We start from the raw sequence: 115,343 nt of genomic DNA on the forward strand, positions 1-115,343 counted from the left end.
TATCGCCAGCAGTTTCAGCAGGCTGCCTGACCAGAGGCAAACACAAAACTAGTGTAGGAGCTGGCTCGCCTGCGATAGCGGTGTATCAGCTAGCAGATAAGCTGGCTGACAGACCGTTATCGCAGGCAAGCCAGCTCCCACATTTTGATCTCCATTTTTCTGAAGATTTGCTTACGGCTTGTGCCCACGCGACAGGAACTCGTGGGACTGCATTTCCAGCAAGCGGCTCAGCGTGCGCTGGAACTCGAAGTTCAGGCGCCCGCCGGTATACAGGTCCTTGAGCTCGACTTCCGCCGAGATGATCAACTTGACGTTACGGTCGTAGAACTCGTCGACCATGTTGATGAAACGTCGCGCGATGTCGTCGGTGGTGACGCTCATCTGCTCCACGCCACTCAGGATCACCGCGTGGAAGATCTTGCCCAGTTCAATGTAGTCGTTCTGGCTACGCGGGCCGTCGCACAGCTGGCGGAACTCGAACCAGGCCACGTCATCACAGGTGCGCAGCGCGATGATTTCGCGGTTCTCGATCATCAGCTTGTCGTTTTCCACCGCCTGGGTGCATTCCGGCGTGAGGGCGCGGAAGCTCTTTTTCAGGCTTTCGTGGGCGGCTTCGTTCAGCGGGAAGTGGAACAGCTCCGCTTGCTCCAGGTGACGCAGGCGGTAGTCGACGCCGCTGTCGACGTTGACGATCTCGGTGTTCTGCTTGATCAGCGCGATGGCCGGCAGGAAACGCGCGCGTTGCAGGCCGTCCTTGTACAGGCCGTCAGGCACGATGTTCGAGGTGGCGACCAGGGTCACACCGTTCTTGAACAGCTCTTCCATCAAGGTGCCAAGGATCATGGCGTCGGTGATGTCGGAGACGAAGAATTCATCGAAGCAGATCACCCGGGCTTCTTCGGAGAACCGCTTGGCGATGATGGTCAGCGGGTTTTTCTCGCCCGGCAGGGTCTTCATCTCTTCATGCACGCGCTTCATGAAGCGGTGGAAGTGCGTCCGGACCTTTTCCTTGAACGGCAGCGCTTCGAAGAAGGTGTCGACCAGATAGGTCTTGCCCCGGCCTACGCCGCCCCAGAAGTACAGGCCCTTGACCGGCGTGTGGTCTTTCTTGCCAAACAGCTTGCTGAACATCCCTGGCTTGTTCTGCGAGGCCGCGATCAGGTCGTCGTACAGGCGCTGCAAATGACGCACCGCGTTTTCCTGGGCCGCGTCATGGAAGAATTCAGGGCGTTTCAGATCAGCTTGATATCGTTCTAGGGGCGTCATAATTTCGTTAGCAAGGCAACAAAAACGGGCCGTCACTGTAACGACGGCCCTGGATAATGGCAATCAACCCTTGGTCGGGTTAATCCTCGAGGGGGGTCAACGCGACGCGCAGAGCAGCGATGGCCGAATCGCGAGACGCTTCGTCGGCGAATTCCGCACTGTCCGCCACCGCCACGCCGTCCAACCATACGCTGAAGCCCAGGGCCTCGGTGCGCAGGTCCAGCGCGTCGCCGCTTTGCAGTTGCTTGGTCACTGCGCCTGCCGCCTTGCCATCGGCAAAGTTGCGCGACAACAGCAGTTGCTCACCATCGGCGGCCAGCAGGCGGAAGCGGAAACTGCCGTCGTCTTCACGGAAGCTCACGAAGCGCGCGGCTTTCGCGGCTTTCTTCTTGGCCGCGACCGGCGCTGCCGCCTGGTTGACGAACGAACGCAGGCCGACCGCTTCACGCAGTTCAGCCAGGAACGGAGCGGCCACGGCACGCGCCTTCTTGGCGCCAATCAGCAGCAAGTCTTCCATGTCCGATGGGCGCGACATCAATTGATGGTAGCGCTCACGGGCTTCGCCCAGTTGGCCATCGAGCAGTTGGAACAGACGGTTTTTCGCCTCGCCCCAACCCAGCCCTTGCAGCAGCTCGGCGCGGAACTCTTCTTCCTGGGCCTTGCTGGCAAACGCCTGGTACAGGGTGAACAGGTGCGAATTGTCCGGGTCCTTGGCTTCGCCCGGCGCGCGGGAGTCGGTGACGATCCGCGAGATCGCGTCCTTCATGTCCTTGGCGCTGGTGAACAGCGGGATGGTGTTGTCGTAGCTCTTCGACATCTTGCGGCCATCCAGGCCCGGCAAGGTGGCGACGCTTTCTTCGATCAACGCCTCGGGCATGGTGAAGAATTCTTTACCGTTGCCGAACAGGTGGTTGAAGCGTTGGCCGATGTCGCGGGCCATTTCCACGTGCTGGATCTGGTCGCGACCGACCGGCACCTTGTGCGCGTTGAACATCAGGATGTCTGCCGCCATCAGCACCGGGTAGCTGTACAGGCCCATGCTGATGCCCGCATCCGGGTCTTCGCCGGCCTCAACGTTCTTGTCCACCGAGGCCTTGTACGCATGGGCGCGGTTGAGCAGGCCCTTGGCGGCAACGCAGGTGAGCAGCCAGGTCAGCTCGGGGATTTCCGGGATGTCCGACTGGCGATAGAAGGTCACCCGGTTCACATCCAGGCCACCGGCCAGCCAGGTCGCGGCGATTTCCATGCGCGAGCGCTGGATGCGCTGCGGGTCATCGCACTTGATCAGGGCGTGGTAGTCGGCCAGGAAGTAGAAGGAATCGGCATTGGCGTCCTGGCTTGCGAGGATCGCCGGGCGGATCGCACCGGCGTAGTTGCCCAGGTGCGGCGTGCCGGTGGTGGTGATGCCGGTGAGGATACGGGTACGAGTCGTCATGGGTAATCGCTTATCAGACTGCTATCAATTCGAGAGGCGCGGCAGTACCAGATCCTTGAGATCGGTCAGCTTGCCGTGAAAAAAGTGTCCGCATTCTGCCACTTTCAGCAGCTCATGGGGGCGTTTCAGGGCGGCGGACCAATCGTAGACCAGCTGCGGGTCGACCACTTCGTCGGTTTCCGGCTGGATCAGGGTCAGCGGGCAGCCTTGTGGCAACACATCGGTATCGCGCAGGCGCATCACCGCCGCGGCAACCATAAACAGATGCGATAGCTTTTCACCCTTGGCTTCCAGGCGACCACCGAGGCTCGCCGCAACATAGCCACCGAAGGAAAAACCAAGCAAGGTGATCGGCAAATCAGGGTGTTTTGCCCGCAGCCAGGTGGCAGCCGCTTCGGCATCGTCCACTTCACCGGTGGCCATGTCGTGGGTACCGGCACTCGCGCCGACGCCACGGTAATTGAAACGCAACGTAATCAAACCGGCATCGCGGGCGGTGCGTTGCAGGGTCGATACCACTTTATTGAGCATGGTCCCACCCTGCACCGGGTTGGGGTGGCAGATCAGCGCCAGGCCACGTGGCTCGGGGTGATCCAGGTACAAGGCTTCCAATTGGCCTACCGGGCCATCGATCAAAACGGGGGTTTCACGCATGAGCAAGGAATGAACTCCGTGACCTCTCAAGGGGTCGACTCGTCTAGCTAAAAGTCTGTGCTTGGCATCATTGCGAGCTTAATCGCGGTATACAGCGCAGGTCCGAGCCGTTAACGTAAAGCAAAGCCGTTTATAGAGGAAGGACTCGTGGAACACTCGCTCTTAGTTTGGTTGTTGCCGACTCTTGCCCTGGTTGCCGGTGTCGCCATTGGTTTCCTGGTTGCTCGCTTGCTGCCGAATGCCGCGCCTAACCGCACGCAGCGTCAGTTGGATGACATTCAGGAACGTTTTGACAGTTATCAGAACGAGGTTGTTACCCACTTCAACAGCACCGCGACCCTGGTCAAGAAGCTCACCCAGAGCTACCAGGAAGTACAGGATCACCTCGCCGATGGCGCCAACCGCCTGGCCCTCGACGACATCACCCGTCAGCGCCTGCTGGCCGCGTTGCATTCCGATGCCCCGCAAACCCCACGGGAACGCCTGACCCCACCCCGGGAAAACCAGGAACCACCACGGGACTACGCGCCAAAAACGCCGAACGCTCCAGGCATGCTGGATGAGCATTACGGTTTGAAGAAGTAAATCATCTTCAAGCACTGAAAAGCCCGGCTGATCGATGATCAGCCGGGCTTTTTGTTGGATAAAAATCCGGCTCCTACAAGGACCGTGTCAGGACACGGGTTGCTCTTGCAATTGGCCGCCCTCGATCCGCACATGCCGACCATGGAAGCGCTTGAGGCTGCTGCGATGGCCGACGCTGACGATACTCAACCCCGGCAACTCGTCGATCAGCGCCTGATACAGCGTCGCTTCATCCTCTTCATCCATGGCTGACGTGGCTTCGTCCATGTACAGCCATTGCGGCGCGAACAGCAACGCCCGAGCAAAGGCCAGGCGTTGCTGTTCACCCGGCGAGAGCATGCGCTGCCAGTGATTGGCTTCATCCAACCGCCCGACCAGGTGCGGCAGGCGGCAGGTTTCCAGGACCTGTGCATAACGCTCTGCCGGGTAAACACTGTCCTCCTGTGGATAACTTAATACCGCCCTTAACGTGCCGATCGGCAAGTAAGGCTTTTGCGGCAGGAACAGATAACGCTCGGCTGGCAGGCGGATGTTGCCATGGCCGTTGGGCCATAGGTTGCCCATCGCGCGTAACAAGGTCGATTTGCCACTGCCCGAGCGACCACTGAGCATCAAGCGCTCACCTTCGGCGACGGTCAGGTCGGCACCCTGCAGCAAATGGCGGCCGTCGGCTAGGTCCAGGCTCAGGTCCTTGACCTGCAAGTTGCCGCCCTGATGCTGCAGGCCAATGCCCATGGTCCGGGTTTCGTTGTCCTGCATGGCCTGGCCGAAACTCAACAGACGATCACAGGTGGCGCGCCAACTGGCCAACAGCGTATAGGCATCGACAAACCAGCTCAGGCTGCCTTGCACACTGCCAAACGCCTGGGCAACCTGCATCAACACACCCAGTTCGATCTTTCCGGAAAAGTAACGCGGTGCCGCGACCACGAAAGGAAAGATGATCGCAATCTGGGAATAACCACTGGTAAAGAAGTTCAGGCGCTTCTTGAGCTGCATGATGCTCCAGAAATTGCTCCACACCCGCCCGAAACGCGCGCTCAATTGCTGATGTTCGTTAGGCTCGCCATTGAACAGCGCGATGCTTTCCGCGTTCTCCCGTACCCGCACCAGGCTGAAACGCAAGTCAGCCTCAAAGCGTTGTTGGCGGTTGCTCAAGCCGATCAGTTTTCGCCCAATCAGGTGGGTTAACCAACTGCCAACCACCGCGTAGACCAACGCGGCCCAGAACATGTAGCCGGGAATGGTGATGCCCCACACTTCGATGCTGCCCGACACGCCCCACAGGATCACCGAGAACGACACCAGGCTCACCAGGTTGGCGATAAAGCCCAAGCCCAGCGTGAGGGTGCTGCTGGTAAAGGCGTTGAGGTCTTCGGAGATACGCTGGTCGGGGTTGTCGGTGTAGCCGCCGTATTCCAGGTGGTAGTAATTCTTGTGGCCCAGCCACTGGGCGAAATAGGTTTCCGTCAGCCAGCGGCGCCAGCGGATGGTGAGCATCTGTTGCAGGTAGGAGGTGAACACGCCGGTCACGATCGACACCACCGCAATCACGCTGAAGTACATCAGCAAGTGCGTAAAGGCGTCGTAGTCCTTGTTTTCCAGCGCGTTGTAGAAATCACGGTTCCAGCTGTTGAACCACACCGACACGGCGACACTGAACAGCGACAACCCCAGCACTACCAACAGCAGCAGCCAGGCCTTGGCCTTTTCTTCGCTGCGCCAATAAGGCGTGATCAGCCCCCACACCCGCCGTAAAAATTGCCCACGCACCGCGTCGTTGACCGCGGAATACTCAGCGTTCTGATTCATCGTTCAGGCTCTGTAAGAAAATGTGACAGGCGTTCGAACCGATCATAGTTGATCGATTCGAGGCTCCGTGCGGCCTGAAGCAGATTGTTCAGCTGTTGTTCAGATCAGCCTCAGCGGCGTACCGGGCGCTTCTGCAACTTGCGCTGCAAGGTACGGCGGTGCATGCCCAGGGCGCGGGCAGTGGCGGAGATGTTGCCTTCGTGCTCAGTCAGCACGCGCTGGATGTGTTCCCACTGCAGACGGTCTACCGACATCGGGTTTTCCGGCACCAGAGTGTCGAGGTCGGCGTGTTCGGACAGCAAGGCTGCCAGCACGTCGTCAGCGTCTGCCGGTTTGCACAGGTAGTTGCAGGCACCACGCTTGATCGCCTCGACGGCGGTGGCGATGCTGGAGTAACCGGTGAGGATCACCACGCGCATTTCCGGGTCGAGTTCCAGCAGCTTGGGCAGCAGCACCAGGCCGGAGTCGCCGTCCATCTTCAGGTCGAGCGCGGCGTAGTCCGGCAGGTCAGCCTGGGCGATGGTGAAGCCTTCCTCGGCCGACCCTGCGGTGCTGACACGGAAACCGCGACGGCTCATGGCGCGCGCCATCACGCGGGTAAAGGTGGCGTCGTCATCTACCAGCAACAGGTGCGGCAGTTCTTCGCCTTCGACTTGGATCTCGTCACTCATCGATATCTCCTCGTGCGACACGGGGCAGGCGCAGCTCGGTGAGCGTGCCACCTTCCTCATGACTATAGAGCTTCACTGAGCCGCCCGCGCGGGTCACGCTGGCCTTGCTCAAAAACAGGCCCAGGCCGAAGCCTTTGCCCTTGGTGGTAAAGAAGGGTTTGCCGATCTGTTCGGCAATGGCCAACGGTACGCCCGCGCCGTGGTCACGAATGCTGATGGTCACGTCTTCCGCATCCCAGTCCAGCTGTACGCCCAGGCCTTCGGGGCAGGCGTCAGCGGCGTTGTTCAACAGGTTGAGCAGCGCCTGGGTCAAATCCGGTGGCGGCGCCATGCGTGGCACGGTGCCCTGCCCCAATAGATGAAACCGGTAGCTGGCTTCGGGGCGCATCAGGTGCCAACGGTTCAGGGCTTCGTCGAGCCACTGGGTCACGTCCTGCATCTCCACTGCCAGGCGGCGATTGGCTTCGGCGGCACGTACCAGTTGTTGCAAGGTCTGCTTGCACTGCTTGACCTGTTCGCGCAGCACACCGAGGTCTTCCTGCAGCGCCGGGTCGTGATGGTCCTGGGTCATTTCGTTGAGCAGCACGCTCATGGTGGCTAGCGGCGTGCCCAGTTCATGGGCCGCGCCGGCGGCCTGGGTGGCGACGGCCAGCAACTGCTGATCGCGCAGGCCTTCTTCACGGCGAATGGCGCGCAGTTCTTCCTGGCGGCGCAGCTCCTCGGCCATACGCGCGGCGAAGAAGGTGATGACCGCAGCCGACAGGGCAAAGCTCAGCCACATCCCGTAGATCTGCAGGTTTTCCCGGGCGATGGGGAAAGTTTGCAGCGGGTAGAAGCGCGCCAGCAGCAGGGTGTACAGGGTCAGGGCAATGCCAGACAGCACCACCGAATAGCGCCATGGCAGCGTTACAGCGGCGATGGTCAATGGCACCAGGTAATACGAAACAAACGGATTGGTGGAACCACCAGAGAAATACAGCAACACACTGTGGATAAACAGGTCGCAAGCCAACTGCAGGGCGTATTCCAACTCGGTCACCGGCCACGTAGTACGCAACCGGATGGCGGTGAACACACAGAGCACGATGGAAAACCCGAGGGTCACGCCCAGTTGCAGCCACGGCAGCGGCAACAAGTCGAACCAATAGGCAAGCCCGACGGAGCCGGCCTGTGCGGCCAGGACCAGGGTACGGATGAACGTCAGGCGCCAGAGGTTCTGGCGTGTGGCGGAAGTCAGTTTTACGGCGGCGAGCATGAGCTCTCCCGGTGAGCGCTGCAGGCGGATCGGCAGGAGTATAAACGAAGCGGCGCCTTGGGCATTGGGTGTGTGGCTCTTTGACGCAGTGGGCGCCGCAGCTGCAAGCCGCAAGTTGAAAGCGGCAAGATCGCTTTTTTTCACTGGCAGCTTGCAGCTTGAAACTTTTTTTCTAATTCCTAAACCCGAAGAACCCCACCCCACCGTCTACAGTCATACCGAACACGACTATCCCAAGGAGCTTCCATGTCTCGTTTCACTCGCAGTGCAGCCGCCATCACCCTCAGCATGGGCACCCTGGTCAGCCTGCCAGCACTGGCCGCTGACGCACTGAACTACAACCAGATTTCCCTGCGCGCCGAGGTCAGCCAGGAGGTGGCCCGCGACAAGATGATCGTGACGCTGTACACCGAATCCCAGAACAGCGACCCGGCCAAACTCGCTGCCGAAATCACCACCACCCTGAACAAGGCGCTGGGCCAGGCCCGCGAAGTCAAAGGCGTGACCCTGCGCCAGGGCAGCCGCAACAGCTACCCGATCTACGACAACAAGAATCAGAAGATCACCGGCTGGCGCGAGCGTGCCGAACTGCGCCTGGAAAGCGCGGACTTCCCGGCACTGTCCAAGCTCACCGGCGAACTGCTGAACACCCTGAAAATGGAAAACATGGACTTCGCCATCGCCGACGCCACGCGCAAGTCCAGCGAAGATGCACTGCTCAAGGACGCGGTCGCTGCATTTAAAGCACGCGCGCAACTGGCCACCGATGCGTTGGGCGGCAAGGGCTACAAGATCGTCAACCTGAACTTCAACACCAATGGCTACCCGATGCCTTACGCCCGTGGCGGGATGATGATGAAAGCCGCGATGGCCGATTCCGCACCCACGCCTGAGGTGGAAGCCGGCACCAGCCAGGTCAGCATGAGTGCTGATGGGGTGATTGAAGTGCTGCAATAACGCGCTGACTGAGGCGAACGGGTCTGTAACAACGGCGTCAGTACCCGTTCAGCCAACTGAAGGCCTGATAGCTGGCGCAACCTTGTGGATGCGCCTTTTTTATGGGCGCAACCGCTACCAGATAATTCAGTACATATTGTTCGTTACAAACATACTTCCTCACATCCATTCGTACAACGCTCTTTATATGTGCCCCGACTCAATACAGCGGCACAACTAACCCACCTCACACTTTTCAAAAAGTGTTAGCCGTAATATCCAAACAGATATACGGAACAGATGGCAGGAACGTCAACGCGATCATTTCCCACGCATGTATCGAACAAACCAATGCCAGGGAGGCTCACTTGCCAAGAGCGATACAGAATGATCACGACTTCTTTACCCCCTGTTCTTACATCCGCACCCAAAACAACGAACGCCTCAACAACCCCAGCCTCAAACGCAACGCCCGCTAATGCCGAACATGAGGCCCGCCAAAAAAGCCTCAAGCATCGCAATCATCACGAAACGCTTATTCCGGGTCTGCCCTATAACCCTGGGATAGAGAAGTACATCGCCAAATCGACTGCTGGGTTCAAGACGCCCAGCCAGAACACGGCAGAGATTATTCAAGTAGAGTTAAAGAAGCGTTGGAGGAAGGATTTAGATCCCGATAACACGTTTATCGTCACGTTGAACTACGACCCCAAGAAGCCAAAGCCTACGAATGGCAAAGTCTTAAACAAAATATCCCTGACCCAAGCCGCACTGCATAACGTACAGCGCGCCAATCACAACGACGAACACCAGACCCCAGCCGAAAAAAAACGATCAACCCTGCACACCTGGCTCGATCGGCTGGCGCCCGTACTCCCTGTACCCGCAGTAGTTGACCAGATAGATACAGTCGCGCATCAGCCAACGACCTACGAAGGCATATTTGTTGGCGCGCAGCCCGGTCAACGGGAGGTGTACAACACGACAAACCTGTTGCCCCATCAACCTGCGGCCTTCCGAAACATCGTGTGGAACACTGAGTTCAGCAAACCCTACACCCAGTTCCTGAATGAGTTCTGGCCCGCCCATCAGCACAAATACGAACAAATGAGCAAAGCGTCCCTAGTGGCGAGTGCCTTGGGGCAATTTGAAAACGATAGTTTGAACGCCCGTGATACCGATTTGGTGATGCGCGCCGCCGGCCTGCCGTCGAACACGACCTGGAAGAACCTGAAGCTGGACGACCTGGGCCCCGCCACCACCAAGGATCCCGACGTGCAGGTAGGCTTGTTGAGCATCAATAGCTTCAAGTCTGTGAGCTTGCTGACTATCACTGACAAGAAAACCAGCTTCGATGCGAACGGTAAGCCGATCAACCGTACACTGCTTTACATACCCGGAAACTCCTCGCCGATTCATGGGTTCGACAGCCCGTCACAGATGAAGACCTGGTTGGCGGAACAGGCGGCGGATCCGGTCAAACGTGAAGCTTTATCGATGCACTTCTCCCAGCGCGATCAGGCTGATCGCTTTTTCTCTGAAGGGGTCAATCAAACGCTGGTAGGGATCGGCGGCTGGTCGAAAAAGGATGCACCCGATGCCAGCGTTCTGGAACGCCTGAATGAATTCGACCCAGAGCAGTTCATTAAAGTTGAACCGCTGGCTGGGGACCCCTTCATCGAAATGACCCAAAGGCAGAAAAAACGCTCATACGACGATGCCGAGACCGAAATAACCACGGATGGCGACGTCACCAAAGCCACTATCCTGGAAGTGTTGGAGACCACCACAAAAATCGCGTTGATGATGACGCCCCTGGCCGCCGTCATGCCCGAAGTGGCAGTGGGGTTGGAGGTATTTTATCTCACAGCCGGGGCGGCGGAAGCCGGGATTGGTGCAGACGACCTCAAGCATGGCAAGCCCGGTGGCGCCGACCATATTGTATTCGGTGTACTGAATGCGGCCCCCTTCATCGCAGGTGGCGCGAGCAAACTGATAAAGGCCGAGCAAGGGGCGACCCATCTGGTCGGCGATAGCATCGAGGCTTCCGTCAAAGAGCCAGTGGTGCCAGACGTCGAGACGCCAGAGAAGCCCATCGTCGTTGAGCCCCCCGTTAATCGACTCAGGCCGATACAGGCAGCTAACATCAGTCAGCACGCAGTGCCGAACGGCGAGCAACTGATCGAAGGGGCAACTCGCAATTCAAAAGGTATCTATCAAGTCAAAGCCGCTGATGGCACGGACCAATGGCTCATCCGTTACACCGATGACACCGGCGTTCCCAAGGTGTATGAGATCAAAGGTGATTTCAAACTGAGCAATGATTATGTACAGATCATTGATCGTTCGACGCGCAAGCCAGTGATGACCGTGCATTCCACACTGGACGGCGAATGGGCCCGAGAAATTGGCCCCGGTGGCGCGCGCAAGTGGCCGTGGCAGCGTACGCCATCGCCGACCCCGAGTAACGAGTTGAAGCTACCGCCCAAGTTTTCCGATCAATTCGTCACAGTCGACGGTTCGAAAATCCAGGGTGCCGAACCTTTTGACAAGTACTTTAATTTCGACACAAAAACAGACTATGTTTTGTCCACGACTAACTACGAAGAACAGGGTGCGATCAAGCAGAGCCTCAACGTTTCATGGACACAGGAAGAGGAAAACTTTGCAGTTCTGGCGGGCGAAAAAGCTACGCCTTATGAAGGTGGAAGTGACTACTATGATGGCTTTGTAAAAGATTCCAATCGAAGTAATTACAGCATCCGAACGACGACATCTACTGGGAGTACGGAACACACGTTGAGTAGCACAGGGCGCAGTTCCGCCGAGGAAATACAAGCTGACAAGATCAAACAATTCGAACAACTTATTCCAGATCCAGAATTGCGTGCACGTATTTCCGAAGTGGCTCACCAGGGATCCATGGGACCAGCCATGGAGCCATTTTTTGCACATAAAACAGCCTCTGGCGAATTCGAAAACCGCCTATTAACTGATAACGTACTTATCAGTAATCGTGACCATGTGCACTTTCACATCGACTACGACCCCTCCAAAAATGTCACCCACGTGACGGCCTCCGGGAACTATCGTCTCATGCACACAGAAGAGGGCGCGCTGGACAACATAAACATCCAGGCCAGGCGCACCTTTACTATTCACCACACCCCCTCGGCGGGCAGCCGCTACACGATCGACAAAAATGCGCCGACCCATTTCGAAATATCGGTTAAAACACCTTAAACATGGTGAAAAAACGAGGCGTGATTAGCGTTACCCCTCGGCCATCTACCTGAAAATGCTTAACGGCGGTAACCTCGGTTACCGCCGTTTTTCGTTCGGGCAGCATTTACCTGCCACCTCAGGGGTCTCCATGGAAAGAATTGCCTTAAAACCGCTCATCCTCGCCGCAGGCCTGCTGGCCTTCATGCCGCTGGCCCAGGCCGCCAGCACCCTGGTTTACTGCTCCGAAGCCAGCCCCGCCGGTTTCGACCCCAGCCAGTACACCAGCGGCACCGATTTTGATGCCTCTGCCGAAACCGTGTTCAACCGCCTCACCCAGTTCAAGCGCGGCGGTACCGAAGTCGAACCGGGTCTGGCGACCCGTTGGGACATCTCCAAAGACGGCCTGACCTACACCTTCCACCTGCGCGATGGCGTCAAATTTCACACCACCGATTTCTTCACCCCTACCCGCGACTTCAACGCGGATGATGTGCTGTTTACCTTCAATCGCCTGCTGGATGCGCAAAGCCCATTCCGCAAGGCCTACCCCTCCGAGTCGCCGTACTTCACCGACATGGGCTTGAACACCACGATCAAGAGCGTCGACAAACTCGACGAACACACCGTGCGCTTCAACCTGAATAACGTCGATGCGTCGTTTGTGCAGAACCTGGCCATGAGCTTCGCCTCGGTGCAATCCGCCGAGTACGCCGCGCAACTGCTCAAGCAAGGCAAGGCCGAAGAGATCAACCAGAAACCGGTCGGCACCGGGCCGTTCGTGTTCAAGCGCTACCAGAAGGACTCGCAGATCCGCTACGTGGCCAACAAACAGTATTGGAAGCCTGAGGATGTGAAACTCGACAACCTGGTGTTCGCCATTACCCCGGACGCCGCGTCGCGCCTGCAAAAGCTCAAGGCCGGGGAATGCCAGGTCAGCGGTTACCCGCGCCCTGCGGATATAGAAGTGATGAAGCAGGACCCGAACTTGCGCGTACTGCAGCAAGCCGGTTTCAACCTGGGGTTTCTGGCCTACAACGTGACACACCCGCCGCTGGACCAACTCAAGGTGCGCCAGGCCTTGGACATGGCCATCGATAAGCCGGCAATTATCAAGGCCGTGTACCAGAGCGCCGGGCAATTGGCGCAGAACGCGCTGCCACCTGCGCAGTGGTCTTATGACCCCAGCATCAAGGACGCACCTCACGATCCAGTGAAGGCCAAGGCGCTACTAAAAGAAGCAGGGGTTGCACCAGGCACCACCATCAACCTGTGGGCAATGACCGTGCAACGCGCCTCCAACCCCAACGCGCGCATGTCCGCACAAATGATCCAGCAGGATTGGGAAAAGATTGGCATCAAGGCCAATATCGTCAGCTATGAGTGGGGCGAATACATCAAGCGGGCCAAAAACGGTGAGCACGACGCCATGATTTATGGTTGGACCGGTGACAATGGCGACCCGGATAACTGGCTGGGCGTGCTCTACAGTTGTGCCGCGGTCAAGGGCAGCAACTACGCCAAATGGTGTAACCCGGCCTACGACAAGCTGGTGCAGCAAGCCAAGGTCAGTAATGACCGCGAGCAGCGTATCAAGTGGTATCAACAGGCTCAGAAAATCCTTAAGGAACAAGTACCTATAACGCCTATTGCGAACTCGACGGTTTTCCAACCGCTGCGCAAGGAAGTACAGGACTTCAAGATCAGCCCCTTTGGCCTGACGCCGTTCTATGGCGTGAGTCTAGATAAGTAACAGCAGCGCCCCAACCGAGTGCGCTAGACGCCTCGGTTGGTCATTTTTGGTGCGTCAGTTGCACCGAAAAAACCCTCAAAATATGCGCAAATATGTACAAACTTTCATAATTGCGACATTCCTGTACGTTCGTACCACTGTTTCACCCTCACAACGGTTCAGCATCTTGCAATGGGTATGGCGCCTGCATAAGTATCCGCAGGCCGACTCACGAGGTCGCCCTCACCACCAAAAATGACAACAAATCATGAGGCCAACATGCTTAAACACGCAGTCATTCCGTTAATTGTTAGCGCTGGCCTTATGGCCGCAGCTCCTTTCGCCCAAGCGGCGACTAACCTGGTGTTCTGCTCCGAAGGGAGCCCGGCCGGTTTCGACCCAGGCCAGTACACCACCGGAACAGACTTCGATGCCTCGGCCGAAACCATGTTCAACCGCCTGACCCAGTTCGAACGCGGCGGCACCGCTGTGATTCCTGGGTTGGCCACCAGCTGGGACGTGTCCCCGGATGGCTTGACCTACACCTTCCACCTGCGTGATGGCGTCAAGTTCCACACCACCTCGTACTTCAAGCCGACCCGTACCTTCAATGCCGATGACGTGCTGTTCACGTTCAACCGCATGATCAACAAGGACGATCCGTTCCGCAAAGCCTACCCCACTGAGTTCCCGTACTTCACGGACATGGGGATGGACACCAACATCAAGAACATCGAGAAGGTCGATGAACACACCGTCAAGTTCACCCTTGGCACCGTGGACGCCGCCTTCATCCAGAACCTGGCAATGAGCTTCGCTTCGATCCAGTCGGCTGAATACGCCGCCCAACTGTTGAAAGAAGGCAAGGCTGCGGACATCAACCAGAAGCCGGTCGGCACTGGCCCGTTCGTGTTCAAGAGCTACCAGAAAGACTCGAACATCCGTTACACCGGCAACAAGGACTACTGGAAACCTGAAGACGTGAAGATCGACAACCTGATCTTCGCCATCACCACCGACCCGTCGGTGCGTATCCAGAAGCTGAAGAAAAACGAATGCCAGATCACCCTGTTCCCACGTCCGGCCGACCTCAAGGCGCTGGAAGCGGACAAGGACCTGAAACTGCCGAACCAGGCCGGTTTCAACCTGGGCTATATCGCCTACAACGTCATGGACAAGGTCAAGGGCAGCGACCAGCCAAACCCATTGGCTGACCTGCGCGTACGCCAGGCGCTGGACATGTCGGTGAACAAGCAGCAGATCATCGATTCCGTGTACCAGGGTGCCGGCCAACTGGCCGTCAACGCCATGCCGCCGACCCAATGGTCGTATGACACCACCATCAAGGACGCCAAGTACGACCCTGAGAAAGCCAAGTCGCTCCTCAAGGAAGCCGGCGTCAAGGAAGGTACTGAAATCGTTCTGTGGGCCATGCCGGTTCAGCGTCCGTACAACCCGAACGCCAAGCTGATGGCAGAAATGCTGCAAAACGACTGGAAGAAGATCGGCCTCAACGTGAAGATCACCAGCTACGAGTGGGGCGAGTACATCAAGCGCTCCAAAGGTGGCGAGAACCAAGCCATGATCATTGGCTGGAGCGGTGACAATGGTGACCCGGACAACTGGCTGAACGTGCTGTTCGGCTGCGACTCGCTGTCCGGTAACAACTTCTCGAAATGGTGCGACAAGAAATTCGACGGCATCGTGAAAGAAGCCAAGGCCACGTCGGACGTCGCCAAACGCACCGAGCTGTACAAGCAGGCGCAACATATCCTCAAAGATGCAGTCCCGATGACACCTATCGCGCACTCGACGGTGTATCAACCCATGCGCAACACCGTGCAGGACTTCAAGATCAGCCCGTTTGGCTTGAACTCCTTCTACGGCGTGAGCGTAAGCGGCAAGTAAGAAGCCATGACGGCGACGTTTCATAACGTCGCCGTTATTGCATCCGCCTGGACCGTAGGAAACAGACCACGCTCGAAATCGTTGCGTCCTACAGCAATGAACTGCGATGTGTGTCTCCGTTGCCTACAAGGTCAATCCAATTTGGTGCATTTACTGCCAGGTCCACGACCCATAACGTCGTAGGACAGCGGAAGCTCCTTACATGGATAGGCACTTGCTGCGTGTGGGATCAGTGATGTCGCCCTGGCACGCCGGGGTGATTGCTCGCTGATGACAATTACAAACAAGGATCGGGATCGTCATGCGCCATACCACCGTTCTATCCGCAATTTTTGGCACCAGCCTGTTGGCTGCGGCCATGATGGGCCACGCCGCCGACAAGCGGAGCCTGGTGTTCTGCTCGGAAGGCAGCCCGGCAGGCTTTGACACCGCGCAATACACCACCGCCACCGATAACGATGCGGCCGAGCCGCTGTACAACCGCCTGGTTGAGTTTGAAAAGGGCGAGACGGGTGTCGTACCTGCGCTGGCAACCAAGTGGGATATTTCGCCAGACGGACTGACCTACACCTTTCACCTGCGTGAAGGGGTGAAATTCCACAGCAACAAGGAATTCAAGCCGACGCGCGACTTCAACGCCGACGACGTGCTGTTCACCTTCAACCGCATGCTTGACCCCGACCACCCGTTCCGCAAGGCCTACCCCACCGAGTTTCCGTACTTCAACGGGATGAGCCTGAACAAGAACATCGCCAAGGTCGCGAAAACCGACCCGCATACCGTGGTGATCACCCTGAACACGGTGGACGCCGCATTTATCCAGAACATCGCCATGAGCTTTGCCGCGATCCTCTCGGCCGAATATGCCGAGCAGTTGCTCAAGGCCGGCAAGCCCAGCGACATCAATCAGAAGCCGATCGGCACGGGCCCCTACGTGTTCCAGCGGTATCAGAAAGATTCGCAGATCCGTTACGTGGCCAACAAACAGTACTGGGACCCGAGCAAGGTCAAGCTGGACCAGTTGATCTTCGCCATCAACACCGACGCGTCGGTGCGGGTGCAAAAGCTCAAGGCCGGCGAATGCCAGGTGACCCTGCATCCGCGCCCGGCTGACGTCGATGCCCTCAAGGCCGACCCGAACCTGCAACTGCTGACCAAACCGGGTTTCAACCTAGGCTACATCGCCTACAACGTGCGCCACAAACCTTTCGACCAGCTCGAAGTGCGCCAGGCGTTGGACATGGCGGTGAACAAGCAGAGCATCCTGAACGCCGTGTACCAGGGTGCGGGGCAACTGGCGGTCAACGCCATGCCGCCGACGCAGTGGTCCTACGACGACAGCATCAAGGACGCCGCCTACAACCCGGAAAAAGCCAAGGAACTGCTCAAGGCCGCCGGCGTGAAGGAAGGTACCGAGATCACCCTGTGGGCGATGCCGGTACAACGGCCGTACAACCCCAACGCCAAGCTGATGGCCGAGATGCTGCAGAGCGACTGGGCCAAGATCGGCCTCAAGGTCAAGATCGTCAGCTACGAATGGGGCGAATACATCAAGCGCACCAAGAACGGTGAGCACGATGTGAGCCTGATCGGCTGGACCGGCGACAACGGTGACCCGGACAACTGGCTGGGCACCCTCTACAGCTGCGACGCCATCGGCGGGAACAACTACTCCATGTGGTGTGACCCGGCGTACGACAAGCTGATCAAGCAAGCCAAGGTCGTGACCGACCGCGAACAAAGGACTGTTCTGTACAAACAGGCGCAGCAACTGCTCAAGCAGCAGGTGCCGATCACGCCAGTCGCCCACTCGACGGTCAACCAGCCGTTAAGCGCCAAAGTCGAAGGGTTCAAGGTCAGCCCCTTCGGCCGGAACGTGTTCTCGGGCGTCAGTATCACCCCATAAGAAAATAACCGGATTGCGCAAGGCGAACCCCGCCTTGCTGCAAACGCGCGGCCTTTTGTTGGGATTTTTCCTACGCCAAACGTTTGCAAAGGCTTGAACGAGTTACACACCCAATAGCCGGATCACCAAAAAAGACCGGCATTAAAAAGAGAACCAAAGGAGCTTCACCCATGAAACTGAGCAGCAAAGCGCTTCTGGCCCTGGCCATCAGCAGCATCACGGCAACCGCCTACGCTGAAACCGCCAGCCAGGACTTCGTTCCAACCACATTGGCCGGCGCCAGCGCCCAAAGCGAGGCCAAGGGCTTTATCGACGGTCAAAGCCTGGGCGGTACCACTCGCAACTGGTATGCGAACGAAATGAAGTTTCGCAACGACCGTTTCAGCTATAGCAAAGACGGCGTGAAGACGCCGATCTCGCGCCGTATCAACTGGGCCCAGGGCACCATCCTCAACTACACCTCGGGCTTCACCCAAGGCACTGTCGGGGTCAGCACTGAAGTCGCAGCCTACAACTTCATCGCCCTCGACCGCGACCGCAAAGATATCGCCGGCGGTTCCAACCGTACCCTGGCGGATTCCGGCGGCGACGCTGTAGGCCAGTGGAGCAAACTGGGCCTGGCCAACGTCAAGTTCCGTGTTTCCAACACCACCTTGACCGCCGGTCGCCAGAACTTCAGCACCGGTATCGTCGACACCATCGGCAACCGTGCACTGCCATCGAGCTTCGAAGGTGTGAGCTTCAACAGCGAAGAGTTCAGCAACCTGTCGTTCCAGGGCGGCATCTTCGATCGCGTTTCGCCGCGTACCGAACAAAGCCTGTCGAAATTCCGTTCCGAGTACGGCAATGGCCAGGAAACCGACAAGGTCAAAACCCTGGGCTTCAACTACCAGCCGTTCAAGAGCCTGAAAACCAGCGTATTCGCCGCTAACGTCGAAGACTTCTGGAACCAGTACTACTTCGGTGCCACCCACGAATTGGGTGATGCACAGACCCTGGCACTGACCACCGGCCTGAACTACTACAAAACCACCGACACCGGCAGCAAGAAGATGGGCAACATCGACAACGACACTTACTCGTTGTCCCTGGGCTTGACCCACCAGGCCCACAGCCTGACCTTCTCGTACCAGGAAGTGAACGGTGACGAGTACTTCGACTACCTGCACGAAACCAACGGCATCTACCTGGCAAACTCCCTGACTTCGGACTTCAACAGCCCGAACGAGAAGTCTTTCCAGATCGCCTACGCCATCAACATGGCCGAATACGGCGTGCCAGGCCTGAAGTTCAACGTCTACTCGGCGCGCGGTTGGGGCATCGACGGTACTCACTACAACGGCACCGCCTACGGCGAAGCCGGCGCATCGCGTAGCGACCTGCGCCTGATGGACGGCGAGAAACACCAGGAATACGGCGTTGGTACTTCCTACGCAATTCAGAGCGGCCCGCTCAAGGCCACTACGATCCGTGGCACCTACGTGACTCACCGCGCCAGCGCCCAACAAGCTGACGGCAACATCAAAGAGTTCCGCCTGGTCACCACCATCCCGTTCAACATTCTTTAATTAGCGCCAGGTAAACGGCGGGCTCAGGACGAGCCCGCCGTCTACGCTTGTCTGGTCCCATCGATTGCAGAGGGCTATGAATGAAAATGCTTCCGCTACAAGCCACCATGGCCGCCGCGCTGTTGAGCGTGGCGATCGGCGTTTCGGCCAAACCACTGGTTGTCTGCACCGAAGCCAGCCCGGAAGGTTTCGACCCGGTCCTGTACACCACGGCCGTGACCGCAGACGCCGCCGCTGAAACCATGTTCAACCGTCTGGTGGACTTCAAGCCAGGCACCACTGAAATCGTTCCCGCGCTCGCCAAGACCTGGGAAATCAGTGACGACGGCCTGACCTATACCTTTCATCTGCGCGATGACGTCAAGTTCCACACCACCGACTATTTCAAACCCACGCGCAACTTGAATGCCGATGACGTGCTCTGGAGCTTCCAGCGCCAGTTGGACCCGAAACACCCTTGGCATAACAAATCCACCACGGGTTTCCCCTATTTTGAAAGCATGGGCTTCAAGGAACTGCTCAAAAGTGTCGAGAAGACTGATGACCACACGGTGGTCTTCACCCTGACGCGCCCTGAAGCACCGTTCCTGGCCGATGTCGCGATGCCGTTTACCGCCATCCACTCCGCTGAATACGCCGACAAACTGCTCGCCGCCGGTAAGACCGATGAGCTCAATAGCAAGCCGATCGGCACCGGCCCGTTCATCTTCATCCGCTACCAGAAAGATGCCCAGGTACGCTTCAAGGCCAACCCGGAGTACTTCCGTGGCAAGCCGCCGGCCGACCCGTTGATCCTGGCCATTGCGGTCGACAACAACGTGCGCCTGCAGAAGCTCAAGGCCAACGAATGCCAGGTCGCGCTATATCCCAAGCCGGATGACCTGCCCAGCATCAAGAAAGACCCGAACCTGAAGGTCGATGAACTGGCGGCGATGACCACCGCCTACACCGCACTGAACACCACCCACAAGTACATGAGCGACGCGCGGGTGCGTCATGCGATCAACATCGCGTTCGACAAAAAAGGCTACAACGAATCGCTGTACGGCAAAGGCAACGCTGTCGATGCCACCGGCCCGTTTCCCCCCACGCTGCTGGGCTTCAACGACAAGCTGAAAAACCCACCGCGCGACCTCGATAAGGCCCGCGCCCTGCTCAAGGAAGCCGGCGTGCCGGAAGGCACCGAGTTCACCCTGTTCACCCGTAACGGCGGCGGCCCGACCAACCCTAACCCGATGCTCGGCGCCCAGCGCATGCAGGCGGATCTGGCGCAGATTGGCCTGAAGGTGAATATCAAAGTCATGGAATGGGGCGAAATGCTCAAGCGTGCTAAAAACGGCGAGCACGACATGGTGTCCGCCGGTTGGGCGGGGGATAACGGCGACCCGGATAACTTCCTCACGCCGAACCTGAGTTGCGATGCAGCGAAAAACGGCGAAAACTACGCGCGCTGGTGTAACAAAGAGTTTCAAGACTTGATCGACAAGGCGCGCGCTATCGCTGAACCCGCACAACGCGCTGCACTCTATGAACAAGCCATGGACGTTTTCGACAAGGACCAACCATGGATTCCCATGGCTTACCCGAAAATGTTCACCGCCATGCGCAAGAACGTCGAGGGTTATACCCAAAGCCCTCTGACGAACAATAACTTCGCCACTACCCAGGTGAAGTAAATAAGAAAAACGCTCGGCACCGTCGACACTGACGGTGCCGAACCTGCCTAACCGGCTGATTGAGGTACACGACAAGATGTTTAGCTTTATTGCCCGCCGACTGGGGTTACTGATCCCCACGTTTTTCGGCATAACGTTGCTCACGTTTGCGTTGATTCGCATGATCCCTGGCGACCCCGTCGAAGTCATGATGGGCGAGCGGCGCGTCGACCCCGAGATGCACGCACAGGCAATGGAACGCCTTGGCCTTAACAAGCCGTTGTATGCGCAATACCTGGACTACGTCGGCAAATTGGCCCAGGGCGACCTTGGCGAATCGCTGCGTACTCGCACCAGCGTGTGGACCGAATTCACCGCACTCTTCCCGGCGACCCTGGAACTGTCCATGGCCGCCCTGCTGTTCGCCGGTATCCTGGGCCTGTTGGCCGGGGTGATCGCGGCCTTGAAGCGAGGATCCCTGTTCGACCATGGGGTGATGGGCATCTCCCTGGCGGGATATTCGATGCCGATCTTCTGGTGGGGCCTGATCCTGATCATGTTCTTCTCGGTAAGCCTGGGCTGGACCCCGGTTTCCGGGCGTATCGACCTGCTCTACGACATCGAGCCACGCACCGGCTTCATGCTGATCGACACCCTGCTGGCTGACGAGCCGGACGCTTTCTTCGACGCCCTGCACCACCTGATCCTGCCGGCCATCGTGCTCGGCACCATCCCGCTGGCGGTGATCGCGCGGATGACCCGTTCGTCGATGCTCGAAGTCCTGCGTGAAGACTATATCCGCACCGCCAAGGCCAAGGGCCTGTCGCCGGCGCGCGTGGTGTTCGTGCACGGCCTGCGTAACGCGCTGATCCCGGTACTGACCGTGGTCGGTCTGCAAGTCGGCACCCTGCTGGCCGGTGCGGTTTTGACCGAAACCATCTTCTCCTGGCCCGGCATCGGCAAATGGCTGATCGAAGCCATTGGCGCGCGGGACTACCCGGTGGTGCAGAACGGCATCCTGCTGATCGCCTGCCTGGTGATCCTGGTGAACTTCGTGGTGGATATCCTCTACGGCTTCGCCAACCCACGCATCCGTCACCAGCGCTGAGATCATGACCATGACCACACCTACTCAAGTGTCAGCAGTCGATCAAAGCCTGCTGTACCCGTCCCCGTACAAAGAATTCTGGCAAGCCTTCTCCAAGAACAAAGGCGCGGTTGCCGGCCTGCTGTTCATGTTGCTGATCGTGTTCTGCGCGATCTTTGCCCCGTGGGTTGCACCGCATAACCCAAGCGAGCAGTACCGCGACTTCCTGCTGACCCCGCCGGCTTGGCTGGAAGGCGGGCAGATACAGTTCCTGCTCGGCACCGATGAACTGGGCCGTGACCTGCTCTCGCGCCTGATCCAGGGCTCGCGCCTGTCCTTGCTGATCGGCTTGTCGTCGGTCGTGATGTCGCTGATCCCGGGGATCCTGCTGGGTCTGTTCGCCGGGTTCTTCCCGCGCCTGCTCGGCCCGACCATCATGCGCCTGATGGACATCATGCTGGCCCTGCCGTCGCTGCTGCTGGCCGTTGCCATCGTCGCGATCCTCGGCCCTGGCCTGATCAACACCGTGATCGCCATCGCCATCGTGTCGCTGCCGTCCTACGTCCGCCTGACCCGCGCGGCGGTGATGGGCGAACTGAACCGCGACTATGTGACTGCCGCCCGCCTCGCCGGCGCCGGCCTGCCACGCCTGATGTTCATCACCGTGCTGCCTAACTGCATGGCGCCGCTGATCGTCCAGGCCACCCTGAGCTTCTCCTCGGCGATCCTCGACGCCGCGGCCCTGGGCTTCCTGGGCCTTGGCGTACAACCGCCAACCCCGGAGTGGGGCACCATGCTGGCTTCGGCCCGTGACTACATCGAACGCGCCTGGTGGGTGGTGAGCCTGCCTGGTTTGACTATTTTGCTCAGCGTGCTGGCAATCAACTTGATGGGTGACGGCCTGCGCGACGCGCTGGACCCGAAACTCAAGAACGCCGCCTGAGGAGATTCCCATGTCACTGTTAGAAATCAAGAATCTCAATGTCCGCTTCGGCGACAAGACCGCCGTGCCGGTGGTCGATGGCCTCGACATTTCCGTCGACAAAGGCGAAGTACTGGCAATCGTTGGCGAGTCGGGGTCGGGTAAATCCGTGACCATGATGGCGCTGATGGGCCTGATCGAGCACCCCGGCATCGTCACCGCCGATGCCCTGAACTTCGACGGCAAGGACATGCTCAAGTTGAGCAGCCGCCAGCGCCGCCAGATCGTCGGCAAAGACCTGGCGATGGTGTTCCAGGACCCGATGACCGCGCTGAACCCCAGCTACACCGTGGGTTTCCAGATTGAAGAAGTGCTGCGCCTGCACCTGAAAATGTCCGGCAAGCAAGCGCGCAAGCGGGCCATCGAGCTGTTGGAAAAAGTTGAGATCCCAGGCGCTGCCAGCCGTATGGATGCCTACCCGCACCAACTGTCCGGCGGCATGAGCCAACGTGTGGCCATCGCCATGGCGATTGCCGGCGAGCCAAAGCTGCTGATTGCCGACGAACCGACCACCGCGCTGGACGTCACCATTCAAGCGCAGATCATGGACCTGCTGCTGGCCCTGCAGAAAGAGCAGAACATGGGCCTGGTGCTGATCACCCACGACCTCGCGGTCGTGGCCGAAACCGCCCAGCGCGTGTGTGTGATGTACGCCGGCCAAGCCGTGGAAGTCGGCCAGGTGCCGCAACTGTTCGACATTCCGGCGCACCCGTACAGCGAAGCCCTGCTCAAGGCGATCCCCGAGCACAGCCTCGGCGCCACGCGCCTGGCTACGCTGCCGGGTATCGTGCCCGGTCGTTATGACCGTCCGCAGGGTTGCCTGCTGTCGCCGCGCTGCCCGTACGTGCAGGAAAACTGCCGTACCCAGCGCCCCGGCCTTGACCCGAAAAGCAACAGCCTCGCGCGCTGCTTCTACCCCTTGAACCAGGAGGTGGCGTAATGGCCGTCGTTCTTACTGCCCGCGACCTGACCCGTCACTATGAAGTGTCCCGTGGCCTGTTCAAGGGCCACGCCACGGTGCGTGCCCTCAATGGCGTGTCCTTTGAGTTGGAAGCCGGCAAGACCCTCGCCGTCGTCGGCGAGTCGGGTTGCGGCAAATCCACCCTGGCCCGTGCGCTCACCTTGATTGAAGAGCCGTCCTCCGGTTCCTTGAAAATCGCCGGCCAGGAAGTCGCCGGCGCCGACAAGGCCCAGCGCAAGCAACTGCGCAAAGACGTGCAGATGGTGTTCCAGAGCCCGTACGCCTCGCTCAACCCACGCCAGAAAGTCGGTGATCAACTGGGCGAGCCGCTGTTGATCAACACCAACCTGTCCGCCGCCGAACGCCGTGAGAAAGTGCAGGCGATGATGAAGCAAGTGGGCCTGCGCCCCGAGCATTATCAGCGCTACCCGCACATGTTCTCCGGTGGTCAGCGCCAGCGCATCGCCCTGGCCCGCGCCATGATGCTGCAACCCAAAGTGCTGGTGGCGGATGAGCCCACCTCCGCACTGGACGTGTCGATCCAGGCCCAGGTGCTCAACCTGTTCATGGACCTGCAGCAAGAATTCAACACGGCCTACGTGTTCATCTCCCACAACCTGGCGGTGGTCCAACATGTTGCCGATGATGTGATGGTGATGTACCTCGGTCGCCCGGTGGAAGTGGGCCCCAAGGAGGACATCTACGCGCGTCCCCTGCACCCGTACACCCAGGCGCTGCTGTCGGCCACCCCGACCATCCACCCGGACCCGAACAAGCCGAAGATCAAGATTGTCGGCGAGTTGCCCAACCCACTGAACCCACCGCCTGGCTGCGCGTTCCACAAGCGCTGCCCGTATGCGACCGCACGGTGCAGCACCGAGGAGCCGCAGTTGCGGCCGCTGGATAACCGCCAAGTGGCTTGCCATTACGCGGAGCAATTTGTGGCGTGACACCGCAACAAAAATGCCCTGGGTGACTAAGCCCAGGGCATTGCATGTGTTCTACAGCCCTTCCCATCAGGTTGCGCATCAGCCTGGCGGGAGGGGTTTTCTTTTGGGCTTGGATGGAAAACGCTTGCGCAGGGTTTTACCCCAGGGAGCAGCCCCCTTGACGTCGCCCTCGCCCTTTATCGAAATAACACCGCCGTTCAGGGCAACCTCAATCCCAAAAATGAGCTTAACGCGCCAAATGCCCGGATCGCTGGAAGAAAAGTCCGCCGCTTCCCGAACCACGTAGCCGCCCTGCCAACTATTAGGTCGACCGCCGACAGTGTAATGAACCGAGGCTTGATACTCGTCATGGGAACCGTAGGTGTATTTCTTACTTTGCGGGTCTCGTTCTGGAATATAAAGCGTCAGCTCGACATCTACACCATCGCTTGCAGTGGAACGGGCTTGAACCACGAAATCCTCGCTTTGGTCATCAGCCACAAAACCCAGATCGGTCGATTCAAAGGCCTGAGCTCCCACTTTCCATTTAAACCGTCCCGTCGCGTTGTTTTTCATGGTGCTCTCCTGTTTCAGGCATTGAACGGCCCCTGGATAAAGACACCTGAAAAATAAGGAGACGAGCGCCGGCCGTCTACTGTCAAACCTGACAGGTCGGCTCAGCAATCAAAGGTAATGGGGAGCGTCAAAGAATGCGTTCCCACGCAGAGCGCGGGAACGATCGCGGGCATTACAGGCAGGGGGGCCCAGGCGTATCAGGTGTCGCTGTCACCTTCAGTGTCATCGTCATCTGGCGGCGCTTGCTGGTCGTCATCATCCTTTGAGCCGCCCTGATCTTCGTCACCGGGTTCCGACTCGCTCTTGGCCAGTTGCAATCCACCGGCCTGCACCGTCTTCGCCGCCACAAAGCCCGGCGCCTGGCTCTGCACAGCCGCATTGGCCCATGCGGACGAGATGCCCAGGGATAACATCACCAACACTTTCAGCAACAGCACTACACGTTGAAAGATAGTCATGGTCGATTTCCGTCCAGTCAGTGAATCACGTGCGGCGGCGTACGACCGTCGCTGTGGATTAAGCTAGTTCCGATCCTGGGTTTGCGCCAATTACGCCTCAGGTATCGCCATCATCGTAGGTTTCGCTGTCTTCGCCCTCGTTGTAAGGGTTTTCTGCATCCTCCTTCGGCGCCGGCTGGGCCTGGGGCTGCCAGCTGCCAGAGTTGACCTCGTTCTGTTTGCGCTTGGTGACCGGTCCAGTGTCCTTCCACTGGGGGGTGCCTGCACCCGCCAACGCCCAGGCGGCAGACAACCCCAAGACGCCAAGCAGCACCAGTTGAATGGCGCATCGAGTTAAACGCATCAGGAACTCCTATTCCGTCGGTGAATCGGTGAAATATGTGAACGCTAGACCGGATACGGGGTTAGCGCCAATTCAGTAGGAGCCGGCTTGCCGACTCCTACTGGTTGGGTTTGTGGCGAGCATGAAAAAGGGCGAAGCCATTACAGCTTCGCCCTTTATCGACCGCTTGGACCTTAGTGGTGCTCGCGGGTCGCGCGGAATTTCACATCTGGCCAGCGCTCTTCCATCAGCGCCAAGTTGACCCGGGTCGGCGCCAGGTAGGTCAGGTGACCGCCGCCGTCCACCGCGAGGTTTTCCACGGCTTTGTTGGAGAACTCTTCCAACTTCTTCTTATCGCTGCACTCGATCCAACGCGCGGAGTACACGGTGATTGGCTCGTAGGAGCATTCGACCTTGTATTCCTCTTTAAGGCGGCTGGCGACCACGTCGAACTGCAGCACGCCGACGGCGCCGAGGATGATGTCGTTGCTGCGCTCGGGGAAGAACACCTGGGTGGCGCCCTCTTCCGCCAGTTGCTGCAGGCCCTGGCGCAGTTGCTTGGACTTGAGCGGGTCACGCAGGCGCACGCGGCGGAACAGTTCCGGGGCGAAGTGCGGGATACCGGTAAAGCCCAGCGCTTCGCCTTCGGTGAAGGTGTCGCCGATCTGGATGGTGCCGTGGTTGTGCAGGCCGATGATGTCGCCGGCGTAGGCTTCTTCGAGCTGTTCACGCTCGGAGGAGAAGAACGTCAAGGCGTCGCCGATGCGCACGTCCTTGCCGGTACGCACGTGGCGCATCTTCATGCCTTTTTCGTATTTGCCGGAGCAGATGCGCATGAAGGCGATACGGTCGCGGTGCTTGGGGTCCATGTTCGCCTGGATCTTGAACACGAAGCCGGTGAATTTCTCTTCCACCGGTTCCACGGTGCGCTCGTTGGCAACACGGGCCAGAGGCTTGGGCGCCCAGTCGACAACGGCGTCGAGTACATGGTCGACACCGAAGTTGCCCAGGGCGGTCCCGAAGAACACCGGGGTCAGTTGGCCGTCGAGGAACTCCTGCTGGTTGAACTCATGACAGGCGCCCTGCACCAGTTCCAGCTGATCGACAAAGCGGTCGTACTCGTCACCCAGGTGGGCGCGGGCTTCGTCGGAGTCGAGTTTCTCGATGATCTTGGTTTCGGTGCGCTCGTGACCGTGGCCGGCGGTGTAGACAATGATGTAGTCGTCAGCCAGGTGGTACACGCCCTTGAAGTCGCGGTAGCAACCGATCGGCCAGGTGATCGGCGCGGCCTTGATCTTCAGGACGGCTTCGATTTCGTCCAACAGTTCGATCGGGTCGCGGATGTCGCGGTCGAGTTTGTTGATGAAGCTGACGATCGGCGTATCACGCAGACGGCACACGTCCATCAGCGCGATGGTGCGGGGCTCGACGCCTTTACCGCCGTCGAGGACCATCAGCGCCGAGTCCACCGCGGTCAGGGTGCGGTAGGTGTCTTCGGAGAAGTCTTCGTGGCCCGGGGTATCGAGCAGGTTGACCATGTGGTCGCGATACGGGAACTGCATGACCGACGTGGTAATGGAAATACCCCGTTGTTTTTCCATTTCCATCCAGTCGGAGGTGGCATGGCGGTCGGATTTGCGGGATTTCACCGTGCCGGCCACCGCGATTGCCTTGCCCATCAGCAAGAGCTTCTCGGTGATGGTGGTTTTACCGGCATCGGGGTGGGAAATAATGGCGAAAGTGCGGCGTTTCGCGACTTCGGCGGCCTGGTGGGTCATGGGAAATCGCCTGGCAGGTGAGTCAAAAAAGGGCGGCGAGTATAGCGCAAACCCCAGGGGCCGGACCACCGTTCACCCGATTGGGGGTGGCTAATTGCTGCCAAGTGTGGAACCTTTTAAAAGGTAGAGACGTCCACTCCCCTGCTGCCGCACTCGGAACAGGGGCTGATAAATCAGCAAGTTAGCCTGACGAGGCTGCGCTCATGGCTCGATCGCATACCGCGTTGCCGGTATCGGCGAGCTGCTTTTCGCGAACTCATTCGCCGACAGCCAGGAATGGCATTGCCGCTCGGAAATGTGTTCGCCGACAAAAGAAAAAAGGAGTCCGCCTGTGGCTATTCGCTATGGCAAAGGGCTGATAGGAGGAGCGGTTGTCGTCGCCCTCCTGGCCCTGCTGGTCCACTGGATCGGCATCAACACGATCGAACTGTACCGCGACGATTTGTTGTTTTACCTGCAAGCTCATCTGATCCTCGTTCTTGTCTCCATGCTGGCCGCCCTGATTGTGGGCATCCCCGCCGGTATCCTGCTCAGCCGACCGAACATGGTCGGGCGTGCAGAACGCTTCATGCAGATCTTCAACATCGGCAACACCGTCCCTCCCCTGGCCGTACTGGCCATCGCCCTCGGCGTCCTTGGCATCGGCAGCGGCCCGGCCATCTTCGCGCTGTTCCTCGCCTCGTTGCTGCCCATTGTGCGCAACACCTACGAAGGCCTCAAAAACGTTCAAGGCTCACTGAAAGAAGCCGCCACCGGCATCGGCATGACGCCGCGCCAGGTGCTGTTTCGCGTGGAATTGCCCAACGCCGTGCCGATCATCATCGGCGGTGTGCGCGTGGCCCTGGCGATCAACGTGGGGACCGCCCCGCTGGCCTTCCTGATCGGCGCCAACAGCCTGGGCAGCCTGATCTTCCCCGGCATCGCCCTGAACAACCAGCCGCAATTGCTGCTTGGCGCCGCGTGCACCGCGTTGCTGGCATTGCTGCTCGACGGTCTGGTGACCATGGCCAGCCGCCTCTGGCTGGAACGCGGGTTGCGTCCGTCTTAAGGCTTGGCAAAGGAAATCACATGAAAAGACTGACCCTGATATTGAGCTGCGTCCTGCTGCTTGCAGGTATTGCGCAAGCTGCCGAAAAACCTGTGATCCGCATCGGCGCCCGGGTGTTCACCGAACAGACCCTGCTGGCCGAAATCACGTCCCAGTACCTGCGTACCAAGGGCTATGACGCCCGTGTGACCGGCGGCCTGGGCAGCAACCTGGCGCGCAGTGCCCAGGAAAGCGGGCAACTGGATCTCATCTGGGAATACACCGGCGTGTCGCTGGTGGCCTACAACCATGTCGACGAGAAACTCGACAGCGAACAGTCCTACGCTCGGGTGAAAGAACTCGACGCGAAAAAAGGCCTGGTCTGGCTCTCACCGTCGCGCTTCAGCAACACCTACGCCCTGGCCCTGCCCGAGAATGTGGCCAAGGAGTTCCCGCAGATCAATAGCATCAGCGACCTGACCCAAGCCCTGGCAGAGAAAACCAAAGGTACGCGCCTGGTGGCCCTGGACACCGAGTTCGCCAACCGTTCCGACGGCATGGGCGGCATGGTCAAGCTGTATGACATGAACCTCACGCGCAAAAACACCCGGCAGATGGACGCCGGCCTGGTCTACACCGCCCTGCGTAACGGCCAAGTGTTTGCCGGTTTGGTCTACACCACCGACGGTCGCCTGAACGCCTTCAAATTGAAGCTGCTGGAAGACGACAAGCACTACTTCCCGGACTACACCGCCGCACCGGTGATCCGCCAGGAATACCTCGACCAGCATCCAACCCTCGCGGCTGAACTCAAACCGCTGGCCGACCTGTTCGACGACGAAACCATGCGCCAGCTGAACGCGCGCGTCGACGTCGACCATGAAAGCCCATCCGCTGTTGCCGCCGATTTCCTGCGCCAGCATCCCATCAATCAATAAGAGGAGAAGACATGGAATTCCTGAACGCCTTTTCCCATCTTGATTGGGCCCAAGTCCTGCACCTGACCTGGCAGCACATCACCCTGGTCGGCATCGCCGTGCTGCTGGCGATTTTTATCGGTGTGCCCCTGGGCATTCTGATGACGCGCTTCCCGACCCTCGCCGGCCCATTGCAGGCCAGCGCCACGGTGTTGCTGACCGTGCCGTCCATCGCGCTGTTCGGCCTGCTGCTGCCGTTCTATTCCAAGTTTGGCCAGGGCCTGGGGCCGATGCCGGCGATCACCGCCGTGTTCCTCTACTCCCTGCTGCCGATCATGCGTAACACCTACCTCGCCCTCACTGGCGTCGAGCCGGGCATTCGCGAAGCCGCACGCGGCATCGGCATGACCTTCGGCCAGCGCCTGCGCATGGTCGAACTGCCCATCGCCGTGCCAGTGATCCTCGCCGGCGTGCGCACCGCCGTGGTGATGAACATTGGTGTGATGACCATCGCCGCCACCATCGGCGCCGGTGGCCTGGGTGTACTTATTCTGGCTTCCATCAGCCGCAGCGACATGTCGATGCTGATCGTTGGCGCCGTGCTGGTCAGTCTCCTGGCCATCTTCGCCGACCTGCTTCTGCAATGGCTGCAACGCTCGCTGACTCCAAAAGGACTGCTCAAATGATCGAACTTCAAAACCTGACCAAGACTTTTCAAAGCAACGGCAAGACTGTCTCTGCCGTGAACGACGTAAGCCTGACCGTCAACGAAGGCGAGATTTGCGTATTCCTCGGCCCGTCGGGCTGCGGCAAGAGCACCACGCTGAAGATGATCAACCGCCTGATCAAGCCCACCTCGGGCAAGATCCTGATCAACGGCGAAGACACCACCGACCTCGATGAAGTGACCCTGCGTCGCAACATCGGCTACGTGATCCAGCAGATCGGCCTGTTCCCCAACATGACCATCGAGGAAAACATCGTGGTGGTGCCCAAGCTGCTTGGCTGGGACAAACAGAAATGCCATGACCGCGCCCGCGAGTTGATGAGCATGATCAAGCTGGAGCCCAAGCAGTACCTGCATCGCTACCCGCGTGAGCTGTCCGGTGGCCAGCAACAGCGTATCGGCGTGATCCGTGCACTGGCGGCCGATGCGCCGTTGCTGCTGATGGACGAACCGTTCGGCGCGGTCGACCCGATCAACCGCGAGATGATCCAGAACGAATTCTTCGAGATGCAACGCGCGCTGAACAAGACCGTGATCATGGTCAGCCACGACATCGACGAAGCCATCAAGCTGGGTGACAAGATCGCCATCTTCCGCGCCGGCAAGCTGCTGCAGATCGACCATCCGGACACCCTGCTGGCGCACCCGGCCGACGAGTTCGTCAGCAATTTCGTGGGCCAGGACAGCACCCTCAAGCGCCTGCTGCTGGTGAAAGCCGAAGACGCGGCAGACAACGCCCCCTCGGTGAGCCCGGAGACCCCGGTGGCCGATGCCCTGGAACTGATGGACGAAACCGACCGCCGCTACGTGGTGGTCACCTGTTCCGAGAACAAGGCGCTGGGGTATGTACGACGTCGCGACCTGCACCGTCAGACCGGCACCTGCGGCCAGTATCTGCGCCAGTTCAACGCCACGGCGGCGTACGACGAGCATTTGCGCATCCTGCTGTCGCGCATGTACGAGTTCAACCGCTCGTGGTTGCCGGTGATGGATGCGGAGCGGGTGTTCCTCGGGGAAGTGACCCAGGAGTCGATTGCCGAGTACCTGAGCTCTGGTAAGTCGCGTGGGGGCAAGACCAGCATCGTCTCCCCTGCCGAGACGGCGCTCGCATGACCTGACGCGCCGCGTTCAACATGTGGGAGCGGGCTTGCTCGCGAAGGCGGAGTGTCAGTCAACGGATGCATTGGCTGAAACACCGCCTTCGCGAGCAAGCCCGCTCCCACATTGGATCTTCAGAGTGCCTGAAACACCTCAAATTGCCCCCTCCGGGGAACATCATTCCGTCACACCTGTCGGTTACATAAGTAGCTGCACGTGGCTCCGCGACGAACGCGTGCAAAAACGCGACATTTTTAGTTGATCTATGGCCCCTCACGTCCTAAAGTTCGCGCCGAACGTCCATGCTGGAAACGATCCATCCGGCTCAAGTACTGACGACGAGACAGCAAGGCCAAGGGAAGCGGTTATTCCCATGGCCTTTTTGCTTTCGGCGACATGCCTTGGGAAGTAGGCGAACCAAAGTGGGGATACGGAGGACGTTCAGGAGGGTGTGTCATCAATGAATTCACGAGTGCGCCGGCGCCTGCTTTTGCGCAGGGCAAGGCATGAGGACCGAAGTTTGGTTGTTCCAAATGAGGTCCGAGTAACGCAGCCCTGCGCAAAAGCAGGCCCGGCCCTTCGGGTTGTGCCTGAGCGCGCGCCATGCTGCGTTGCAGGCCTTGCGAAGGGAATAGCCATTAGCTGCGGCCTGCGCCTTGCCTGGCACGCGCTCAGGCGCAACGCACTCGCGAATTCATTGATGACACACCCTCGCACCCATTGATCAAATTAGTTTGCCCTTAGGAGTTCCCAGCATGTCGATCAACGTCGAAGATTATTTCGCGCGCGCCACTTTTGACAAAATGAAGGCGTTCGCCGACAAGCAAGAAACCCCGTTCGTGGTGATCGACACCGCGATGATCAGCCAGGCCTACGATGACCTGCGCGCCGGTTTCGAATTCGCCAAGGTCTATTACGCAGTCAAGGCCAACCCGGCTGTCGAGATCATCGACCTGTTGAAAGACAAGGGTTCGAGCTTCGACATCGCCTCGATCTACGAGCTGGACAAGGTCATGGACCGTGGCGTCAGCGCCGACCGTATCAGCTACGGCAACACCATCAAGAAATCCAAGGACATCCGCTACTTCTACGAGAAGGGCGTGCGCCTGTTCTCCACCGACTCCGAAGCCGACTTGCGCAACATCGCCAAGGCCGCGCCGGGTTCGAAAGTGTATGTGCGTATCCTCACCGAAGGCTCGACCACGGCTGACTGGCCGCTGTCGCGCAAATTCGGCTGCCAGACCGACATGGCCATGGACCTGCTGATCCTCGCCCGTGACCTGGGCCTGGTGCCTTACGGCATCTCGTTCCACGTGGGCTCGCAGCAGCGCGACATCAGCGTGTGGGACGCGGCGATCGCCAAGGTCAAAGTGATCTTCGAGCGCCTGAAGGAAGAAGACGGCATCCACCTCAAGCTGATCAACATGGGTGGCGGCTTCCCGGCCAACTACATCACCCGCACCAACAGCCTGGAAACCTACGCTGAAGAAATCATCCGCTTCCTCAAGGAAGATTTCGGCGACGACCTGCCGGAAATCATCCTGGAGCCGGGCCGTTCGTTGATTGCCAACGCCGGTATCCTGGTCAGCGAAGTGGTGCTGGTGGCGCGTAAATCCCGTACCGCCGTCGAGCGTTGGGTGTACACGGATGTGGGCAAGTTCTCCGGCCTGATCGAAACCATGGACGAAGCCATCAAGTTCCCGATCTGGACCGAGAAGAAAGGCGAGATGGAAGAAGTGGTCATCGCCGGCCCGACCTGCGACAGCGCCGACATCATGTACGAGAACTACAAGTACGGCCTGCCGCTGAACCTGGCGATTGGTGACCGCTTGTACTGGTTGTCGACCGGTGCCTACACCACCAGCTACAGCGCGGTAGAGTTCAATGGCTTTCCGCCACTGAAATCGTTCTACGTCTGATCATCCCGCCCGGGAACGATCAATCTTTGTAGGAGCCGGCAAGCCGGCTCCTACGGGTTTAGGTGCATAGCGCGACCTTTGTATAGTTCGGCCATCGCGCGGATTTGCGCATTGTCTGCCGCCTCCAACGCCTTCTGCGCCGTGCGCAGAAACTTCAAATTCCCGCCCGCCAACGCCTCTCGCAACCACTCCAGCGCCGCTTCGATTTGACCTCTGTCAGCCAACACCGCCGCATAGCTGAACTGCCCGCGAAAATCCCCGGCTTCGGCGGAGCGTCGATACCAATCCACGGCGGCATCCAAATCTCTTGGGCAGCATTGTCCGTCTTCCAGATAACGGCCCAACAGGTTCATCGACTTGGCATGGCCTTGTTCCGCTGCCTGGCGATATAGGCTCAGCGCTAGTTGCTGGTCTTGGGCAATACCACGCCCGGTCGCCAGCAGATTGGCGTAGTTGTATTGCGCCCAATCCAACCCTGCCTCGGCGGCCAAACGGTAATTGCGCGCCGCTGCCGCTTCATCCGCCGCACACCCCCAGCCATGTTCCAAACAGCGCCCAGTCATATTGCGCGCCATCAGGTGACCGCCCTGCGCCGCAATCTGGAACCAGCGCAGCGCCAAGGCTTCATCGCGCTCAATGCCACGCCCTTCCAGCAGGATTTGCCCGAGCAGCGCCTGGGCATCCACCACGCCTGCCTTGGCCGCGATCAGGATGGCCTGGGCTGCACGCACCGGGGAGTCGTCGAGCATGGATTGGAGTTGTTCGACGTTGAGTACTTCTTCACGACGTAACAAAAAACCCACGTCAGACCTCGACCCAGCGGCGCAACAGGTTGTGGTAGGTGCCGGTGAGCTGGATCAGCGCGGGGTGGTCGGGCACGTCGGCGCTCAGTTGCTGGATCGCGCCGTCCATTTCGAACAGCAGGGTGCGCTGGCTGTCTTCGCGCACCAGGCTCTGGGTCCAGAAGAACGAGGCATAGCGTGCGCCACGGGTGACAGCATTGACTTTATGCAGGCTGGAGCCGGGGTACAGCACCATGTCGCCGGCTGGCAACTTCACGCGCTGCAGGCCGAAGGTGTCCTGGATCTCCAGTTCGCCGCCGTCGTATTCGTCCGGATCACTGAAGAACAAAGTGGACGACAGGTCGGTGCGCACCCGCTCATGGCTGCCACGCGCCTGGCGCACGGCATTGTCGATGTGGAAGTCGAAGCTGCCACCGGCCGTGTAGCAATTGAGCAATGGCGGGAAGACTTTATGCGGTAACGCCGCTGACATAAACAGCGGGTTTTTCCACAACCGTTCGAGCATCGCCGCGCCGATTTCCTTGGCCAGCGGGTGGCCCTCGGGCAATTGCAGGTTGTGCTTGGCCTTGGCGGACTGGTGCCCGGCGGTGATTTTGCCGTCGGCCCAGTCGGTGTTTTCCAAAGCCTGGCGAATGCGCTGCACCTCCTCACGAGAGAACAGGCCGGGAATGTGCAGCAGCATGGGGCAACACCTGAATTCGGAGAGGCGTCAATGGTATTGATTCTTATCCGCTCTGTAAAACGTGGCAGACGAACGAGTTCGTAAAAACCGTAAGCAAAAAGTGTAAAGAATGTAAATTCAATGCAATTAGCAATGTATCGCAATTGATAGAAAGTCTTGTTCACCCTATATTCCGCGGCCTCACATCCTTGGGGAAAGGACACGTCATGTCGCGCACCATTACAAAAATACCTGCCAGTTCACCTCGCATGCTGGCCTCTGCCATCGGCGTGGCCCTCAGCGCCAGCTCTGTCGCCCACCTGGCGCAAGCGGCCGAAGACACTGGACAAAAAGGCCAGCGCAACAGCATCTCCCTGGGCGCCACCAGCATCACCGGGGAAGAGCAGGACAACACCTCCTACCAGGTCGAAAAAGCTTCGTCGCAGAAATACACCGCGCCGCTGGTCGACACGCCGCGCTCCGTCACCGTGGTGCCGCAACAAGTGCTCAAGGACACCGCCGCCACTTCGCTGCAGGATGCCTTGCGCACCGTCCCGGGCATTACGTTCGGCGCCGGCGAAGGTGGCAACCCCCAGGGCGACCGCCCGTTCATCCGTGGTTTTGACGCTCAAGGCGACACCTACCTGGACGGCGTGCGCGACACCGGCGGCCAGAGTCGCGAGATTTTCGACATCGAGTCGATTGAAGTGAGCAAGGGCCCGAACTCTTCGTTCGGCGGTCGCGGCTCGGCCGGTGGCAGCCTCAACCTGGTGAGCAAGACCCCACAAGCACGGGACTTCACCAATGGCGGCTTCACCTACGGTTCCGACCAGACCCGCCGCTACGTGCTCGACGTGAACCGCCAGTTCCTCGACGACAGCGCCGCGTTCCGCCTGAACCTGATGAGCCACGAACAGAACGTGGCCGGTCGCGACGCGATCAATTACGACCGCTGGGGCGTGGCACCGTCGCTGACCTTTGGCCTGGGCACCCCGACCCGCGTCAACCTCAGCTACTACCACCTGGAAAGCAATGACCTGCCGGATTCGGGGATCCCGTACGGCTACGGCTCGTCGACCGCGACTGCCCACGTGCATGACAAACCCAACGACGGCGGCGACAGCAACAACTTCTACGGCCTCAAGGACCGTGACTTCCGCAAGACCCGCGCCGATATCAGCACGTTCTCCATCGAGCACGACCTGAACGACACCATGACGCTGAAAAACACCCTGCGTCACGGCAGCACTGGCCAGGATTACATCCTGACGCAACCGGATGACAGCAAACTCAACGTCAACCGGTTCGGCACCGTGTGGCGCCGCGCCAACAGCCGGGTCTCGACCACAACGACCACCACCAACCAGACGGACTTGTTCGGCAGCTTCCAGGCGTTGGGCTTCAAGCACAGCTATTCCACCGGCCTGGAGTTCACCGGCGAAGAAACCCGCGTGAGCAGCTACACCATCAGCCCCAACGCCAACCCGATCTGCACCGTGGCCAAAGGCAGCCTGGGCGGCCAGTGCACCTCCCTGAGCAACCCGAACCCGGATGACGCCTGGACCGGCAGCATCGCACGCAACTACTACGGCACCGCCACCAAGGCCACCAGCCGTGGCGCCTATGTATTCGACACCATTGAGCTGGACCCGAAATGGCTGCTGAACGTCGGCCTGCGCTATGACACCTTTGACACCGTTGCCAACACCGATTCCGCGACCGGCCGCAGCAAAATCAAAGAAGACAGCCAATTCTTCAACTGGCAGGCCGGCCTGGTCTGGAAGCCTGTGGAAAACGCCAGCGTCTACGCGTCCTACGCCACCTCGGCAACGCCTGCCGGCGGCCTGGTCGGTGAAGGGTCGGACGGCAACCCATTGTCAGCCGGTGCCGCCACCAGCGACCTGCAGCCGGAAGAAACCGTCAACTACGAGCTGGGCACCAAATGGGACCTGTTCCACGATCGCCTGTCCCTGACCGCCGCGGTGTTCCGTACCGAGAAGAAAAACACGCGCATCCTGGTCGATGCCCTGACCTATCAGAACGCAGGTGAGTCCCAGGTCGACGGCCTGGAATTGTCCGCCAGCGGCAAGATCACCGACCAATGGCAGGTGTTCGCCGGCTACAGCTACCTCGACAGCGAACTGGTCAAATCCGGCCTGAACGGTCGCAACGGCGTGGTCAGTTCGGGTTCGAACAAAGGCAATCAAATGCCCAACACGCCGAAGAACACCTTCAGCCTGTGGACCACTTACGACGTCACCTCCAAGCTCACCATCGGTGGCGGCGCGTTCTATGTGGACCAGGTCTACGGCGATGCCGGCAACACTGTTTATGTACCGTCCTACACCCGCTACGACGCCATGGCCAGCTACAAACTGACCAAGAACGTCGACCTGCAATTGAACGTGCAAAACCTGACGGACAAGACTTACTACGACAAGGCCTTCTCGACCCATTTTGCCAACCAGGCGGCCGGTCGGACGGCCCTGTTCTCCACCAATTTCCACTTCTAAACAGCAACGCCACGCAGCAAATAGCCCCACGCATCGGATGCGTGGGGCTTTTGCGTGTAAAACAGAAAGTTTCTCGAAAAGCCACGGCATAATGCGCGCCGTGCCCTACATATCCAGATAGACGAGGCGGTCAGACGTGTTGAAGAAAACCCTGTTCCAGTTGCACTGGTTCTTCGGCATTACCGCCGGGCTGGTGCTGGCCTTGATGGGGATCACCGGGGCTGCGGTCTCGTTTCAGGATGAAATACTGCGCACGCTCAACCCGAGCGTATTGACCGTGCAAAAACGCGACGCCGGCGTACTGCCGCCCGCCGAGCTGGTGCGCAAGCTGGAGGCCACCGAAGGCCAGACCGTGGCCATGCTGTTCGTCGAGAGCGAAAGCGGCAACGCTGCACGCGTGTTCTTCACCCCGCCGCCCGGCGAGCGCCGTGGCCAGTTGCGCTATTTCGATCCCTACACCGGCGACTACATGGGCGACGTGGTCGGCCAGGACGTCTTCGGTTTCCTGCTGCAATTTCACCGTTTCCTGGTGATGGGCGATACCGGGCGCAACATCACCGGTGCCTGCACGCTGATCCTGGTGTTCTTCTGCCTCTCCGGCCTGTACCTGCGCTGGCCGCGCCAAGTGGCGAGCTGGCGGGCCTGGCTGACGCTGGACTGGCGCAAGAAAGGCCGTGCCTTCAACTGGGACCTGCACTCGGTAGTCGGCACCTGGTGCCTGCTGGCCTACCTGTTGTCGGCGCTGACCGGTTTGTATTGGTCCTACGACTGGTACAGCCAGGGCCTGACCAAACTGCTGTCCGACGCCCCGCACAACGAACGGGTGCGCAAGCGCGGCCCGGCACCCGAGGGTGCGGCGCCCGTGGCCAACTACGACGCGATCTGGAGCAGTATCTACAGCAACGCCGGCCCCGGCTTGAACGCCTACAACATCCGCATGCCCGCCGTCGCGGGGCAACCGGCAACCGTCTACTACCTGCTGGAAAACTCGCCCCATGACCGCGCACTCAACCAGATCAACCTGGACCCGGCCACCGGAGAGGTCAAATCCCACGACCAGTATGCGAACAAGAGCCTTGGTTCCAAACTGCTGACCAGCGTCTACGCACTGCACACCGGCAGTTATTTCGGCCTGGTGGGGCGGATTATCCTCACGCTCAGCTCGGTGTTGATGCCGCTGTTCTTTATCACCGGCTGGTTGCTTTACCTGGATCGCCGGCGCAAAAAGCGCCAGGTGCGTGATGCGCGCAAATGCCTCACGGCCAACCACAGCGATGCGCCAGCGTGGCTGATCGGCTTTGCCAGCCAGAGCGGATTTGCCGAGCAGCTTGCCTGGCAAACGGCTGGGCAATTGCAGGCGGCTGGCCTGCCGGTGAAGGTGCAACCCCTGGGCAGCGTCAGCCAGGATGACCTGCGCCAGTCGGAAAACGCGCTGTTCGTGGTCAGCACCTTCGGCGACGGCGAAGCCCCCGACAGCGCCCGCGGGTTCGAACGCAGCGTGCTCGGCCAGGACCTGTCCCTCAAGGGCCTGAACTATTCGGTGCTGGCCCTGGGTGATCGTCAATACGAACACTTCTGCGGCTTCGCGCGGCGCCTGCATTTCTGGCTCACCCACCAGGGTGGCAATGCATTGTTCGCCCCGGTGGAAGTCGACAGCGGCGACACCAGCGCCCTGCTGCACTGGCAACAACAGCTTGGCCAACTCACCGGCCAAGCGGCGGTCAGCGCCTGGCCAACCGCCCAGTATGAAAACTGGACACTCAGCCAGCGCACCCTGCTCAACCGCGACAGCGCCGGCTCGGATGTCTATTTGCTTGGCCTTACCTCGCCGTCGCCCCAACGCTGGCAAGCCGGCGACCTGGTGGAAGTGTTGCCACGCAATTGCCCCTGGGCCATCGAACATTTCCTCGAAGGCCTGGGCCTGGCCGGCAGTGACGGCGTATTGATCGAAGGCCTCGCGCAATCCCTCAACCAGGCCCTGGCTACCCGCCAACTGCCGGACAACCGCGCGCATCTGGTCGGCCTGCACGCCCAGGCACTGGTCAACGCGCTGGTGCCTTTGGGCATGCGCGAATACTCCATCGCCTCGATTGCCAGCGACGGCGTGCTGGAGTTGATCGTGCGCCAGGAGCGCCACCCCGATGGCAGCCTGGGGCTGGCGAGCGGCTGGCTCACCGAGCACGCCACCGTCGGTTCAAGCATCAGCCTGCGCCTGCGCCGCAACAGTGGTTTCCACCTGCCGGAGGCCCCCGTGCCTCTGATCCTGCTGGGCAACGGCACCGGCCTGGCCGGCCTGCGCAGTTTGCTCAAGGCACGTATTGCCGATGGCCAGCAGCGCAACTGGTTGCTGTTCGGCGAACGTAATATCCAGCACGACTTCCTGTGCCAGGACGAGCTGCAAGGCTGGCTGGCCAGTGGTGACCTGGCGTTGCTGGACCTGGCGTTTTCCCGCGATCAGGAAGAGAAAATCTACGTGCAGGATCGCCTGCGTGAATCGGCGGATGTACTGCGCAAGTGGCTGTCGGAAGGCGCGGCGATTTATGTGTGCGGGAGTTTGCAGGGCATGGCGGCTGGGGTGGACCAGGCGCTGGTGGACATACTCGGCAGAGAGGCGGTGGATCGGCTGATCGAGCAAGGGCGTTATCGCCGCGACGTCTACTGACCTCCCCCTCTACTGTAGGCGCCGGCTTGCCGGCGATGAGGCCCTTGAGCCCTGCATTCCTCTCAAGGGCGCCATCGCCGGCAAGCCGGCGCCTACAGGGGGCGGGGCTTAGGCGGGTTGTAGCTTTTGTTCGAATACCGAGACGCCATCCAGGTCGCGCAGAATGACCGTCAACTCCGCTGTCTGCGCATCGATCTGCACTTCGCCAAAAAACTGAAAACCCGCGAACGGCGAGGTGTTCTGTGCCGGCGGAGCCTTCTCGAATACCACTTCGGGGCCAAAGGTTTTATCCAGCGGGTTGGGCCCGAAACTCCCCGCATTCAACGGCCCGGCGACAAACTCCCAGAACGGCTCGAAATCCTGGAACGCCGCGCGATCCGGGTGATAGTGGTGCGCTGCGCAGTAATGCACGTCGGCCGTCAGCCACACATGGTTGCGTACTTTTTGCGCCCTTAAAAAGCCCAGCAACTCTGCAATTTCCAGCTCGCGCCCTTGCGGCGCACCCGGATCGTTGTTGGCGATGGCTTCCCAACGCGCCACACCGGGGCTGACCTCACCGTCGGGCACGCCGAGGCCGATGGGCATGTCGGCGGCGATCACCTTCCACTGCGCCTGAGACGCCTTGAGTTCACGCTTGAGCCAATCCAACTGCTCGCGGCCAAGGAAGGGTTTTTCAGCGCCCAGGTTGTCATCGTTGGGCCCGCGATAGCTGCGCATGTCCAGCACGAACACATCCAGCAGTGGACCGTAGCTGAGCTTGCGATAAATCCGCCCGCCGCCATCGGCGCTTTGCCGGCGCATGGGGGAGTACTCCAGCCAAGCCTGGCGCGCACGGCCCACCAAGGTGTTGATGTCCTTTGTCTGGTAACGCTCGTCCAGTTGCTTGCTCGGCGACCAGTTGTTCACCACTTCGTGGTCGTCCCATTGCCAGATCTGCGGCACCTCGGCGTTGAAGCGACGCACGTTTTCATCCATCAGGTTGTAGCGGTAATTGCCGCGATATTCATCCAGGGTCTCGGCGACTTTGCTCTTGGCTTCGGTGGTGATATTGCGCCAGATGCGCCCGCCTTCGGTGGTCAGTTGCGCCGGCACCGGGCCGTCGGCGTAGATGGTGTCGCCGCTGTGGATAAAGAAGTCCGGCAGGCGCAGGCGCATGGCTTCGTAGATGCGCATGCCGCCGATGTCCGGGTTGATGCCGAAGCCCTGGCCAACGGTGTCGCCGCTCCACACAAAACGGATGTCGCGGCGCTGTTGCGGCACGCTGCGCAGGTGGCCGAACCAGGGTTCACTGGCGACGCCGGTCTGGGCATCTTCGAAGTGCACGCGATAGAAAATCGCCTGGTCGGCGGGCAGTCCGGTGAGTTCGACGCGTGCGGTGAAGTCGGTGCGATTGTCGGCCAGGGGCGAGATGAACCGGCGCGGGTTGCTGAAGACGCTGCGGGTGTCCCACTCCACCACCATGCGGGCTGGGCGGTCGCTGCGGCTCCAGATCATGGCGCGATCACCGAGCAGGTCGCCGGACTGCACGCCGTCGGTGAGTTGCGGCCGGTCCTTGACCGACGCGATCACTGCCGGGGCCAGGCCCGGCAACAACAGGCCGGCGCCGACGGCTTGCATCACGCGGCGACGGCCGAGATCGAAGTGGCTCATGCAGGTGCCCTCTTGAGTATCAAAAGGGAAACTTAACCACGTCGGGATGAAAGCCAGATGACACCCATTCCCTGTAGGAGCCGGCTTGCCGGCTCCTACAGGGTCAGGCAGGGGCGACGGCCAGCTCTTGCGCTTCGGGGCGTTTGATCAGCGCGTACACCAACCCCGTCAGCAGGCTACCGGCAACGATTGCCAGCAAATACAGCAACGCATGGTTCATCGCATTCGGGATCACCAGCACCGCCAGCCCGCCGTGGGGCGCTGCCAGTTTGCAACCAAAGTACATCGACAAGGCACCGGCCAACGCGCCACCGGCGATGCTGGCCGGGATCACGCGCAGCGGATCTTTGGCCGCAAAGGGAATCGCACCTTCGGAAATGAACACCATCCCGAGAATGATCGCCGCCTTGCCAGCTTCCCGCTCCGTCTGGGCGAACTTGCGGCGGGCCAGGAACGTGGCGATGCCCATGCCGATGGGCGGCACCATGCCCGCGGCCATCACCGCGGCTATCGGCGCGCCACTGTGCTCGGCGAGCATGCCGACCGAGAACGCGTAGGCGGCCTTGTTGATCGGCCCGCCAAGGTCGACGCACATCATGCCGCCCAACAGAACGCCCAGCAGCACGGCATTGGCGGTGCCCATGGTGTTGAGGAATCCCGTCAGGCCCACCAGCATCCGCGCCACCGGCGGCCCGACCAGATAGATCATCGCAAGGCCGGTGAACAGGCTCGCCAACAACGGGATGATCAGGATCGGTTTGAGCGCATCCAGGCTCTGCGGCAGTTGCACCGCGCGGCTGATCAGCTTGACGCAGTAGCCGGCGAGGAAACCGGCGAATATTCCGCCGATGAAGCCTGCACCCAGGGTCGTCGCCAGCAGCCCGCCAATCATGCCGGGGGCCAGGGCGGGACGGTCGGCAATGGAGTAGGCGATATAGCCCGCCAGCAGCGGCACCATCAACATAAAGGCCTGGTTACCCACCGTTTTCAACGCGGCGGCGAGGGTGCCTTGCTCTTCAAACGCCGTGATGCCGAACATGAATGACAAGGCGGTCAACAATCCACCCGCCACCACCATCGGCAACATGAACGACACCCCGGTGAGCAGGTGTTTGTAGACGCCGGTTTTTTCCTTCTTGGCCACGGTACCGCTGGCCGCGCTTTCCACCGCGCCTTCAGCAAGGGCTTTGTTAAGGGTGGCTTCGGATTGCTTGAGGGCAATGCCGGTGCCGCAACGGTAGATCTTCTTGCCGGCGAAGCGCTCGGTGGCGACTTCAATATCGGCGGCCAGCAACACCACGTCTGCATCAGCGATGGCCTGCGGGCTCAAGGGTGTACGGGCACCGACCGAGCCTTGGGTCTCGACCTGCAAGTCGTAGCCCAGACGCTTGGCGGTCTGCTGCAAGGCCTCGGCCGCCATGAAGGTGTGGGCGACGCCCGTCGGGCAAGCGGTGATAGCAACAATACGCGGCGCTTTTTTGGCCGCGTGTTCGGTGGCGACATGCACCTGCGCCTCTTCGGCGCCGCGCCGCAATACAGCGTCGACATCTGCCAGGGCCTGGGCCGGTGTGCTCTGGAACACACGCTTGCCGACAAACCGCTGCATATCCACCGGGGTGCTGCTGACCAGCAACACCCATTCGGCGTCGTCGATCGTGGCTTGGGACAACTGGCGTTCCGGGCGCTGCACATCCACCACTTCAACGCTGGTGCTCCAGCCCTGACGCTGCGCGGCGGCGTCCAACAAGCGAGCGCACAGCACACTGGTGACCATGCCGTTCGGGCAGGCAGTAACAATGGCTAACTTCATCACAAACCCTCTTATTGTTCTGTCAGCGTGCGCACTTGGACGCCGCTTTCGAGGCGCGCCAACTGCGCGTGATCGCTGATGCCGAAACCGATCTGCGTCACCGCCATCGCGGCAATTGCCGTGGCTCGGCGCAAGGTTTGCTCCGGGGTATCACCCGTGAGCAGACCGTGGAGCATCCCGGCCAGTAGCGAGTCGCCGGCGCCGACGGTGCTGGCGACCGCGACCTTGGGCGGTGTGGCGTGCAGCGATGCGCCTGGGCTGTACCAGCTCACGCCGGCGGCGCCGTCGGAAACCACCACGTGTTCCACACCTTGTTGATGCAACTGGCTGATGGCATCCGGGGCATTACCCAGCGCATCGGCCAGTTCTTCGGTATTGGGTTTGACCAGCCACGGGCCGGCTTTCAAACCGGCGCGCAGCGCTTCGCCGCTGGTGTCCAGGGCGACTTTCAAGCCCAGGCCCTTGATTTTCTCCAGCAAACCCTGGAACCACTGAGGGCTGATACCACGCGGCAAGCTGCCAGCCACCACCACCGCATCGAATTCAGGGCCGACGATGGCGATGAGTTTGAGCAGTGCGTTCTGCGCCTCTTCACTCACCAACGGCCCAGGCGCATTGATGTCGGTGACCCGGCCATCCTGCTCGGCAATCTTGATATTGCTGCGTGTTTCGCCCGGCACGCGAATGAACGCATTGCCAAATCCACGGAGGGCAATCAGCGCGTCGAACGCCTGGGGGTTTTCTTCACCGAGAAACCCGCCCACGCTCACCTGATGGCCCAGATCGGCCAGCACCTGCGCCACATTCACACCCTTGCCGGCGGCATGGGTCAGCAGGGTTTCGCTGCGATTGACTTCACCCGGTTCCAGGCGCGCCAGGCGTACCGTCAGGTCCAACGCCGGGTTCAGCGTCAGGGTCAGAATCCTTGCCATCTACACGGCCTCCACTAGGGCACGCACTTCGGCGGGCGAGCCCACCGCCAGTGCTTGTTGCGCCAGGCCCTGGGCCTCGCTCAGACTGAATTCGCGTACACGCGCCTTCACTTCGGGAATGCTGCGAGCCGACACACTCAGCTCATCAACGCCCAGGCCGATCAGCACCGGCACGGCCAACGGGTCCGCTGCCAGCTCGCCGCACACGCCGACCCATTTGCCATGGGCATGGGCGGCGCGCACGGTGATGTCGATCAGTTGCAACACCGCCGGGTGCAGGCCATCGGCCTGGGCCGACAGGGTCGGGTGACCACGGTCGATGGCCAGGGTGTACTGGGTCAGGTCGTTGGTGCCGACACTGAAAAAGTCGACTTCCTTGGCCAAGACCGGCGCGAGCAATGCCGCCGACGGCACCTCGATCATGATGCCCAGTTGCAGGTCCGCCACCGGGATTTCCAGGCGCAGACGCTCGGTCATGTCGCGGGCGGCACGCCATTCGTCAACACTGCCGACCATGGGAAACATGATGCGCAGCGGGCGATTATCCGCCGAACGCAGCAGCGCCCGCAGTTGCGCTTCCATGATCTGTGGGCGCTGCAAGGTGAGACGAATGCCGCGCACACCAAGGAATGGGTTTTCCTCTTGGGCGATCGGCCAGTACGGCAGCGGTTTGTCGCCGCCCACATCGAGCGTGCGCACCACCAGCGGACGACCGGCGAGGCCATCGAGGACGCGACGGTATTCGGCTTCCTGGGTGGCCTCGTCCGGCGCTTGCGGGTGGGCCATGAAAATCAGTTCGGTGCGCAGCAAGCCAATGCCTTCGGCGCCCTGCTCCACCGCGCTGGCCACGCCTGCGCTTTCGCCGATATTGGCAAACACTTCCACGGCGTGACCGTCGCGGGTCAGCGCCGGTTCATGGCGTTGCGCCGAGGCAGCTTGCAGGCGCTGTTCGCGGGTGTCGCGCTCGACCGTGGCGCGTTGCAGCGTGGCGGTGTCGGCGTCCACATGCAGGCGGCCGCGCTGGCCGTCGAGCAACAACGGCGTACCGGAAGCCAACAGCAACACCGCCGGGCCGGCGCCGACCAATGCAGGGATACCAAGGGCGCGGGCGACAATGGCGCTATGGGCCGTCGCGCCGCCACGGGCGGTAAGGATGCCGGCGACGCGCGCCGGATCAAGCCGCGCAACGTCGGACGGGCCGACTTCGTCCATCACCAGAATGTAGGGTTCGCTCGGCTCCTGGGCGGTTTCAACCCCGCACAGTTGCGCCAGCACGCGACGGCCGATATCCCGCAGGTCGGCGGCACGCTCGGCGAGCAGGGCGTCTTGCAGCGACTCCTGCTGCTTGGCGGCCGCTTCGATCACACTCATCCACGCCGCTTCAGCGCTTTCGCCTTGCTTGAGACGGGTGTCGACTTCGTCGGTGAGTTCCGGGTCGTCGAGCATTTCCTGGTGGGTGATGAAAATCTCGCGGATCGCCTTGGATTGGCTGCGCTCGATCAGGCCCTGGATGTCGCGGCGCACCTCGGCCAGGGCGCTGTGCAGGCGCTGGCGCTCGATGGCCGAGGACTCGCCGCGCAGCGGGTAATCGAAGGTTTGCTGAACCTGAATATGCGCAGGGCCGATGGCGATGCCTGGCGCGGCGGCGATGGCCTGGATCTGGCTGCCGGCCAATGGCGCGCTGATCACCGGTTCGATATCGAGGGCTTCGGGCTGAGCGCTCAGGGTCGGCAGTGGCTCGACGTCTTCGCCGAGGCCTTCTTCCACCGCCGCCAACAGCGCGGGCAGTGCGTCGCCAGCAATGCTCGGCTCGGCGACAAATTCCAGCACCTGGCCGCGCCGCGCGCCGAGGCTCAGCAGCTTGCTCAGGCTTTTCACCGACACCGCGCCTACCGGGCCATCGACGATGCGCACGCGGATATCGCCATCAAAACTTTTCGCCAACTGCGCGAGGATCTTCGCCGGCCGCGCATGCAGACCGTGGGCGTTGGCCAGGGTGATGCGTACGCTGGGCCAATCGGGCGGCAGTTCGCCGCCGAGCACTTCGAGCACGGCGCGGCTGCTGGTGGCGCGGCCAAGTTCCTGGCCGCGCCCTTCGATCAGCAAGGCGCACAAGCGTTCGAGCAGGGTCTGGTGGGCTTCACCAAGGCTGGCCAGGCAGAACAGGCCATGGAGCGGTTGGCCGAGGTAGCGCATGGGTTTGTCCGGGGTAACAAACGCCAGGCCCGGGCGCTTGACGGTCTGCTCGCTGTGCAGCCACCACAGGCCGTCACCGAGGGGCAGCGCATCCACCTGCTGCAACACGGCGGCGAAACCATTGCTCACACAATCGGCCTGACGCAACAGGCGTGCGCCGCGCCATACCAGTTCTTCAAAGTCGTCGGCGGACACGCCCAGGCTGATCATCTGCGCATCCAGCGCTAGTTCCTGCGGTGCGCCCTGCAACAGTTTCAGCAAGGCTTCGGCGGTGCCGGCGCGGCGCAGTGCCTGGCCCAGGTCGGTTTCGCCAAGGGCGCGGGTGAGCAGTTGCAACAGGCGCAGGTGCTCGTCGGACTTGGCCGCAATGCCGATGGCCAGGTACACGATCTGGCCGTCGCCCCAGTCCACCCCTTCGGGGAACTGCAGCAGGCGCACACCGGTGGAAAACACCTGGTCGCGGGTTTCGGGGGTGCCGTGGGGGATGGCAATACCTTGGCCGAGAAAGGTCGAGCCTTGGGCTTCACGGGCTTGCAAACCGCTGAGATAACCCTCGGCGACCAGGCCGTCGGCCACCAGTTTGTCAGCGAGCAGGTGCAAGGCAGCAGATTTGTCCACAGCCACCTGGCCCATGGAAATCTGCTCTACAGTGAGCTCAAGCATGCCGTTCTCCTAGTTAGTGCAAGGGCGCACTAGGTATTGTTTTAAACAAACAGTGTAAGGGGTGTTCACGATTAACTGACTGAGCAGTCAATTGGCAGTAGCCACTCAGTCGCGAACGTCTTAAAAATACGCTGGCTGAAACGTTTAATCTAGAATTTATGGAAGACTACGCGTTAATTGCGCCTCATTGAAGAACCACTCGGCACTTGAGCTGAGACATTGGTCGGGTGCTGGAATCGGTTACGATTGGACAAAATGTCGGGGCAAGCTTCAGAAAACAAGGAAATCCCGGTTTGAAACTCAGTGATATCGCACGTCTCGCCGGTGTGTCCGTGACCACCGCCAGCTACGTCATCAATGGCAAGGCCGAACAGCAACGCATCAGCAACGCCACCGTTGAACGGGTGCGTGCTGTGGTCGAAGCCCATGGCTTTACCCCAAACCCACAGGCCGCCGGGCTGCGCAGTCGGCACACGCGCACCTTGGGCTTTATCCTGCCGGACCTGGAAAACCCCAGTTACGCACGCATCGCCAAGCTCCTGGAGCAAGGCGCACGGGCGCGCGGCTACCAACTGCTGATCGCCAGCTCCGACGACGACGCCGACAGCGAGCGCCAATTGCTGCAACTGTTTCGCGCCCGCCGTTGTGATGCGCTGTTTGTCGCCAGTTGCCTGCCGGCCAGCGATGACAGTTACCGCGAGCTACAAGCCAAGGGCCTGCCGGTGATTGCCATCGACCGGGTGATGGGCTCGGACCAGTTTTGCTCGGTGGTCAGCGACGACCGCCAGGCCTGCCAGCAACTGACCAGCAGCCTGTTGCAACCGTTGCCCAAGCAGATCGTGCTGATCGGCGCACGGCCCGAGCTGAGCATCAGTCAGGAACGTGCCGCGGGTTTCCGTGAGGCCCTCGAAGGGTTCACCGGCGAAGTGATCATCGAACATGCTGAAGCCTTCAGCCGCGACTGTGGCCGACAGTTGATGGAGCAACTTCTGCAACAACTGGGGCATTTGCCTGACGCGCTGGTGACCACTTCCTACGTGCTGCTGCAAGGCGTGTTCGATGCCTTGCATGACTTCCCGCTCAAATCACGACCGCTGCGCCTGGGCACCTTTGGTGATACGCAGTTGCTGGATTTCCTGCCGCTGCCGGTCAATGCCATGGCCCAGCAGCACCAGTTGATCGCCGATACCGCCCTGCGCCTGGCGCTGGCCGCGATCGAAGAAGAACAGTATCAACCCGGCGTGCATGCCATCGGTCGAACCTTCAAGCAGCGTATTCACGAGGCGTGAGCGTGGAGCTGATCGACACCCACACCCACCTGGACTTCCCGGATTTCGACAGCGACCGCCGGGACGTCCTCGCAAACAGCCGCACACTGGGCGTGCGGCGCATGGTGGTGTTGGGCGTGTATCAGCAGAATTGGCAGCGCCTGTGGGACCTGGTGCAGGCAGACGAAGGTTTGTTCGCTGCCTTTGGCCTGCACCCGGTGTACCTCGATGAGCATCGCCCCGCCGACCTCACGGAATTGGGCGACTGGTTGACGCGCCTGCATGGCCACCGACAACTGTGCGCGGTCGGCGAGATCGGCCTGGATTACTTCCTCGAACAACTGGACCGCGACCGCCAGCAAAGCCTGTTTGAAGCCCAACTCAAGCTGGCGGTCGACTTCCAATTACCAGCGTTGCTGCATGTACGTCGCAGCCACGCCGCAGTGATCGCCACCCTCAAGCGCATCCGTGTGCCGCGTGGCGGCATCATCCATGCGTTTGCCGGTAGCCGCGAAGAAGCCCGTGAGTACATCAAGCTCGGTTTCAAGCTGGGCTTGGGCGGCGCCGCCACTTGGCCCCAGGCCCTGCGCATGCACAAGGTGCTAGCGCAACTGCCGCTCGACGCGGTGGTGCTGGAAACCGACTCACCCGATATGGCGCCCGCCATGTACCCGGGTCAACGCAACAGCCCGGAACACCTGCCGGACATTTGCGCTGCCCTCGCCGAGCGCATGGGCACCCACGCTCTATTGCTGGCTGAGGCGAGCACACGCAATGCGTGCGAGCTGTTCAATTGGCAGTGACGGCGTAGCCAGTTGCAGGTCCAGGGTTATGCGCTGGCGATACCGGGCGTATCGCAACACCAGGAAATGCACCAGCACCACCACCAGCGAAATGTTGAACTGGCCGATCACACTGATCAGCCCTACCCACTCGGTCACCAATGCCACGATCAGCACCATGCAGGTCAGCACTACCATGCTCGGCTGTACCAGCGCCCAATGGTCCAGGGACCTGAACTGGCGCAACTGCCGAGGACAGTTCAACTGGAGTATCCACTGGCAATACGGGCAATCGAATGGCTCCTCAATGGCGATGGCATTCACTTGCCAAGGCTTGAGATTGAAGGTGATGTCGCAATGAGCGCAGTGCCCCTTGATGCCGATTACAGCGTTCATCGCTGTGCCTCCTCTAAGCGTGAAATCGAGTGAAACAATTTTCACCCATTCAGGGACCCAGAAAAGAGACGCCGCGAAATCAGGACGGGCACCACGCCAGCAAACGATAAATCCTACAACTAGATCTCACACGCGAAACGCACCGATCAATTGCTTCAACTCGATCACCTGCATCGACAACTGCCGGCTCGCTGCCTCGGTCTGATGCGCACCTTCGGCGGCATGTTCGCCGGCACGATTGATTGCAACGATGTTCTGGTCAATGTCGTGGGCGACAGCGGTCTGTTGCTCCACGGCAGCGGCAATCTGCTGGTTCTGGTCGACGATCATTCCTACGGCGCCGAGGATATTTTCCAGGGCCTGCTGGACCTTTTCCGACTGACCCACGGTGCCATTGGCCATTTCATGACTACTGCCCATGGCCTTGACTGCCGCTGCCACGCCGCCGTGCAAGCGGCTGATCATCTGTTCGATTTCTTCTGTGGAGTGCTGGGTGCGCCGGGCCAGGGTGCGCACCTCATCGGCCACCACCGCAAACCCCCGCCCCTGCTCACCGGCCCGCGCCGCCTCGATGGCGGCGTTGAGCGCCAGCAAGTTGGTTTGCTCGGCGATGCTTTTGATCACCTCCAACACACTGCTGATGGACTGGCTGTCGGTGGCCAACTGGTTGATCACCCGCACCGACTGATCGATCTCCGAGGCCAGCCGCGCAATGCTGCCCTGCTGGGACTGCACCAGGCCACGGCCGCTGACGGTTTCATCGTTGACACTGTGGGCACTGCTGACGGCAGCCGCCGCGCTGCGGGCAACCTCCTGGGCAGTCGACGACATCTGGTTCATGGCCGTCGCCACCTGCTCGATCTGGGTGCGCTGGCCCGACACCGCCTGGTTGCTCCGGGCCGAGACCGTTTCGACCTGCCCAGCCTGCAACTCGACTTGGCTGACGGTATGCCCGACGCGCTCGATCAGGTCATGGATCTTCGCCACGGTGCCGTTGAACACCTGGCCCAGGTCACCCAGCTCGTCGCGGCTATGGGCAACAAAGGTGACGGTCATGTCGCCGGCCGCCACTTTGTCCATCATCGCGCCCAGGCGGCGCAGCGTGGTGCGCGTGGAGGCGTAGAACCCGGCGTACAGATAGAAGATCAGCAAGAACACCGCTGTCAGGGCCGAGACCAGCACCACCATGTGCGTACGATGCTGCGCCAAGCGTTGCTCCAGCTGCTGGCCGAGGAACGTCAGAGTGGCGTCATCGAGCTGGTAAGTCTGGGCCATCAACCGGCTGACGCTGTCGTAGAAACCCTGCCACGGCGCGTCAAGGGTTTCGGCCATCACCACCTGCTCCTCAAACAACTCGCTGCCCTGCTTGAGGCTGGCGTTGCTGGCCTTGGCCAGGCTGTCGAGCGCTGTGTGAGCAGCGTTGCTGGAGCCCAGCGCATCCTGCAACTTCAGGCCATATTCGGCCTGGAGTTTTTCCAACTGCTGCAACAGTTCGTCAAAACGTGTGCTGGACGACGAATTGAGAAAGCCCTGCCCCAGGGAATACGCGCCCATCGCCCGGCCTTCGCCAAGGGTCTGGGTGACGTGCGGCGTGACACTGGTGATCAGTTCGCTGAGCTGTCGCAGGTCGCTCTGGGGGTCGCGGCTCAAGCCGGATTGGCTGGCAATGATCTGGCTGAGCATCTGCGCCTTGTTGAGCAACTTGCCGATCAGCGCACTTTTGCTCAGCAGCGACGTTTCCTGTTGCTGAGCCTTGAAAGCAGCGATCAACTCGTCGCGCTTGGCGTCAAAAGCAGCGATTTGCTCGGGCTCGGTGGCCATGGCGTCGAGGCCTTGCAGGCGGTTCAGCACGCTTTGTTCCAGGGCACTGATCTTGGCCTCAAGGTCGCCGGCCTTGCCGGACTGGCCGAGGGTGGCATTGATCTGCACTTGGTTATTGAGCGTTTCCAGGTCGCGACGCAGGGCCAGGCTGCTGCCGAGCAAGTCGAGGCTTTGCAGTTCTACGCGCGTGCCCTGGAATTCACGCCATGAATCACGCACCAGGTAATAGTTGGTCGCGAGCATGGGCAGCAGGAATAACACGCTGATCAAGCTGAACTTCATGCCGAAGCTCAGGCGATTCATCAGCGCGACGGCGGGATAGAGCAAGCTCTTCACAGGTGAACTCCCTTTCTTTTATTTTTATTGAGGCGCAGGGCGGCAGTTAGCCAGCATCTGTATAGCTCAATTCGACAGGGAGTTTTGTAACTTAAGGTTAACGACAGGAAGGGCGCGGCAAAAACAAATGTGGGAGCGGGCTTGCTCGCGAATGCAGTGTGTCAGTCAAAGACTCATCGACTGATATACCGCATTCGCGAGCAAGCCCGCTCCCACATTTTTTGACCTGGTTCGCAGTCAGGGCAGCACGGTCCAGATCGCAAACCCGGCATACCACAGCACCGCCGCGCGCAGCAGCAGCTCCCAGAGCCGGTCGAGGCTATTGATGCCGTCGGGGCCTACCGCCGGCGGCGGGATTTCGGCGGCAACCAGGCCGACTTTCTCCACCAACTCGGCGGCACTGATGTCCCAACTCAACAGTTCATGCAGCATCACACGACCAACCGCGACGAAGTTGCCCACCAAGGCAAAGCTGGCCGCCAGCAAGCGTACCGGCAGCCAGTCAAACGCGTGGCGCAATTGGCCCGCACGCTCGGCCACCAGTGGGTTCTTGCTGTGTTCACTGGCCAGTGCGAGCAGGCGATAAGCCAGCGCGGCAACCGGGCCCAGCAGGAAGTACCAGAAAATCACTGCGAAAAAGCTCTGGTAGGCCTGCCACAACAAATGACCCTGCACGCGCTCCAGCAATTGCTCGCCACTTTCGGCGCTCAGGCTCAGGTCACGTTCGGAAACATGTTCGGCGGCCTGCAGGTCGCCCCGCCGCCAGGCATCCCGAAATGGACCGAGCCCGGCGAGCAGGTCACCGCGGCCCAGGCTGTAGATGACGATCAACAGGTGCACCGGCAGCGCCAGCAATCCGTAAGCCACCGGCTCCAGCACCAGCAGCAACAACGCCAGCAAGGCCACCGGCAACAACACCAGCAGGGTCAGAATCAGCCAAGGCTGCTTGCCCATGCGCGGGCTCGATTCCAGCTTGGCCAGTTCGCGCAGCCAACCGCCATCACGTTGCAAACGCTGGCGCAGGGCCGAGAACTTCTCGATCCATACGGCCAGCACCAACACCAGGAAACTCATCGTGCTTGTCCTCCATGCTGCAGGGCGCTGCGAAAGCGCGCCCAATCAAAAGCGGGGCCAGGATCGGTCTTGCGTCCCGGCGCGATATCGCTGTGACCACAAATGCGCTGGGGCGTGATACCTGGGTAAGCCGCCAGCAGTTGGCGGGTCAGATCGGTCAGGGACGCATATTGGGCATCCGTGAACGGCTGATCATCCGTGCCCTCCAGCTCTACCCCCAGGGAAAAGTCATTGCAGGTGTCCCGCCCCTCGAACTGCGAGATCCCGGCATGCCAGGCCCGATCAAGACAGGACACAAACTGCGTCACCGCGCCATCGCGTTCAATCAGAAAATGCGCAGACACCCGTAGGTCGGCAATCCCTTCAAAGTAGGGATGCTCCGTGACATCCAGGCGATTCTGGAAAAATTCCTGCACTTTGCCCGTGGCAAACTGCGCCGGTGGCAGGCTGATGTTATGCACCACCAACAGTGAGATTTCGCCTGCGGGGCGCTCGTTGAAGTTGGGCGAAGGGCAATGGCGGATGCCCTCGCACCAACCGCTGGCGGGGTCCAACTGCATACAGGTTCCTTGAACGAGACAAAGTGTGACCAGTATGCCGCGTTAGACCCTCCGGTTGCGATCACTTGCCGCGATTGAGTTGACGCAGCTCGCCCACCACCGCGGCCAGCGCGCGCTCGAACAGCGGTCCGTCATCCAGGGTATGCAGCGCACCACGCTTGAACGCCAAAGCCAGTTGGCCGGCGCTCTTCTCCAAGACTTTGAGCCCCGTGCGACTGGTGAACACATAGGCATTGGCCGGCGCCATGATCGCCGTCAGCTTGCACCGCAGCGTATGGGCGTCGCCTTCCTGGAAGACCACCCAACTGCCCACCTTGAGTTGATGAGCCTTGAGCAGGTCGGGGTCGTTGTCCGGCAGGTCGATGATGGCGTCCGGTGACGCCGCGCTCAGTACAAACGGCTCGCGCACCTCGCCCCACTCATCGACGCCTTCAGGTGCCTGGACATGCAGGGCCTGCAAGCGCACAAAGAATTCGCGCGTGCTGAAGGGGTCGAACGCGGCGCTGGTCAGACCGTCGCGCAACGCCTTGAGCAGGCCCGGCAGTTGCTCCAGCAAATGGCGCCCGGCCTCGGTGTCTTGCTGCAGACCCACACTCCAGATCAACTCATCCATGGTGCGCAGCGCCGCCTGCCACTGCACAGACTGCTCGCCGTGCTTGAGACTGGCCAGCAACAGCACCTGGCTCCAGGCTTGCTGCAGGAACTGCACGACCGGACGTGGCAGGACCTTGCCCAGCAATCGCTTATTCATGACATCCGCCACACGCTGGCGAACAACTTCGGTGCGCACGCGCCCGGCTTCGGCATCTCGGGTGTGTTGTTCAAGCAACTCACTGCGACGCCGCTCATCGGCGGTAAACGCGCTGAACTCGGCGAGCAACTGGGAAAAAATCGCCGGGTCTTCGACAAACTCGTTGAGCAGGCGCTGCACGACCTGCTCGATGCGCAGGTAGAGGTGGTCGCGCTGGTAGTCTTCGCTGGGGCCGCTGCCCAGGGCAGCGGCCGCGATTTCGTTGAGCAGGCGCCGCGCCGGGTGGCTGGCGTGACTGAAAAAGCTCTTGTCCAGCAACGCCACTTTGAGCATTGGGATCTGCAGGCGACCGATCAAGGCCTTGAAGGCATCCGGCACGGCGCGGTCGTTAAGAATGAACTCGAACAGCAGCGCGACCAGATTGATCACGTCTTCGTCCGCGCCTTCCACCACCCGCGACTTGCCACTCTTGACGCTGAGGCGGGTGAGCAACTGTTCAAGCTGGCTACGCAGGTCGAAGTCGTCTTCGGCCTCGGGCTCCGGCACGTACTGCTGCAAGTGAGAGAGCAGGCGCAGCAGGTCACGGGTGGAAATGGGCAAGGGCTCGGCGCTGGCCTCGAGCGTCGGCGCCACGCTGCCACGCACCGCCGTAAGCAGTTGTTGGAGCGCAGCGAACGCTTCCTGGCCATTTTCGTCGACGGGCAGGTCGGCAGCCGGCAAGCTTGCTGCTTGCGCATGTTCACGGTCCGCACGCCCTTCAGGGCGGCGCGACGGTATGGCCTTGAGTTCGGGTAATACGCCCGTTGCCACCAGCAGTTGATTGGCTTCGCCGTAGAGTTGGTCGGCATCGCTGAGCACGTATTTTTCAAACAGCTTGAGCATGATCAGTTTGACGCGGATCTCCACGCCCAGACTGCGCCCCGCCCGCAGGAAAAACTCACAGAGCAGCGCAGGTCCCAGGGGGTTCTCACGATCGTCCAGGCGGTTGCCGAGCAACACGCTCAAACGCGCCGTGAGTTGCGCCAGAGCCAGACCGTCGCGGTGCCGCACCCGGCCCAGCATGGCGTCCAGCGCCACGGCTTTTTCGAGGTCATCCTTGGATGAACCCGGTGCGGCCTCGTAGGACACCACCGGCACCAGCTGCAACTCGCCCCGCCCCGCATGGCCCAGGCTGGCGAAGGCTTCGAACAGACGCTCCATGAACACGCGTTCGAAATTCTTGCGCTTGAGGCGCAGGTCGCGCATGGCTTCAAAGAAAATATGGTGGTCCAGGTTGTTGCGCGCCTTGTCGGCCATCTCGAACAACGTGTCGTCAGCGTTATCGAACAGGTCCTGCAACCCTTGCTGCAACTGTTGCGCCGCTTTATCGCGGACCTGCAGCAACACCACCGGCAGTCGGGCGAGTGGCGATGGCGTGGCTTGTGCCCGATTGATTGGCACCACCTTTCCGTCATTGTGCATCCTGGCCTCCTGAAACGGCGGTACTGGTCTGAACGTCAAAGCTATGACGCCAATTGCAAGGCGCGAGATTATCTTGCAAATGAGGGGGGTTGCGCCAGCAAACTCTGGCATTGCGCGGTAAATGAGTGCCGAGCCTGGGTTCGAACGCACACTGCCCCTATAATCGGGACACTTTGTATGTGGAGCCTGTTATGCCGAATCTCCGTCTTGCCGACCTTACCGCCGAAATCGAAGCCAACGTGCGCCGCGCACTGCTGGAAGACATCGGCAGCGGCGACATCACTGCGCAGTTGATCCCCGCCGAGCGGCTGGCGACGGCCACCATCATTACCCGTGACGCTGCAGTGATCGCCGGCACAGCCTGGGTCGATGCCGTGTTTCGCCAATTGGACCCCAGGGTCGCCGTGCATTGGCAGGTGGCCGACGGTGAGCGCGTCACCCCTAACCAGGCGCTGTTCCACCTTGAAGGCCCGGCGCGCTCGCTGCTCAGCGGCGAACGCTGCGCGCTGAACTTCCTGCAGTTGCTGTCCGGAGTCGCTACCCGCGCCCAATTCCTGGCGGATTTTGTCGCCAGCACCCAGGTCAAGCTGCTGGATACCCGCAAGACGCTGCCGGGCCTGCGCCTGGCGCAGAAGTACGCGGTCACCTGCGGCGGCTGCCACAACCACCGAATCGGTCTTTACGACGCGTTCCTGATCAAGGAAAACCACATCGCTGCCTGTGGTGGCATTGCCCAGGCGATCACAGCCGCCCACAAGATCGCACCCGGCAAGCCGGTGGAAATCGAAGTGGAAAGCCTGGAGGAACTGCGCGAAGCCCTGGCGGCAGGCGCCGATATCATCATGCTCGACGAGCTGAGCCTGGAAGATATGCGTGAAGCCGTGCGCCTGAACGGCGGCAAGGCCAAGCTGGAAGCCAGCGGCGGGATCAATGAAAGCACCCTGCTGCCCATTGCCGAGACCGGGGTGGACTACATTTCGATCGGCGCGATGACCAAGGATGTGAAGGCGGTGGATTTGTCGATGCGGCTTAGCATCTAAGATGATTTGTAGGAGCCGGATTGCCGGCTCCTACAATGAGTGTTTAAACGACCAGGTCGTTCATCTCGCAATACTCTTCCCATTCGACACCCAGCACCTCGGCCGCCTCTTTGTGCAAGGCCAGCCGTGCTGCTTCGAATTCTTCCGGTGTCGAGGTGTACTTGAGGGTCAGCTCCCAGGGCTGATAGCCCTGGCTCTCGGCCTCGTCCTCGAATGCCCACTGGATCTGGTCGCGCTGATCATCGGCGCTCAGGTCCTTGATCTCTTCTCTGAGCTGCGGCGACTCCGCGAGGTATTTCTCGAGGGCTGCTTGATGCCGAACTTCCTGGGTCATTTCAGTCGTGGTCATGTTGTTCTCTTAGATCGAGGAATGGGGATGCATCTGGGTCATCAAGGTTGCGCAGATACAAAAGAGCAGGCTCACATGCCGGCTCGTCTGGCCTTCAGAACCATTCTGGGATCAACTGAAAACAGTGCCTTTGAAAACGGTGACGCCTTTGTTGCCTTTGTGCCCGAGACAGGAATCGAACCTGCGACCTTCGCGTTACGAGTGCGCTGCTCTACCGGCTGAGCTACACGGGCGGTGGGCTAAAGCTAGCACCGCATGGGGAGTCCGGCAACTTGCCGCCGTCACCGGGCAATCACACCCTGGGCCCAGAAGCGCGGTTGCAGCAAGTTGGCATGGCTGTCCAGGTACTGCTGCTGGGCTTGCTGGATATGCGGCACATCGCGCACGGCGATAAAAACCAGCAGACCAACGGCCAGTACACTAAGCGTTTTCCACGCGCCCCAGGCCAACGGCAGCTCAGCCGTCTCCGGGGTTTTCCACAGGTGCAACGCCATCAACCAACCCACCACCAGCGCCAGCCACACTTGAGAGTTGGGCATCACAATCACACCGTCGACCATGGACTGCACCAACGCACCGACGAGCGCTGCAAACAGGCACATTCGCAGCAAGTCCGCGGGTTCAGAGCACAGCGCACGCTCCCGCAATAGACCGAACGTGGCCCAACCACTCCGCCACGCCAGCACCGCAACGCACAACGTAGATGGCACACCCCATTCACTGGCCCATTGCAGGATGGCCTGGTGCGGGTGCGCGGCAGTTCTATTGGCGATATCGGCGAAATGCATCGGCCCAAAGCCCAGCCATGGCCGCTCGACGAGCATGTGCCAGGCCTGCCACCAGATCGGACCGCGCCCGGACAGGGAGGTGGTGAGACGATCACTGGCGCCATTGAGGATCTGGATCCCGAGGTAATCCGCCAGCACCGTAAACACCAGCCAATACAGCAATAGCCCGGCCAGCACTGCGGCCACTTGCCAACCCACCCAACGCCGGCCCCAAGGGCCCAGCAACGCCACTACCAGCGTCGCCGCGCCCATGCCCAGCCAGGTGCCGCGCGTGCCGCCACCAATCGCGATCAACCACCACACGCACAGCAATGCAAACACAGCGGCCCTGAGCGAGCGGGAAAGCGTCGGGATCAGTAAGGGAAGTGCCAGCAGCGGCAAGGTAAACGTCTGGAATTGACCATAGAATCGCTTGTTGGAAAAGCCGGACAGCAACAGGTCCGGGTCCAGGATTCGTTCGGCGCTGATGAACGCCAATGTGCCCGCATACACATATTGAATCGACTTGATCAGGCACAGCAGCACCACCAGCATGATCAAGTAGCGATCCAACGGCTCACCGCCCTGGCGACGCAACAAGGCAAACGCCACGGCAATTGCCCCGCCACTGACAAACAACGCCACCTCGGCAAACGCCCACAGCGGCTGGTGGGCCAGCACTGATGACACCAGGCCCAACCCGATAATCAGTCCCAGGCCCAGCGCCGTGGGGCGGTCCAGCAGCTGTTGCATGCGAGGGACCGACAGCCCATACAGCACCGCGCAAACCCCGACGGCAATCTGCATGCCCCGCTGCAAATCATGCCCGCTGAACGGCGCACAAATCCCGACGACCAGCAGGCATATCACTGCTACCAGAAAAACATTGCCGCGCTGCGGTACGGATAACGACATCGGCCACCTCATCTTCCCTGTGGATGGTTTAGCCGTCAGGCCCCGTCGGCGCCGCAGCCTTTAGCGACATATTTTGCGTCAGCGGTGGTGGTGCATTTCCAACCGGTGGTGGCATTGCGCGTCAGGCTGATGGTCTTGCCCAGCACCGGCGCCGGCGCGTCGAGTATTTCGCAACTAATGGCGCCCGCGCCCGTCGCAACATCCCCTGCTACATCGATCTTGCAGTTGGCCGTTGGGCTGGTGCCGCCGATCAATGCCAGGGTCGGTACAGTGCCCTGGTTGAGGGTGTCTTCGTACCCGGCCTTCAACGCGGTGATTTCAGCCAGGCCGGCAGTGAACTTGGCCTTGGCCTGGTGGGTGGTGTACATGGGCAGGCCGATGGTGGCCAAAATGCCGATGATTGCCACGACGATCAACAGCTCGATCAGGGTAAAACCTTTTTGACGAATCACATTCACTCTCCAGGATAGAACTCATGACAAGGCACGTCCTGCGCCCCGTGTTGTGCAGCGGCGCCAGTGTACTCATCCGCAGGCGGTCAATCGCGCACAAGACGCACATTCTGACATTTTATCCGCCACTGCCGGCCTGTCCGAATCCGTCACCTGACTACGCTATAAAGCTTCGACGACCTCTGTGCGGAACCATGACATGGACAACGCTTCAACGCTCTACGCCTGGGAAGGCACCAACCGCAAAGGACGCAGGGTGTCCGGGCAAACCACCGGGCACAACCCTGCCTTGGTGAAGGCCCAATTGCGCAAACAGGGCATCAGCCCAGGCCATGTGCGCCAGAAATCTCCAATGCTGCCGAGCCTGGCACCCTCGATAATGTCGACGGACATCACCCTGCTTACTCGCCAACTGGCCACCCTGCTGAAGGCCGGTATTCCTCTATTGCAGGCCTTCGATATCATCGGTGAGGGCTTCGACAACCGCGCCGTGCGTGAGCTTGTGCAAGGGTTGAAACAGGCGATCGCCGCCGGCACCAGCCTTGCCGAGGCGCTGCGCAAACAGCCTCGTTATTTCGACGCGCTGTACTGCAACCTGGTGGCCGCCGGCGAACAGGCCGGAGCACTTGAAACCCTGCTGGAGCGCGTGGCGATCCACCGGGAAAAGAGCGAGCAGCTAAAGGCCAGGATCAAAAAAGCCATGACCTATCCGGTCACCGTGCTGGTGGTCGCCAGCCTGGTCACTGGGGTGCTGTTGATCCACGTCGTGCCGCAGTTCCAGAATCTGTTTGCGGGGGTGGACGGCACGCTGCCCGGCTTCACCTTGCAGGTCATCGCCCTTTCCGAGTTCGTGCAGAAAGCGTGGTGGGTGCTGGCGCTGGGCGTTCTTGCGGGAAGCATGGGGCTGCGCCATGCCTATCGGACGCTCCCTGGATTGAGTCTGTGGTTGGACCGCTGTTTGTTGAAAGCGCCCCTGGCAGGCAAACTGCTGAGCAAATCCGCCGTGGCCCGCTTTGCCCGCACACTGTCCACCACGTTTGCCGCCGGCGTTCCGTTACTGCAGGCGCTGGACTCGGTGGCCGGTGCCGCCGGTTCCGGGCCATTCAGACAGGCAATCGAACATATGCGACGCGATGTAGCGACTGGCATGCCATTGAATCAATCCATGCTCGCCAGCGGCCTGTTCCCCGGCATGGCGATCCAGATGACGGCCATCGGCGAAGAGTCGGGCACGCTGGACCGCATGCTGGAAAAGGTTGCCAACCATTACGAGGGCGATGTGGACAACCTGGTCGATAACCTCACGCACCTCATGGAGCCCCTGATCATGGTGGTGCTGGGCGGCATTGTCGGCGCATTGGTGATCGCCATGTACCTGCCGGTCTTCCAGATGGGGAGCGCATTTTGAGCCAGCTATTGGCGGTACACCCCTGGGCTTTTGTTGCACTGGCGTCGGTGCTGGGGCTGATCGTCGGCAGTTTTCTCAACGTGCTGGTGTGGCGCCTGCCGAAGATGCTCGAACGGGAATGGCGCGCCCAGGCCCACGAAGTGCTCGGCTTGCCCGCTGAGCCTGCCAGCCCGACCTACACCCTGATGCAGCCTAATTCCTGCTGCCCACAGTGCAACCATCCGATACGCCCTTGGGAAAATATCCCACTGCTCAGCTACCTGTTTCTGCGAGGTCGCTGCGCCCATTGCCAGGGTGCGATCAGCGCCCGTTATCCGCTCACGGAACTGACGTGCGCGCTGATCTCGGCCTGGGTGGCCTGGCATTTCGGCTATGGCTGGCAGGCGGGCGCAGTGCTGGTATTGAGCTGGGGCTTGTTGGCGATGAGCCTGATCGACGCCGACCACCAACTGTTGCCGGATGTGCTGGTGATGCCGCTGTTATGGCTGGGGCTGATCATCAACAGCTTCGGCCTGCTGACGACACTGTCGGATGCCCTGTGGGGTGCGGTGATCGGCTACATGAGCCTGTGGAGCGTGTTCTGGCTGTTCAAGCTGGTCACTGGCAAGGACGGCATGGGCCATGGCGACTTCAAGCTGCTGGCCTTGCTCGGCGCCTGGGGTGGCTGGCAAATCCTGCCAATGACGCTGTTGATGTCGTCGCTGGTGGGGGTATTCGTGGGCTTGATCCTGATGCGCCTGCGCAAGTCCCAAGCGTCGGCACCGATGCCGTTTGGTCCGTATCTGGCGATTGCCGGCTGGATTGCATTGCTCTGGGGTGGTCAAATAACCGACTTCTATTTGCAGTCTGTCGGTTTCAGATGACCACTTCTGTTGCAACACCCTGGATTCTCGGCCTCACTGGCGGCATCGGCAGCGGTAAAAGTGCCGCAGCCCAGCACTTTATCGACCTGGGCATCGACCTGGTGGACGCCGATCACGCCGCCCGCTGGGTGGTCGAGCCTGGACGGCCGGCATTGGCACGTATCGCCGAGCACTTCGGTGCCGGCGTGCTGCAGCCGGACGGTCAACTGGACCGCGGCGCCTTGCGCAAGCTGATCTTTGAAGTACCCGAAGAGCGCCGCTGGCTCGAAGCCTTGCTGCACCCGTTGATTGGCGAGGAGATTCGCAGCCACCTGGCGCGCGCGAAGTCGCCCTACGCGATATTGGTGTCGCCGCTGCTGATCGAGTCCGGCCAGTACAGCATGACCCAGCGCATCCTGGTGATCGACGTGCCGCAATCGCTGCAGATTCAGCGTACCCTGCAGCGCGACGGCATCAACGAGCAACAGGTGCAGGCGATCCTCAAGGCCCAGTCCAGCCGCGAAGACCGCCTGAACCATGCCGATGACGTGCTGGTCAATGACCAGGACCTTGCCTGGCTGCACAGCGAGGTCGAGCGACTGCACCACTTTTACCTTACTTTGCGTGGAGGCCGATCATGAGCCAACCCTTGACCGTCGACTGCCCAACCTGCGGTGCACCCGTGGAATGGAAAGCGACCAACCTCAACCGGCCGTTCTGCTCGGACCGCTGCAAGCTCATCGACCTGGGCGCCTGGGCCGCTGAGGAACACAAAATCCCCGTGGCCCCGGATGCCGAAGACGAGCTGTTTTCCGAAGACCTGCCGCCGCGCCACTAAGGGCGCATAAAGGCGTATTCCTGCTGGTCGTCGAGGTTCTCTGCAAGGTATTGCAGCTCGTCGGCCAGGTCTTCAAAACTGCGCACACCCTTGCTCTGTTGCACCACCGCACTGAGCATCGCACGCAGGGTCAGGCCCGGGTCAAAACCGATTTCCTGTGCCGCGTCCTGGCTTCTGCGCAATTCCTGCCGTGCCCACTCGTACACACTCATGATCCGTGCTCCCCGCCTTGCCTGGAAAAATTTGACAGAGCATGGGCCTGCTCGGCCGGCCAGGATTTGATCTGGGTCAACGCTGTGAATCGTCGTCCTTCCAGGGTGCCGACAAGTAGCGCGTGCGGTTGAAAGTCTCCAGCCATTCCGGGCAAAACACCACCAGTGCGCTGATGACCATGCCGTTGATAAAGGCTTCGGGAAAGATGATCAGCCACAGGTAGCCGACAAAATCCTCCAGCCATTCCGGCATGGCGAAACGGCCGTCGAACCACAGCAGCCCCAGCCCAAATAGCAGGCACAGCAGCGCCGACAGCGCGGCAGCAAAAAACCCGGAACAGAAGATATACACAAAGGGATTGCGCGGTTGCGCGCGCTCGACCAGCAACGCGCAGGTTTCGGTGATCAGCACCGGCAACCCGATCAGCAACAGGCCGTTGACGCCCAGGGCTGCGAGGTCCTGGCGCCCCAGCGCCATCAAACCCAACTGGGCGACAAAGCCGCCGACAATTGCGAGGGGCCAATCCAGCAACAGGGTCACGGCAGTCATGCCGATGAAGTGGTAGGAAACACCTGTATCGAAATCCCGCCGTACCAGCCACAGCATGAACAACGCGAACACGGTGCCGAATAGCAGATGCTGACGCCGCCGGTCGGCAAACAGTTCGACCCAAGGTGAACGCAGGATCGCCCACACCACCACGGGCGCATACAGCAGCCACCCGATGCCCATTGTTGTCGGCGCCAACATGGCGGCACTGATCACGGCAGCACTCCCCAGGGTCGAATATTGCTCGGATGATCAGTCTACACCGACGTTTCACAGGGGTACTTCCTGCGGTCATCATTTGGGCGCTAAGCTGCTAGCTATGGATGACTCAGATTACTTGCGCCTGCTCACCGTAGCGGCCGAACAAGCCAACGCATTCTTGTCCAATGCCCGCAAATGGGAGCGTGAGCGTTGGGTCTGCCAGCGCCTGCTGCAAGGCTTGAACGTGCCTTACCGTGCCGAGGAGTTCCACGCCGCCGGGCAAGAGCCACCGGACGTGCTGTTTCGCGATGCCAGTTTCGAGGTGTTTTTTGTGCTGGACGAGGGCCGTCGCCTGAATGACGAATGGCGCGACGAGTTGCTGCGCCGACGCAGCGCCTTCTCCCTGAGCCAATTGGTGCGGCGCGAAGCCAAGCCGCGACGCATCCCGGCCCATGAGTTTTTACTGCGCCTGGCGCCCACGCTGCGCAAGAAGGCGCATAACTACAAAGAACGCGGGATGGACCTGGGGGAGCTGGATATCGTTGCCTTCACCAGCCTCAAGCGTGAGGTGCTTGACCTCAACAGCCATTTTCCGCCACCGACGGAATACCTGCGCCAGGGCTGGCGCTCGCTGTCGCTGGTGGGGCCGACCTTTGCACGGGTGTTGTTCGCCCACCCGGATGCACCGGATTTCTTGCGCAACAACTTGGGCCGCAGCATAGTGTTCGACGTGGGCATCAGCCTCTGAGCCCCCGGACTGTAACGTGGCGCCCTTTTGCAACGTCTACCTGACGAGGCCTTTATGACCAGCCGCCTGAACCCCGATGACCAACAGCATGTCGAAGAGTACCTGCAACTCTCCCAGAACCGAGTCGAGCGCAAGCCTTTCCGGCCGTGGCTGCTCCTTGGTGTGGTGCTGGTAGTGGTGATCGGTCTCGGCTTGCTGAGCCGACTATTGAGTTACCTGACGCTATGAGCTGCCTGGCGCTCGCGGGGGTAACTGCTCCGATTTCTTTTAGCCTTGCGAGATATCCCCATGACCCATCGTATTATTATCGTCGGCGGCGGCGCCGGCGGCCTGGAGTTGGCTACCCGCCTGGGTAAGACTCTGGGCAAGCGCGGCACCGCCAGCATCACGCTGGTGGACGCCAACCTGACCCATATCTGGAAGCCACTGCTGCACGAAGTGGCAGCCGGTTCGCTGAATTCCTCGGAAGATGAACTCAATTATGTCGCCCAGGCCAAATGGAACCACTTCGAGTTCCAACTGGGGCGCATGAGCGGGCTCGACCGTGAACAGAAGAAGATCCAGCTGGCCGCCACCCTGGACGAAGAAGGCCGTGAACTGGTGCCAGCGCGCGTGCTGGGCTATGACAGCCTGGTGATTGCGGTCGGCAGCACCACCAATGACTTCGGCACCGAAGGCGCCGCGCAGCACTGCCTGTTCCTCGACACCCGCAAGCAGGCCGAGCGCTTTCACCAGCAGTTGCTCAATCACTACTTGCGCGCCCATGCCGGGCAGACCGATGTGGTGGAAAAAATCAGCGTTGCCATCGTCGGCGCGGGTGCCACTGGGGTCGAACTGGCCGCCGAACTGCATAACGCCGCCCACGAGTTGGCCGCTTACGGCCTGGACCGCATCAAGCCGGAAAACATGCACATCACCCTGATCGAAGCCGGCCCACGGGTACTGCCTGCCCTGCCGGAGCGTATCGGCGTGCCGGTGCATAAAACCCTGGAAAAGCTCGGTGTGACGGTACTGACCAATTCGGCGGTCAGCGAAGTGACTGCCGATGCGCTGATCACCAGCAGCGGCCAGGTCATCCCCGCCAGTCTCAAGGTGTGGGCGGCCGGCATTCGCGCGCCAGGTTTCCTCAAGGATATCGATGGCCTGGAAACCAACCGCATCAATCAGCTGCAGGTATTGCCAACACTGCAAACCACCCGCGACGAAAACATCTTCGCGTTTGGCGATTGTGCCGCCTGTCCGCAACCGGGCACTGATCGCAACGTGCCGCCACGTGCCCAGGCGGCTCACCAGCAGGCATCGTTGCTGGCCAAGTCGCTGAAGCTGCGCATCGAGGGCAAGGACCTGCCGACCTACAAGTACACCGACTACGGCTCGTTGATCTCGCTGTCGCGGTTCTCGGCGGTGGGTAACTTGATGGGCAACCTCACCGGCAGCGTGATGCTGGAAGGTTGGCTGGCGCGAATGTTCTACGTGTCGCTGTACCGCATGCACCAGATGGCGCTGTATGGGTTCTTCCGCACGGCGATGCTGATGCTGGGGAGCAAGATCGGGCGCGGCACCGAGCCACGCCTCAAACTGCACTGACAACACGGTCCCGGATAGGACTTGGTCAATGTGGGAGCGGGCTTGCTCGCGAAAGCGGTGTATCAGTCAGTACATCTGACACTGAACCACCGCTTTCGCGAGCAAGCCCGCTCCCACATTCGTTTTGCGGTGAGTCAGATTTGCGTGCACAAAAAAAATCCCCGTATCTTTCGATACGGGGATTTTTAATATGGTCGGGGTAAGGGGATTCGAACTCCTGACATCCTGCTCCCAAAGCAGGCGCGCTACCGGACTGCGCTATACCCCGGTAAAAAAAAGGCGACCTTTCAGTCGCCTTCTTCGATCAGCGCTTTTGGCCTCTGACCTTAAGATTCGATTCCAGCGTTAACTGGTCTCAAAAATGGTGGGTCGTGTGGGATTCGAACCTACGACCAATTGGTTAAAAGCCAACTGCTCTACCAACTGAGCTAACGACCCAAATATGGTCGGGGTAGGGGGATTCGAACTCCCGACATCCTGCTCCCAAAGCAGGCGCGCTACCGGACTGCGCTATACCCCGATATTGAAATTGGCTCCGTGACCAGGACTCGAACCTGGGACCCAATGATTAACAGTCATTTGCTCTACCGACTGAGCTATCACGGAACTACATATTTCAAAGTACTACGTTGTTGCTTACTACCTTCTCTTTGACTTGTCCGTATCGCTACGTTCATGCCTCTGAGGCGCGCTATTCTACAATCTTAAAAACCCCTGTCAACCCTTTAAATTGCTTTTAAGACAATGATTTGCGCTTGTTTCTGATTTCTTCTTGGGGAGAAGAAACCCGTGGGCTGACGTTGCTGCGGGGCGCACTTTACAAGCCTTTGCCTTACAGTTCAACGCCCTATCGAAAAAAAAGGCCCCGCAATGCGGGGCCTTCTCTTGTCACCCTGCTGCCAGGGCTCAGTGGAAGACGATTTCGTCGTTTTCCACCGTCGCTGTCACGCTGGTGCCAGGCATGAAGCTGCCCGACAGGATCAACTGGGCCAGCGGGTTCTCGATCCAGCGCTGGATCGCACGTTTCAACGGCCGTGCGCCATACACCGGGTCGTAACCCACAGCGATCAGCTTGTCCAACGCCTCGCGGCTCAGCTCCAGCGACAACTCACGCTCGGTCAGGCGGCCACGCAGACGTCCCAACTGGATCTCGGTAATGCCCGCGATCTGATCCCGCGCCAACGGCTCGAAGATCACCACTTCGTCGACCCGGTTGATGAATTCCGGGCGGAAATGCGAGGTCAGTGCATCCATCACCGCCGCACGCTGGGCTTCACGATCCCCAACCAGCTCCTGGATCTGCGCCGAGCCCAGGTTGGAGGTCATCACGATCACCGTATTGCGGAAATCCACGGTACGCCCATGGCTGTCGGTCAGGCGGCCATCCTCCAGCACTTGCAACAGGATGTTGAACACATCCGGGTGCGCCTTCTCGACCTCATCCAGCAGGATCACCGAGTAAGGCTTACGCCGCACGGCTTCGGTCAGGTAACCGCCTTCCTCATAGCCCACATAGCCTGGTGGCGCACCGATCAAGCGAGCCACCGAATGTTTCTCCATGAATTCGGACATATCAATCCGCACCATGGCCTCTTCAGTATCAAAGAGGAACTCGGCCAAAGCCTTGCACAGCTCGGTCTTACCCACACCGGTCGGGCCGAGGAACATGAACGAGCCGCTCGGACGGTTCGGATCGGACAACCCGGCCCGCGAACGCCGTACCGCGTTGGAAACGGCCACCACGGCCTCTTCCTGACCGATCACACGCTGATGCAGCAGGTGTTCCATCTTCAGCAGCTTGTCGCGCTCGCCTTCAAGCATTTTCGACACGGGAATGCCGGTCCATTTGGAGACGACTTCGGCAATTTCTTCCTCCGTCACCTTGCTGCGCAGCAACTGGTTCTCAGGCTTGCCGTGCTGGTCGACCATCTGCAGGCTGCGTTCCAGGTCCGGGATCACCCCGTACTGCAACTCAGCCATGCGGTTCAGGTCGCCTTTACGGCGGGCCGCTTCGAGTTCCTGGCGCGACTGCTCGATCTTTTGCTGAATCTGGGCCGAGCCTTGCACTTCGGCTTTTTCCGAGGTCCAGATTTCTTCCAGGTCCGAATACTCACGTTCCAGGCGGACGATTTCTTCCTGGAGTTTTTCCAGGCGTTTTTTCGCCGCGTCGTCTTCTTCTTTCTTCAGGGCCTGGGACTCGACTTTCAGTTGGATCAGGCGCCGATCCAGACGGTCGAGCACTTCCGGCTTGGAGTCGATTTCCATGCGGATACGGCTGGCCGCTTCGTCGATCAAGTCGATGGCCTTGTCGGGCAACTGACGGTCAGTGATATAGCGATGGCTCAATTTGGCCGCCGCAATGATCGCGCCGTCGGTGATCGCCACCTTGTGGTGGACCTCATAACGCTCTTTCAAGCCACGCAGGATCGCGATGGTGTCTTCTTCGCTCGGCTCTTCCACCAGCACTTTCTGGAAGCGACGCTCAAGGGCCGCGTCCTTTTCAATGTACTGGCGGTATTCGTTGAGCGTAGTAGCACCGACGCAGTGCAACTCACCCCGCGCCAGGGCAGGCTTGAGCATGTTACCGGCGTCCATCGAGCCTTCGCCTTTACCGGCGCCGACCATGGTGTGCAGTTCGTCGATAAACAGAATGATCTGCCCTTCCTGCTTCGACAGTTCATTGAGCAGGGATTTCAGGCGTTCTTCGAACTCGCCGCGGAACTTGGCGCCGGCGATCAACGACCCCATGTCCAGGGACAGCAGACGCTTGCCTTTAAGGCCATCCGGCACTTCACCATTGATGATGCGCTGGGCCAGGCCTTCGGCGATCGCGGTTTTACCCACACCAGGTTCGCCGATCAGTACCGGGTTGTTCTTGGTGCGACGTTGCAGTACCTGGATGGTGCGACGGATTTCATCGTCACGGCCGATCACCGGGTCAAGCTTGCCCTCTTCGGCACGCTTGGTCAGGTCGACGGTGTATTTATCCAGAGCCTGGCGCGACTCCTCATGGTTGGGGTCGTTCACCGCGTCGCCGCCACGCAGGTTGTTGATGGCATTTTCCAGGGCTTTCTTGCTCACGCCCTGGCCCAGCAACAACTTGCCGAGCTTGCTGTTCTCGTCCATGGCGGCGAGCAGCACCAGTTCGCTGGAGATGAACTGGTCACCCTTCTGTTGGGCCAGGCGATCGGCCTGGTTAAGCAGACGCGCCAAGTCCTGCGACATGTTCACGTCGCCGGTTGGGTTTTGGATTTTCGGCAATTGGTCGAGCTCTTTGCTCAACTCCTTGCGCAGGCTGTTGACGTCGAAGCCCACCTGCATCAGCAAGGGCTTGATTGAACCACCTTGCTGTTCCAGCAGCGCCTGCATCAAGTGCGCAGGCTCGATGGCCGGGTGGTCGAGACCCACCGCCAAGGATTGAGAGTCAGACAGTGCCAACTGTAATTTGCTGGTTAAACGATCAATACGCATTAGTCACCTTCCTTTTGAGCAGGCCGGAGCTAGTAAACACATCCTGAATGAAGAAACCTGCCAGATACCCCTATAGATGGGGTGGATTCTGGAAGATTCAAGCGACAGATGCTTGATGTGAGTCAGTGTTGACCCAGGTCAGGAGAGTCTAGCGCTCGAGCCAGATAAGGGAGGCAAAACGTCCGGTGCGGGGGCTGCGCCGGTAGGAAAAGAAGCGCGGGTCGGTCACCGTGCAGAAACCGCCGCCATACACGGCAGTCACACCGCACGCAGCCAGGCGCAGGCGCGCGAGCTTATAGATGTCAGCCATGAACTTGCCCGGATTGCGACTCGGTACAAAGGCTTCGACGGTGGTCGGCAGTTGCTGCATGAAGACTTCACGCACTTCCGGGCCGACTTCAAAGGCTTGCGGGCCAATCGCCGGACCGAGCCACACCAACACGTCGCCAGCGTCGGCGTCGAGGCTTTCTAGAGTCGCCTCCAACACGCCCGCCGCCAGGCCACGCCAACCGGCATGGGCCGCCGCCACGCGTGTGCCTGCACGGTTGCAGAACAACGCGGGCAGGCAATCGGCAGTCATGGATGTGCAGGCGATGCCTGGGGTGCTGGTCCAGCTGCCATCGGCTTCGGCAGTGCGGCCAGGGTCGGCCTCGACCACGGTCACGCCATGGACCTGGCGCAGCCAGGCTGGCTGGATATCGAAGGCCGTGGTCAGGCGGCGACGATTTTCGAGCACGGCCTCCAGGCGGTCCTCGACATGATCGCCCAAATTGAGGCTGTCGAACGGCGCCAGGCTGACGCCGCCCGCACGGGTGGTGACACAGGCCTTCACCTGAGCCGGCGCGGGCCAGTCAGGAATCAGCCAGTCATTCACCCGACAAACGCCTCGCGATCCTGCTTGAGCAGCGACAACAACCAGACCAGGTCGTCCGGCAGAGGCGATTCCCAGCTCATCCGCTTACCGCTCGTCGGATGATCCAGTTCCAGGAAACGTGCATGCAGTGCCTGGCGCGGGAAGTTTTTCAGTGAATCAACCATGGTTGCACTGGCCGCCGGCGGAATACGGAAGCGACCGCCGTAGGCCGGATCTCCGACCAACGGGAAGTTGATGTGCGCCATGTGCACGCGAATCTGGTGGGTACGCCCGGTTTCCAGCTTGACCCGCACGTGGGTGTGGGAGCGGAAACGCTCGAGTACACGGTAGTGGCTCACGGCCTGCTTGCCGCCTTCCATCACCGCCATACGCTGGCGCTGCTGGCCGTGACGACCGATCGGCGCGTTGATCTTGCCACCGGCCACGACTACGCCGATCACGATGCACTCGTAGATCCGGCTGACGCTGCGGCTTTGCAATTGTGTGACCAGCTGCGTCTGCGCCTGAATGGTCTTGGCCACCACCATCAAGCCGGTGGTGTCCTTGTCCAGACGGTGCACGATGCCGCAGCGCGGGACGTTGATGATGTCCGGCACGTGGTGCAACAGGGCATTGAGCAAGGTGCCATCAGCGTGCCCGGCAGCCGGGTGAACCACCAGGCCCGCGGGTTTGTTGATGACCAGGATGTCGTCGTCTTCATAGACGATATCCAGCTCGATGTCCTGGGCAACCCATTCTCCCTGGGCTTCCTGCTCGGCAGTCAGCTCAAGAATCGCACCGCCATGGACTATGTCTCGCGGGCGGATAACCGCTCCATCCACAGTCAGGCGGCCGTCTTTGATCCAGGCGGAAAGGCGCGAGCGCGAGTGCTCAGCGAATAATTGTGCGGCGACTTGATCGAGGCGTTGGCCGCCCAATTCGGACGGCACCTCTGCGCGAAGTTCAATTTTATCGGACATGCTCAGACTAGGCGTGGCACAGCCTTTGGTTTCGGCTGCGCGCTTGTGGTTAAATACGGCGTCTTTTGCCCCGAGGCTTTCAACGGGGCGCTCATCATAACAGGACGGCCCCGCCCAAGACAGCGGCCGTCATAGGGACGCAAGCCGCCATGCAAGTGAAACACCTGCTGCTGATCGCCATCCTCGCCATGACTGCTGCTTGCTCGTCAACAAAGGAAGTCGTCGACGAAAACCTGAGCGAAGTCGAGTTGTATCAACTGGCTCAGAAAGACTTGGACAATAATAGCTACACCAGCGCCACAGCGAAGCTGAAGGCGCTGGAGTCGCGCTATCCGTTCGGGCGCTACGCCGACCAGGCCCAGCTCGAGCTGATCTACGCCAACTACAAGAACGCCGAGCCGGAAGCTGCCAAGTCCGCCGCCGAGCGTTTCATCCGCCTGCACCCGCAGCATCCGAACGTGGACTACGCCTACTACATGAAGGGCCTGACCTCGTTCGACCAGGACGTCGGCCTGCTGGCGCGCTTCCTGCCGCTGGACATGACCAAGCGTGACCCGGGTGCCGCCCGCGACTCCTACAACGAGTTCGCCCAGCTGACCAGCCGCTACCCCAACAGCCGCTACGCGCCGGACGCCAAGCAGCGCATGATCTACCTGCGCAACCTGCTGGCGTCCTACGAGATCCACGTGGCCCACTACTACCTGACCCGTCAGGCTTACGTAGCTGCCGCCAACCGTGGCCGTTATGTGGTTGAGAACTTCCAGGAAACCCCATCCGTGGGTGACGGCCTGGCGGTGATGACCGAGGCTTACCAGCGTCTGCACCTGGACGAGCTGGCCAGCACCAGCCTGGAAACCCTCAAGCTCAACTACCCGGACCACCCAAGCCTGAAAGACGGCCAGTTCGTGCCTCAGGTTGACGAAGCCGACAACCGTTCGTGGCTGAGCAAGTACACCCTGGGCCTGATCGAGTCCCGTCCACCGCTGCCGCCGGGCGAAACCCGTGCCAACCAGGACGTGATCAAGCAGTACCAGGACGCCAAGGATGCCATTCCTTCGGAGCTCAAGCCCCACGACGAGAACGGCGACGTGATCGAAGAGGAAGAACCGCAAGCCTTGGGCAACAACCAGGATCGCTCGTGGTTCAGCTACATGACCTTTGGTGTGTTCGACTGATTGCACCGGCGTCATCAAAAAGGAGCCTTTCGAGGCTCCTTTTTTGTGGGCGGTATCATTGCGCTGTGCGCCTGGCACGTCCTTGGCTAAACTGGCGCATTCCCTGTCGAGAAACTGCCCATCATGCTTCGTCTATTGTTCTGGATTGCCGTCATTGCCGCCGCAGTATGGTTCTGGCGCAAATTCAAAAGCCCGGCCGCCAAACAGCAACGCTCCAGTGAGCCTGGCGCGGCCCTGATGGTGCGCTGCGCCCACTGCGGCGTGCACTTGCCGCAGGATCGCGCCCTAAGCTCGCGCCAAGGGTGGTATTGCACCCAGGCCCATCTGGAGCAGGGGCCGAAGTCTATCCAGCGTTGATCCGACCTTCGGGTGCATACGGCGCCGGGTCGATGATCGGCGCACGTGCCAGCAGTAAATCGGTAAACAACTGGCAGGAGGCTGGCGCAAGCACCAGGCCATTGCGGTAATGCCCGCAGTTGAGCCACAAGCCCTTGAAGCCTGGCACTTGGCCGATATACGGAATGCCTTCCGGAGACCCGGGGCGCAGTCCGGCCCAGTGCCCCACCACTTCAGCGTCCGCCAGGGCGGGAATCAGCTCCACCGCTGATGCCTTGAGGCTTTCCAGTGCGTTCTGGGTCGGGGTCTTGTCGAAACCTTCGTGCTCCAGGGTACTGCCGATCAGTATGTGCCCGTCACGCCGCGGGATCGCATATCGACCCTTGGCCAGCACCATGCTCGACAGGAAGTCCGAGGCGCACTTGTACAAAATCATCTGGCCCTTGACCGGCTCCACCGGCAATGACAGGCCTAATGTGCCGAGCAACTCACCACTCCAGGCGCCCGCCGCCAATACAACCTGATCGCCGAAGATCGGGCCATCAGCCGTGTTTACGCCCACGACATTGCCAGCATCCAGAACAAACCCGGTCACTTCGCATTGCTCATGAAGGGTTACGCCAGGCAGGGCCAGCAGTGCGGCCTTGAGGGATTTGACCAAGCGTGGGTTGCGCACATTGGCGACGTTGGCCATGTAGATCGCCTGGGAGTACCCGCCGCCCAGCACCGGAACGGCGTCATGGGCGGCCGACACGTCGACTTTGCTCAATGGGCGGCCCTCACGTGCGGCCCACGCCAGGGCTTCGGCCTCATCCTCCAGGTCCAGCCAGTACAGGCCTGTGGTGTGAACCTCCGGATCGACGCCCGTCGCAGCAAACAGACGCTCCGCCAACTGTGGATAAAAATCCTGGGACCAATGGGCGAGCGCCGTGACTGCCGGGCTGTAGCGCCACGGATAGAGGGGCGAGACAATGCCGCCGCCCGCCCAGGAAGATTCCTGCCCCAACCCCGCGCGCTCCAATAGCACCACCGCTTGCCCTTGGGTCGCCAGGTTGAACGCCGTCAACAAGCCGATGACACCGCCACCGACAATCACTACCTGCTGTTGCTCTGCCATCATTTGATCCAGCCGATAAATAGGAACAAGCGCGCCCGGCGCCCAGTCGTCCAGCCCCCTCATCATTGCCCCCAGCACAGCTTGCGCGACATTTCTGGTATTGCACCGGGGTTGCTGCGCGTGCCGGCGCTGGTCAGGACGAAATCACCGCAAGGGTCACCAGCCATCATCGAGCCGATAGCAGGCGTCGCCACCAACTGGAAATCCTGAGGGTTCAACGCAGCGCTGATTCTATAGCGATCATTGCCCGCACTGACGCCGCTTGCATCAATAAAAGTACCGTTCCTCGCGTAAAAGCGCTCCAGATGCTGAGCCTGCCCGGTCAACAGCGCCACGATTTCAGCGCGATACACTTTTTTCATATGGCCGGTGTATCCGGGGTAAGCAATCCCCGCCAACACCGAGATGATCGCAACCGCGATCAGTAACTCGATCAAGGTAAACCCCTGGCTGTCCATGCCCATTGCAGTGCTCCTTATTGAAGTTGCCGCCACGCCACTCGCCGAAAACGCGAGCCGCCCTGCTCCTCTACTCGCGCATAGACGCTCTCCAGCACCGTGCGCAATTGGCCGCTGAGGCCAACAGCCGTCACTCGATACACCGAAGCCGGCATGTGCGGCGGTAAATGCGCCACCCCGACCGCCGGCCCAAGGGATTGAAGGCCGTATACACCGCCTTTCAGCGCCACCCAGCTAACGCCTGAAACAGGGTCCGCGCCGGGCCCGGACACTGAAAATGCAGCCTCCGGCGGCGCACATCGGGTAATCGATTGACACAACGGCAGCGTCGTAAATGACCGCTGTACCGCCGCCTCCCCGAGCCTCAAGCCACTTTCAGCACGCTGCAGCGATTGATTGCGCTGCCAGACGCTGCCGGCGATCTTTTGCTGGATGAGTGCACCTTGCATCGAGGACAAGCCGACCAGCGACACCAGCAACAGGAACACCAGGCTGATCAGCAGCACCATGCCCGCCTGCCTTAAACGATTACTCTCGCTAAGCACCATGGCCGCCCTACCCCAGCTGGTTTCGCAACGCCGCTACGACGCTGTAGGTTTGAGCTTTTACCCGGCCAGAAGGGTCTTGCAGCGTCATCTGGATACGCACGCTGCGTATCAGGGAGGCGTCGGCTGGCGCGGTGTCGTAACGCACGACCTGCAGTGATGCGGGCTTGGCGGCAAGGCCAAAGCCAAGCTCGAACGCCTGCACGTTATCCACCAGCACGGCCTTGGCGGGTGCTGCGGGGGTGCTGACTTTAAGCTGGCCCGCTTCGAAGGTGTAGGTCACTTGGCGCAATGCAAAACGGATCTCGCCCGGAGCAGGCGCAGGGGAGTTTCCAATGTAAGCCTGGGCGCTACCCGTGCAATCGGACAATACGGTCCAATCAGGCTTGCCGCTTTCATTACCGGCATCTGCAGTCACCAACGTCAGCGACTTGGCGCCCGCCCCACCATCCCAACTGACGGGCCGATCAAAGGCCGGTGGCGCATTCTCGATAAAGCCTGTGGCCAAACAACCAAACATGCCCGCCTGGCGGATGTCCTGAATGATTTTGCCCAGCACGAACCGCGCATCATCCTGCAGCGACATGGCTGCCTGCTGGCTGGCGTGGGTAGCTCTGGAATCAATCACCACTTGGCTGCCCCCAAGCACCAGCACCAAGCCCATGGCCAACGCCAGCAGTAACTCCACCAGACTGAAACCGCGAGCAAGACGCCTCATTCCGCCACCCCCGACTCATCGCTGATACGACTGGTCAGGGTGAAGGTTTCCCGGGCACCTGGCGTGTTGGTCCCCCGGTTGTCATCCCAGCTGATACTGACCGTTACCTCACTGCCGCTGATCGACACCGAGCCTTTGGCGCCCTCCCCGGCAAAGCCGAGGATATTGGCCTCGAAATCATGCAGGTCCAGATCGCGCACGCTGCCAGTAGCGCCACTGGCAGGGGCACGCTCTCCCCGACCCCAGGCGTAGTCGGCGCCAGAATTGGCGCGGATCCGGTCGAGCATGTCGTAGGCAATGAAGCTGGCCTGGCTGGTCATCCTTGAGCTGTCGGTGTACTTGAGCGCGTTGAGTTGGATCACTGCCGCACCCAGCAGGCCAATGGCAAGGATCAGCACGGCGACAAGCACTTCGATCAGCGTCATTCCGGTCTGGCGTGGGGATAAAACGGGAGAAATACAGGTATTCGTGCAGGCAAGCATTACCGTCGCCATCCATGTCGAAGTCCGAAAAAGAGCAGGCAGAACCTGCTGTGCGGCTCAAGACTAGCGCCGGTTTTTCACCCGTGCTGCTCCGGGAACAAAGGGAAATACTTTGGACATAAAGGCCATCATCCAGCGCCTCAGCCTGGACGCTATACCTAGGACGACACCCCTATCCACGGAGGAATGGCACATGCACCAACGCGGTTTTACCCTGATCGAATTGCTGCTCGGACTGACCCTGAGCAGCATTCTGGCGATCCTGGCAGTGCCGAGCTTCAAGAGCCTGCTGGACTCACAGCAACGCCACAGCGCGGCACAAACATTGGCGGCAGGCCTGCGCTACGCACGCACCGAAGCCATTGCACGCAATCGAGCGGTGGTCATTCACGCATTGAACGATGATTGGAGCCTGGGCTGGCGCGTCATCGTGGATGCCAGCGGACGCGGCCACCTGGACGACGACAACCCCGTATTGCTGACTCACCAGGACAGCGGCCATGGCTTGATCGTGGGCAATGGGCCGCTCAAGAGCCAGGTGCGCTTCAGCGGGCTGGGCGAGCCGATATTTTCAGGGGGAGGTTTCCGTGCCGGCACCGTGCATGTGTGTGCCAGGGATCAGGCGCAGAGCCTGCATCAGATCGTGCTGGCGCCCAGCGGGCGCATCAGCCTGCGCAGCGACAGTGCCGAGCAGGCGTTGTGCCGGAGTGGGTCCGGCAACCCGACACTCAGAGCAACGAGCGAACGCGCAATTCCTTGGGCATGGAAAATGTGATGTTTTCCTCGCGACCTGCCAGCTCATCGGCACCGGTAGCGCCCCAGGCGTGCAGTTGCTGGATAACCCCACGTACCAGCACTTCCGGGGCCGAAGCACCGGCCGTGATGCCAATGCGCTCGACACCATCGAACCAACTGCGCTGCATGTCTTCGGCGCCGTCGATCAGGTACGCCGGTGTGGCCATGCGCTCAGCCAGCTCACGCAGGCGGTTGGAGTTGGAGCTGTTGGGGCTGCCGACAACCAGCACCACATCGCATTCATCGGCCAATTGCTTGACCGCGTCCTGCCGGTTCTGGGTGGCGTAGCAGATGTCGTCCTTGCGCGGCCCACCAATGGCCGGGAAGCGGCTGCGCAGCGCGTCGATCACGCGACTGGTGTCGTCCATGGACAAGGTGGTCTGGGTCACGAATGCCAGGCGTTCGGGGTTCTGCACCTGCAGGTTGGCGACGTCTTTTTCGTCCTCCACCAGATAGATCGCCCCACCATTGCTGGCGTCGTACTGCCCCATGGTGCCTTCGACTTCCGGGTGACCGGCATGGCCGATGAGGATGCACTCGCGACCGTCACGGCTGTAGCGCGCGACTTCGATGTGAACCTTGGTAACCAGCGGGCAGGTAGCATCGAACACTTTCAGGCCACGGCCTGCCGCTTCAGTGCGCACTGCCTGGGAGACACCGTGGGCACTGAAGATGACGATGACGTCGTCCGGCACTTGGTCCAGCTCTTCGACAAAGATGGCACCGCGTGCGCGCAGGTCTTCGACCACAAATTTGTTGTGGACGACTTCATGGCGCACATAGATCGGCGGCCCGAAGACTTCCAGGGCGCGGTTGACGATTTCGATCGCCCGGTCCACGCCGGCGCAGAAGCCACGGGGGTTGGCGAGTTTGATTTGCATGCTGTGCCTCGTGTCTTGCTCGGCAAGAAATTGGATCTTGTGGGAACTGGCTTGCCTGCGATGCAGGCACCTCGGTGTATCAGGTACACCAGGGTGATGCTATCGCAGGCAAGCCAGCTCCCACACAAGCCAGCGCCCGCAGGCGCCGGTTTTGTCAGTTAGATCGCTTTAACGCTGATGATTTCAACGTCGAACGTCAAGGTTTTACCGGCCAACGGGTGGTTGAAGTCGATGGTCACTTGCGCGTCATCGAAGGTTTTCACCACGCCGGGCAATTCGGTATTCGCCGCATCGTTGAAGATCACCAACAAGCCTTCCGACAGGTCCATGTCCTGGAACTGCGAACGCGGGATGATCTGCACGTTTTGCGGGTTGGGTTGGCCAAAGGCGTTTTCCGGCAGGATCTGCAGGGTACGCTTGTCGCCAGCCTTGAAGCCGAACAGGGCCGCCTCGAAACCCGGCAGCAGGTTGCCATCACCGACCTTGAAGGTGGCCGGTGCCTTGTCGAACGTGCTGTCGACCGTGTCGCCATTCTCCAGGCGCAATGCGAAATGCAAAGTGACTTCCGTGTTCTGGCCGATGCGTTGCTCAGCCAATACCTGATCAGTCATTGACGGTCTCTCCGGTTTTCTTGCTTTTGAACATATCCAACGCCAGCATGATTGCACCGACGGTGATGGCGCTGTCGGCAAAGTTGAACGCCGGGAAGTACCAGCGGTTCTGCCAATGCACCAGAATGAAGTCGATCACATGGCCGAGGGCAATGCGGTCGTAAAGATTGCCCAGAGCACCGCCCAATACCAGCGCCAAGGCGATCGCCAGCCAGGTGTCATCACGGCCAAGACGCTTGAGCCACACCACCAGCACCGCACTGACGACCACGGCGATCAAGGCGAACAACCAGCGCTGCCAGCCGCCGCTATCCGCCAAAAAGCTGAACGCGGCGCCAGTGTTGTAGGCCAGGGTCCAGCTGAAGTAATCCGGGATCACCACGATCTGCTGGAACATCTCCAGGGAGCCTTCGAAGTGAGCCTTGCTGACCTGGTCGATGACCAGGACCAGCACGCTCAGCACGAGCCAGCCCAGACGTCCGAAACGACTGGCTGAGTTAGGCATAGTGACGAACCTCGCCTTCACCGCTGATGTTGTCGACGCAACGACCACAGATTTCCGGATGCTCAGGGTTCACGCCGACATCTTCACGGCAGTGCCAGCAACGGGCGCATTTAGGGAAGGCGGACTTGACCACTTTGAGCTTGAGGCCCGGCACTTCAGTGGCGACCGCATCCGCCGGGGCCTGGGCAAACGGTGCCAGGCTCGCGGTGGAGGTGATCAGCACAAAACGCAGTTCGTTGCTCAGCTTGGCCAGGTCGGCGGTCAGGCCTTCCTCGGCAAACAGGGTGACTTCGGCTTGCAGGTTGCCACCGACGGCCTTGGCCGCACGCTGCACTTCCAGCTCCTTGTTCACCGCAACCTTCACGGCCATCACGCTTTCCCAGTACTCACGGCCCAGTTCGAAGTCGGCCGGTAGTTCGGTTAGGCCTTCGTACCAGGTGTTGAGCATCACCGACTCGTTGCGCTCGCCCGGCAGGTATTCCCACAGTTCGTCGGCGGTGAAGGCCAGGATCGGCGCGATCCAGCGCACCAGCGCTTCGGAGATGTGGAACAGCGCGGTCTGCGCCGAGCGGCGGGCCTTGCTGTTGGCGCCGGTGGTGTACTGGCGGTCCTTGATGATGTCGAGGTAGAAACCACCCAGCTCCTGCACGCAGAAGTTGTGGATCTTCGAGTAGACGTTCCAGAAACGGTATTCGCCGTAGTGCTCTTGCAACTCGCGTTGCAGCAGCAAGGTACGGTCCACGGCCCAACGGTCGAGGGCGAGCATGTCCTCGGCCGGCAGGATGTCGGTAGCCGGGTTGAAGCCGGTCAGGTTCGACAGCAGGAAGCGTGCGGTATTACGGATGCGGCGGTAGGCATCGGCGCTGCGCTGCAGGATCTGGTCCGACACGGCGATTTCGCCCGAATAGTCGGTCGACGCGACCCACAGACGCATGATGTCGGCGCCCAGGGTGTCGTTGATCTTCTTCGGCTCGATCACGTTCTTCAGCGACTTGGACATTTTGCGGCCCGTCTCGTCGACGGTAAAACCGTGAGTCAGCAGTTCGCGGTATGGCGCGTGGTTGTCGATGGCGCAACCGGTCAGCAGCGACGAGTGGAACCAGCCACGGTGTTGGTCCGAGCCTTCCAGGTACAGGTCGGCACGCGGGCCGGTTTCATGACCCATCGGGTGCGAGCCGCGCAGCACGTGCCAGTGGGTAGTACCCGAGTCGAACCACACGTCGAGGGTGTCGCTGATCTTGTCGTACTGCGGCGCTTCATCGCCCAGCAGCTCGGCAGCGTCCAGTTTGAACCAGGCTTCGATGCCTTCCTGTTCAACGCGCTGGGCCACGACTTCCATCAGTTCGACGGTGCGTGGGTGCAGCTCGCCGCTTTCCTTGTTCAGGAAGAACGGGATCGGCACGCCCCAGTTACGCTGGCGGGAGATGCACCAGTCCGGGCGGTTGGCGATCATCGAGTGCAGGCGCGCCTGGCCCCAGGCCGGGACGAACTGGGTGTCTTCGATGGCTTTGAGCGAGCGTACACGCAGGGTGTCGCCCGTGGTCGGCTCTTTGTCCATGCCGATGAACCACTGCGCGGTGGCGCGGTAGATCAGCGGGGTCTTGTGGCGCCAGCAGTGCATGTAGCTGTGCTGGATGGTGGCGGTCTGCATCAGCGCACCGACTTCACGCAGCTTGTCGATGATCGGCTGGTCGGCCTTGAAGATGAACTGGCCGCCAAAGAATTCGAGCGACGGCACATACACGCCGTTGCTCTGCACCGGGTTGATGATGTCGTCGTTGACCAAGCCGTACTTCTTGCAGATGACAAAGTCGTCCACGCCATAGGCCGGCGAGCAGTGAACAATGCCGGTACCCGAACCAAGCTCGACGTAGTCAGCCAGGTACACCGGCGACAGGCGGTCATAGAACGGGTGACGGAAATTGATCAGTTCCAGCGCGGAGCCGGTGGTGGTCGCGATCACCGAACCTTGCAGTTCGTAGCGGGTCAGGCAGGCCTCGACCATTTCCTCGGCCAGCACCAGCAGGCGATCACCGACGTCCACCAGGGCGTAGGTGAATTCCGGGTGCACGTTCAGCGCCTGGTTGGCCGGGATGGTCCACGGGGTGGTGGTCCAGATCACAATGGCCGCCGGCTTGCCCAGGTTTGCCAAGCCAAAGGCCTCGGCCAGCTTGGCGTCGTCGGCGATCGGGAAGGCCACGTCGATGGTCGAGGACTTCTTGTCTTCGTACTCGACTTCCGCTTCGGCCAGGGCCGAACCGCAGTCAAAGCACCAGTTCACAGGCTTGAGGCCCTTGAACACGAAACCGCCTTTGACGATCTCGGCCAAGGCACGGATTTCACCGGCCTCGTTCTTGAAGTTCATGGTCTTGTACGGGTTGTCCCACTCGCCGAGCACGCCCAGGCGGATGAATTCGGACTTCTGCCCTTCGATTTGCTCGGTGGCGTAGGCACGGCACAGTTCGCGGGTTTTATCCGCGCCCAGGTTCTTGCCGTAGGTCACTTCGACTTTGTGTTCGATCGGCAGGCCGTGGCAGTCCCAACCCGGGACATACGGCGCGTCGAAGCCCGACAGGGTCTTCGAGCGCAGGATCATGTCCTTGAGAATCTTGTTCAGCGCATGACCGATATGAATCGTGCCGTTGGCATAAGGAGGGCCGTCGTGCAGGACGAATTTCGGACGATCCTTGCCAATTTCGCGCAACTTTCCGTACAGGCCAATACTGTCCCAGCGCTGCAGGATCTGCGGTTCGCGCTGTGGCAGGCCGGCCTTCATTGGGAAGGCGGTGTCCGGAAGGTTTAGCGTGGCTTTATAGTCGGTCATTTAAGGCTCTTCGGTTAGCGATGGGCGCTAGGTGCGGCTAGTGCACGGGCGGCGGCGACATCCGCATTGATCGCCGTTTTCAACGCCTCAAGGGAGGCGAAACGCTGCTCTTCACGCAGCTTCTGGTGGAAAACCACCGTCAAACGCCGGTCATACAGATCACCGGCAAAATCCAGCAGATGTACTTCCAGGTGGGCCTTGCCATCACCTGCAACCGTGGGCCTGACGCCTATGTTGGCGACTCCCGGCCACGATTGGCCGTCGATGTCGACGCTCACCAGGTAGACCCCGGTCAGCGGCACACGACGGCGCTTGAGTTGCACGTTGGCGGTTGGCGTGCCCAATTGGCGCGCCAGCTTCTGGCCGTGCAGGACCCGCCCGGCAATGCGGAACGGGCGGCCGAGCAACCGCTCGGCCAAGGCGAAGTCGGCAGCAGCCAGGGCGTTACGCACCTGGGTACTGCTCACGCGCAGGCCGTCCAGTTCGACGGTTTGCGCGGCTTCGACGGTAAACCCCTGGTTGACGCCGGCATGCTGCAGGAAATCGAAATCCCCCACGCGGTCGCAACCAAAACGGAAATCGTCACCGACCTCCAGGTGCTGCACGCCCAAGCCATCGACCAGGATGCGGTCGACGAACTCGGCGGCGCTCAGGCTTTGCAAACGCTGGTTGAAAGCCAGGCAGAGGACGCGGTCCACGCCTTCTTCGGCCAGCAGTTGCAGCTTGTCCCGCAGGCGGGCCAGGCGCGCTGGCGCGGTCTCGGGCGTGAAGTATTCCCGCGGCTGTGGCTCGAAAATCACCACGCAGCTGGGCACGCCCAACTCGACCGCACGCTCGCGCAGCCGAGCCAGGATAGCCTGGTGGCCACGGTGAACACCGTCAAAGTTGCCAATAGTGGCGACGCAGCCCCGATGCTCGGGGCGTAGGTTGTGGAGACCTCGAACCAGCTGCATAACGCGCTTCTTGCTCATAAAGTGGTCGATTATAACCACACCCGGCCCCGGACGACAGGCAACAGCACGGGCCAAATGGATCGAATCGATAAAACAACCGTTTTATCGCGGCAAACTCTCTAGCTCAGCGACTTGCGATTGAAATCCCGCAGCCGGAAGCCTTGCAGCAGCAACATCCCGAAGTACACCACCACGCCAGCGACGACCAGCACGCCCAGGCGCAGGAAGCGCTCCAGCATATGGCCCTCGTCCCAGGCGGGCATAAAGTGCATCAAGCCCAGCAGCACTGCTGACATCGCCCCCACCGCCACCAGCAGCTTGAGGGCAAACAGGCCCCAACCTGGCTGCGGCTGAAACATTTGCTGTTTGCGCAGCTGGTAAAACAACAGCCCGGCATTGATACATGCGCCGGCACTGATGGCCAGGGCCAGGCCAGCGTGAGCCAGCGGACCGATAAACACCAGGTTGAGCAGTTGCGTGACGACCAAGGTGAAGATCGCGATTTTGACCGGCGTACGGATGTTTTGCTGGGCATAGAAGCCGGGAGCCAGCACTTTGATCACGATAATGCCGAGCAGACCGACGGAATAAGCGACCAGCGCGTGCTGCGTCATCAAGGCGTCATGGGCATCGAACTGTCCGTACTGAAACAACGACACGGTCAACGGCTCGGCCAGGATCCCCAGCGCCAGGGCGCATGGCAGCACCAGCACAAAGCACAGGCGCAGGCCCCAGTCGAGGATGCGCGAGTATTCCTGGCGATCTTTACTGGCGTAGGTGCGCGCCAGCGTCGGCAGCAGAATCGTGCCCAGCGCCACGCCCAGCACGCCGGACGGCAACTCCATCAGGCGGTCGGCGTAGTACATCCACGACACCGAGCCAGACACCAGCAGCGAAGCGAACGCCGTGTTGATAATCAGCGAAATCTGGCTGACCGACACGCCGAGGATCGCTGGCAACATATTGCGCATCACGCGCCACACGCCGGTGTCCTTGAGGTTCAGGCGCGGCAACACGAGCATGCCGATCTTTTTCAGGTGTGGCAGCTGGTAGAGCAGTTGCGCCAGGCCGCCGGCCAGGACGGCCCAGCCCAGGGCCATTACCGGTGGGTCGAAATACGGGGTAAGGAACAGCGCGAAGATGATCATGCTGACGTTCAGCAGGGTCGGCACGAAGGCCGGCACCGAAAAACGATTCCAGGTATTGAGGATCGCACCGGCCAGGGATGAAAGCGAGATCAGCAATATATAAGGAAAGGTCACCCGCAGCAGATCGGTGGTCAGCGCGAATTTTTCCGGGGTGTTGGCAAAACCGGGGGCCGTGGCCCAAATCACCCAGGGAGCGGCGAGCATGCCAAGGATGGTCACCAGCATCAGTACCAGGGTCAACAGGCCCGAGACATAGGCAATAAAGGTGCGGGTGGCTTCCTCGCCCTGCTGGGTCTTGTACTCGGCCAGGATCGGCACGAATGCCTGGGAAAACGCGCCTTCGGCGAAGATCCGTCGCAGCAGGTTGGGCAACTTAAACGCAATAAAGAAGGCATCCGTGGCCATGCTGGCGCCAAAAATGCGCGCCAGCAAGGTGTCACGCACAAACCCCAGAACCCGGGAGATCATCGTGATAGAGCTGACGGCGGCCAACGATTTGAGCAGATTCATTGAAAGAGTTTGCGCCTTTAGATAAAGAGCAGGCGAACAAAGCGCCCACTTATGCGATACTGCGCGCCTGCAACAGCACAGAGCCAAAGCTCGCGAGTTTACAGGTCAAGCGCCGGAAATAAATCACCCGCCTCTTCAGATCGACCACTCAGCAGTTCGCATCAGCCGCCCTTGACAACCCATCAAGTCATCGGCATGATTCGCGGCCTATTTTGTTTGCTATTTCCTAAAAAGTCTTTCGAGGAGCTCGACGGTGGCCAACACACCTTCCGCCAAAAAACGTGCAAAACAGGCTGAGAAGCGTCGCAGCCACAACGCCAGCCTGCGTTCCATGGTTCGTACCTACATCAAGAATGTAGTTAAAGCCATCGACACCAAAGACGCTGAAAAAGCCCAAGCTGCTTACGTTCTGGCTGTGCCAGTTATCGACCGCATGGCCGATAAAGGCATCATCCACAAGAACAAGGCCGCTCGCCATAAGAGCCGCCTGAATGGCCACATCAAGGCTCTGAGCGTTCCTGCTGCAGCCTAAGTGGTAACAACTGCAACGCAACCCTGGTTGCGAAACAGTTAAGAAATGCCCCGTACCGAAAGGTCCGGGGCATTTTTGTTGGGCCCTGAAAATCCCCCCCTGCGGGATGTGCGGCTTTTTTGTGGTGAGCAGGCTTGCCCGCGCTGGGCTGCGCAGCAGCCCCAATACATTCAACGCGTTCCTCCAGACAGAACACAGTCCCAGGTTTTAGGGCCGCTTCGCGCCCCAGCGCGGGCAAGCCCGCTCACCACAAAAAGCCCGCTCACCACAGGAAACCGGTCCACCAAAAAACACAGGCAAAAAAAACGCCCCGAACCAGTCGGGGCGTTTTTGCTACCTATTGATCAAACCACGATCAATGGTGATGACCGCCTTCACCGTGGACGTGGCCGTGAGCCACTTCTTCCTGGGAAGCGTCGCGGATGGCAACGATCTTCACTTGGAAGTTCAAGCGCTGGCCAGCCAGAGGGTGGTTGCCGTCGACGGTAACGTCGTCGCCGTCCAGGTCACGGATGGTGACGATCTGCATTTGGCCGTCCGGCGCGGATGCGTGGAACTGCATGCCCACTTCCAGTTCGTCAACGCCTTCGAACATGCTGCGGCTCAGGGTGCTGACCAGTTCGGCCGAGTACTCGCCGTAGGCATCTTCAGGTTCTACGGCAACGGTCAGCTCATCACCGACGCTCTTGCCTTCCAGCGCCTTTTCCAGGCCTGGGATGATGTTACCTGCGCCTTGCAGGTAGACCAGCGGCGCGCCGCCGGCGGAGCTGTCGATGACCTCACCAGCGTCGTTGGTCAGGGTATAGTCGATGGAGACAGCCTTGTTAGCGGCGATCGTCATGGGGCGAGACCTTTTGCATAAGAATGAAGAACGGACAAGTCTAAACAAGGATTTGCCCGAAAGCGAACAGAACCCGGACAGACGGGACCGATCAACGGCATCCTTCATCATCGGGTTCCACCAGGACGAGGACCAGCACTGGGTCGCCGAGCTCTCTTGCGGCCACACCCAGCACCTGCGCCAGCAGCCACCCTGGCAGTCCCGCGCCTGGGTACTCGACCCCGCGCAACGCCTTGAAAAAATAGGCCAGCCCTTTGCCTGCGGCTGGTGTGCGCAGGAGCGCGAATAACGATAACCTTGGCGCTTGATTCGCGGTAGACGCTCAGCCATAGAGCGCCACCCAAGCCATGCACCTCCAGAGAATTCGCATGCAGACTTTTTTTATCGCGCCCACCGATTTTGGTGTGGGTCTGACCTCCATCAGCCTTGGGCTGGTGCGTACCCTTGAGCGGGCCGGGCTGAAAGTCGGCTTTTTCAAGCCGATTGCCCAGCCACATCCCGGCGATACCGGCCCCGAGCGCTCCACCGAACTGGTGGCGCGCACCCACGGCCTCAAGCCGCCACAACCCCTGGGCCTGGCCCATGTAGAGCGCATGCTCGGTGACGGCCAGCTCGACGAACTGCTCGAAGAAATCATCACGCTGTACCAGCAAGCGGCCGTGGGCAAGGACGTGCTGATCGTTGAAGGCATGGTGCCCACCCGCAGCGCCAGCTATGCGGCGCGGGTCAACCTGCACCTGGCCAAGAGCCTGGATGCGGAAGTGATCCTGGTGTCCGCCCCGGAAAACGAAGTGCTCACCGAGCTCTCCGGGCGCGTGGAACTGCAGGCCCAGCTGTTCGGCGGCCCGAAAGACCCGAAAGTACTCGGCGTGATCCTCAACAAGGTGCGCACCGACGAAAGCATGGAGGCTTTCTCGGCACGCCTCAAAGAACATTCGCCATTGTTGCGCAGCGGTGATTTCCGCCTGCTCGGCTGCATTCCCTACCAGCCGGAACTCAACGCGCCGCGCACCCGCGACGTCGCCGACCTGATGGGCGCGCAGATCCTCAACGCCGGCGACTACGAAACCCGGCGCATGACCAAGATCATCATTTGCGCCCGCACCATGCGCAACACCGTGGAGCTGCTCAAGCCCGGCGTGCTGGTGGTGACGCCCGGCGACCGCGACGACATCATCCTCGCTGTCAGCCTCGCGGCGATCAACGGCGTGCCCCTGGCCGGCCTGTTGCTGACCAGCGACACCCTGCCCGACCCGCGCATCATGGAGTTGTGCCGTGGCGCCTTCCAGGCCGGGCTGCCTGTGCTATCAGTGAGCACCGGCTCCTACGACACCGCCAACCAACTCAACAGCCTCAACAAAGAAATCCCCATCGATGACCGCGAGCGTGCGGAGATCATCACCGACTTCGTCGCCAGCCACCTCGATGCGCGCTGGCTGCACCAACGCTGCGGCACGCCACGGGAAATGCGCCTGTCACCCGCAGTGTTCCGCTACCAGTTGATCCAGCGTGCACAGGCGGCCAACAAACGCATCGTGCTGCCCGAAGGCAGCGAGCCACTGACCGTGCAAGCCGCCGCCATCTGCCAGGCGCGGGGCATTGCCCGCTGCGTGCTGCTGGCCAAGCCGGCAGACGTGGAAGCCGTCGCCCGCGCCCAGGGCATCGAACTTCCCGAAGGCCTGGAGATTCTAGACCCGGACCTGATTCGCCAACGCTACGTCGAGCCGATGGTGGCGCTGCGCAAGAGCAAGAGCCTCAACGCGCCGATGGCCGAGCAGCAATTGGAAGACACGGTGGTGATCGCCACCATGATGCTCGCGCTGGATGAAGTGGACGGCCTGGTCTCCGGCGTCATTCACTCCACCGCCAACACCATCCGCCCTGCCCTGCAGCTGATCAAGACCGCGCCGGGCTGCACCCTGGTGTCGTCGGTGTTCTTCATGCTGTTCCCCGAACAGGTGCTGGTGTACGGCGACTGCGTGATGAACCCGCACCCGAGCGCCGCCGAACTGGCGGAGATTGCCCTGCAAAGCGCCGACTCGGCGGCCGCGTTCGGCATCACCCCGCGGGTGGCGATGATCAGCTATTCCAGCGGTGACTCGGCCAGCGGCGAGGAAGTGGAAAAAGTCCGCGAAGCCACCCTGCTCGCCCACGAGCAACAAAGCTCGCTGCTGATCGACGGGCCGCTGCAATACGACGCTGCCGCCAACGAGAACGTGGCCCGGCAACTGGCCCCCAACAGCCAGGTCGCCGGCAAGGCTACAGTGTTTGTGTTCCCCGACCTCAACACCGGCAACACCACGCACAAGGCCGTGCAGCGCAGCGCCGATTGCGTAAGCCTGGGTCCAATGCTCCAGGGCCTGCGCAAGCCGGTCAACGACCTGCCGCGTGGCGCCCAGGTAGACGACATCGTGTACACCATCGCGCTCACCGCGATCCAAGCCGCCAACCGACCTATGGATATCTAAATGCTGGATTTTCTACCTGCCGCCGTGCGCGGGGTGATCGCTTCGCTGTTGCTGGCGCTGAACACGATCCTGCTGTGTTCGTTCCTGTTTATCGTGGCGCTGTTCAAGGCGCTGCCATTTGCCAAGCGTTTCAGCGAATGGCTGATGAACCACACCCATGAGGCGTGGGTGACCAACAACAAGGGCTGGATGAACCTGGTACGCCGCACCCGCTGGCACCTGACCGGGCTTGAAGGCCTTGATTACCAGCACTCGTACCTGGTGACCAGCAACCACCAGAGCTGGGTCGACATCATGGTGTTGCAATACGTGCTGAACCGCCGTATTCGACCGCTGAAATTCTTCCTCAAGCAGGAGCTGATCTGGGTGCCGGTGATTGGCCTGGCGTGGTGGGCGCTCGGCTTTCCGTTCATGAAGCGCTACACCAAGGCCTACCTGGAAAAACACCCGGAAAAGAAAGGCAAGGACCTGGAAACCACCCGTAAGACCTGTGCGAAGTTTCGCGACAACCCGGTGGGCATTTTCAACTTTGCCGAGGGCACACGGTTTACCCCAGGCAAGCATGCGCAGCAGAAGTCGCCGTTTCGCTACTTGCTCAAGCCCAAGGCTGGCGGCATTGCGTTTGTGCTGGATGCCATGGGCGAGCAGTTGAAGTCACTGGTAAACGTGACCATTCACTATCCGGCCGGGCGTCCTGGGTATTGGGATTTGCTGTGTGGGAATGTGAAGGATGTGGTGGTGCAGTTCGAAGAAGTGCAGATCCCGGCCGCGTTCATTGGCAAGAATTATGAGCAGGATGGGGAGTATCGGACGGCGTTCCAGGGCTGGATCAACCGGTTGTGGGAAGACAAGGACCAACTGCTGGAAAAGCTGCACAAAGACTTCCCAGGTAAACAGTGATCAAAATGTGGGAGCTGGCTTGCCTGCGAAAGCGGTGGATCTGTTGTAAATATATCAACTGGCAGACCGCTATCGCAGGCAAGCCAGCTCCCACATTGGCAGTGTGCACATTTGTTAATATGTAAAAAGCCCGCCACCGATCACTCGGTGGCGGGCTTTTTTGTGGCCGCGAGGGTTAGATCGCGCCGCGCTGGCGCAACAACTCCAGCACTTGCTTGACGCTCTCTTCCAGCGACAGGGCTTGGGTGTCGATGACCAGGTCGGCATTCAACGGCACGTCATACGGGAAGGACTCGCCCGGGATGTTATCCCCACCGGCAGCGTACAAGCCCTGCGGATCACGCTCGGCGCACACCAGCGGCGACGCTTGCACGTAGACGGTCAGCAGGCGGTCAGCGCCGATCAGCGCCTTGGCCTGTTCACGGCCTTCCGCATCCGGCGCCACAAAGGCAGCCAGGGTCAGCAGGCCGGCTTCGTTGAACTGGCGTGCCACGTGAGCGGCACGACGCCAGTTCTCGGTGCGACCGGCGCGGTCCTGCGGCAAGCCTTTGTTCAGGTCGTGACGCAGGTTCTGGCCATCCAGTACGAATACCGCACGGCCCATGTCGAAGAGCTTGCGCTCAACCGCGTAGGCCAAGGTGCTCTTGCCAGCGCCCGACAGGCCGCTGAACAGCACGGTAGCCGGTTGCTGACCAAAGCGCAGTGCGCGCTCTTCGGTGGCCACGTGAGCCAGCTTGCCGTGCTGCGCCGAGCTGCCGTGGGTGACCGGTGGTGCGATGATCATGCCCGCCGCCACGGTGCCGTTGGTCAGGCGGTCGATAACAATGAACGCGCCAGTGGTGCGGTTGCTGTCGTAACCGTCCAGGGCGATGGCGGCGTCGAGACTGACCTTGACCCGGCCGATCTCGTTCAACTGCAGCGAACTCGCCGGGCCTTCGGCCAGGGTGTTCACATCCACGCGGTGCACGATGCTGGTTATGGAACCCGGCACGTAGCTGGTGGCGCGCTTGATGTCGTATTTTTTGCCCGGCAGCATCGACTCTTCGGCCATCCACACCAGCATGGCGTCAAAGGCATCGGTCACTTGCGGCACATTGTCGGCATGCACCAGCAGATCGCCACGGGAGATGTCGATCTCGTCTTCCATGGTCAGGGTCACGGCCTGGCCTGGGCCGGCGTGTTCCAGCTCACCTTCAAAGGTGACGATGGATTTGACGCGGCTGCTCTTGCCCGACGGCAGCACCACGACTTCGTCGCCCTTGTGCACGATGCCGCTGGCCAAGGTGCCGGCAAAACCACGGAAGTTCAGGTTCGGACGGTTGACGTACTGCACCGGGAAACGCAGGTCGGTGTAGTTGCGGTCGTTGGCGATCTCGACGGTTTCGAGGATCTCCATCAGCGACTGCCCGGTGTACCAAGGCGAACGCTCACTCTTGTTCACCACGTTGTCGCCCTTGAGCGCCGACATCGGCACGAACGCCAGCGTGCTCGGCTTGAACGCGATACCGTCGGCGAACTTCAGGTAATCGGCCTTGATCTGCTCGAATACGCTCTGGTCGAAGCCATTGATGTCCATCTTGTTGACGGCCACCACGATGTGCTTGATGCCCAGCAACGAGGCGATAAAGCTGTGGCGACGGGTCTGGGTCTGCACGCCGTAGCGGGCGTCGATCAGGATGATCGCCAGGTCACAGGTAGAGGCACCGGTGGCCATGTTGCGGGTGTACTGCTCATGGCCGGGGGTGTCGGCGATGATGAATTTGCGTTTGGCGGTGGAGAAGTAGCGGTAGGCAACGTCGATGGTGATGCCTTGCTCACGCTCGGCCTGCAGGCCGTCGACCAGCAGTGCCAGGTCGATATCATCGCCCGTGGTGCCGGACTTCTTCGAATCGCGGGTGATGGCTTCCAGGTGATCTTCGTAGATCATCTTGGAGTCGTGCAGCAGGCGCCCAATCAGGGTGCTCTTGCCGTCGTCGACGTTGCCACAGGTCAGGAAGCGCAACATTTCCTTGCGCTCGTGCTGGCCCAGGTAGGCGAGGATGTCCTCGCTGATCAAATCAGATTGATGCGACATGACAGCCCCTTAGAAATAGCCTTGACGTTTTTTATCTTCCATCGAGCCTGCACCATCGTGGTCGATGACACGGCCCTGGCGCTCGGAAGTTCGCGTCAGGAGCATTTCCTGAATGATGTCCGTCAGCGTCTCGGCTTCGGACTCCACCGCGCCCGTCAACGGGTAGCAGCCAAGGGTACGGAAACGTACTTTCTTTTTGACGATTCGGGCTTTGTCTTCGTCGGACAGGTGCTCGAGGATGCGGTCGTCGTCGATCATGATCAACGTGCCGTTCTTCTCGATCACTTCACGCTCGGCGGCGAAGTACAGCGGCACGATCGGGATGCCTTCGAGGTAGATGTACTGCCAGATGTCCAGCTCGGTCCAGTTGGACAGCGGGAACACGCGGATGGACTCACCCTTGTTGACGTTGCCGTTGTAGACGTTCCACAGCTCGGGGCGCTGGTTTTTCGGGTCCCAGCGGTGTTTGCTGTCGCGGAACGAGTACACGCGCTCTTTGGCGCGGGATTTCTCTTCATCGCGACGGGCGCCGCCAAAGGCCGCGTCGAAACCATGCTTGTCCAGGGCCTGTTTGAGGCCTTCGGTCTTCATGATGTCGGTGTGCTTGGCGCTGCCGTGGGTGAAGGGGTTGATGCCCTGCGCCACGCCGTCCGGGTTCACGTGGGTGATCAAGTCCAGGCCCAGCTCCTCGACCATCTTGTCGCGGAACTTGTACATCTCCTGGAATTTCCAGCGGGTGTCGACGTGCATCACTGGGAACGGCAGTTTGCCCGGGAAAAAGGCCTTGCGTGCCAGGTGCAGCATCACGGCGGAGTCTTTACCGATCGAGTAGAGCATCACCGGGTTGTCGAACTCGGCGGCGACCTCGCGGATGATGTGGATGCTTTCCGCCTCCAGCTGTTTCAGATGCGTCAGTTTGTCGACCATGGTTACTCACGGAAAAACGATCTTATGGACGGCCAGCGGGCCGTGTTCGAGCGGGGCATGCTAGCACAGCACCTGCTTCTATTCAGGGAGCCATCTAGATCGAAACGGTATATGAATATGCCCTCAGGTTTGGCCTCAAATCGGGTTGGGGCAATCGATGAACAGATGCTCCAGGGCAAAGCGCCGCGCCAGGTAATCGCCCAGGGCCTGTACGCCGTAGCGCTCGGTGGCGTGGTGGCCGGCGGCGATGAAGCTGATGTCGTTTTCGCGGGCGCTGTGAAAAGTTTGCTCGGAGGCTTCACCGCTCAGGTACAGGTCGACACCGGCCGCAATCGCGTCGTCGATGTAGCCCTGGCCACCGCCGGTGCACCAGCCGACACGGCGGATCATTTCGCTGCCTTCGATCAGCAGCGGTTCACGACCCATGACCTCCTGCACACGGCGGGCGAAATCACGGGGCGACAGGGGCTCGGCGAGGGAGCCGACCAGTCCGACGATCTTGGGGTTGCTCGGGTCCAGCGGGCCTTCGACGGTGATATCCAACTGACGGGCAAGTTGCACGTTATTACCGACGTCGGGATGCAAGTCCAACGGCAGATGGTAGGCCAACAGGCTGATGTCGTGCTTGAGCAGCGTCTTGAGGCGACGCTGCTTCATCCCTGTGATGCAGGGGTTTTCGCCTTTCCAGAAATAGCCGTGGTGCACCAGGATCAAATCGGCCTGGGCTTCGACGGCAGCATCCAGCAAGGCCTGGCTGGCGGTCACGCCGCTGACGATGCGCATCACTTGAGGGCGGCCCTCGACCTGCAGGCCATTGGGGCAATAATCGGCAATTTTTGCACTGCCGAGGTAGCGGTCCGCTTCCTCGACGAGGGTGGTAAGGGGGACGGCCATAAAAGACTCCTAAATATCCCGTTCGAAGGCGCTCGCAGCCTCGTATAATGCGCGACATTATGGGCGCTCTCCCGCCCCCTGCAACCTGTCAGGACTTACTTGATGCTCAAGGCGCTGCGTTTTTTTGGATGGCCATTGTTGGCTGGCGTGCTGATCGCGATGTTGATTATTCAGCGTTTCCCGGAGCTGGTGGGTCTTCCCAGCCTTGATGTAAACCTGCAGCAGGCGCCGCAGAGCAACGCGGTGGTGCAAGGCCCGGTGACCTATGCCGACGCGGTCACCATTGCTGCCCCGGCGGTGGTCAACCTGTACACGACCAAGGTCATCAACAAACCGGCGCACCCGCTGTTTGAAGACCCGCAGTTTCGCCGCTACTTCGGCGACAACGGGCCCAAGCAGCGGCGCATGGAGTCCAGCCTGGGTTCCGGGGTGATCATGAGCCCCGAAGGCTACATCCTCACCAACAACCACGTGACCACCGGCGCCGACCAGATTGTAGTGGCCCTGCGCGACGGTCGCGAAACCCTGGCCCGTGTGGTGGGCAGCGACCCGGAAACCGACCTCGCAGTCCTGAAGATCGACCTCAAGAGCCTGCCTTCGATCACCCTCGGCCGTTCCGACGGTTTGCGCGTGGGCGATGTGGCGCTGGCCATCGGCAACCCGTTCGGCGTGGGCCAGACCGTGACCATGGGCATCATCAGCGCCACCGGGCGTAACCAGCTGGGCCTTAACAGCTACGAAGATTTCATCCAGACCGACGCCGCGATCAACCCGGGCAACTCCGGCGGTGCGCTGGTGGATGCCAATGGCAACCTGACCGGTATCAACACGGCGATTTTCTCCAAGTCCGGCGGCTCCCAGGGCATCGGCTTTGCGATCCCGGTGAAGCTGGCGATGGAAGTGATGAAGTCGATCATCGAGCACGGCCAGGTAATCCGCGGCTGGTTGGGGATTGAAGTGCAACCGTTGACCAAGGAGCTGGCCGAGTCGTTTGGCTTGACCGGACGCCCAGGCATCGTGGTCGCTGGGATCTTCCGCGACGGCCCGGCGCAGAAAGCCGGCCTGCAACTGGGGGATGTGATCCTCAGCATCAACGGTGAACCGGCCGGTGATGGCCGCAAGTCGATGAACCAGGTGGCGCGGATCAAGCCGACCGATAAGGTGGCGATCCAGGTGATGCGCAACGGCAAAGAGATCAAGTTGCTGGCGGAAATCGGCCTGCGTCCGCCACCTGCACCGGTCAAGGAAGAGGAATAACCCCTCGCACACAGGTGCTCGTACGCGGGCATCTGTAAGCTGATATTTCAAAACAATTCATTCTCATTGGTCATGTTATATTGTTTCAATATCGTTATTGGAACGCTCTATCATGCCGTCTCGAAGAACCGCCCCCTTGGCTGGCCTGGCCTTGGGTTTACTGCTCGACCCCGCCTTCGCCGAAGAAAACACCCTGGAACTCGACACCATCAGCGTCACCACCGACGCTTATGAGTCCGCGACCTCTCCGGTGAAAGGCTACCGCGCCACCCGCTCTGCCAGCGCAACCAAAACTGACACCGCCCTTCGTGATATCCCACAGTCCATCAGCGTGATTCCCGCCACGGTGCTCAAAGACCTGGGCAGCAGCAACGTGGAGCGCGCCCTGGAGTTTGCCGGCGGCGTGTCCAAGCAGAACAACTTCGGTGGCCTGACACTCTACGAATACAGCGTGCGCGGCTTTACCACGTCGGAGTTCTATCAGGACGGCTTCAGCGCTAACCGTGGCTACCCGAGCACACCGGACGCGGCGAACATCGAGCGCATCGAAGTGCTCAAAGGGCCCGCCGCCAGCCTGTATGGCCGTGGCGATCCTGGCGGCACGGTGAATATCGTCACCAAGAAGCCCCAGCCTGAAGCCTTCACCACCCTGCAAACCAGCGCCGGCAGTTGGGACCGTTATCGCACGGCCATTGACGTCAACACCCCGCTGGACAGCGAAGGCAAGGTGCTGACTCGGGTCAACCTGGCGGTAGAAGACAACCACAGCTTCCGCGACCACGTGCAAAGCAAGCGGGTATTTGTCGCGCCTTCGTTCAGTTGGCAACTGGACCCGGACACCAGCCTGTTGGTGGAAAGCGAGTTCGTGCGCCACAGCTCCACCTTCGACCGCGGCATTGTCGACGCCAGCGGCGTATCCCGCTCCACCTTCCTCGGCGAACCCAACGATGGCGATATCGACAACCACAACAACCGCATTCAGGCGACCCTCGAACACCACCTCAACGACGCCTGGAAACTGCGTCTGGCCAGCCACTACAAGCAAGGCAGCCTGTGGGGCGACGCCTCGGAAAACCGCGCGCTGAATGCCGACGGCCACACCCTCGACCGCCGCTACCGCGAACGCTCCACGGGTTGGCACGACAGCATCACCCAGCTTGAACTGCGGGGAATGTTCGATATCGGCAGTTGGCAGCACGAGTTGCTGATCGGTACCGAATACGAGGACTACCGCAAGAAAGAACGCGTCACTGCGATTGGCGGTAGCCGCTACCCCATCGACATCTACAACCCGGTCTACGGCCAACCCAAACCTAACGGCGCGCGCTCCGGCACTGACTTCTTCGAACAGACCAAAAGCCAAGCGCTGAACCTGCAGGACCAGATCCTCTTCACCGACCGTCTGCGCGGCATGGTCGGCGCGCGTTTCGAGCATGTCGAGCAAAGCCTCGACGATTTCACCCGCAACCACGCCAAGAGCAAGCAGACCCACGACGCCCTTACCCAGCGCGCCGGCCTGCTCTATCAGCTCACACCGCAAGTCGGGGTGTTCGCCAATGCCTCAACGTCGTTCAAGCCCAATAGCGGCCTGGACGCCAAGAACAAATCCTTCAAGCCCGAAGAAGGCGTGGGCTACGAAGTCGGAATCAAGAGCGAGCTGTTCGACGACCGCCTCAGCGCGACACTGGCGGCATTTCATATCGAAAAGGAAAACGTGCTCACCCTCGACCCGGCCACCAATCTCAACCGTGCAGCGGGAAAAGCCCGTAGCCAGGGCCTGGACCTGCAACTGACCGGGCAAGTGACCGATGCCGTGCGGGTGATTGGCGCGTTTGCCTACATCGACGCCGAAGTGACCAAGGGCAATAAGGCCATCCCTGCTGGCAGCCGGATCCTTGGCGTGGCCAAGCGCAGCGGCAGCCTATTGGGGGTGTATGAATTCCAGAACGGCGCATTGCGCGGCTCAGACCTGGGTGCGGCGTTTACCTATGTGGGTGATCGCTCCGGTGAGGCCGGCACGGGTTTTGAGCTGCCGGCCTACCACACCGTTGATCTGCTGGCCCATTACAAGGCTACGGACAACGTCACTGTGGGGCTGAACCTCAACAACCTGTTCGATGAGAAGTACTACGAGCGGTCGTACAGCAACTATTGGATCAACCCCGGTGAACCGCGCAATCTCACGGTCAGCCTGACCCTCAACCTGTAATGCGGTAAAAACTATGGGAGCGGGCTTGCTCGCGAATGCGGTGTTTCAGTCACTGATTACTTGACTGATCCACCGCATTCGCGAGCAAGCCCGCTCCCACAGGTTGATCTTCACTTGGTTCGGTTAGAGCGCTGTCGGCGCGCGCTCGCACAAGGTATTCAACGCCTTCGCCCACTGCGGGTCATCATTCAGGCACGGCACCAATACCAACTCTTCCCCCCCAGCCTCGCGGAACTGCTCGAGCCCACGATCGCCGATTTCCTCCAGCGTCTCGATACAGTCGGCGACAAACGCCGGGCACATCACCAGCAGCTTTTTCACGCCTTGCTTAGCCAGGGCTTCCAGGCGCGCCTCGGTGTAGGGTTCGATCCATTTGGCGCGGCCCAGGCGTGACTGGAACGCCACCGACCATTTATCTTCCGGCAAGCCCAGTCGTTCAGCAAAATCGCGGGCGACGCTGAAACATTGCGCGCGGTAGCAGGTTTTCAACACCTCAGGCGAGGCGTTCTTGCAGCAGTCGGCATCCTTGAAGCAATGCTGGCCTGTCGGGTCGAGCTTGGTCAGATGACGCTCTGGCAGGCCGTGGAAACTCAGCAGCAGGTGATCGTAATCCTGCTCCACATAGGAGCGGACACTCGCCGCGAGCGCGTCGAGGTATTCCGGCTGGTCGTAGAACGGCGGCAAGATCGAGAACTGCACGCTCAGCTTCTTATCACGTACAACCCGCTTGGCCTCTTCAATCACCGTGGTCACAGTGCTGTCGGCGAACTGCGGGTACAGCGGCGCCAGTGTGACTTTACGGATGCCCTGGGTGGCGAGGCGGGTCAGCACGCTTTCAATCGACGGCTCGCCGTAGCGCATCGCCAATTCCACCGGGCCTTGGGTCCACTGCGCAGTCATCTGCTGTTGCAGGCGGCGACTGAGCACCACCAGCGGCGAGCCTTCGTCCCACCAGATCGAGGCGTAGGCGTGGGCGGACTGCTCGGGACGCTTGATCAGGATCAACGACACCAGCAGACGCCGCACCGGCCACGGCAGGTCGATCACATAAGGGTCCATCAGGAACTGATTAAGGTAGCTGCGCACATCGGCCACCGACGTGGACTTTGGCGAGCCGAGGTTGACCAGTAACAACGCGTGATCCGTCATGCAACATCCTATCTCTAGAGGCGGCTGGACAAGTCGTCCAGGGCCGCGCGCAACTCAGTGAACTGGAAAGTGAAACCGGCGGCCAGCAAGCGTTCGGGCACCGCCTTCTGCCCACCCAGCAACAGGCCGGACAACTCGCCCAGGCCCACCTTCAACGCGAAGGCCGGCATCGGCATGAACGCCGGGCGATGCAACACCTGGCCCAGGGTTTTCGCAAACTCGCGATTGCGCACCGGGTGTGGCGCGCAGGCATTATAAGGACCGCTGGCGTCAGGCTTGTGCAGAAGAAAATCAATCAGGGCGATTTGATCCTTGATATGCACCCACGGCATCCACTGCCGACCATTGCCGATAGGCCCGCCCAGCGCCAGTTTGAACGGCAACAACAGCCGCGACAAAAAGCCGCCCTGCGCCGCCAGCACCAGGCCGGTACGCACCAGCACTACGCGTATGCCCAGGGCTTCGGCGCGCTGGGCGGTTTCTTCCCAGGCGATGCACAACTGGCTGGGGAAATCGTCCTGCACCGGGCCGCTGGCTTCAGTCAACTCACGCTCGCCGCCGTCGCCGTACCAGCCCACCGCCGAGCCCGAAACCAACACCGCTGGTTTTTGCGCCAGGGTTTCCAGCCATGCCAGCAGGGTTTCGGTCAGGCTGATGCGGCTGCTCCACAACAGCGCCTTGCGCTTGTGGGTCCAAGGGCGATCAGCGATGGGCGCGCCAGCAAGGTTAATGACCGCGTCGACCGGGCCGATAACCTCTTGCAGGCTGGCAACACCCGCTACCTGCTCGCCGCACAGCTTGGCGACCTGGTCCGGATGACGGCTCCACACCGTCAAGCGATGGCCCTGGGCAAGCCAGTGCTGGCAGAGTTGACGGCCGATCAGGCCTGTACCGCCGGTCAGCAAAATGTGCATGGGATCTTCCTCATGTAACGTTCGCCGCCCATCACTGGTCTATTTTATAAGCAGGGACCGATTTGAACGGGCGTAACGTTGGATTAAGCCTCTGCTTTAACCATAGGCCACGCCCTAAGAACAGGTAAGCCAAAACTTATACCAAAAAACAATATTGTACAGCTATTGGTGTCGGCGTAGTCTGTACCCAACGGTAAAACGAGGCCTCCCATGACTGTTCCCATCGCGATCATCGGCACCGGCATCGCCGGTCTCTCCGCCGCCCGAGCGTTACGAGACGCGGGGCACGTTGTACAACTTTTCGATAAAAGCCGCGGCAGTGGTGGCCGCATGTCCAGCAAGCGCAGTGATGCCGGCTCCCTGGACATGGGCGCGCAATACTTCACTGCCCGCGACCGGCGCTTCGTCAACGAAGTGCAGCGCTGGCAAAGCAACGGTTGGGCCGAGCAATGGAAGCCCCAGCTGTACAACTTCAAGTCTGGCCAGCTCACTCCCTCCCCCGATGAACAGATCCGCTGGGTCGGCACGCCGCGCATGAGCGCAATCACCCGCGCCCTGCTCGATGACCTGCCGGTGGAGTTCGGTTGCCGTATCACCGAGGTATTCCAAGGTAAACAGCACTGGAACCTGCTGGATGCCGACGGCGAAAACCACGGCCCCTTCAGCCACGTGATCATCGCCACTCCGGCGCCCCAGGCCACTGCCCTGCTGGCTGCCGCCCCCAAGCTGGCAAGTGCCGCCGCCGGAGTGAAAATGGACCCGACCTGGGCCATCGCCCTGGCGTTCGATAAACCGCTGGATACGCCCATGGAAGGCTGCTTCGTACAGGACAGCCCTCTCGACTGGCTGGCACGCAACCGCAGCAAACCGGGGCGCGACACCACCCTCGACACCTGGGTGCTGCATGCCACCAGCGCGTGGAGCAAGGCGCACCTGGACCTGTCCAAAGAGGCGGTGATCGAGCACCTGCACGGCGCCTTCGCCGAGCTGCTGCACAGCGCCATGCCCGCACCATCGTTCAGCCTTGCACACCGCTGGCTCTACGCGCGACCGTCCAGCAGCCACGAATTCGGCGTACTGGCCGATGCAGACCTGGGCCTGTACGTGTGTGGCGACTGGTGCCTGTCGGGACGCGTGGAAGGCGCTTGGCTCAGCGGCCAGGAAGCCGCGCGACGCTTGATCGAACACCTGCAATGAACCGAATCAATCCCGCCAAGTTGCTGCTGTCGAAATGGACAGCAGCGCGTCCAGTGAACAAAGAAAAACACTTCCTGGTCACCGAGCTGTTTCGTGACGAAGAAGGCACCGTGCTGGAAATCGAACTGCAGGCTGTCATGACCCACCGCAGCGAACGCTTGCCCTGGCAAACCCTGCAGGACATCGACACCTGGAAAATCGGCTGGAAATAGCCTGCGCGCAAAACTTGTACAAATAATTTGACTTGTACAGCATCGAACCTATGATGAGATTTAGTTGTACAAGATTCTAGTCTTGTACAGGAATCTTGCAGAGGGTTCGCGTATGTCCAGCACCACCAAACCGAAGATCGCCATCAGCGCCTGCCTGTTGGGCGAGAACGTGCGCTTCAACGGCGGCCATAAACAATCCCTGCTGTGCAGCCAGACCCTCGCCGACTATTTCGACTTTGTGCCACTGTGCCCCGAAGTCGCCATTGGCCTGGGTATTCCGCGCGAACCCATCCGCCTGGTGGGCGACCCTGCCAACCCGCAAGCGGTCGGCACTGTGCACCGCGAGTTGAACGTCACCCAGCCTCTGGACGATTACGGCCAACAGATGGCGGCAGAGCACACTGACCTGTGCGGGTACATCTTCATGCAGAAGTCACCGTCCTGCGGCCTGGAGCGGGTCAAGGTGTACCGCGACAACGGCACCCCGGTGGACGGCGGCGGGCGTGGTATCTACGCCCAGGCCTTTTGTGCCCGCCACCCCAACCTGCCGGTGGAAGAGGACGGTCGGCTGAACGACCCCGTGCTGCGTGAAAACTTCCTGACCCGCGTATTCGTGTACGCCAGCTGGCAAAAACTGCTGGCCGAAGGCCTGACCCGTCATCGCCTGCTGGCCTTTCATTCGCGCTACAAATACTTGTTGATGGCCCACAGCCCGGCGCACTACAAAAGCCTCGGTCACCTGCTGGGCAGCATGACCAAGGGCGCGAACCTGGATGAGTTGGCCAGTGGCTACTTCAGTGAGTTGATGACCGGCCTGACCAAATGCGCTACCCGAGGCACCCACACCAATGTGCTGCAACACATCAGTGGCTACCTCAAGCAAGCCATCAGCGCCGACGACAAACAGGAAATGCAAACCGTCATCGGCCAGTACCGCCACGGCATCGTGCCATTGGTGGTGCCGATGACCCTGCTCAAGCACCACTTTCGCCAACACCCGGACCGCTATATCGCGCAGCAGGCCTACCTGCAACCGCACCCGGAAAACCTCAGCCTGCGAAATGCGATCTAGACCATGAAAGCTGCCCTGCTAGACGAACCCGGCGAAGACATCGCCCAAGCACTCGAGGACGGCTGGCTGCCGATCCGCGAAGTGGCGCGCCAGACCGGCGTCAACGCCGTGACCCTGCGCGCCTGGGAACGCCGTTACGGCCTGATCGTGCCCCAGCGCACGCCCAAGGGTCATCGACTGTTCAGCGCCGAACATGTCCAACGTATCCACACCATTCTCACTTGGCTCAATCGCGGCGTGCCGGTCAGCCAGGTCAAGGGCCTGATCGACTCCGCCCAAGCCCTTCCCGATGCCGGCGAAAATGAATGGCACACCCTGCGCCAGAACCTGGTGCAAGCCATCAGCGAATTGACCGAGCGCCGGGTCGACGATGCCTTCAACCAGGCCATGGCGCTGTACCCGCCGCGCACCTTGTGCGAGCAATTGTTGCTGCCGTTGCTCCAGGAGCTGGAACAGCGTTGGCAGGGCCAATTCGGCGCACAGATGGAGCGGGTGTTTTTCATGTCCTGGCTGCGCAGCAAATTCGGTGCACGCATCTACCACAACAACCGCCAGTTACACGGCGCGCCCTTGTTGCTGGTGAATCAATCAGACCTGCCGCTGGAGCCGCACCTGTGGCTCAGCGCCTGGCTGGCCAGCAGTGCCGACTGCCCGGTAGAAGTCTTCGACTGGCCGCTGCCCGCCGGTGAACTGGCCCTGGCGGTGGAACACCTGCAACCGCGCGCCGTGCTGCTGTATTCGAGCAAGGCCCTCCACTTGTCAGCTTTCGCCAAACTTCTCAGCGGCATCCAATGCCCTACGTTAATCGTCGGACCAACGGTATGCATCCACCAGGCCGAGTTGGCGGTATTAAGCCGTGACATCCCTCAATTGTTCAGCGCCGAAGAGCCGTTGTCGGCCCACCAGCTACTGATCCAGCGTGGACTCGTTTAAATGCATCTGATCTGGCTGCGCACCGACCTGCGCCTACACGACAACACCGCCCTGGCCGCCGCAAGCCAGCGAGGCCCGATTGCGGCGGTGTACCTGATCACGCCCGAACAGTGGCTGGCCCACGACGATGCGCCGTGCAAAGTGGATTTCTGGCTGCGCAACCTGCAGGTGCTGAGCAAAACGCTCGGCGAGCTGAACATTCCCCTGCTGATCCGCACCGCAGCCACCTGGGATCAGGCGCCCGACGTGCTGAGCCAGCTGTGCCACGAGCTGTCGGTGGCGTCGGTGCACGTCAACGAGGAATACGGCATCCACGAAAGCCGTCGCGATGCGGCCGTCGCCAAGGCCTTGGAAGCACAAGGCGTGAGCTTCCACAGCTACCTGGACCAACTGTTCTTCCAGCCCGGCAGCGTTCTGACCAAAACCGGTACGTATTTCCAGGTATTCAGCCAGTTTCGCAAGGTCTGCTACACCCGCCTGCACAGCGCCCTGCCCCGCAGGGTCGCGGCGCCAAAAGCGCAGGCTGTGCTCACGCTCAAAAGCGATCCGGTGCCCCCGGCAGTCGACGGTTTCGAGCCGCCCAGCGAGGCCCTGCGGACGCTGTGGCCAGCAGGTGAGGACGAAGCCCGTCGCCGTCTCGATGCCTTTGCCGATCAGCAAATCAGCTACTACAAGGACGAGCGCGACTTCCCCGCCAAACCCGGCACCAGCCAGCTCTCCGCCTACCTTGCGGCGGGCGTGGTTTCGCCGCGCCAGTGCCTGCATGCCGCACTGCAAACCAATGGCGGCGAATTCGAAAGCGGCGACATGGGCGCCATCACCTGGATCAACGAGTTGCTGTGGCGCGAGTTCTACAAGCACATTCTGGTGGGCTACCCCAGGGTATCGCGCCACCGCGCGTTCCGCCCCGAGACCGAAGCCGTGGCCTGGCGCAACGCCCCCAAAGACCTCGCTGCCTGGCAGGAAGCCCGCACCGGCCTGCCGATTATCGATGCCGCCATGCGCCAACTGCTGGAAACCGGCTGGATGCATAACCGCCTGCGCATGGTGGTGGCGATGTTTCTGACCAAGAACCTGCTGATCGACTGGCGCGAAGGCGAGCGCTTCTTTATGCGTCACCTGATCGACGGCGACCTGGCGGCGAACAATGGCGGCTGGCAGTGGAGCTCATCCACCGGCACCGACTCGGCGCCGTATTTCCGGATTTTCAGCCCGTTGAGTCAGTCGGAGAAATTTGACGCTGAAGGCGTGTTTATCAAGCACTGGCTGCCGGAACTGGCCGCGCTGAATAAAAAGGATGTGCACAACCCCGAAGCCGCCGGCGGCTTGTTCGGCGTGGCTGACTACCCGCGCTCGATCGTCGACCTGAAAAAATCCCGTGAACGTGCACTGGCCGCCTTCCGCAGCCTGCCCTCGCGCCAGGCCGCAGGGGGTGAGTATGAGTGACTTCCTGCGCCGCTTCGCCCAGGCCTTTGCCACGCTGGACAAGCACAACCTGCACCTGCTCGACAGCCTGTACAGCCAGGACATCGCCTTTGCCGACCCGTTGCACGAAGTCCACGGCTTGCCTGCCATGCACCGTTACTTCGCCGACCTGTATAGCAACGTCAGCCAGTTGCGCTTTGACTTCCACAGTTTCGACCAGGTCGCCGAAGGCGAGGGTTACCTGCGCTGGAAGATGAGTTTTTGCCACCCGCGCCTGGCCAACGGTAAGGTGATCCGGGTGGAAGGCTGCTCGCACTTGATGTGGCGTGACAAGGTGTACCGCCACCGCGATTATTTCGATGCCGGCGCCATGCTGTATGAACACTTGCCTGTGCTGGGCAACGTTATCAGTTGGCTGAAAAGGAGAATGGGATGAGCCTGACACCGCCCCGCCGTTATTGGCTGACTGGCGCCAGCAGTGGCATCGGTGCCGCGTTGGCCGTGGAACTGCTCAACAGCGGCGCCCATGTGGCGCTCAGCTCGCGCACCAAAGGACCGCTGGAGGCACTCGCCCAGCGTTTCCCCGGCCAGGTACTAGTGGTGGCCGGCGACCTGACCAACAGCCAGACCGTGCGTGAGATCGGCGAGCATATCGGCGTGGTCTGGGGGGCACTGGACACGGTGATCCTCAATGCCGGTACCTGTGAGTATGTGGACGCGCGGCAGTTTGATTCATCGATCATCGAGCACGTGGTGCGCACCAACCTGTTGGCCAGCAGTTATTGCATCGAAGCCGCCCTGCCACTGTTGCGCGCCGGACAAACGCCGCACCTGGTGGGTGTCGCCAGCGCCGTCACCTACCTGCCCATGCCGCGCGCCGAAGCTTATGGCGCCTCCAAGGCGGGCCTACGCTACCTGTTCGAATCCCTGCGCATCAGCCTGTCGCCGGAAAATATCGACGTGACCGTGATCAGTCCGGGCTTCGTCGATACGCCACTGACCGAACGCAATGACTTCCCCATGCCGCTCAGTTGGTCGGCAGACAAAGCCGCACGGCACATCTTCGCCAAGCTGGAAAAACGTCCGCTGGAGATCGCCTTTCCCGCCCTGTTTATCGCCGCCCTCTGGCCGCTGTCGAAACTGCCGAACCGCGCACAACTGATCATCGGCAAGCGCATGCTGCGCAGCCCGCCGCCGAAAAAGGACGACCTGTGAAGATCGCCATCATCGGCAGCGGCATTGCGGGGCTGACCAGCGCCTACCTGCTCAGCCGCCGTCATGACATCACCCTGTTCGAAGCGGGTGACCGCATCGGCGGGCACACCCATACCGTCAACGTGACGGTCGAGGGTAAGCGCTACGCGGTAGACACCGGTTTTATCGTGTTCAACGACTGGACCTACCCCAATTTCATCCGCCTGTTGGGGCAGATCGGCGTGACGTTCAAACCCACTGAAATGAGCTTTTCGGTGTGCGACGAAAACACTCGGTTCGAGTACAACGGCAACAACCTCAACAGCCTGTTTGCCCAGCGGCGCAATATCCTGTCGCCGGGGTTCTGGGGCATGTTGCGTGACATCCTGCGCTTCAATCGCGAGGCACCGCTGGACCTGCAAGAGCAACGCATCAGCGCCGACATGACCTTGGGGGATTACCTCGAAGCGAAAGGATATGGCCCGCGGTTTATCCTGCATTACATCGTGCCGATGGGTGCCGCGATCTGGTCGATGTCCTTGGTGGACATGCTCAAGTTTCCCTTGCAGTTCTTCGTGCGGTTTTTCAAGAACCACGGGCTGCTCTCGGTGAATAACCGGCCACAGTGGTGTGTGATCGAGGGCGGCTCAAGCAGCTATATCGAACCCCTGACCCACAGCTTTCGCGAACAGATCCGACTCGACTGCCCGGTGCATCTGGTGGAGCGCGATGCAGAGGGCGTGGTAGTGCACAGTGCCGCCGGCACCGAGGCCTTCGACAAGGTGGTGTTTGCCTGCCACAGCGACCAGGCGCTGGCGTTGCTCGGTGACCCCAGCCAGGCCGAGCAGCATATATTGGGCGCACTGCCCTACGCCGACAATGATGTGGTGCTGCACACCGACACGCGCCTGTTACCCGAGCGCAAACTGGCCTGGGCCAGCTGGAACTACCGGCTCAACGCCAACCGGCAGACGCAGGCGGCGGTCACCTACGACATGAACATCCTGCAAGGCATCGACAGTGACACCACGTTCTGCGTCAGCCTCAACCAGACGCAAATGATCAACCCGCTGAAGATTCTTGCCCGCTACACCTATGCCCATCCGCAATACAGCCTGGCGGCGGTAGCGGCGCAGGCGCGTCGCGACGAAATATCCGGCGTGCGCCATACCTATTACTGCGGCGCCTACTGGGCCAATGGTTTTCACGAAGACGGCGTGGTCAGCGCCCTGCACGTGGCCCAGGCGTTTGGAGAAACCCTGTGAACAGCGCCCTGTACAGCGGCTGGATTGCCCACCGCCGGTTTGCGCCCAAGGCCCACGCCTTTCGCTACCGCATCGGCTTGCTGTACCTGGACCTGAGCGAAGAACACGAAGTAATGGGGTTGTCGCCCCTGGCCGGGCGCAGCCGCCTGGCCCCCTTTGGTTTTCGTCAGCAGGACTACCTGCGTGAATTGACGCGCACCGGCATGAGCTTGAGCGATGCCGTGCGCCAGGAAGTCGGCAAGGCACTGGGGCATACACCCCAGGGCGTAATCTGCCTACTGACCCAGGCCCGCAGTTGGGGCCTGGCTTTTAACCCCGTGAGTTTCTTCTACTGCTTCGAGGCAGACGGACGTCTGGCCGCGATACTGTGTGAAGTGACCAACACCCCATGGCGCGAGCGCTACCACTATGTGCTGCCAGCCCAGGCCTTGAGTGCGGATGAGCATCAGCATTTTGCCGTGGCCAAGGCCTTCCATGTGTCGCCGTTCTTGCCACGCGACCTGGAATACCGCATGAGCTTCAGCCCGCCCGCTGCCCGGCTTGGCGTGCACATGGCCGACTGGCAGGGCACGCAAAAAGTCTTCGACGCCACCTTGAGCCTGCAAAAAGAACCGCTCAACCGCGCCAGCCTGCATCGCTACCTGTGGCGCTTCCCCTGGATGACCGCCAAGACCTGCCTCGCGATCTACTGGCAGGCCATGCGCCTCTTGCTCAAACGCACACCGATTTTTTCCCACCAGGCCGCCGATGGCGCCTCTCGCACCGCAGTCGGGTATACCAAGGATCGCCGCCATGAAATCCCCTAGCTTATCGGTCAAGGGCAACCGCCTGAACGTCAATGGCATGACCGCCGCGCTGTTGCGCAAGGCGGTACTGCGTCAACTCAGCCAGCTGCGCCATGGCCAGTTGGTGGTGATCGAGGAGGGCGAGCGGCAGGTATTCGGCGCACGGGAAGCGCACTTGCTGGGGGAAATCCAGATCGTCGATTCAGCCGTGTGGGGCCTGGTGGCGGCCAACGGTTCCATCGGCGCCGGCGAGGCGTTTATCCACGGCTACTGGACCAGCCCGGACCTGACCGCCGTTGTGCGCGTAATGGTCAGCAACCTGGACGTACTCGACGCAATGGAAGGTGGCCTGGCGCGCCTGGCGCGGCCGTTCACCCAGGGGCTGCATTGGCTCAACCGCAATACGCGCAAGGGCTCGCAGAAAAACATCGCCGCCCACTATGACCTCGGCAATGACTTGTTCGAGGAATTCCTCGACCCGACCATGATGTATTCGGCGGCGCAATTCCTGACCCCGGACGACACCCTGGAGCAAGCGCAGCTGAACAAACTGGAACGCATCTGCCAAAAGCTCGCCCTCAAGCCCACCGACCACCTGCTGGAGATCGGCACCGGCTGGGGCAGCATGGCGCTCTATGCCGCGCAGCATTACGGTTGCAAGGTCACCACCACGACCTTGTCCAAGGAACAGTTCGCCTACACCGCACAACGCATCGCGGCCTTGGGGCTGCAAGACCAGGTCACGCTGTTGCTGCAGGATTATCGCGACCTTACCGGCCAATATGACAAGCTGGTGTCCATTGAGATGATCGAGGCGGTGGGCCATCGCTTCCTGCCGACCTACTTCAAACAGTGCGCGCGCTTGCTCAAGAGCGACGGCCTGATGTTGCTGCAAGCCATCACCATTCGTGAGCAACGCTTTGAACAGGCCAAGCGCAGCGTGGACTTTATCCAGCGCTACATCTTCCCCGGCGGCGCCCTGCCCTGCGTGCAGAACATGCTGCACATCGTCAGCCGCGATACCGATATGAACCTGCTGCACATGGAGGATTTTGGCCTGCATTACGCGCGAACCCTGCGCCTGTGGCATGAGAATTTTCGCCGCGCCCACGGTCGCCTCGCCGAACTGGGCTACGACGAGTATTTCCTGCGCCTGTGGGAGTTTTACCTGTGTTACTGCGAGGGTGGCTTCATGGAGCGCACCATCGGCACGGCGCAATTGCTGCTGGCCAAACCTTCGGCGATCAACCCGCCGCTGCTCGGTCGCTTCAGTGCTTAAGACCCTGGCCAACGCCGCGCTCTTTCAGTGCGGCTGGTTTGCCTGCGTGCTCGGCGGTGACAGTGCATGGTTATTCGTGGGGCTGGCGGTGCTGGCCGTTCATCTGTTGTGGATAAGTTCGTGGGCCGCAGACGCCAGGCTGATCCTCAGTGTCACCGTCGTGGGTACGCTATTGGACACTGCGTTGCGCACGCTGGGCGTGTTTCAGTTCACCGAGCCGGGCCCGCTGATTCCCTTCTGGTTGATCCTGTTGTGGGCGTTGCTGGCGACGACGTTGCGCCATTGCCTGGCCTGGAGCGCCCGCCCCTGGTGGCGTGCGGCGGTACTGGGCGCATTCGGCGGCCCGCTTTCCTACTACGCCGGCAGCCAATTGGCGGGGGTGCAGTTTGGTTATGGCCTCGCCCCCACGATGGCGGCGCTGGCGCTGCTGTGGGCCTTGGTATTTGTGGGGTTGCATCGGTTGGCGCGTTGACGTCTGTCAGTCGTTTCACACCTGCGTCACCCGCTTGCCTTACACTGCGCGTCTATGACCAACATCCCCCACACTCAAATCGCCGAACCCACCGTCACCTGCTCGACGTGCGCGGCCTGCTGCTGCCAGCTGGAAGTGATGCTGATCACCGACACGGGCGTGCCAGAGCGTTATATCGACACCGATGACTGGGGCGGCGAAGTGATGCTGCGCCTGGACGACGGCTGGTGCGCGGCGCTGGATCGGGACACGATGATGTGCACGATCTACGAGCGACGCCCGCTGATTTGCCGGGAGTTCGAGATGGGAGCACCGGAGTGCCTGACCGAGCGCGAAGGGATTGCGACGGCCTACCGCTGATCGTCTGGTGAGTGGAGCTCTAAATGTGGGAGCGGGCTTGCTCGCGAAAGCGGTGTGTCAGTCAAACATGTAGCGACTGTTACACCGCTTTCGCGAGCAAGCCCGCTCCCACAAGGGTTCTTCGGTGTTACAGCGGCAAGGTGTAGTGCAACGAGTAGCTCTCTACCCCATCGTTATTGCTGCTGATGCCCGCATTGGAATAATGCGTGGCACGAATGCCTACCTCATGCCCACCCGCGAAGCGCAGGCCAAAGCCCAGGCGGTCTTCGAACTGGAAGGCCTGGCCGATGTTGTTGTCTTCCAGCTTGGTGCGCGAGAACACCGCCACCCCGATCCCAGCCTCGATGTAAGGCTTCACCGATTCGCCGGCAAACTCGTACACAAAAACTGGCGAGAACGACAGGCTGCTGGCGCTGGCGCGCTTGTCGCCATCCCAATAGGTGTAGGCACCGCTCCAGTAACCGGTCAGACGACCGGTATCGCTTTGCCACCAGCTTTTGTCCCAGTCCGATGTCAGCCCCAGCCGATAGGTCATGGTCGAATCGCTCGTGCTCCCCACACCGAACTCCAGGCCGGCGGCCTGTGCCGAAACAGAGTGCCCCACTACAGCGGCCGCAATCGCGGCCAAACAGAACAAGCGCTTCATAAGAAACATCCTTTCCAAACGAAGTTATAGAATTTTTTACAGGCAATCTGGCTATAGAAGCTGGCGTGTAGTCAGAAGTTCCAGCTTATAACGCCGGTATTTCACGAATTTTTCACGAAGCGAAGCTTCGCACATCGCCCGGATATTTCCATAGTGTCGGTAGGATATTTCTTAAGTGATACACATCGCCGCTGGTCCAGAACTGCGCAGGTTCTGGATTGCCGTCGGCCAGCAACTCGCGCTCGCCCAGCAAACGCTTGAGCTGGCGGGCCACGGCGGCACCGGTGTCGATGAGAATGATGCTGGGGGGCAGCATCTGCGCCAGGAGTGGCTTGAGGAAGGGATAGTGGGTGCAACCGAGGATGATGGTGTCGCAGCCGGCGCTGAGCAGTGGTTCGACGTAACCCTGCAACATCTGGCGCAGGGCTGGGCTGGTCAGGTCACCGCTTTCAATCAGTTCGACCAAGCCCGGGCACGGCTGGGTGATGACCTTCACATCGGTAGCGAATCGGTCGAGCAACGCGGCGAACTTGGCGCTTTGCAACGTGCCGGTGGTGGCAAGCACCCCGACGACGCCACTGCGAGTGGCCGCGGCTGCGGGTTTTACGGCCGGCTCCATGCCTACCAGTGGCCAGTCAGGAAAATCCAGCCGCAGGTCGGCGACAGCGGCGACGGTCGCGGTATTACAGGCAATCACGAACGCCTTGGCGCCCTGCTCCCGGAAAAACGCCGCCACCCGCCGCGAACGCTCAAGGATAAATGCCGGGCTTTTCTCGCCGTAGGGGATGTGCCCGCAATCGGCCACATACAGCAGTGATTCGTGGGGCAACAGTTGCTGGATTTCGTCCAGCACGGTCAACCCGCCGATACCGGAATCGAACACACCGATCGGCGCGCCCTTAACCATGGTGCGTCCCGCACACGCTGCAGCCGGGGTCACGCTTGACGCGCAATTCGCGAAAACGCGTGGTCAAGGCATCGATAAGCAACAGGCGACCCACCAGCGGCTCGCCGAAACCGGCCAGCAGTTTCAAGGCTTCCAAAGCTTGCAGGCTACCGACCAGCCCCACCAACGGGCCGATTACGCCAGCTTCGCTGCAGGTGAGTTCGGTGTCGCTGCCGTGCCCATATAAACAGTGGTAGCACGGGCTGTCGGCGCGACGTGGGTCGAATACCGACAACTGCCCTTCAAGGCGAATCGCCGCGCCGCTGATCAATGGCTTGCCGGCGGCGACGCAGGCGGCATTCACCGCTTCACGGGTGGAGAAGTTGTCGCTGCAATCGAGCACTACATCCACAGCGTCTACCGCGGCGGCCAGGGAATCGACATCCAGCGCGGTACGGTGGGCAATCAGCGTGACATCGGGGTTGATCGCGGTCAGGCGGCGCAGGGCCGAGTCGACCTTGGTCTGCCCGACACTGTCGGTGTCATGGATGATCTGGCGTTGCAGGTTGGTCAGGTCGACGGTGTCGAAATCCGCCAGATGCAGCGCGCCCACACCGGCCGCTGCCAAGTACAACGCCACGGGCGCACCCAGGCCACCGAGGCCGACGATCAATGCACGCGCGTTTTTGAGGCGCAATTGGCCGTCGATGTCGACATGCTGCAACAGAATCTGTCGGCTATAGCGCAACAGCTCCTGATCGGTCAGCACGGCCGACGCCCCAGGGTGATGCGCTCGTGGCCGCCGAGGTCGATACGACTGTGCACGTCCTCAAACCCTTCGCTCAACAGCAGGTCACGCACGGCCGGGGCCTGGTCGTAACCGTGCTCCAGCAGCAGTCGCCCACCGGCATTCAGGTGGGCGGGGGCTTCTCTGATGATCAACCGCAGGTCATCCAAGCCATCGTGGCCGGCCACCAGCGCGCTGGCCGGCTCAAAGCGCACATCGCCCGCCGCCAGGTGCGGGTCGTTGTCGGCGATGTACGGCGGGTTGCTGATGATCAGGTCATAGGTGTGACCTTGCAGCGCGCTGAACCAGTGGCTGTTCAGCACATTGACGTTCTTGAGGTGCAGGCGCTGGCGGTTGCGCTCGGCCAGGGCCACGGCTTCCAGCACGCGGTCGACGGCGGTGACCTGCCAGGCCGGACGTTCGCTGGCCAGGGCCAAGGCGATGGCACCGCTGCCGGTGCCCAGGTCGAGGACCTTGGCGGGCGTGGCGGGCAACAATTCCAGGGCAGCCTCTACCAGCAGCTCGGTGTCCGGGCGCGGTATCAGCGTATGGGGCGCGACCTCCAGGTCCAGCTTCCAGAAGCCTTGCTGGCCGAGGATGTAGGCCACCGGCTCACCGCCGCGACGGCGCTGCAGGTAGCCGCCAAAGGTCAGCGCATCTTCGCTGCTGACGATTTTCTCGGGCCAGGTGTGCAGGTAGCTGCGGGATTTACCCAGGGCAGCGGCCAGCAGCAATTCAGCATCCAGGCGCGCAGTGGGCGAGTCCGGAAGGTCGGCGGCGCGCAGCAGGCTGGCGATGATGGTCATTTATTCACCTATCGCCGCCAATTGATCGGCCTGGTACTCAGCGAGTAACGGCTCGATCACCGCTTCCACGCCACCGGCAAGAATCTCGTCCAGGGAGTAAAGCGTGAGATTGACCCGGTGGTCGGTGACCCGGCCCTGAGCAAAGTTATAGGTGCGGATGCGCTCGGAGCGGTCGCCCGAGCCCACCAGCAACTTGCGCTCGCTGGCAATCGCGTTGGCGGCGGCGCTGGTCTGCTGGTCGTTGAGCTTGGCCGACAGCCAGGACATGGCCCGTGCACGGTTCTTGTGCTGGGAGCGTTCTTCCTGGCACTCCACCACGATGCCCGAGGGCAAGTGAGTGATGCGGATCGCCGAGTCGGTCTTGTTGACGTGCTGACCACCCGCGCCCGACGAGCGGTAAGTGTCGACACGCAAGTCGGCCGGGTTGATCTCGATGGCTTCCTGTTCGTCCGGCTCAGGCAACACCGCGACAGTACACGCCGAGGTGTGGATACGGCCTTGGGATTCCGTGGCCGGGACGCGTTGTACGCGGTGCGCGCCGGATTCGAACTTGAGCTTGCCGTAGACGTTATCGCCTTCGACCCGCGCGATGACTTCTTTGTAGCCGCCGTGCTCGCCTTCGTTCTCGGACAGGATCTCCACACGCCAGCCGCGACGTTCGGCATAGCGCGAATACATGCGGAACAGGTCGCCGGAGAAGATCGCCGCCTCGTCACCGCCGGTGCCGGCACGGATTTCGAGGAACACGTTGCGCCCGTCATTCGGGTCCTTGGGCAGCAACATGCGCTGCAGGTCGCCTTCCAGCTCGGCCAGTTTTTCCTTGGCTTCGCGGACTTCTTCCACCGCCATTTCGCGCATGTCCGGGTCGCTGTCCTTGAGCAGCGCCTGGGCGCCTTCGAGGTCGGCCTGTACCTTGGTCAGGTGCTTGTAGGTGGCCACAATCGGCTCAACTTCGGCGTATTCCTTGGAATAGGCGCGGAATTTGGCTTGATCGGAGATGACCTCGCCGTCGCCAAGCAAGGCGGTCAGTTCTTCGAAACGGTCCTGGAGCACGTCCAGTTTATTGAGCAGTGACGCTTTCATTGCGGTTTTTTATCCGAAGAGCTTTCTGACGCGCCCTCACCGAGGGCAAAGAGTTCCTGGGCCATGGCCAGCGCATCGAGGCGGCCTTCGGCGGTAAGCTTTTTCAACTGTACGCTGGGTGCGTGGAGCAATTTGTTGGTGAGGCCACGCGCCAGTTGCATCAACACTTCCTCGGCGCTGCTGCCGTTGGCCAGCAAGCGCTGGGCCTTGATCAGCTCCTCGTCGCGCAGGCGCTCGCCTTGCTGACGATACGCCTTGAGCACGTCCACCGCCGCCAACTCACGCAGGCGCACCATAAAATCTTCGGCGCCGGTGCTGACCATTTCCTCGGCGGCCTGGGCGGCACCCTGGCGGCTCTTAAGGTTTTCGGCGACCACTTCGTGCAAATCGTCGACGCTATAGAGGTAAACGTCGTCCAACTCGCCGACTTCTGGCTCGATATCCCGGGGAACAGCGATGTCTACCATGAAGATAGGTTTGTGCTTGCGCAGTTTCAATGCACTCTCGACCGCGCCCTTGCCCAAGATCGGCAACTGGCTGGCGGTTGAGCTGATGACGATATCGCTGCGCACCAGCTCGGCCGGGATATCCGACAACAACACGGCATGCGCACCGAACTGCTCAGCGAGGATGCTGGCACGTTCCAGGGTGCGATTGGCAACGACGATACGCTTCACCCCCAGGTCATGCAGGTGGCGGGCGACCAGGGTAATGGTCTCGCCGGCGCCGATCAGCAGGGCCTGGCTGCGCTGCAAGTCACTGAAAATCTGCTTGGCCAGGCTGACCGCGGCAAATGCCACGGACACCGGGTTTTCGCCAATGGCGGTGTCGGTGCGCACTTGCTTGGCGGAATTGAACGTGGCCTGGAACAGCCGGCCCAGCAGCGGGCCAACGGTGCCTGCCTCACGCGCTACGGCGTAGGCGGACTTCATCTGGCCGAGGATCTGCGGCTCGCCCAACACCAGCGAATCGAGCCCGGCGGCCACACGCATCATGTGACGAACTGCCGCATCCTCTTCATGCACATAAGCGCTCGCGCGCAGGTCGTCGAGGTCCAAATGGTGGTAATCGGCCAGCCAGCGCAGCACGACATCCGCTGAAAGATGTTCCTGCTCTATATAAAGCTCGCTGCGATTGCAGGTCGAAAGGATCGCAGCTTCGCGACTGTCGGTGAGCCGGCAGAGCTGCTGCAAGGCCTCAACCAACTGCTCTGGCGTAAACGCCACGCGCTCGCGCACGTCTACGGAGGCAGTCTTGTGGTTAATACCGAGTGCGAGGAAGGCCATTCAATATCGCTGATGATGTCGGGAAGCCGACAATTGTCCTACTTCGAAAGATTCAGAACAACCACCGTCGTCTATTGTCCTAATGCCTTGTGTCTATAAAGGCACCCATTGAGTCTCGGTTATGTTTGGCCGAAGGCTTGTGTCATGATGATCCGACCGCAGGTTAGTCGTCCTCTTCCTATATGAATAGATCTTCCGCGTTGCTCCTTGCTTTTGTCTTCCTCAGCGGCTGCCAGGCCATGGCACCCGTGTCGCCGGACGGTACCCCGCCGGTGGAAGACAGCACCCCAGCCCCTGAAAAGCCAAAGGTTTATTCCTCGTTCACGGAAGAAACGGTGTACAGCCTGCTGACCGCAGAGCTGGCCGGCCAACGCAATCGCTTCGACATTGCGCTGGATAACTACGTGACCCAGGCGATCAACACCCAGGATCCAGGCATTTCCGAGCGGGCCTTCCGCATCGCCGAATACCTTGGCGCTGACCAGGCTGCGCTGGACACGTCGCTGATCTGGGCAAAAAACGCCCCGGACGACCTGGAAGCACAACGGGCGGCAGCCATTCAACTGGCACGCGCCGGGCGTTATGACGACTCCATGGTTTATATGGAGAAAGTCCTGCAGGGCAAGGGCGACACCCATTTCGATTTCCTCGCATTGTCGGCTGCCGACACCGACCAGGACACCCGCAATGGCCTGATGAAGAGTTTCGACCGCCTGCTGCAGAAACATCCGAAGAACAGCCAGCTGATCTTCGGCAAGGCATTGCTGCTGCAACAGGATGACGAAGCCGACGCGGCGTTGAAGCTGCTGGAGCAGAACCCGCCGGAAGAAGGCGAAATCGCCCCGATCCTGTTGCGCGCTCGCCTGCTGCAGAACCTCAACCGCGGCAAGGAAGCGATTCCGCTGCTGGAAAAAAGCATCAAGAAGTATCCGGACGACAAGCGCCTGCGCCTGACTTACGCGCGCATGCTGGTGGAACAGGACCGCATGGAGGACGCCAAAGTGCAGTTCGCCAACCTGGTCCAGCAATACCCGGATGACGACGAATTACGTTACTCCCTGGCGCTGGTGTGCCTCGAAGCCAAGGCCTGGGACGAGGCCAAGGGCTACCTGGAAGAGCTGATCCAGCGTGAGAGCCACGTGGATTCGGCGCACTTGAATCTCGGCCGCATCGCCGAAGAACGTAACGATCCACAAGCTGCCCTGCTTGAATACGCCCAGGTCGGCCCCGGCAATGACTACCTGCCAGCCCAATTGCGCCAGGCCGATATCCTGATGAGCAATGGCCGTACCGACGAGGCGGAAAAACGCCTGGCCGCCGCGCGGGATGCCGAACCGGACTACGCGATCCAGCTGTACCTGATCCAGGCCGAAACCCTGTCGGCCAACAATCAGGGCGAGCGGGCGTGGAAACTGCTGCAACAAGCATTGCTGCAGTTCCCCGATGATTTGAACCTGCTGTACACCCGCGCCATGCAGGCGGAAAAACGCAATG

104 protein-coding genes, 5 tRNA genes and 1 pseudogene (2 of these 110 cut by a window edge) are annotated in these 115,343 nt (G+C 60.7%); 52 read left to right on the plus strand and 58 right to left on the minus strand.

The window, feature by feature from the left end:
* Positions 1-30: the final stretch of a GlxA family transcriptional regulator gene (locus KHP07_RS04155; protein ID WP_177409527.1), read on the plus strand. 891 nt of this gene lie to the left of the window's left edge; only the last 30 of its 921 coding nucleotides appear in the window; its start codon lies off the left edge, out of view; its stop codon occupies positions 28-30.
* A gap of 141 nt (positions 31-171) precedes the next feature.
* Here KHP07_RS04155 and zapE read toward each other — a convergent pair whose 3' ends face one another.
* The 3 genes from zapE to KHP07_RS04170 all read right to left on the minus strand — a co-directional run bounded on the left by zapE (position 172) and on the right by KHP07_RS04170 (position 3,355).
* Entirely contained in the window at positions 172-1,266 is a 1,095-nt protein-coding gene (zapE, locus tag KHP07_RS04160) for a cell division protein ZapE (protein ID WP_034102154.1), read from the minus strand.
* A gap of 79 nt (positions 1,267-1,345) precedes the next feature.
* Positions 1,346-2,701, minus strand: a complete 1,356-nt coding sequence (locus KHP07_RS04165; RefSeq protein WP_100491490.1) for a tryptophan--tRNA ligase — start codon at positions 2,699-2,701, stop codon at positions 1,346-1,348.
* Between the two features lie 24 nt (positions 2,702-2,725).
* Positions 2,726-3,355 (minus strand): alpha/beta hydrolase, encoded by a 630-nt coding sequence (locus tag KHP07_RS04170; protein ID WP_078046865.1) that lies wholly within the window; start codon positions 3,353-3,355, stop codon positions 2,726-2,728.
* A gap of 147 nt (positions 3,356-3,502) precedes the next feature.
* On the opposite strand from KHP07_RS04170, the gene KHP07_RS04175 reads away from it, so the two are divergent.
* The gene (locus KHP07_RS04175) at positions 3,503-3,940 is read left to right on the plus strand and encodes a Z-ring associated ZapG family protein (RefSeq protein ID WP_003171734.1); all 438 of its coding nucleotides are present in this window, start codon (positions 3,503-3,505) and stop codon (positions 3,938-3,940) included.
* An 87-nt stretch (positions 3,941-4,027) separates the two neighbouring features.
* Here the strand turns inward: KHP07_RS04175 and KHP07_RS04180 are convergent, their stop codons facing one another.
* The 3 genes from KHP07_RS04180 to KHP07_RS04190 all read right to left on the minus strand — a co-directional run bounded on the left by KHP07_RS04180 (position 4,028) and on the right by KHP07_RS04190 (position 7,678).
* Positions 4,028-5,752 carry an ABC transporter ATP-binding protein/permease gene (locus KHP07_RS04180; protein ID WP_100491491.1) on the minus strand — a complete coding sequence of 575 codons (1,725 nt, stop codon included), beginning with the start codon at positions 5,750-5,752 and terminating at the stop codon, positions 4,028-4,030.
* A 110-nt stretch (positions 5,753-5,862) separates the two neighbouring features.
* The gene (locus KHP07_RS04185; protein ID WP_010213178.1) at positions 5,863-6,423 is read right to left on the minus strand and encodes a response regulator transcription factor; all 561 of its coding nucleotides are present in this window, start codon (positions 6,421-6,423) and stop codon (positions 5,863-5,865) included.
* Positions 6,416-7,678: an ATP-binding protein gene (locus KHP07_RS04190; protein WP_058423028.1), complete on the minus strand. Its 1,263-nt coding sequence runs from the start codon at positions 7,676-7,678 to the stop codon at positions 6,416-6,418. The genes KHP07_RS04185 and KHP07_RS04190 overlap by 8 nt, the downstream gene beginning before the upstream one ends.
* A gap of 246 nt (positions 7,679-7,924) precedes the next feature.
* On the opposite strand from KHP07_RS04190, the gene KHP07_RS04195 reads away from it, so the two are divergent.
* The 11 genes from KHP07_RS04195 to KHP07_RS04245 all read left to right on the plus strand — a co-directional run bounded on the left by KHP07_RS04195 (position 7,925) and on the right by KHP07_RS04245 (position 24,585).
* Entirely contained in the window at positions 7,925-8,635 is a 711-nt protein-coding gene (locus tag KHP07_RS04195) for an SIMPL domain-containing protein (RefSeq protein WP_100491492.1), read from the plus strand.
* 366 nt (positions 8,636-9,001) lie between these two features.
* Positions 9,002-11,857, plus strand: a complete 2,856-nt coding sequence (locus tag KHP07_RS04200) for a dermonecrotic toxin domain-containing protein (protein ID WP_214496636.1) — start codon at positions 9,002-9,004, stop codon at positions 11,855-11,857.
* A gap of 130 nt (positions 11,858-11,987) precedes the next feature.
* Positions 11,988-13,589: an ABC transporter substrate-binding protein gene (locus KHP07_RS04205; protein WP_214496637.1), complete on the plus strand. Its 1,602-nt coding sequence runs from the start codon at positions 11,988-11,990 to the stop codon at positions 13,587-13,589.
* 258 nt (positions 13,590-13,847) lie between these two features.
* Entirely contained in the window at positions 13,848-15,476 is a 1,629-nt protein-coding gene (locus tag KHP07_RS04210) for an ABC transporter substrate-binding protein (protein WP_078046859.1), read from the plus strand.
* A 301-nt stretch (positions 15,477-15,777) separates the two neighbouring features.
* Complete coding sequence (locus KHP07_RS04215) at positions 15,778-17,382, plus strand: ABC transporter substrate-binding protein (protein WP_078046858.1); 1,605 nt, start codon at positions 15,778-15,780, stop codon at positions 17,380-17,382.
* 170 nt (positions 17,383-17,552) lie between these two features.
* Positions 17,553-18,950 carry an OprD family outer membrane porin gene (locus tag KHP07_RS04220; protein WP_099494036.1) on the plus strand — a complete coding sequence of 466 codons (1,398 nt, stop codon included), beginning with the start codon at positions 17,553-17,555 and terminating at the stop codon, positions 18,948-18,950.
* A gap of 80 nt (positions 18,951-19,030) precedes the next feature.
* The gene (locus KHP07_RS04225; protein ID WP_214496638.1) at positions 19,031-20,626 is read left to right on the plus strand and encodes an ABC transporter substrate-binding protein; all 1,596 of its coding nucleotides are present in this window, start codon (positions 19,031-19,033) and stop codon (positions 20,624-20,626) included.
* Between the two features lie 76 nt (positions 20,627-20,702).
* Positions 20,703-21,713 (plus strand): ABC transporter permease subunit, encoded by a 1,011-nt coding sequence (locus KHP07_RS04230; RefSeq protein WP_017739471.1) that lies wholly within the window; start codon positions 20,703-20,705, stop codon positions 21,711-21,713.
* 10 nt (positions 21,714-21,723) lie between these two features.
* Complete coding sequence (locus KHP07_RS04235; protein ID WP_099494034.1) at positions 21,724-22,635, plus strand: ABC transporter permease subunit; 912 nt, start codon at positions 21,724-21,726, stop codon at positions 22,633-22,635.
* A 10-nt stretch (positions 22,636-22,645) separates the two neighbouring features.
* Complete coding sequence (locus KHP07_RS04240; protein ID WP_078046855.1) at positions 22,646-23,614, plus strand: ABC transporter ATP-binding protein; 969 nt, start codon at positions 22,646-22,648, stop codon at positions 23,612-23,614.
* Positions 23,614-24,585, plus strand: a complete 972-nt coding sequence (locus KHP07_RS04245; protein ID WP_078046854.1) for a peptide ABC transporter ATP-binding protein — start codon at positions 23,614-23,616, stop codon at positions 24,583-24,585. Before KHP07_RS04240 ends, KHP07_RS04245 begins: the two co-directional genes overlap by 1 nt.
* A 78-nt stretch (positions 24,586-24,663) precedes the next feature.
* Here the strand turns inward: KHP07_RS04245 and KHP07_RS04250 are convergent, their stop codons facing one another.
* The 4 genes from KHP07_RS04250 to KHP07_RS04265 all read right to left on the minus strand — a co-directional run bounded on the left by KHP07_RS04250 (position 24,664) and on the right by KHP07_RS04265 (position 27,698).
* Positions 24,664-25,140: a hypothetical protein gene (locus KHP07_RS04250; protein WP_214496639.1), complete on the minus strand. Its 477-nt coding sequence runs from the start codon at positions 25,138-25,140 to the stop codon at positions 24,664-24,666.
* A gap of 197 nt (positions 25,141-25,337) precedes the next feature.
* Complete coding sequence (locus KHP07_RS04255) at positions 25,338-25,598, minus strand: hypothetical protein (protein ID WP_099494033.1); 261 nt, start codon at positions 25,596-25,598, stop codon at positions 25,338-25,340.
* A 97-nt stretch (positions 25,599-25,695) separates the two neighbouring features.
* The gene (locus tag KHP07_RS04260) at positions 25,696-25,941 is read right to left on the minus strand and encodes a hypothetical protein (protein ID WP_214496640.1); all 246 of its coding nucleotides are present in this window, start codon (positions 25,939-25,941) and stop codon (positions 25,696-25,698) included.
* Positions 25,942-26,114: 173 nt separating this feature from the next.
* Positions 26,115-27,698, minus strand: a complete 1,584-nt coding sequence (locus KHP07_RS04265) for a peptide chain release factor 3 (RefSeq protein WP_078046847.1) — start codon at positions 27,696-27,698, stop codon at positions 26,115-26,117.
* A 295-nt stretch (positions 27,699-27,993) separates the two neighbouring features.
* On the opposite strand from KHP07_RS04265, the gene KHP07_RS04270 reads away from it, so the two are divergent.
* From KHP07_RS04270 to KHP07_RS04290, 5 genes are all read left to right on the plus strand, one after another.
* Positions 27,994-28,746: an ABC transporter permease gene (locus tag KHP07_RS04270; RefSeq protein WP_234454787.1), complete on the plus strand. Its 753-nt coding sequence runs from the start codon at positions 27,994-27,996 to the stop codon at positions 28,744-28,746.
* Positions 28,747-28,766: 20 nt separating this feature from the next.
* Positions 28,767-29,663: a glycine betaine ABC transporter substrate-binding protein gene (locus tag KHP07_RS04275; protein ID WP_078046846.1), complete on the plus strand. Its 897-nt coding sequence runs from the start codon at positions 28,767-28,769 to the stop codon at positions 29,661-29,663.
* A gap of 11 nt (positions 29,664-29,674) precedes the next feature.
* Entirely contained in the window at positions 29,675-30,328 is a 654-nt protein-coding gene (locus KHP07_RS04280; protein ID WP_065900622.1) for an ABC transporter permease, read from the plus strand.
* Complete coding sequence (locus KHP07_RS04285) at positions 30,325-31,482, plus strand: osmoprotectant ABC transporter ATP-binding protein OsmV (RefSeq protein ID WP_078046845.1); 1,158 nt, start codon at positions 30,325-30,327, stop codon at positions 31,480-31,482. Before KHP07_RS04280 ends, KHP07_RS04285 begins: the two co-directional genes overlap by 4 nt.
* Before the next feature lie 740 nt (positions 31,483-32,222).
* Entirely contained in the window at positions 32,223-33,386 is a 1,164-nt protein-coding gene (locus KHP07_RS04290) for a type III PLP-dependent enzyme (protein ID WP_014716890.1), read from the plus strand.
* 50 nt (positions 33,387-33,436) lie between these two features.
* Here KHP07_RS04290 and KHP07_RS04295 read toward each other — a convergent pair whose 3' ends face one another.
* On the minus strand, positions 33,437-34,189 hold the full coding sequence (locus KHP07_RS04295; protein WP_078046844.1) for a tetratricopeptide repeat protein: 753 nt from the start codon (positions 34,187-34,189) through the stop codon (positions 33,437-33,439).
* 1 nt (position 34,190) lies between these two features.
* Complete coding sequence (locus KHP07_RS04300; RefSeq protein ID WP_078046843.1) at positions 34,191-34,871, minus strand: Fe2+-dependent dioxygenase; 681 nt, start codon at positions 34,869-34,871, stop codon at positions 34,191-34,193.
* 206 nt (positions 34,872-35,077) lie between these two features.
* Between KHP07_RS04300 and KHP07_RS04305 the strand changes: the two genes are divergently transcribed.
* Both KHP07_RS04305 and KHP07_RS04310 read left to right on the plus strand, forming a co-directional pair.
* Complete coding sequence (locus KHP07_RS04305) at positions 35,078-37,363, plus strand: TonB-dependent receptor (RefSeq protein ID WP_214496641.1); 2,286 nt, start codon at positions 35,078-35,080, stop codon at positions 37,361-37,363.
* A gap of 136 nt (positions 37,364-37,499) precedes the next feature.
* Positions 37,500-40,025, plus strand: coding sequence for a PepSY domain-containing protein (locus tag KHP07_RS04310; protein ID WP_214496642.1), 2,526 nt, complete (start codon positions 37,500-37,502; stop codon positions 40,023-40,025).
* 108 nt (positions 40,026-40,133) lie between these two features.
* On the opposite strand, the gene KHP07_RS04315 is transcribed toward KHP07_RS04310, so the two are convergent.
* The 4 genes from KHP07_RS04315 to ptsP all read right to left on the minus strand — a co-directional run bounded on the left by KHP07_RS04315 (position 40,134) and on the right by ptsP (position 47,276).
* A complete protein-coding gene (locus KHP07_RS04315) occupies positions 40,134-41,675 on the minus strand; it encodes an alkaline phosphatase D family protein (RefSeq protein WP_099494025.1) in 1,542 nt (513 codons plus the stop codon).
* A gap of 103 nt (positions 41,676-41,778) precedes the next feature.
* A complete protein-coding gene (locus KHP07_RS04320; RefSeq protein WP_099494024.1) occupies positions 41,779-43,485 on the minus strand; it encodes a PTS fructose-like transporter subunit IIB in 1,707 nt (568 codons plus the stop codon).
* A gap of 11 nt (positions 43,486-43,496) precedes the next feature.
* Positions 43,497-44,417 carry a 1-phosphofructokinase gene (gene pfkB / locus KHP07_RS04325; protein WP_099494023.1) on the minus strand — a complete coding sequence of 307 codons (921 nt, stop codon included), beginning with the start codon at positions 44,415-44,417 and terminating at the stop codon, positions 43,497-43,499.
* The gene (gene ptsP, locus KHP07_RS04330; RefSeq protein WP_214496643.1) at positions 44,418-47,276 is read right to left on the minus strand and encodes a phosphoenolpyruvate--protein phosphotransferase; all 2,859 of its coding nucleotides are present in this window, start codon (positions 47,274-47,276) and stop codon (positions 44,418-44,420) included.
* Between the two features lie 293 nt (positions 47,277-47,569).
* Here ptsP and cra point away from each other — a divergent pair, with 293 nt between their 5' ends.
* A complete protein-coding gene (cra, locus tag KHP07_RS04335; RefSeq protein ID WP_078046836.1) occupies positions 47,570-48,565 on the plus strand; it encodes a catabolite repressor/activator in 996 nt (331 codons plus the stop codon).
* 2 nt (positions 48,566-48,567) lie between these two features.
* On the plus strand, positions 48,568-49,347 hold the full coding sequence (locus tag KHP07_RS04340) for a TatD family hydrolase (protein WP_078046835.1): 780 nt from the start codon (positions 48,568-48,570) through the stop codon (positions 49,345-49,347).
* Here KHP07_RS04340 and KHP07_RS04345 read toward each other — a convergent pair.
* From KHP07_RS04345 to KHP07_RS04365, 6 genes and pseudogenes are all read right to left on the minus strand, one after another.
* Positions 49,291-49,722: a hypothetical protein gene (locus KHP07_RS04345; RefSeq protein WP_078046834.1), complete on the minus strand. Its 432-nt coding sequence runs from the start codon at positions 49,720-49,722 to the stop codon at positions 49,291-49,293. The genes KHP07_RS04340 and KHP07_RS04345 overlap by 57 nt on opposite strands.
* A 126-nt stretch (positions 49,723-49,848) precedes the next feature.
* Complete coding sequence (locus KHP07_RS29795) at positions 49,849-50,778, minus strand: methyl-accepting chemotaxis protein (RefSeq protein WP_371857067.1); 930 nt, start codon at positions 50,776-50,778, stop codon at positions 49,849-49,851.
* Positions 50,755-51,846: pseudogene (locus KHP07_RS29800) on the minus strand (methyl-accepting chemotaxis protein); the annotation flags it as partial. The gene KHP07_RS29795 and the pseudogene KHP07_RS29800, both read right to left, overlap by 24 nt.
* 270 nt (positions 51,847-52,116) lie before the next feature.
* Positions 52,117-52,953, minus strand: a complete 837-nt coding sequence (gene ampE, locus KHP07_RS04355; protein ID WP_214496645.1) for a regulatory signaling modulator protein AmpE — start codon at positions 52,951-52,953, stop codon at positions 52,117-52,119.
* On the minus strand, positions 52,950-53,513 hold the full coding sequence (gene ampD / locus KHP07_RS04360) for a 1,6-anhydro-N-acetylmuramyl-L-alanine amidase AmpD (protein ID WP_078046831.1): 564 nt from the start codon (positions 53,511-53,513) through the stop codon (positions 52,950-52,952). The genes ampE and ampD overlap by 4 nt, the downstream gene beginning before the upstream one ends.
* 61 nt (positions 53,514-53,574) lie before the next feature.
* A complete protein-coding gene (locus tag KHP07_RS04365; RefSeq protein WP_214496646.1) occupies positions 53,575-55,725 on the minus strand; it encodes a DUF1631 domain-containing protein in 2,151 nt (716 codons plus the stop codon).
* 191 nt (positions 55,726-55,916) lie between these two features.
* Here KHP07_RS04365 and nadC point away from each other — a divergent pair, with 191 nt between their 5' ends.
* Entirely contained in the window at positions 55,917-56,765 is an 849-nt protein-coding gene (gene nadC, locus KHP07_RS04370; RefSeq protein ID WP_214496647.1) for a carboxylating nicotinate-nucleotide diphosphorylase, read from the plus strand.
* 43 nt (positions 56,766-56,808) lie between these two features.
* Here the strand turns inward: nadC and KHP07_RS04375 are convergent, their stop codons facing one another.
* From KHP07_RS04375 to KHP07_RS04390, 4 genes are all read right to left on the minus strand, one after another.
* On the minus strand, positions 56,809-57,114 hold the full coding sequence (locus KHP07_RS04375) for a DUF6388 family protein (RefSeq protein WP_078046828.1): 306 nt from the start codon (positions 57,112-57,114) through the stop codon (positions 56,809-56,811).
* Between the two features lie 160 nt (positions 57,115-57,274).
* A tRNA-Thr gene (locus KHP07_RS04380) sits at positions 57,275-57,347 on the minus strand.
* A gap of 48 nt (positions 57,348-57,395) precedes the next feature.
* Complete coding sequence (locus KHP07_RS04385) at positions 57,396-58,796, minus strand: O-antigen ligase family protein (RefSeq protein WP_214496648.1); 1,401 nt, start codon at positions 58,794-58,796, stop codon at positions 57,396-57,398.
* A 35-nt stretch (positions 58,797-58,831) separates the two neighbouring features.
* Positions 58,832-59,245 (minus strand): pilin, encoded by a 414-nt coding sequence (locus KHP07_RS04390; RefSeq protein ID WP_078050867.1) that lies wholly within the window; start codon positions 59,243-59,245, stop codon positions 58,832-58,834.
* A 202-nt stretch (positions 59,246-59,447) separates the two neighbouring features.
* On the opposite strand from KHP07_RS04390, the gene KHP07_RS04395 reads away from it, so the two are divergent.
* Genes KHP07_RS04395 through yacG form a run of 4 tightly spaced genes read left to right on the plus strand, consistent with a single transcriptional unit; the run spans position 59,448 to position 62,336 of the window.
* The gene (locus KHP07_RS04395; protein WP_214496649.1) at positions 59,448-60,656 is read left to right on the plus strand and encodes a type II secretion system F family protein; all 1,209 of its coding nucleotides are present in this window, start codon (positions 59,448-59,450) and stop codon (positions 60,654-60,656) included.
* The gene (locus tag KHP07_RS04400) at positions 60,653-61,519 is read left to right on the plus strand and encodes a prepilin peptidase (protein ID WP_214496650.1); all 867 of its coding nucleotides are present in this window, start codon (positions 60,653-60,655) and stop codon (positions 61,517-61,519) included. The genes KHP07_RS04395 and KHP07_RS04400 overlap by 4 nt, the downstream gene beginning before the upstream one ends.
* Positions 61,516-62,139 carry a dephospho-CoA kinase gene (gene coaE / locus KHP07_RS04405; protein WP_078046824.1) on the plus strand — a complete coding sequence of 208 codons (624 nt, stop codon included), beginning with the start codon at positions 61,516-61,518 and terminating at the stop codon, positions 62,137-62,139. Before KHP07_RS04400 ends, coaE begins: the two co-directional genes overlap by 4 nt.
* Entirely contained in the window at positions 62,136-62,336 is a 201-nt protein-coding gene (yacG, locus tag KHP07_RS04410) for a DNA gyrase inhibitor YacG (protein WP_003188437.1), read from the plus strand. Before coaE ends, yacG begins: the two co-directional genes overlap by 4 nt.
* Here the strand turns inward: yacG and KHP07_RS04415 are convergent.
* Both KHP07_RS04415 and KHP07_RS04420 read right to left on the minus strand, forming a co-directional pair.
* Positions 62,333-62,548, minus strand: coding sequence for a hypothetical protein (locus tag KHP07_RS04415; RefSeq protein WP_003171680.1), 216 nt, complete (start codon positions 62,546-62,548; stop codon positions 62,333-62,335). The genes yacG and KHP07_RS04415 overlap by 4 nt on opposite strands.
* 76 nt (positions 62,549-62,624) lie before the next feature.
* Positions 62,625-63,314, minus strand: a complete 690-nt coding sequence (locus KHP07_RS04420) for an energy-coupling factor ABC transporter permease (RefSeq protein ID WP_214496651.1) — start codon at positions 63,312-63,314, stop codon at positions 62,625-62,627.
* A 103-nt stretch (positions 63,315-63,417) separates the two neighbouring features.
* Between KHP07_RS04420 and KHP07_RS04425 the strand changes: the two genes are divergently transcribed.
* From KHP07_RS04425 to KHP07_RS04435, 3 genes are read left to right on the plus strand one after another with little or no spacing between them, the layout of a single operon-like run.
* Positions 63,418-64,047: a DUF1780 domain-containing protein gene (locus tag KHP07_RS04425; protein WP_010213242.1), complete on the plus strand. Its 630-nt coding sequence runs from the start codon at positions 63,418-63,420 to the stop codon at positions 64,045-64,047.
* Positions 64,048-64,101: 54 nt separating this feature from the next.
* Positions 64,102-64,275: a DUF3094 family protein gene (locus KHP07_RS04430; protein ID WP_016976295.1), complete on the plus strand. Its 174-nt coding sequence runs from the start codon at positions 64,102-64,104 to the stop codon at positions 64,273-64,275.
* Positions 64,276-64,335: 60 nt separating this feature from the next.
* Positions 64,336-65,634 carry an NAD(P)/FAD-dependent oxidoreductase gene (locus KHP07_RS04435; RefSeq protein WP_078046821.1) on the plus strand — a complete coding sequence of 433 codons (1,299 nt, stop codon included), beginning with the start codon at positions 64,336-64,338 and terminating at the stop codon, positions 65,632-65,634.
* A gap of 191 nt (positions 65,635-65,825) precedes the next feature.
* On the opposite strand, the gene KHP07_RS04440 is transcribed toward KHP07_RS04435, so the two are convergent.
* From KHP07_RS04440 to rluD, 7 genes are all read right to left on the minus strand, one after another.
* Positions 65,826-65,902: transfer RNA gene (locus tag KHP07_RS04440), tRNA-Pro, on the minus strand.
* Between the two features lie 94 nt (positions 65,903-65,996).
* Positions 65,997-66,072: transfer RNA gene (locus tag KHP07_RS04445), tRNA-Lys, on the minus strand.
* Positions 66,073-66,077: 5 nt separating this feature from the next.
* Positions 66,078-66,154: transfer RNA gene (locus KHP07_RS04450), tRNA-Pro, on the minus strand.
* A 10-nt stretch (positions 66,155-66,164) separates the two neighbouring features.
* Positions 66,165-66,240, minus strand: a tRNA-Asn gene (locus KHP07_RS04455).
* A 300-nt stretch (positions 66,241-66,540) separates the two neighbouring features.
* Complete coding sequence (gene clpB / locus KHP07_RS04460) at positions 66,541-69,105, minus strand: ATP-dependent chaperone ClpB (protein WP_078046820.1); 2,565 nt, start codon at positions 69,103-69,105, stop codon at positions 66,541-66,543.
* 148 nt (positions 69,106-69,253) lie between these two features.
* Positions 69,254-69,979 (minus strand): peptidoglycan editing factor PgeF, encoded by a 726-nt coding sequence (gene pgeF / locus KHP07_RS04465; RefSeq protein ID WP_078046819.1) that lies wholly within the window; start codon positions 69,977-69,979, stop codon positions 69,254-69,256.
* A complete protein-coding gene (gene rluD, locus KHP07_RS04470) occupies positions 69,976-70,938 on the minus strand; it encodes a 23S rRNA pseudouridine(1911/1915/1917) synthase RluD (RefSeq protein WP_034102080.1) in 963 nt (320 codons plus the stop codon). The genes pgeF and rluD overlap by 4 nt, the downstream gene beginning before the upstream one ends.
* Positions 70,939-71,087: 149 nt before the next feature.
* Here rluD and KHP07_RS04475 point away from each other — a divergent pair, with 149 nt between their 5' ends.
* The gene (locus tag KHP07_RS04475) at positions 71,088-72,113 is read left to right on the plus strand and encodes an outer membrane protein assembly factor BamD (protein WP_078046818.1); all 1,026 of its coding nucleotides are present in this window, start codon (positions 71,088-71,090) and stop codon (positions 72,111-72,113) included.
* Between the two features lie 123 nt (positions 72,114-72,236).
* Entirely contained in the window at positions 72,237-72,470 is a 234-nt protein-coding gene (locus KHP07_RS04480) for a PP0621 family protein (RefSeq protein ID WP_214496652.1), read from the plus strand.
* Here KHP07_RS04480 and thiO read toward each other — a convergent pair.
* From thiO to pilV, 5 genes are all read right to left on the minus strand, one after another.
* Positions 72,457-73,566, minus strand: coding sequence for a glycine oxidase ThiO (thiO, locus tag KHP07_RS04485; RefSeq protein ID WP_214496653.1), 1,110 nt, complete (start codon positions 73,564-73,566; stop codon positions 72,457-72,459). The two genes, KHP07_RS04480 and thiO, sit on opposite strands and share 14 nt — an antisense overlap.
* A gap of 62 nt (positions 73,567-73,628) precedes the next feature.
* Positions 73,629-74,030 (minus strand): type IV pilin protein, encoded by a 402-nt coding sequence (locus tag KHP07_RS04490; RefSeq protein ID WP_099494008.1) that lies wholly within the window; start codon positions 74,028-74,030, stop codon positions 73,629-73,631.
* A gap of 11 nt (positions 74,031-74,041) precedes the next feature.
* Positions 74,042-74,533: a PilX N-terminal domain-containing pilus assembly protein gene (locus KHP07_RS04495; protein WP_410896867.1), complete on the minus strand. Its 492-nt coding sequence runs from the start codon at positions 74,531-74,533 to the stop codon at positions 74,042-74,044.
* Between the two features lie 46 nt (positions 74,534-74,579).
* On the minus strand, positions 74,580-75,287 hold the full coding sequence (locus tag KHP07_RS04500; RefSeq protein WP_214496654.1) for a PilW family protein: 708 nt from the start codon (positions 75,285-75,287) through the stop codon (positions 74,580-74,582).
* Positions 75,284-75,769 carry a type IV pilus modification protein PilV gene (pilV, locus tag KHP07_RS04505; protein WP_214496655.1) on the minus strand — a complete coding sequence of 162 codons (486 nt, stop codon included), beginning with the start codon at positions 75,767-75,769 and terminating at the stop codon, positions 75,284-75,286. The genes KHP07_RS04500 and pilV overlap by 4 nt, the downstream gene beginning before the upstream one ends.
* Positions 75,770-75,962: 193 nt before the next feature.
* On the opposite strand from pilV, the gene KHP07_RS04510 reads away from it, so the two are divergent.
* Positions 75,963-76,544, plus strand: coding sequence for a GspH/FimT family pseudopilin (locus KHP07_RS04510; protein WP_214496656.1), 582 nt, complete (start codon positions 75,963-75,965; stop codon positions 76,542-76,544).
* Here the strand turns inward: KHP07_RS04510 and ispH are convergent.
* From ispH to murJ, 6 genes are all read right to left on the minus strand, one after another.
* Entirely contained in the window at positions 76,498-77,445 is a 948-nt protein-coding gene (gene ispH / locus KHP07_RS04515) for a 4-hydroxy-3-methylbut-2-enyl diphosphate reductase (RefSeq protein ID WP_012722142.1), read from the minus strand. The two genes, KHP07_RS04510 and ispH, sit on opposite strands and share 47 nt — an antisense overlap.
* A 158-nt stretch (positions 77,446-77,603) precedes the next feature.
* On the minus strand, positions 77,604-78,041 hold the full coding sequence (gene fkpB / locus KHP07_RS04520) for an FKBP-type peptidyl-prolyl cis-trans isomerase (protein ID WP_177111390.1): 438 nt from the start codon (positions 78,039-78,041) through the stop codon (positions 77,604-77,606).
* A gap of 7 nt (positions 78,042-78,048) precedes the next feature.
* Positions 78,049-78,561, minus strand: coding sequence for a signal peptidase II (lspA, locus tag KHP07_RS04525; RefSeq protein WP_078046809.1), 513 nt, complete (start codon positions 78,559-78,561; stop codon positions 78,049-78,051).
* Complete coding sequence (gene ileS, locus KHP07_RS04530) at positions 78,554-81,385, minus strand: isoleucine--tRNA ligase (RefSeq protein ID WP_214496657.1); 2,832 nt, start codon at positions 81,383-81,385, stop codon at positions 78,554-78,556. The genes lspA and ileS overlap by 8 nt, the downstream gene beginning before the upstream one ends.
* A gap of 14 nt (positions 81,386-81,399) precedes the next feature.
* A complete protein-coding gene (gene ribF, locus KHP07_RS04535; protein WP_010213269.1) occupies positions 81,400-82,338 on the minus strand; it encodes a bifunctional riboflavin kinase/FAD synthetase in 939 nt (312 codons plus the stop codon).
* Positions 82,339-82,457: 119 nt separating this feature from the next.
* Complete coding sequence (gene murJ, locus KHP07_RS04540; RefSeq protein WP_078046807.1) at positions 82,458-83,996, minus strand: murein biosynthesis integral membrane protein MurJ; 1,539 nt, start codon at positions 83,994-83,996, stop codon at positions 82,458-82,460.
* A gap of 253 nt (positions 83,997-84,249) precedes the next feature.
* On the opposite strand from murJ, the gene rpsT reads away from it, so the two are divergent.
* On the plus strand, positions 84,250-84,528 hold the full coding sequence (gene rpsT / locus KHP07_RS04545) for a 30S ribosomal protein S20 (protein ID WP_003188401.1): 279 nt from the start codon (positions 84,250-84,252) through the stop codon (positions 84,526-84,528).
* 355 nt (positions 84,529-84,883) lie between these two features.
* Here the strand turns inward: rpsT and KHP07_RS04550 are convergent, their stop codons facing one another.
* The gene (locus KHP07_RS04550) at positions 84,884-85,369 is read right to left on the minus strand and encodes an FKBP-type peptidyl-prolyl cis-trans isomerase (RefSeq protein ID WP_027606858.1); all 486 of its coding nucleotides are present in this window, start codon (positions 85,367-85,369) and stop codon (positions 84,884-84,886) included.
* On the opposite strand from KHP07_RS04550, the gene KHP07_RS04555 reads away from it, so the two are divergent.
* The 3 genes from KHP07_RS04555 to yihG all read left to right on the plus strand — a co-directional run bounded on the left by KHP07_RS04555 (position 85,368) and on the right by yihG (position 88,737).
* Positions 85,368-85,658 (plus strand): DUF3565 domain-containing protein, encoded by a 291-nt coding sequence (locus KHP07_RS04555; protein ID WP_214496702.1) that lies wholly within the window; start codon positions 85,368-85,370, stop codon positions 85,656-85,658. The two genes, KHP07_RS04550 and KHP07_RS04555, sit on opposite strands and share 2 nt — an antisense overlap.
* Positions 85,659-85,737: 79 nt before the next feature.
* A complete protein-coding gene (pta, locus tag KHP07_RS04560) occupies positions 85,738-87,837 on the plus strand; it encodes a phosphate acetyltransferase (protein WP_025856577.1) in 2,100 nt (699 codons plus the stop codon).
* Entirely contained in the window at positions 87,838-88,737 is a 900-nt protein-coding gene (gene yihG, locus KHP07_RS04565) for a 1-acylglycerol-3-phosphate O-acyltransferase, YihG family (protein ID WP_099494004.1), read from the plus strand.
* Positions 88,738-88,912: 175 nt separating this feature from the next.
* Here yihG and cysN read toward each other — a convergent pair whose 3' ends face one another.
* The 3 genes from cysN to KHP07_RS04580 all read right to left on the minus strand — a co-directional run bounded on the left by cysN (position 88,913) and on the right by KHP07_RS04580 (position 92,632).
* Positions 88,913-90,811: a sulfate adenylyltransferase subunit CysN gene (cysN, locus tag KHP07_RS04570; protein WP_214496658.1), complete on the minus strand. Its 1,899-nt coding sequence runs from the start codon at positions 90,809-90,811 to the stop codon at positions 88,913-88,915.
* Between the two features lie 9 nt (positions 90,812-90,820).
* Positions 90,821-91,738, minus strand: a complete 918-nt coding sequence (gene cysD / locus KHP07_RS04575) for a sulfate adenylyltransferase subunit CysD (RefSeq protein ID WP_005784641.1) — start codon at positions 91,736-91,738, stop codon at positions 90,821-90,823.
* A gap of 135 nt (positions 91,739-91,873) precedes the next feature.
* Positions 91,874-92,632: a Nif3-like dinuclear metal center hexameric protein gene (locus tag KHP07_RS04580; protein ID WP_016977054.1), complete on the minus strand. Its 759-nt coding sequence runs from the start codon at positions 92,630-92,632 to the stop codon at positions 91,874-91,876.
* A gap of 102 nt (positions 92,633-92,734) precedes the next feature.
* Here KHP07_RS04580 and algW point away from each other — a divergent pair, with 102 nt between their 5' ends.
* On the plus strand, positions 92,735-93,889 hold the full coding sequence (algW, locus tag KHP07_RS04585; RefSeq protein WP_034102043.1) for a Do family serine endopeptidase AlgW: 1,155 nt from the start codon (positions 92,735-92,737) through the stop codon (positions 93,887-93,889).
* Between the two features lie 112 nt (positions 93,890-94,001).
* Positions 94,002-96,098, plus strand: coding sequence for a TonB-dependent siderophore receptor (locus tag KHP07_RS04590; protein WP_214496659.1), 2,097 nt, complete (start codon positions 94,002-94,004; stop codon positions 96,096-96,098).
* Positions 96,099-96,221: 123 nt separating this feature from the next.
* Here the strand turns inward: KHP07_RS04590 and hemH are convergent, their stop codons facing one another.
* On the minus strand, positions 96,222-97,247 hold the full coding sequence (gene hemH / locus KHP07_RS04595) for a ferrochelatase (RefSeq protein WP_078046802.1): 1,026 nt from the start codon (positions 97,245-97,247) through the stop codon (positions 96,222-96,224).
* A 14-nt stretch (positions 97,248-97,261) separates the two neighbouring features.
* On the minus strand, positions 97,262-98,161 hold the full coding sequence (locus KHP07_RS04600; protein ID WP_078046801.1) for a TIGR01777 family oxidoreductase: 900 nt from the start codon (positions 98,159-98,161) through the stop codon (positions 97,262-97,264).
* Positions 98,162-98,371: 210 nt separating this feature from the next.
* On the opposite strand from KHP07_RS04600, the gene KHP07_RS04605 reads away from it, so the two are divergent.
* The 12 genes from KHP07_RS04605 (at position 98,372) to KHP07_RS04660 (ending at position 108,355) form a co-directional block, all read left to right on the plus strand.
* On the plus strand, positions 98,372-99,358 hold the full coding sequence (locus tag KHP07_RS04605) for an NAD(P)/FAD-dependent oxidoreductase (RefSeq protein ID WP_078046800.1): 987 nt from the start codon (positions 98,372-98,374) through the stop codon (positions 99,356-99,358).
* Positions 99,355-99,570 carry a TIGR02450 family Trp-rich protein gene (locus tag KHP07_RS04610; RefSeq protein WP_078046799.1) on the plus strand — a complete coding sequence of 72 codons (216 nt, stop codon included), beginning with the start codon at positions 99,355-99,357 and terminating at the stop codon, positions 99,568-99,570. The genes KHP07_RS04605 and KHP07_RS04610 overlap by 4 nt, the downstream gene beginning before the upstream one ends.
* A gap of 112 nt (positions 99,571-99,682) precedes the next feature.
* A complete protein-coding gene (locus KHP07_RS04615; protein ID WP_099493999.1) occupies positions 99,683-100,642 on the plus strand; it encodes a YbgA family protein in 960 nt (319 codons plus the stop codon).
* Between the two features lie 3 nt (positions 100,643-100,645).
* Positions 100,646-101,575 carry a MerR family transcriptional regulator gene (locus KHP07_RS04620; RefSeq protein ID WP_214496660.1) on the plus strand — a complete coding sequence of 310 codons (930 nt, stop codon included), beginning with the start codon at positions 100,646-100,648 and terminating at the stop codon, positions 101,573-101,575.
* The gene (gene phrB / locus KHP07_RS04625) at positions 101,576-103,021 is read left to right on the plus strand and encodes a deoxyribodipyrimidine photo-lyase (protein WP_214496661.1); all 1,446 of its coding nucleotides are present in this window, start codon (positions 101,576-101,578) and stop codon (positions 103,019-103,021) included. It abuts the gene before it with no gap.
* A complete protein-coding gene (locus tag KHP07_RS04630) occupies positions 103,014-103,436 on the plus strand; it encodes a nuclear transport factor 2 family protein (protein WP_078046795.1) in 423 nt (140 codons plus the stop codon). The genes phrB and KHP07_RS04630 overlap by 8 nt, the downstream gene beginning before the upstream one ends.
* The gene (locus KHP07_RS04635; RefSeq protein ID WP_214496662.1) at positions 103,433-104,215 is read left to right on the plus strand and encodes an SDR family NAD(P)-dependent oxidoreductase; all 783 of its coding nucleotides are present in this window, start codon (positions 103,433-103,435) and stop codon (positions 104,213-104,215) included. The genes KHP07_RS04630 and KHP07_RS04635 overlap by 4 nt, the downstream gene beginning before the upstream one ends.
* The gene (locus KHP07_RS04640; protein ID WP_099493995.1) at positions 104,212-105,459 is read left to right on the plus strand and encodes an NAD(P)/FAD-dependent oxidoreductase; all 1,248 of its coding nucleotides are present in this window, start codon (positions 104,212-104,214) and stop codon (positions 105,457-105,459) included. Before KHP07_RS04635 ends, KHP07_RS04640 begins: the two co-directional genes overlap by 4 nt.
* Positions 105,456-106,265, plus strand: coding sequence for a DUF1365 domain-containing protein (locus tag KHP07_RS04645; protein WP_214496663.1), 810 nt, complete (start codon positions 105,456-105,458; stop codon positions 106,263-106,265). Before KHP07_RS04640 ends, KHP07_RS04645 begins: the two co-directional genes overlap by 4 nt.
* Positions 106,252-107,523, plus strand: coding sequence for an SAM-dependent methyltransferase (locus KHP07_RS04650; protein ID WP_078046791.1), 1,272 nt, complete (start codon positions 106,252-106,254; stop codon positions 107,521-107,523). The genes KHP07_RS04645 and KHP07_RS04650 overlap by 14 nt, the downstream gene beginning before the upstream one ends.
* Positions 107,516-107,995, plus strand: a complete 480-nt coding sequence (locus KHP07_RS04655; protein ID WP_078046790.1) for a DUF2878 domain-containing protein — start codon at positions 107,516-107,518, stop codon at positions 107,993-107,995. Before KHP07_RS04650 ends, KHP07_RS04655 begins: the two co-directional genes overlap by 8 nt.
* Before the next feature lie 54 nt (positions 107,996-108,049).
* On the plus strand, positions 108,050-108,355 hold the full coding sequence (locus KHP07_RS04660; protein WP_034102020.1) for a YkgJ family cysteine cluster protein: 306 nt from the start codon (positions 108,050-108,052) through the stop codon (positions 108,353-108,355).
* Between the two features lie 127 nt (positions 108,356-108,482).
* On the opposite strand, the gene KHP07_RS04665 is transcribed toward KHP07_RS04660, so the two are convergent.
* The 6 genes from KHP07_RS04665 to hemA all read right to left on the minus strand — a co-directional run bounded on the left by KHP07_RS04665 (position 108,483) and on the right by hemA (position 113,849).
* Entirely contained in the window at positions 108,483-109,001 is a 519-nt protein-coding gene (locus tag KHP07_RS04665; RefSeq protein ID WP_071491044.1) for an acyloxyacyl hydrolase, read from the minus strand.
* Positions 109,002-109,113: 112 nt separating this feature from the next.
* Positions 109,114-109,908: a glutamate racemase gene (murI, locus tag KHP07_RS04670; RefSeq protein ID WP_100491524.1), complete on the minus strand. Its 795-nt coding sequence runs from the start codon at positions 109,906-109,908 to the stop codon at positions 109,114-109,116.
* Positions 109,901-110,656 carry a molybdopterin-synthase adenylyltransferase MoeB gene (locus KHP07_RS04675; RefSeq protein WP_099493992.1) on the minus strand — a complete coding sequence of 252 codons (756 nt, stop codon included), beginning with the start codon at positions 110,654-110,656 and terminating at the stop codon, positions 109,901-109,903. Before KHP07_RS04675 ends, murI begins: the two co-directional genes overlap by 8 nt.
* Complete coding sequence (prmC, locus tag KHP07_RS04680; protein ID WP_214496664.1) at positions 110,650-111,480, minus strand: peptide chain release factor N(5)-glutamine methyltransferase; 831 nt, start codon at positions 111,478-111,480, stop codon at positions 110,650-110,652. The genes KHP07_RS04675 and prmC overlap by 7 nt, the downstream gene beginning before the upstream one ends.
* Positions 111,481-112,563 (minus strand): peptide chain release factor 1, encoded by a 1,083-nt coding sequence (prfA, locus tag KHP07_RS04685; protein ID WP_078046786.1) that lies wholly within the window; start codon positions 112,561-112,563, stop codon positions 111,481-111,483.
* Positions 112,560-113,849, minus strand: a complete 1,290-nt coding sequence (gene hemA, locus KHP07_RS04690; RefSeq protein WP_078046785.1) for a glutamyl-tRNA reductase — start codon at positions 113,847-113,849, stop codon at positions 112,560-112,562. The genes prfA and hemA overlap by 4 nt, the downstream gene beginning before the upstream one ends.
* 182 nt (positions 113,850-114,031) lie before the next feature.
* Here hemA and KHP07_RS04695 point away from each other — a divergent pair, with 182 nt between their 5' ends.
* Positions 114,032-115,343, plus strand: partial view of a tetratricopeptide repeat protein gene (locus KHP07_RS04695; protein ID WP_078046784.1) — the 5' portion only. The gene runs 413 nt beyond the window's last position; only the first 1,312 of its 1,725 coding nucleotides appear in the window; it begins with the start codon at positions 114,032-114,034; its stop codon lies off the right edge, out of view.

Source organism: Pseudomonas sp. VS40, from assembly GCF_018587885.1.
Lineage (GTDB): Bacteria > Pseudomonadota > Gammaproteobacteria > Pseudomonadales > Pseudomonadaceae > Aquipseudomonas > Aquipseudomonas pergaminensis.

Excerpts from the sequence above, each read along its gene's own strand:
- yacG (WP_003188437.1), top strand. The coding sequence starts at position 62,136 with ATGAGCCAACCCTTGACCGTCGACTGCCCAACCTGCGGTGCACCCGTG.
- ribF (WP_010213269.1), bottom strand. The coding sequence starts at position 82,338 with ATGCAGCTGGTTCGAGGTCTCCACAACCTACGCCCCGAGCATCGGGGC.
- prfA (WP_078046786.1), bottom strand. The coding sequence starts at position 112,563 with ATGAAAGCGTCACTGCTCAATAAACTGGACGTGCTCCAGGACCGTTTC.
- KHP07_RS04605 (WP_078046800.1), top strand. The coding sequence starts at position 98,372 with ATGACTGTTCCCATCGCGATCATCGGCACCGGCATCGCCGGTCTCTCC.
- KHP07_RS04435 (WP_078046821.1), top strand. The coding sequence starts at position 64,336 with ATGACCCATCGTATTATTATCGTCGGCGGCGGCGCCGGCGGCCTGGAG.
- KHP07_RS04510 (WP_214496656.1), top strand. The coding sequence starts at position 75,963 with ATGCACCAACGCGGTTTTACCCTGATCGAATTGCTGCTCGGACTGACC.
- KHP07_RS04285 (WP_078046845.1), top strand. The coding sequence starts at position 30,325 with ATGATCGAACTTCAAAACCTGACCAAGACTTTTCAAAGCAACGGCAAG.
- thiO (WP_214496653.1), bottom strand. The coding sequence starts at position 73,566 with ATGGCAGAGCAACAGCAGGTAGTGATTGTCGGTGGCGGTGTCATCGGC.
- KHP07_RS04250 (WP_214496639.1), bottom strand. The coding sequence starts at position 25,140 with ATGAAAAACAACGCGACGGGACGGTTTAAATGGAAAGTGGGAGCTCAG.
- KHP07_RS04610 (WP_078046799.1), top strand. The coding sequence starts at position 99,355 with ATGAACCGAATCAATCCCGCCAAGTTGCTGCTGTCGAAATGGACAGCA.
- KHP07_RS04170 (WP_078046865.1), bottom strand. The coding sequence starts at position 3,355 with ATGCGTGAAACCCCCGTTTTGATCGATGGCCCGGTAGGCCAATTGGAA.
- KHP07_RS04215 (WP_078046858.1), top strand. The coding sequence starts at position 15,778 with ATGCGCCATACCACCGTTCTATCCGCAATTTTTGGCACCAGCCTGTTG.
- KHP07_RS04260 (WP_214496640.1), bottom strand. The coding sequence starts at position 25,941 with ATGCGTTTAACTCGATGCGCCATTCAACTGGTGCTGCTTGGCGTCTTG.
- KHP07_RS04425 (WP_010213242.1), top strand. The coding sequence starts at position 63,418 with ATGGATGACTCAGATTACTTGCGCCTGCTCACCGTAGCGGCCGAACAA.
- KHP07_RS04245 (WP_078046854.1), top strand. The coding sequence starts at position 23,614 with ATGGCCGTCGTTCTTACTGCCCGCGACCTGACCCGTCACTATGAAGTG.
- KHP07_RS04275 (WP_078046846.1), top strand. The coding sequence starts at position 28,767 with ATGAAAAGACTGACCCTGATATTGAGCTGCGTCCTGCTGCTTGCAGGT.
- KHP07_RS04290 (WP_014716890.1), top strand. The coding sequence starts at position 32,223 with ATGTCGATCAACGTCGAAGATTATTTCGCGCGCGCCACTTTTGACAAA.
- KHP07_RS04365 (WP_214496646.1), bottom strand. The coding sequence starts at position 55,725 with ATGCACAATGACGGAAAGGTGGTGCCAATCAATCGGGCACAAGCCACG.
- KHP07_RS04620 (WP_214496660.1), top strand. The coding sequence starts at position 100,646 with ATGAAAGCTGCCCTGCTAGACGAACCCGGCGAAGACATCGCCCAAGCA.
- KHP07_RS04255 (WP_099494033.1), bottom strand. The coding sequence starts at position 25,598 with ATGACTATCTTTCAACGTGTAGTGCTGTTGCTGAAAGTGTTGGTGATG.
- KHP07_RS04375 (WP_078046828.1), bottom strand. The coding sequence starts at position 57,114 with ATGACCACGACTGAAATGACCCAGGAAGTTCGGCATCAAGCAGCCCTC.
- KHP07_RS04650 (WP_078046791.1), top strand. The coding sequence starts at position 106,252 with ATGAAATCCCCTAGCTTATCGGTCAAGGGCAACCGCCTGAACGTCAAT.
- KHP07_RS04195 (WP_100491492.1), top strand. The coding sequence starts at position 7,925 with ATGTCTCGTTTCACTCGCAGTGCAGCCGCCATCACCCTCAGCATGGGC.
- hemH (WP_078046802.1), bottom strand. The coding sequence starts at position 97,247 with ATGACGGATCACGCGTTGTTACTGGTCAACCTCGGCTCGCCAAAGTCC.
- yihG (WP_099494004.1), top strand. The coding sequence starts at position 87,838 with ATGCTGGATTTTCTACCTGCCGCCGTGCGCGGGGTGATCGCTTCGCTG.
- pta (WP_025856577.1), top strand. The coding sequence starts at position 85,738 with ATGCAGACTTTTTTTATCGCGCCCACCGATTTTGGTGTGGGTCTGACC.
- KHP07_RS04185 (WP_010213178.1), bottom strand. The coding sequence starts at position 6,423 with ATGAGTGACGAGATCCAAGTCGAAGGCGAAGAACTGCCGCACCTGTTG.
- KHP07_RS04180 (WP_100491491.1), bottom strand. The coding sequence starts at position 5,752 with ATGAATCAGAACGCTGAGTATTCCGCGGTCAACGACGCGGTGCGTGGG.
- murJ (WP_078046807.1), bottom strand. The coding sequence starts at position 83,996 with ATGAATCTGCTCAAATCGTTGGCCGCCGTCAGCTCTATCACGATGATC.
- cysD (WP_005784641.1), bottom strand. The coding sequence starts at position 91,738 with ATGGTCGACAAACTGACGCATCTGAAACAGCTGGAGGCGGAAAGCATC.
- KHP07_RS04300 (WP_078046843.1), bottom strand. The coding sequence starts at position 34,871 with ATGCTGCTGCACATTCCCGGCCTGTTCTCTCGTGAGGAGGTGCAGCGC.
- KHP07_RS04240 (WP_078046855.1), top strand. The coding sequence starts at position 22,646 with ATGTCACTGTTAGAAATCAAGAATCTCAATGTCCGCTTCGGCGACAAG.
- algW (WP_034102043.1), top strand. The coding sequence starts at position 92,735 with ATGCTCAAGGCGCTGCGTTTTTTTGGATGGCCATTGTTGGCTGGCGTG.
- KHP07_RS04630 (WP_078046795.1), top strand. The coding sequence starts at position 103,014 with ATGAGTGACTTCCTGCGCCGCTTCGCCCAGGCCTTTGCCACGCTGGAC.
- phrB (WP_214496661.1), top strand. The coding sequence starts at position 101,576 with ATGCATCTGATCTGGCTGCGCACCGACCTGCGCCTACACGACAACACC.
- KHP07_RS04555 (WP_214496702.1), top strand. The coding sequence starts at position 85,368 with ATGGGGCGAGACCTTTTGCATAAGAATGAAGAACGGACAAGTCTAAAC.
- KHP07_RS04600 (WP_078046801.1), bottom strand. The coding sequence starts at position 98,161 with ATGCACATTTTGCTGACCGGCGGTACAGGCCTGATCGGCCGTCAACTC.
- cysN (WP_214496658.1), bottom strand. The coding sequence starts at position 90,811 with ATGTCGCATCAATCTGATTTGATCAGCGAGGACATCCTCGCCTACCTG.
- nadC (WP_214496647.1), top strand. The coding sequence starts at position 55,917 with ATGCCGAATCTCCGTCTTGCCGACCTTACCGCCGAAATCGAAGCCAAC.
- KHP07_RS04550 (WP_027606858.1), bottom strand. The coding sequence starts at position 85,369 with ATGACGATCGCCGCTAACAAGGCTGTCTCCATCGACTATACCCTGACC.
- ispH (WP_012722142.1), bottom strand. The coding sequence starts at position 77,445 with ATGCAAATCAAACTCGCCAACCCCCGTGGCTTCTGCGCCGGCGTGGAC.
- ileS (WP_214496657.1), bottom strand. The coding sequence starts at position 81,385 with ATGACCGACTATAAAGCCACGCTAAACCTTCCGGACACCGCCTTCCCA.
- coaE (WP_078046824.1), top strand. The coding sequence starts at position 61,516 with ATGACCACTTCTGTTGCAACACCCTGGATTCTCGGCCTCACTGGCGGC.
- hemA (WP_078046785.1), bottom strand. The coding sequence starts at position 113,849 with ATGGCCTTCCTCGCACTCGGTATTAACCACAAGACTGCCTCCGTAGAC.
- clpB (WP_078046820.1), bottom strand. The coding sequence starts at position 69,105 with ATGCGTATTGATCGTTTAACCAGCAAATTACAGTTGGCACTGTCTGAC.
- KHP07_RS04475 (WP_078046818.1), top strand. The coding sequence starts at position 71,088 with ATGCAAGTGAAACACCTGCTGCTGATCGCCATCCTCGCCATGACTGCT.
- KHP07_RS04320 (WP_099494024.1), bottom strand. The coding sequence starts at position 43,485 with ATGAAGTTAGCCATTGTTACTGCCTGCCCGAACGGCATGGTCACCAGT.
- KHP07_RS04305 (WP_214496641.1), top strand. The coding sequence starts at position 35,078 with ATGTCGCGCACCATTACAAAAATACCTGCCAGTTCACCTCGCATGCTG.
- KHP07_RS04480 (WP_214496652.1), top strand. The coding sequence starts at position 72,237 with ATGCTTCGTCTATTGTTCTGGATTGCCGTCATTGCCGCCGCAGTATGG.
- KHP07_RS04190 (WP_058423028.1), bottom strand. The coding sequence starts at position 7,678 with ATGCTCGCCGCCGTAAAACTGACTTCCGCCACACGCCAGAACCTCTGG.
- KHP07_RS04490 (WP_099494008.1), bottom strand. The coding sequence starts at position 74,030 with ATGGGCATGGACAGCCAGGGGTTTACCTTGATCGAGTTACTGATCGCG.
- murI (WP_100491524.1), bottom strand. The coding sequence starts at position 109,908 with ATGGTTAAGGGCGCGCCGATCGGTGTGTTCGATTCCGGTATCGGCGGG.
- rluD (WP_034102080.1), bottom strand. The coding sequence starts at position 70,938 with ATGTCCGATAAAATTGAACTTCGCGCAGAGGTGCCGTCCGAATTGGGC.
- KHP07_RS04635 (WP_214496662.1), top strand. The coding sequence starts at position 103,433 with ATGAGCCTGACACCGCCCCGCCGTTATTGGCTGACTGGCGCCAGCAGT.
- KHP07_RS04200 (WP_214496636.1), top strand. The coding sequence starts at position 9,002 with ATGATCACGACTTCTTTACCCCCTGTTCTTACATCCGCACCCAAAACA.
- KHP07_RS04495 (WP_410896867.1), bottom strand. The coding sequence starts at position 74,533 with ATGGTGCTGCTGATCAGCCTGGTGTTCCTGTTGCTGGTGTCGCTGGTC.
- KHP07_RS04315 (WP_099494025.1), bottom strand. The coding sequence starts at position 41,675 with ATGAGCCACTTCGATCTCGGCCGTCGCCGCGTGATGCAAGCCGTCGGC.
- KHP07_RS04385 (WP_214496648.1), bottom strand. The coding sequence starts at position 58,796 with ATGTCGTTATCCGTACCGCAGCGCGGCAATGTTTTTCTGGTAGCAGTG.
- KHP07_RS04230 (WP_017739471.1), top strand. The coding sequence starts at position 20,703 with ATGTTTAGCTTTATTGCCCGCCGACTGGGGTTACTGATCCCCACGTTT.
- KHP07_RS04225 (WP_214496638.1), top strand. The coding sequence starts at position 19,031 with ATGAAAATGCTTCCGCTACAAGCCACCATGGCCGCCGCGCTGTTGAGC.
- KHP07_RS04270 (WP_234454787.1), top strand. The coding sequence starts at position 27,994 with ATGTGTTCGCCGACAAAAGAAAAAAGGAGTCCGCCTGTGGCTATTCGC.
- ampD (WP_078046831.1), bottom strand. The coding sequence starts at position 53,513 with ATGCAGTTGGACCCCGCCAGCGGTTGGTGCGAGGGCATCCGCCATTGC.
- KHP07_RS04660 (WP_034102020.1), top strand. The coding sequence starts at position 108,050 with ATGACCAACATCCCCCACACTCAAATCGCCGAACCCACCGTCACCTGC.
- KHP07_RS04235 (WP_099494034.1), top strand. The coding sequence starts at position 21,724 with ATGACCACACCTACTCAAGTGTCAGCAGTCGATCAAAGCCTGCTGTAC.
- pilV (WP_214496655.1), bottom strand. The coding sequence starts at position 75,769 with ATGCTTGCCTGCACGAATACCTGTATTTCTCCCGTTTTATCCCCACGC.
- zapE (WP_034102154.1), bottom strand. The coding sequence starts at position 1,266 with ATGACGCCCCTAGAACGATATCAAGCTGATCTGAAACGCCCTGAATTC.
- pfkB (WP_099494023.1), bottom strand. The coding sequence starts at position 44,417 with ATGGCAAGGATTCTGACCCTGACGCTGAACCCGGCGTTGGACCTGACG.
- KHP07_RS04210 (WP_078046859.1), top strand. The coding sequence starts at position 13,848 with ATGCTTAAACACGCAGTCATTCCGTTAATTGTTAGCGCTGGCCTTATG.
- KHP07_RS04500 (WP_214496654.1), bottom strand. The coding sequence starts at position 75,287 with ATGAGGCGTCTTGCTCGCGGTTTCAGTCTGGTGGAGTTACTGCTGGCG.
- KHP07_RS04395 (WP_214496649.1), top strand. The coding sequence starts at position 59,448 with ATGGACAACGCTTCAACGCTCTACGCCTGGGAAGGCACCAACCGCAAA.
- prmC (WP_214496664.1), bottom strand. The coding sequence starts at position 111,480 with ATGACCATCATCGCCAGCCTGCTGCGCGCCGCCGACCTTCCGGACTCG.
- KHP07_RS04205 (WP_214496637.1), top strand. The coding sequence starts at position 11,988 with ATGGAAAGAATTGCCTTAAAACCGCTCATCCTCGCCGCAGGCCTGCTG.
- KHP07_RS04590 (WP_214496659.1), top strand. The coding sequence starts at position 94,002 with ATGCCGTCTCGAAGAACCGCCCCCTTGGCTGGCCTGGCCTTGGGTTTA.
- KHP07_RS04615 (WP_099493999.1), top strand. The coding sequence starts at position 99,683 with ATGTCCAGCACCACCAAACCGAAGATCGCCATCAGCGCCTGCCTGTTG.
- KHP07_RS04345 (WP_078046834.1), bottom strand. The coding sequence starts at position 49,722 with ATGAACGCTGTAATCGGCATCAAGGGGCACTGCGCTCATTGCGACATC.
- KHP07_RS29795 (WP_371857067.1), bottom strand. The coding sequence starts at position 50,778 with ATGACCGTCACCTTTGTTGCCCATAGCCGCGACGAGCTGGGTGACCTG.
- KHP07_RS04665 (WP_071491044.1), bottom strand. The coding sequence starts at position 109,001 with ATGAAGCGCTTGTTCTGTTTGGCCGCGATTGCGGCCGCTGTAGTGGGG.
- KHP07_RS04430 (WP_016976295.1), top strand. The coding sequence starts at position 64,102 with ATGACCAGCCGCCTGAACCCCGATGACCAACAGCATGTCGAAGAGTAC.
- lspA (WP_078046809.1), bottom strand. The coding sequence starts at position 78,561 with ATGCCTAACTCAGCCAGTCGTTTCGGACGTCTGGGCTGGCTCGTGCTG.
- KHP07_RS04220 (WP_099494036.1), top strand. The coding sequence starts at position 17,553 with ATGAAACTGAGCAGCAAAGCGCTTCTGGCCCTGGCCATCAGCAGCATC.
- ptsP (WP_214496643.1), bottom strand. The coding sequence starts at position 47,276 with ATGCTTGAGCTCACTGTAGAGCAGATTTCCATGGGCCAGGTGGCTGTG.
- KHP07_RS04580 (WP_016977054.1), bottom strand. The coding sequence starts at position 92,632 with ATGGCCGTCCCCCTTACCACCCTCGTCGAGGAAGCGGACCGCTACCTC.
- KHP07_RS04280 (WP_065900622.1), top strand. The coding sequence starts at position 29,675 with ATGGAATTCCTGAACGCCTTTTCCCATCTTGATTGGGCCCAAGTCCTG.
- KHP07_RS04415 (WP_003171680.1), bottom strand. The coding sequence starts at position 62,548 with ATGAGTGTGTACGAGTGGGCACGGCAGGAATTGCGCAGAAGCCAGGAC.
- KHP07_RS04165 (WP_100491490.1), bottom strand. The coding sequence starts at position 2,701 with ATGACGACTCGTACCCGTATCCTCACCGGCATCACCACCACCGGCACG.
- ampE (WP_214496645.1), bottom strand. The coding sequence starts at position 52,953 with ATGAGTTTCCTGGTGTTGGTGCTGGCCGTATGGATCGAGAAGTTCTCG.
- KHP07_RS04265 (WP_078046847.1), bottom strand. The coding sequence starts at position 27,698 with ATGACCCACCAGGCCGCCGAAGTCGCGAAACGCCGCACTTTCGCCATT.